Source organism: Alcaligenes sp. MMA (assembly GCF_020907215.1).
Classification (GTDB): Bacteria; Pseudomonadota; Gammaproteobacteria; order Burkholderiales; family Burkholderiaceae_B; genus Alcaligenes; species Alcaligenes aquatilis.
The window spans coordinates 689,859-805,201 of record NZ_JAJJPP010000001.1 but is presented as its reverse complement, the minus strand read 5'-3'; the positions used below and the strand labels follow the sequence as shown (position 1 = coordinate 805,201).

Annotated in this window: 105 protein-coding genes (2 of these 105 cut by a window edge); 32 read left to right on the top strand and 73 right to left on the bottom strand. The window is 55.5% G+C overall.

From position 1 onward, the window contains the following. Positions 1-324, bottom strand: the 5' portion of a protein-coding gene (gene tadA, locus LNA76_RS03620) for a tRNA adenosine(34) deaminase TadA (protein WP_166727010.1). The gene continues 225 nt to the left of window position 1, outside the view; only the first 324 of its 549 coding nucleotides appear in the window; the start codon lies at positions 322-324; its stop codon lies beyond the left edge, outside the window. Positions 325-385: 61 nt separating this feature from the next. On the opposite strand from tadA, the gene LNA76_RS03615 reads away from it, so the two are divergent. Then, a complete protein-coding gene (locus LNA76_RS03615; RefSeq protein ID WP_230017956.1) occupies positions 386-1,330 on the top strand; it encodes an ABC transporter ATP-binding protein in 945 nt (314 codons plus the stop codon). Beyond that, a complete protein-coding gene (locus LNA76_RS03610) occupies positions 1,327-2,088 on the top strand; it encodes an ABC transporter permease (RefSeq protein WP_094196902.1) in 762 nt (253 codons plus the stop codon). Before LNA76_RS03615 ends, LNA76_RS03610 begins: the two co-directional genes overlap by 4 nt. 68 nt (positions 2,089-2,156) lie before the next feature. Here LNA76_RS03610 and LNA76_RS03605 read toward each other — a convergent pair whose 3' ends face one another. The 8 genes from LNA76_RS03605 to xsc all read right to left on the bottom strand — a co-directional run bounded on the left by LNA76_RS03605 (position 2,157) and on the right by xsc (position 10,743). After that, positions 2,157-3,062 carry a cache domain-containing protein gene (locus tag LNA76_RS03605; protein WP_230017954.1) on the bottom strand — a complete coding sequence of 302 codons (906 nt, stop codon included), beginning with the start codon at positions 3,060-3,062 and terminating at the stop codon, positions 2,157-2,159. 1 nt (position 3,063) lies between these two features. Beyond that, positions 3,064-4,404, bottom strand: a complete 1,341-nt coding sequence (locus LNA76_RS03600) for a TRAP transporter large permease (protein WP_108727561.1) — start codon at positions 4,402-4,404, stop codon at positions 3,064-3,066. A 3-nt stretch (positions 4,405-4,407) separates the two neighbouring features. Further along, positions 4,408-4,974, bottom strand: a complete 567-nt coding sequence (locus LNA76_RS03595) for a TRAP transporter small permease (protein WP_094196905.1) — start codon at positions 4,972-4,974, stop codon at positions 4,408-4,410. Positions 4,975-5,090: 116 nt separating this feature from the next. Continuing rightward, positions 5,091-6,083, bottom strand: a complete 993-nt coding sequence (locus LNA76_RS03590; RefSeq protein WP_094196906.1) for a TRAP transporter substrate-binding protein — start codon at positions 6,081-6,083, stop codon at positions 5,091-5,093. A 94-nt stretch (positions 6,084-6,177) separates the two neighbouring features. Then, positions 6,178-7,626 carry an NAD(P)/FAD-dependent oxidoreductase gene (locus tag LNA76_RS03585; protein ID WP_094196907.1) on the bottom strand — a complete coding sequence of 483 codons (1,449 nt, stop codon included), beginning with the start codon at positions 7,624-7,626 and terminating at the stop codon, positions 6,178-6,180. Between the two features lies 1 nt (position 7,627). After that, on the bottom strand, positions 7,628-8,017 hold the full coding sequence (locus LNA76_RS03580) for a nuclear transport factor 2 family protein (RefSeq protein WP_108727562.1): 390 nt from the start codon (positions 8,015-8,017) through the stop codon (positions 7,628-7,630). Positions 8,018-8,045: 28 nt separating this feature from the next. Then, positions 8,046-8,852 carry a thiazole synthase gene (locus LNA76_RS03575; protein ID WP_094196909.1) on the bottom strand — a complete coding sequence of 269 codons (807 nt, stop codon included), beginning with the start codon at positions 8,850-8,852 and terminating at the stop codon, positions 8,046-8,048. Positions 8,853-8,928: 76 nt separating this feature from the next. Continuing rightward, positions 8,929-10,743, bottom strand: coding sequence for a sulfoacetaldehyde acetyltransferase (xsc, locus tag LNA76_RS03570; RefSeq protein ID WP_442778976.1), 1,815 nt, complete (start codon positions 10,741-10,743; stop codon positions 8,929-8,931). A gap of 208 nt (positions 10,744-10,951) precedes the next feature. On the opposite strand from xsc, the gene LNA76_RS03565 reads away from it, so the two are divergent. Continuing rightward, the gene (locus LNA76_RS03565) at positions 10,952-11,917 is read left to right on the top strand and encodes an AAA family ATPase (RefSeq protein WP_094196911.1); all 966 of its coding nucleotides are present in this window, start codon (positions 10,952-10,954) and stop codon (positions 11,915-11,917) included. Positions 11,918-11,931: 14 nt separating this feature from the next. Next, positions 11,932-13,665, top strand: coding sequence for a cobaltochelatase CobT-related protein (locus tag LNA76_RS03560; RefSeq protein ID WP_230017950.1), 1,734 nt, complete (start codon positions 11,932-11,934; stop codon positions 13,663-13,665). Here LNA76_RS03560 and LNA76_RS03555 read toward each other — a convergent pair. Next, positions 13,634-14,443 (bottom strand): IclR family transcriptional regulator, encoded by an 810-nt coding sequence (locus LNA76_RS03555; RefSeq protein ID WP_094196913.1) that lies wholly within the window; start codon positions 14,441-14,443, stop codon positions 13,634-13,636. The genes LNA76_RS03560 and LNA76_RS03555 overlap by 32 nt on opposite strands. Positions 14,444-14,581: 138 nt before the next feature. Between LNA76_RS03555 and pta the strand changes: the two genes are divergently transcribed. Then, complete coding sequence (gene pta / locus LNA76_RS03550) at positions 14,582-15,583, top strand: phosphate acetyltransferase (protein WP_230017948.1); 1,002 nt, start codon at positions 14,582-14,584, stop codon at positions 15,581-15,583. After that, positions 15,580-16,338 carry a sulfite exporter TauE/SafE family protein gene (locus LNA76_RS03545; RefSeq protein WP_230017946.1) on the top strand — a complete coding sequence of 253 codons (759 nt, stop codon included), beginning with the start codon at positions 15,580-15,582 and terminating at the stop codon, positions 16,336-16,338. The genes pta and LNA76_RS03545 overlap by 4 nt, the downstream gene beginning before the upstream one ends. A gap of 165 nt (positions 16,339-16,503) precedes the next feature. Here LNA76_RS03545 and LNA76_RS03540 read toward each other — a convergent pair whose 3' ends face one another. The 3 genes from LNA76_RS03540 to LNA76_RS03530 all read right to left on the bottom strand — a co-directional run bounded on the left by LNA76_RS03540 (position 16,504) and on the right by LNA76_RS03530 (position 19,276). Next, positions 16,504-17,016, bottom strand: coding sequence for a GNAT family N-acetyltransferase (locus LNA76_RS03540; protein ID WP_395013779.1), 513 nt, complete (start codon positions 17,014-17,016; stop codon positions 16,504-16,506). A 47-nt stretch (positions 17,017-17,063) separates the two neighbouring features. Next, on the bottom strand, positions 17,064-17,549 hold the full coding sequence (locus tag LNA76_RS03535) for a YajQ family cyclic di-GMP-binding protein (RefSeq protein WP_108727566.1): 486 nt from the start codon (positions 17,547-17,549) through the stop codon (positions 17,064-17,066). A 74-nt stretch (positions 17,550-17,623) separates the two neighbouring features. Next, complete coding sequence (locus LNA76_RS03530; RefSeq protein ID WP_094198364.1) at positions 17,624-19,276, bottom strand: acyl-CoA synthetase; 1,653 nt, start codon at positions 19,274-19,276, stop codon at positions 17,624-17,626. 200 nt (positions 19,277-19,476) lie between these two features. Here LNA76_RS03530 and crcB point away from each other — a divergent pair, with 200 nt between their 5' ends. Both crcB and LNA76_RS03520 read left to right on the top strand, forming a co-directional pair. After that, a complete protein-coding gene (gene crcB / locus LNA76_RS03525; RefSeq protein WP_094196917.1) occupies positions 19,477-19,863 on the top strand; it encodes a fluoride efflux transporter CrcB in 387 nt (128 codons plus the stop codon). Next, a complete protein-coding gene (locus tag LNA76_RS03520; protein WP_230017944.1) occupies positions 19,860-20,612 on the top strand; it encodes a glutamine amidotransferase in 753 nt (250 codons plus the stop codon). Before crcB ends, LNA76_RS03520 begins: the two co-directional genes overlap by 4 nt. Here LNA76_RS03520 and LNA76_RS03515 read toward each other — a convergent pair. Then, entirely contained in the window at positions 20,561-21,388 is an 828-nt protein-coding gene (locus tag LNA76_RS03515) for an AraC family transcriptional regulator (RefSeq protein ID WP_094196919.1), read from the bottom strand. The two genes, LNA76_RS03520 and LNA76_RS03515, sit on opposite strands and share 52 nt — an antisense overlap. Before the next feature lie 85 nt (positions 21,389-21,473). Between LNA76_RS03515 and LNA76_RS03510 the strand changes: the two genes are divergently transcribed. After that, positions 21,474-22,478: a bile acid:sodium symporter family protein gene (locus LNA76_RS03510; protein ID WP_094196920.1), complete on the top strand. Its 1,005-nt coding sequence runs from the start codon at positions 21,474-21,476 to the stop codon at positions 22,476-22,478. A gap of 151 nt (positions 22,479-22,629) precedes the next feature. Here the strand turns inward: LNA76_RS03510 and LNA76_RS03505 are convergent, their stop codons facing one another. The 11 genes from LNA76_RS03505 to leuC form a co-directional block, all read right to left on the bottom strand. Further along, a complete protein-coding gene (locus tag LNA76_RS03505) occupies positions 22,630-23,112 on the bottom strand; it encodes an urea amidohydrolase (RefSeq protein ID WP_199827822.1) in 483 nt (160 codons plus the stop codon). A gap of 323 nt (positions 23,113-23,435) precedes the next feature. Next, entirely contained in the window at positions 23,436-24,251 is an 816-nt protein-coding gene (locus LNA76_RS03500; protein WP_094196921.1) for a TlpA disulfide reductase family protein, read from the bottom strand. A 97-nt stretch (positions 24,252-24,348) separates the two neighbouring features. Further along, positions 24,349-25,011, bottom strand: coding sequence for a phosphoribosylanthranilate isomerase (locus LNA76_RS03495; protein ID WP_094196922.1), 663 nt, complete (start codon positions 25,009-25,011; stop codon positions 24,349-24,351). Between the two features lie 59 nt (positions 25,012-25,070). Beyond that, positions 25,071-26,744, bottom strand: a complete 1,674-nt coding sequence (locus LNA76_RS03490; protein WP_094196923.1) for a TRAP transporter large permease — start codon at positions 26,742-26,744, stop codon at positions 25,071-25,073. Between the two features lie 2 nt (positions 26,745-26,746). Continuing rightward, a complete protein-coding gene (locus LNA76_RS03485; protein ID WP_094196924.1) occupies positions 26,747-27,364 on the bottom strand; it encodes a TRAP transporter small permease subunit in 618 nt (205 codons plus the stop codon). A 172-nt stretch (positions 27,365-27,536) separates the two neighbouring features. Continuing rightward, a complete protein-coding gene (gene truA, locus LNA76_RS03480) occupies positions 27,537-28,364 on the bottom strand; it encodes a tRNA pseudouridine(38-40) synthase TruA (RefSeq protein ID WP_230017941.1) in 828 nt (275 codons plus the stop codon). Between the two features lie 12 nt (positions 28,365-28,376). Beyond that, complete coding sequence (locus tag LNA76_RS03475) at positions 28,377-29,783, bottom strand: type IV pilus assembly protein FimV (protein WP_230017939.1); 1,407 nt, start codon at positions 29,781-29,783, stop codon at positions 28,377-28,379. Between the two features lie 2 nt (positions 29,784-29,785). Next, positions 29,786-30,910 (bottom strand): aspartate-semialdehyde dehydrogenase, encoded by a 1,125-nt coding sequence (gene asd / locus LNA76_RS03470; protein WP_094196927.1) that lies wholly within the window; start codon positions 30,908-30,910, stop codon positions 29,786-29,788. 45 nt (positions 30,911-30,955) lie between these two features. Then, on the bottom strand, positions 30,956-32,032 hold the full coding sequence (leuB, locus tag LNA76_RS03465; RefSeq protein ID WP_230017938.1) for a 3-isopropylmalate dehydrogenase: 1,077 nt from the start codon (positions 32,030-32,032) through the stop codon (positions 30,956-30,958). A 120-nt stretch (positions 32,033-32,152) separates the two neighbouring features. Further along, positions 32,153-32,797 (bottom strand): 3-isopropylmalate dehydratase small subunit, encoded by a 645-nt coding sequence (gene leuD / locus LNA76_RS03460; RefSeq protein WP_230017937.1) that lies wholly within the window; start codon positions 32,795-32,797, stop codon positions 32,153-32,155. A 13-nt stretch (positions 32,798-32,810) separates the two neighbouring features. Continuing rightward, positions 32,811-34,214 carry a 3-isopropylmalate dehydratase large subunit gene (gene leuC, locus LNA76_RS03455; protein WP_094196930.1) on the bottom strand — a complete coding sequence of 468 codons (1,404 nt, stop codon included), beginning with the start codon at positions 34,212-34,214 and terminating at the stop codon, positions 32,811-32,813. Positions 34,215-34,608: 394 nt separating this feature from the next. Here leuC and LNA76_RS03450 point away from each other — a divergent pair, with 394 nt between their 5' ends. Continuing rightward, the gene (locus LNA76_RS03450) at positions 34,609-35,040 is read left to right on the top strand and encodes a carboxymuconolactone decarboxylase family protein (protein WP_108727574.1); all 432 of its coding nucleotides are present in this window, start codon (positions 34,609-34,611) and stop codon (positions 35,038-35,040) included. Positions 35,041-35,247: 207 nt separating this feature from the next. Here the strand turns inward: LNA76_RS03450 and LNA76_RS03445 are convergent, their stop codons facing one another. The 7 genes from LNA76_RS03445 to LNA76_RS03415 form a co-directional block, all read right to left on the bottom strand. Next, positions 35,248-35,748, bottom strand: coding sequence for a GlcG/HbpS family heme-binding protein (locus tag LNA76_RS03445; protein ID WP_205648981.1), 501 nt, complete (start codon positions 35,746-35,748; stop codon positions 35,248-35,250). A gap of 94 nt (positions 35,749-35,842) precedes the next feature. Continuing rightward, positions 35,843-36,481, bottom strand: coding sequence for a response regulator transcription factor (locus tag LNA76_RS03440; protein WP_230017936.1), 639 nt, complete (start codon positions 36,479-36,481; stop codon positions 35,843-35,845). Next, positions 36,478-37,944: a sensor histidine kinase gene (locus LNA76_RS03435; protein WP_094196933.1), complete on the bottom strand. Its 1,467-nt coding sequence runs from the start codon at positions 37,942-37,944 to the stop codon at positions 36,478-36,480. The genes LNA76_RS03440 and LNA76_RS03435 overlap by 4 nt, the downstream gene beginning before the upstream one ends. Before the next feature lie 380 nt (positions 37,945-38,324). After that, positions 38,325-39,152, bottom strand: a complete 828-nt coding sequence (locus LNA76_RS03430; protein ID WP_094196934.1) for a M48 family metallopeptidase — start codon at positions 39,150-39,152, stop codon at positions 38,325-38,327. Positions 39,153-39,218: 66 nt separating this feature from the next. After that, positions 39,219-40,280: a chorismate synthase gene (gene aroC, locus LNA76_RS03425; RefSeq protein ID WP_230017935.1), complete on the bottom strand. Its 1,062-nt coding sequence runs from the start codon at positions 40,278-40,280 to the stop codon at positions 39,219-39,221. A 98-nt stretch (positions 40,281-40,378) separates the two neighbouring features. Then, a complete protein-coding gene (locus LNA76_RS03420; RefSeq protein WP_108727577.1) occupies positions 40,379-41,845 on the bottom strand; it encodes a protein adenylyltransferase SelO in 1,467 nt (488 codons plus the stop codon). Between the two features lie 10 nt (positions 41,846-41,855). Beyond that, positions 41,856-42,266 (bottom strand): DUF2069 domain-containing protein, encoded by a 411-nt coding sequence (locus tag LNA76_RS03415; RefSeq protein ID WP_094196937.1) that lies wholly within the window; start codon positions 42,264-42,266, stop codon positions 41,856-41,858. A gap of 80 nt (positions 42,267-42,346) precedes the next feature. On the opposite strand from LNA76_RS03415, the gene LNA76_RS03410 reads away from it, so the two are divergent. Together LNA76_RS03410 and LNA76_RS03405 are read left to right on the top strand one after the other, a co-directional pair. Further along, positions 42,347-43,702: a YihY family inner membrane protein gene (locus LNA76_RS03410; protein ID WP_230017934.1), complete on the top strand. Its 1,356-nt coding sequence runs from the start codon at positions 42,347-42,349 to the stop codon at positions 43,700-43,702. Next, complete coding sequence (locus LNA76_RS03405) at positions 43,686-44,147, top strand: CBS domain-containing protein (protein WP_094196939.1); 462 nt, start codon at positions 43,686-43,688, stop codon at positions 44,145-44,147. Before LNA76_RS03410 ends, LNA76_RS03405 begins: the two co-directional genes overlap by 17 nt. A gap of 20 nt (positions 44,148-44,167) precedes the next feature. On the opposite strand, the gene dusA is transcribed toward LNA76_RS03405, so the two are convergent. Continuing rightward, positions 44,168-45,160, bottom strand: a complete 993-nt coding sequence (gene dusA / locus LNA76_RS03400) for a tRNA dihydrouridine(20/20a) synthase DusA (RefSeq protein WP_230017932.1) — start codon at positions 45,158-45,160, stop codon at positions 44,168-44,170. Between the two features lie 202 nt (positions 45,161-45,362). On the opposite strand from dusA, the gene LNA76_RS03395 reads away from it, so the two are divergent. Both LNA76_RS03395 and LNA76_RS03390 read left to right on the top strand, forming a co-directional pair. Then, on the top strand, positions 45,363-46,334 hold the full coding sequence (locus LNA76_RS03395) for a homoserine kinase (RefSeq protein ID WP_230017930.1): 972 nt from the start codon (positions 45,363-45,365) through the stop codon (positions 46,332-46,334). A 14-nt stretch (positions 46,335-46,348) separates the two neighbouring features. Beyond that, the gene (locus LNA76_RS03390) at positions 46,349-47,125 is read left to right on the top strand and encodes a BPSS1780 family membrane protein (RefSeq protein WP_230017928.1); all 777 of its coding nucleotides are present in this window, start codon (positions 46,349-46,351) and stop codon (positions 47,123-47,125) included. Positions 47,126-47,523: 398 nt separating this feature from the next. Here the strand turns inward: LNA76_RS03390 and LNA76_RS03385 are convergent, their stop codons facing one another. The 25 genes from LNA76_RS03385 to metE all read right to left on the bottom strand — a co-directional run bounded on the left by LNA76_RS03385 (position 47,524) and on the right by metE (position 74,011). Continuing rightward, the gene (locus tag LNA76_RS03385; RefSeq protein ID WP_230017925.1) at positions 47,524-48,384 is read right to left on the bottom strand and encodes a type II secretion system F family protein; all 861 of its coding nucleotides are present in this window, start codon (positions 48,382-48,384) and stop codon (positions 47,524-47,526) included. A gap of 2 nt (positions 48,385-48,386) precedes the next feature. Then, the gene (locus LNA76_RS03380; protein ID WP_230017923.1) at positions 48,387-49,232 is read right to left on the bottom strand and encodes a type II secretion system F family protein; all 846 of its coding nucleotides are present in this window, start codon (positions 49,230-49,232) and stop codon (positions 48,387-48,389) included. Further along, complete coding sequence (locus tag LNA76_RS03375) at positions 49,229-50,878, bottom strand: ATPase, T2SS/T4P/T4SS family (protein WP_442778975.1); 1,650 nt, start codon at positions 50,876-50,878, stop codon at positions 49,229-49,231. The genes LNA76_RS03380 and LNA76_RS03375 overlap by 4 nt, the downstream gene beginning before the upstream one ends. Beyond that, positions 50,868-52,238 carry a type II and III secretion system protein family protein gene (locus tag LNA76_RS03370; RefSeq protein ID WP_442778974.1) on the bottom strand — a complete coding sequence of 457 codons (1,371 nt, stop codon included), beginning with the start codon at positions 52,236-52,238 and terminating at the stop codon, positions 50,868-50,870. The genes LNA76_RS03375 and LNA76_RS03370 overlap by 11 nt, the downstream gene beginning before the upstream one ends. Then, positions 52,231-53,118 carry a Flp pilus assembly protein CpaB gene (gene cpaB, locus LNA76_RS03365; protein WP_230017914.1) on the bottom strand — a complete coding sequence of 296 codons (888 nt, stop codon included), beginning with the start codon at positions 53,116-53,118 and terminating at the stop codon, positions 52,231-52,233. The genes LNA76_RS03370 and cpaB overlap by 8 nt, the downstream gene beginning before the upstream one ends. Further along, a complete protein-coding gene (locus LNA76_RS03360) occupies positions 53,115-53,738 on the bottom strand; it encodes a hypothetical protein (RefSeq protein ID WP_108727583.1) in 624 nt (207 codons plus the stop codon). Before LNA76_RS03360 ends, cpaB begins: the two co-directional genes overlap by 4 nt. Further along, a complete protein-coding gene (locus LNA76_RS03355) occupies positions 53,735-54,337 on the bottom strand; it encodes a pilus assembly protein TadE (protein ID WP_230017911.1) in 603 nt (200 codons plus the stop codon). The genes LNA76_RS03360 and LNA76_RS03355 overlap by 4 nt, the downstream gene beginning before the upstream one ends. Beyond that, positions 54,334-55,596: a hypothetical protein gene (locus LNA76_RS03350; RefSeq protein ID WP_230017910.1), complete on the bottom strand. Its 1,263-nt coding sequence runs from the start codon at positions 55,594-55,596 to the stop codon at positions 54,334-54,336. Before LNA76_RS03350 ends, LNA76_RS03355 begins: the two co-directional genes overlap by 4 nt. Further along, complete coding sequence (locus tag LNA76_RS03345; protein WP_009462197.1) at positions 55,593-55,850, bottom strand: hypothetical protein; 258 nt, start codon at positions 55,848-55,850, stop codon at positions 55,593-55,595. The genes LNA76_RS03350 and LNA76_RS03345 overlap by 4 nt, the downstream gene beginning before the upstream one ends. 133 nt (positions 55,851-55,983) lie before the next feature. Continuing rightward, complete coding sequence (locus tag LNA76_RS03340) at positions 55,984-57,114, bottom strand: YncE family protein (protein WP_230017907.1); 1,131 nt, start codon at positions 57,112-57,114, stop codon at positions 55,984-55,986. Between the two features lie 59 nt (positions 57,115-57,173). Then, positions 57,174-59,549: a TonB-dependent siderophore receptor gene (locus tag LNA76_RS03335; RefSeq protein WP_230017906.1), complete on the bottom strand. Its 2,376-nt coding sequence runs from the start codon at positions 59,547-59,549 to the stop codon at positions 57,174-57,176. Between the two features lie 212 nt (positions 59,550-59,761). Further along, positions 59,762-60,751, bottom strand: coding sequence for a FecR family protein (locus LNA76_RS03330; RefSeq protein ID WP_230017905.1), 990 nt, complete (start codon positions 60,749-60,751; stop codon positions 59,762-59,764). 81 nt (positions 60,752-60,832) lie between these two features. After that, positions 60,833-61,336, bottom strand: coding sequence for a sigma-70 family RNA polymerase sigma factor (locus LNA76_RS03325; protein ID WP_094196951.1), 504 nt, complete (start codon positions 61,334-61,336; stop codon positions 60,833-60,835). Positions 61,337-61,662: 326 nt separating this feature from the next. Next, positions 61,663-62,358, bottom strand: coding sequence for a fumarylacetoacetate hydrolase family protein (locus tag LNA76_RS03320; protein WP_094196952.1), 696 nt, complete (start codon positions 62,356-62,358; stop codon positions 61,663-61,665). After that, positions 62,355-62,891: an inorganic diphosphatase gene (gene ppa, locus LNA76_RS03315; RefSeq protein WP_094196953.1), complete on the bottom strand. Its 537-nt coding sequence runs from the start codon at positions 62,889-62,891 to the stop codon at positions 62,355-62,357. Before ppa ends, LNA76_RS03320 begins: the two co-directional genes overlap by 4 nt. Before the next feature lie 28 nt (positions 62,892-62,919). Beyond that, positions 62,920-64,425 carry a heme biosynthesis HemY N-terminal domain-containing protein gene (locus LNA76_RS03310; RefSeq protein WP_094196954.1) on the bottom strand — a complete coding sequence of 502 codons (1,506 nt, stop codon included), beginning with the start codon at positions 64,423-64,425 and terminating at the stop codon, positions 62,920-62,922. Positions 64,426-64,428: 3 nt separating this feature from the next. After that, positions 64,429-65,793 (bottom strand): uroporphyrinogen-III C-methyltransferase, encoded by a 1,365-nt coding sequence (locus tag LNA76_RS03305; protein ID WP_230017904.1) that lies wholly within the window; start codon positions 65,791-65,793, stop codon positions 64,429-64,431. Between the two features lie 24 nt (positions 65,794-65,817). Further along, a complete protein-coding gene (locus tag LNA76_RS03300) occupies positions 65,818-66,618 on the bottom strand; it encodes a uroporphyrinogen-III synthase (RefSeq protein ID WP_094196956.1) in 801 nt (266 codons plus the stop codon). Positions 66,619-66,624: 6 nt separating this feature from the next. Continuing rightward, positions 66,625-67,587, bottom strand: coding sequence for a hydroxymethylbilane synthase (gene hemC / locus LNA76_RS03295; protein ID WP_108727591.1), 963 nt, complete (start codon positions 67,585-67,587; stop codon positions 66,625-66,627). Then, positions 67,584-67,709 carry a hypothetical protein gene (locus tag LNA76_RS17950; protein WP_003799533.1) on the bottom strand — a complete coding sequence of 42 codons (126 nt, stop codon included), beginning with the start codon at positions 67,707-67,709 and terminating at the stop codon, positions 67,584-67,586. The genes hemC and LNA76_RS17950 overlap by 4 nt, the downstream gene beginning before the upstream one ends. 4 nt (positions 67,710-67,713) lie before the next feature. Beyond that, a complete protein-coding gene (locus LNA76_RS03290; protein ID WP_094196958.1) occupies positions 67,714-68,418 on the bottom strand; it encodes a TerC family protein in 705 nt (234 codons plus the stop codon). A gap of 299 nt (positions 68,419-68,717) precedes the next feature. After that, positions 68,718-69,599, bottom strand: coding sequence for a succinate--CoA ligase subunit alpha (gene sucD / locus LNA76_RS03285; RefSeq protein ID WP_094196959.1), 882 nt, complete (start codon positions 69,597-69,599; stop codon positions 68,718-68,720). Between the two features lie 21 nt (positions 69,600-69,620). Continuing rightward, positions 69,621-70,781, bottom strand: coding sequence for an ADP-forming succinate--CoA ligase subunit beta (sucC, locus tag LNA76_RS03280; RefSeq protein ID WP_094196960.1), 1,161 nt, complete (start codon positions 70,779-70,781; stop codon positions 69,621-69,623). A gap of 84 nt (positions 70,782-70,865) precedes the next feature. Next, positions 70,866-71,444, bottom strand: coding sequence for a DUF2889 domain-containing protein (locus LNA76_RS03275; protein WP_230017903.1), 579 nt, complete (start codon positions 71,442-71,444; stop codon positions 70,866-70,868). Positions 71,445-71,716: 272 nt separating this feature from the next. Next, positions 71,717-74,011 (bottom strand): 5-methyltetrahydropteroyltriglutamate--homocysteine S-methyltransferase, encoded by a 2,295-nt coding sequence (gene metE, locus LNA76_RS03270; protein ID WP_230017902.1) that lies wholly within the window; start codon positions 74,009-74,011, stop codon positions 71,717-71,719. A 117-nt stretch (positions 74,012-74,128) separates the two neighbouring features. On the opposite strand from metE, the gene LNA76_RS03265 reads away from it, so the two are divergent. After that, positions 74,129-75,049 (top strand): LysR family transcriptional regulator, encoded by a 921-nt coding sequence (locus LNA76_RS03265; protein ID WP_121739037.1) that lies wholly within the window; start codon positions 74,129-74,131, stop codon positions 75,047-75,049. Between the two features lie 155 nt (positions 75,050-75,204). Here LNA76_RS03265 and recX read toward each other — a convergent pair whose 3' ends face one another. Together recX and recA are read right to left on the bottom strand one after the other, a co-directional pair. Next, a complete protein-coding gene (gene recX, locus LNA76_RS03260; RefSeq protein WP_257790051.1) occupies positions 75,205-75,753 on the bottom strand; it encodes a recombination regulator RecX in 549 nt (182 codons plus the stop codon). 83 nt (positions 75,754-75,836) lie between these two features. After that, positions 75,837-76,919, bottom strand: coding sequence for a recombinase RecA (gene recA, locus LNA76_RS03255; RefSeq protein ID WP_230017900.1), 1,083 nt, complete (start codon positions 76,917-76,919; stop codon positions 75,837-75,839). A gap of 206 nt (positions 76,920-77,125) precedes the next feature. On the opposite strand from recA, the gene LNA76_RS03250 reads away from it, so the two are divergent. The 4 genes from LNA76_RS03250 to LNA76_RS03235 all read left to right on the top strand — a co-directional run bounded on the left by LNA76_RS03250 (position 77,126) and on the right by LNA76_RS03235 (position 82,025). Further along, entirely contained in the window at positions 77,126-77,815 is a 690-nt protein-coding gene (locus tag LNA76_RS03250; RefSeq protein WP_094196964.1) for a response regulator transcription factor, read from the top strand. A 10-nt stretch (positions 77,816-77,825) separates the two neighbouring features. Next, positions 77,826-79,283, top strand: a complete 1,458-nt coding sequence (locus LNA76_RS03245) for a sensor histidine kinase (RefSeq protein WP_230017898.1) — start codon at positions 77,826-77,828, stop codon at positions 79,281-79,283. 4 nt (positions 79,284-79,287) lie between these two features. Beyond that, a complete protein-coding gene (locus LNA76_RS03240; RefSeq protein WP_108727595.1) occupies positions 79,288-80,961 on the top strand; it encodes an MFS transporter in 1,674 nt (557 codons plus the stop codon). Positions 80,962-81,128: 167 nt separating this feature from the next. Next, on the top strand, positions 81,129-82,025 hold the full coding sequence (locus LNA76_RS03235; protein WP_108728719.1) for a recombination-associated protein RdgC: 897 nt from the start codon (positions 81,129-81,131) through the stop codon (positions 82,023-82,025). A gap of 32 nt (positions 82,026-82,057) precedes the next feature. Here LNA76_RS03235 and LNA76_RS03230 read toward each other — a convergent pair whose 3' ends face one another. Beyond that, positions 82,058-83,110, bottom strand: coding sequence for a helix-turn-helix domain-containing protein (locus LNA76_RS03230; protein ID WP_199827824.1), 1,053 nt, complete (start codon positions 83,108-83,110; stop codon positions 82,058-82,060). A 113-nt stretch (positions 83,111-83,223) separates the two neighbouring features. Between LNA76_RS03230 and LNA76_RS03225 the strand changes: the two genes are divergently transcribed. The 5 genes from LNA76_RS03225 (at position 83,224) to LNA76_RS03205 (ending at position 89,204) form a co-directional block, all read left to right on the top strand. Further along, positions 83,224-84,831: a long-chain-fatty-acid--CoA ligase gene (locus LNA76_RS03225; protein ID WP_108727596.1), complete on the top strand. Its 1,608-nt coding sequence runs from the start codon at positions 83,224-83,226 to the stop codon at positions 84,829-84,831. A 44-nt stretch (positions 84,832-84,875) separates the two neighbouring features. Next, positions 84,876-85,670 (top strand): crotonase/enoyl-CoA hydratase family protein, encoded by a 795-nt coding sequence (locus LNA76_RS03220; protein ID WP_094196967.1) that lies wholly within the window; start codon positions 84,876-84,878, stop codon positions 85,668-85,670. Positions 85,671-85,721: 51 nt separating this feature from the next. Continuing rightward, complete coding sequence (locus tag LNA76_RS03215) at positions 85,722-86,039, top strand: DUF485 domain-containing protein (protein ID WP_094196968.1); 318 nt, start codon at positions 85,722-85,724, stop codon at positions 86,037-86,039. Next, positions 86,036-87,604 (top strand): cation/acetate symporter ActP, encoded by a 1,569-nt coding sequence (gene actP, locus LNA76_RS03210; protein ID WP_230017897.1) that lies wholly within the window; start codon positions 86,036-86,038, stop codon positions 87,602-87,604. Before LNA76_RS03215 ends, actP begins: the two co-directional genes overlap by 4 nt. A gap of 79 nt (positions 87,605-87,683) precedes the next feature. Next, positions 87,684-89,204, top strand: a complete 1,521-nt coding sequence (locus LNA76_RS03205; RefSeq protein WP_230017896.1) for a CoA-acylating methylmalonate-semialdehyde dehydrogenase — start codon at positions 87,684-87,686, stop codon at positions 89,202-89,204. A gap of 185 nt (positions 89,205-89,389) precedes the next feature. On the opposite strand, the gene LNA76_RS03200 is transcribed toward LNA76_RS03205, so the two are convergent. From LNA76_RS03200 to LNA76_RS03180, 5 genes are all read right to left on the bottom strand, one after another. Beyond that, the gene (locus LNA76_RS03200; RefSeq protein ID WP_094196971.1) at positions 89,390-90,685 is read right to left on the bottom strand and encodes an aspartate carbamoyltransferase; all 1,296 of its coding nucleotides are present in this window, start codon (positions 90,683-90,685) and stop codon (positions 89,390-89,392) included. 237 nt (positions 90,686-90,922) lie between these two features. Further along, entirely contained in the window at positions 90,923-91,303 is a 381-nt protein-coding gene (locus LNA76_RS03195) for a hypothetical protein (protein WP_094196972.1), read from the bottom strand. A 114-nt stretch (positions 91,304-91,417) separates the two neighbouring features. Next, positions 91,418-92,005, bottom strand: a complete 588-nt coding sequence (locus LNA76_RS03190) for a hypothetical protein (protein WP_094196973.1) — start codon at positions 92,003-92,005, stop codon at positions 91,418-91,420. A gap of 74 nt (positions 92,006-92,079) precedes the next feature. Next, on the bottom strand, positions 92,080-94,242 hold the full coding sequence (pbpC, locus tag LNA76_RS03185; RefSeq protein WP_230017895.1) for a penicillin-binding protein 1C: 2,163 nt from the start codon (positions 94,240-94,242) through the stop codon (positions 92,080-92,082). Continuing rightward, positions 94,226-100,135, bottom strand: coding sequence for an alpha-2-macroglobulin family protein (locus tag LNA76_RS03180; protein WP_230017894.1), 5,910 nt, complete (start codon positions 100,133-100,135; stop codon positions 94,226-94,228). The genes pbpC and LNA76_RS03180 overlap by 17 nt, the downstream gene beginning before the upstream one ends. A gap of 344 nt (positions 100,136-100,479) precedes the next feature. Here LNA76_RS03180 and LNA76_RS03175 point away from each other — a divergent pair, with 344 nt between their 5' ends. Continuing rightward, the gene (locus LNA76_RS03175) at positions 100,480-101,016 is read left to right on the top strand and encodes a hypothetical protein (RefSeq protein ID WP_230017893.1); all 537 of its coding nucleotides are present in this window, start codon (positions 100,480-100,482) and stop codon (positions 101,014-101,016) included. A 133-nt stretch (positions 101,017-101,149) separates the two neighbouring features. On the opposite strand, the gene LNA76_RS03170 is transcribed toward LNA76_RS03175, so the two are convergent. Beyond that, positions 101,150-102,298, bottom strand: a complete 1,149-nt coding sequence (locus LNA76_RS03170) for an NAD(P)H-dependent flavin oxidoreductase (RefSeq protein ID WP_094196977.1) — start codon at positions 102,296-102,298, stop codon at positions 101,150-101,152. Positions 102,299-102,420: 122 nt separating this feature from the next. Further along, positions 102,421-103,842 (bottom strand): oxygen-independent coproporphyrinogen III oxidase, encoded by a 1,422-nt coding sequence (gene hemN, locus LNA76_RS03165; protein WP_230017891.1) that lies wholly within the window; start codon positions 103,840-103,842, stop codon positions 102,421-102,423. A gap of 196 nt (positions 103,843-104,038) precedes the next feature. Here hemN and LNA76_RS03160 point away from each other — a divergent pair, with 196 nt between their 5' ends. From LNA76_RS03160 to LNA76_RS03130, 7 genes are all read left to right on the top strand, one after another. Further along, on the top strand, positions 104,039-106,966 hold the full coding sequence (locus LNA76_RS03160) for a monovalent cation/H+ antiporter subunit A (protein WP_230017889.1): 2,928 nt from the start codon (positions 104,039-104,041) through the stop codon (positions 106,964-106,966). Next, positions 106,966-107,307, top strand: a complete 342-nt coding sequence (locus LNA76_RS03155) for a Na+/H+ antiporter subunit C (RefSeq protein ID WP_094196980.1) — start codon at positions 106,966-106,968, stop codon at positions 107,305-107,307. Before LNA76_RS03160 ends, LNA76_RS03155 begins: the two co-directional genes overlap by 1 nt. Before the next feature lie 44 nt (positions 107,308-107,351). Continuing rightward, on the top strand, positions 107,352-108,938 hold the full coding sequence (locus LNA76_RS03150) for a monovalent cation/H+ antiporter subunit D (RefSeq protein WP_230018783.1): 1,587 nt from the start codon (positions 107,352-107,354) through the stop codon (positions 108,936-108,938). Further along, positions 108,938-109,423 (top strand): Na+/H+ antiporter subunit E, encoded by a 486-nt coding sequence (locus LNA76_RS03145; protein WP_094196982.1) that lies wholly within the window; start codon positions 108,938-108,940, stop codon positions 109,421-109,423. The genes LNA76_RS03150 and LNA76_RS03145 overlap by 1 nt, the downstream gene beginning before the upstream one ends. Continuing rightward, the gene (locus tag LNA76_RS03140) at positions 109,420-109,701 is read left to right on the top strand and encodes a K+/H+ antiporter subunit F (RefSeq protein WP_009461751.1); all 282 of its coding nucleotides are present in this window, start codon (positions 109,420-109,422) and stop codon (positions 109,699-109,701) included. Before LNA76_RS03145 ends, LNA76_RS03140 begins: the two co-directional genes overlap by 4 nt. After that, positions 109,698-110,114, top strand: coding sequence for a monovalent cation/H(+) antiporter subunit G (gene mnhG, locus LNA76_RS03135; RefSeq protein WP_230017886.1), 417 nt, complete (start codon positions 109,698-109,700; stop codon positions 110,112-110,114). Before LNA76_RS03140 ends, mnhG begins: the two co-directional genes overlap by 4 nt. Positions 110,115-110,311: 197 nt before the next feature. Further along, a complete protein-coding gene (locus LNA76_RS03130; protein WP_094196984.1) occupies positions 110,312-110,689 on the top strand; it encodes a hypothetical protein in 378 nt (125 codons plus the stop codon). A gap of 106 nt (positions 110,690-110,795) precedes the next feature. Here LNA76_RS03130 and LNA76_RS03125 read toward each other — a convergent pair whose 3' ends face one another. The 5 genes from LNA76_RS03125 to LNA76_RS03105 all read right to left on the bottom strand — a co-directional run. Beyond that, positions 110,796-112,631 (bottom strand): potassium transporter Kup, encoded by a 1,836-nt coding sequence (locus LNA76_RS03125; RefSeq protein WP_230018781.1) that lies wholly within the window; start codon positions 112,629-112,631, stop codon positions 110,796-110,798. A 54-nt stretch (positions 112,632-112,685) separates the two neighbouring features. After that, positions 112,686-113,825, bottom strand: a complete 1,140-nt coding sequence (locus tag LNA76_RS03120; protein ID WP_094196985.1) for a sensor histidine kinase — start codon at positions 113,823-113,825, stop codon at positions 112,686-112,688. A gap of 39 nt (positions 113,826-113,864) precedes the next feature. Beyond that, on the bottom strand, positions 113,865-114,545 hold the full coding sequence (locus LNA76_RS03115) for a response regulator (protein ID WP_094196986.1): 681 nt from the start codon (positions 114,543-114,545) through the stop codon (positions 113,865-113,867). Positions 114,546-114,632: 87 nt separating this feature from the next. Continuing rightward, entirely contained in the window at positions 114,633-115,130 is a 498-nt protein-coding gene (locus LNA76_RS03110; RefSeq protein ID WP_230017884.1) for an ExbD/TolR family protein, read from the bottom strand. Between the two features lie 2 nt (positions 115,131-115,132). Then, on the bottom strand, positions 115,133-115,343 hold the 3' portion of the coding sequence (locus LNA76_RS03105) for a MotA/TolQ/ExbB proton channel family protein (protein ID WP_094196988.1). 647 nt of this gene lie beyond the right edge of the window; the window shows 211 of its 858 coding nt (coding positions 648-858); its start codon lies beyond the right edge, outside the window; its stop codon occupies positions 115,133-115,135.

The following is a 115,343-nucleotide window of genomic DNA, read 5'->3' as shown; positions in this document are numbered from 1 at the left end:
CAGACGCGCATGCAGCAAGGCTCCCAGACACATCATGCAAGGCTCCAGAGTCACAAACAAACTGGCTCCGGGCAGGCGGTAATTACCGACCTTACGCGTTGCGGCACGCAGGGCCACGATCTCGGCATGCTGAGTGGGATCGTGATCACAGACCGTGCGATTGGAGCCCACAGACAACAGCCTGCCATCCGCATCCAATAGTACGGCACCGACCGGCACTTCGCCGATGCTGGCTGCCAGTTGAGCCTGTTCCAGGGCTAAAGCCATCGCCTGAGCATCACTCAAAACGTCACTGTCTGTTTGCGGTGGTAAGCTAGTTGGCATTGTCACATCCATTGCGTTATTCAAACCCTGTCGGCACAGCAAAAGGGTCATTTTACTGTCTATGCAGAACACTCCTGATTCTCACGCTATTTTGCGTGTTCGAGGCCTGAGCAAACAATACGCAAACGGGCATCAAGCCCTGCACGCTTTAGACCTGGATATCTGGCGAGGCGAAATCTTTGCCTTGCTCGGTGCCAACGGCGCAGGCAAAACCACCTTGATCAGCATTATCTGCGGGCTGGTCAATCGCAGCAGCGGCACCGTCCTGGTAGATGGGGCAGACAATGTCACCGACTACAAGCGCGCCCGCCAGAAAATTGGCTTAGTGCCACAAGAGCTGAGCGCCGACTCCTTCGAGACCGTCTGGAATACCGTCAGTTTCAGTCGTGGCCTGTTTGGCAAAGCCGCCAATCCGGCCCTGATTGAACAGATTCTGAAAGACTTGTCCTTGTGGGATAAAAAAGACAGCCCCTTGATTACGCTCTCGGGCGGCATGAAGCGCCGCGTACTGATTGCCAAAGCGCTTTCTCACGAACCTGAAATCCTGTTTCTCGATGAACCGACCGCCGGTGTGGACGTGGCCTTGCGCCAAGGCATGTGGGCCTTGGTCAAGCGATTGCGCGATCAAGGGGTCACCATTATTTTGACCACCCACTACATCGAAGAAGCCCAGGAAATGGCGGACCGCATTGGCTTTATCAATAAAGGCTCACTGCAACTGGTCGAGACCAAACATAATCTGATGCGCCGCCTGGGCGGCAAAACCCTAAGTTTGACTTTGGCTGAGCCGCTCAGCGCCCTACCCGCCTCGCTGGGTTCATTGGGCATACAGACCTCCGCGGACGGCATGAGTCTGCTCTACCCCTTGAACAACCGCGACCAGGAACACGATTTGAGCAGCTTGCTGGCGGCTATCGGCCAAGCAGGGCTGAACATTACCGACATCCATACCCGTGAACGCAGTCTGGAAGATATTTACGTTGAGTTTGTAGGGGCACAATCATGAATTGGTACGCCATTCTGGCTATTTACCGCTACGAAATGTCGCGCACCCGCCGCACACTGCTGCAAAGCATTGTGGCACCCGTGATTTCTACCGCCTTGTATTTTGTGGTGTTCGGCGCTGCCATCGGCCATCGCTTCAATGAAATTGGCGGTGTGCCCTACGGCGCATTTATTGTGCCTGGGCTGACCATGCTGTCAGTGCTGACGCATAGCGTCTCCAACGCCGCCTTCGGGATTTACTTTCCACGCTTTACCCGCAATATCTACGAGATTCTGTCAGCGCCCATTTCCCACTTTGAAGTGACCCTGGCCTTTGTCGGTGCAGCAGCCACCAAGTCGTTGTTTCTGGCGGCCATCATCCTGATTACGGCGCGCTTGTTTGTCCCTTACGAGATTGCCCACCCCGTCTGGATGCTGTGCTTTCTGGCACTGACCGCCCTGACCTTCAGCCTGCTGGGTTTCATTATTGGCATCTGGGCCGACAATTTTGAAAAACTACAGTTTGTGCCCATGCTGATTCTGACCCCCCTTACCTTTCTGGGCGGCACTTTCTACTCTATCGACATGCTGCCCGAATTCTGGCAAAAGCTGACCTTGCTGAATCCAGTGCTGTACCTGATCAGCGGCTTTCGCTGGAGCTTTTTTGATCTGGCCGATGTGAATGTGTGGCTGAGCCTGGGGATGACACTGCTGTTTTTAAGCGTGTTTCTGGGCGTGGCTGCCTGGATTTTCAAGACGGGATACCGGTTACGGCCTTGACCTCTCTCGCGATCACACATAAAAAAACCGGCCTGAAAAGGCCGGCAAGGTTGGAACAAAGTCCTTTCTCAAGGGGGGGAGTCAGGAAACACAGTAGTGCCCACAGCAATCACCATCTCCCCCATCTGTTGATAAAACGCCCGTCTGTGCTCCACTTGGCGTGTTTCGGAGCTTAGCCACCAGTAATCAATAGATTGGATCGTGTTAGGTGAGGCATGCTCCAACATTTCCCGTAGAAAATGCTGGCCTTGCACATCGGTAATATCATCCACCGAGACATCGTTATTCTCCGCGAATACAGGATTCAGCACCACCTTGCGCTGCGCTTTGTCCAGTACAAACACATATTGATCCTGGCGTCTGAACTCGCCCTGTTTATTACGGAATTTACGTAGCGCGGCTACAGGATCAGCAAAGTATTCGCTCATCGCCCGCTCCAGCATTTGCTTGGCCTGTTCCTCGGTTGGGTAGCCAGGGAAAAACCCGACGGCAATCACAATCCCATCCACGACCTCAAAATACGTAATTTTGACTTCATGCTTGCCTTCATTAGGATTAAACCAGTAGTACTCAATACTCCCGGACTGGTTTTGTTTCGCCAACGCTAACATCTGGCTAAAAAAAGGCTGTCCGGCATCGTCCGTTTCACTCAATACGTTCTGCCCTATCAAGCCCGCCGACCAGCCACCGCTAGACAACATCTGGCCCGCAAGACTCACGCTATATACGTATAAATCACGGTCAATAAAGGCCGGATCGTGTGTGAAATCATTCACCGCTTGGGGGCCGTTCTGGCGTATGTGCGCTATCGCCTTGTCCAATAATTGATGCGCTCGCTGTTGTTGCGCTCCAATCGTGGTAGGCAGCAAGCCTGTTGCCTGCGCCACACCGGGCGCGCCAGCCTGTACGCCACTCGCGTACGTTAGCGACGCCCCGACCACTACCGCAGCCAGAAAGTTATTCACAATACTCATCTCAATACCCCATTAATCCAGGTAACCATAGTGATAGACCAGGGGTGAAAGCGATGATGAAGACAGCCACTACCAACACCAGAATAAATGGCAATGCTTTGACTACGACTTGTTCTACGGTCGCTCCCCCTATGCCCGATGCCACAAACAGGTTTTCTCCTAATGGCGGTGTAATAAAACCCACAGACAAGGTACAAATCACCACAATCCCAACGTGCGTAGGATCTACCCCCAACATATACGTCACAGGCAGTAACACGGGCACCAAAATCATGATGGCAGCCAGTGTTTCCATGAACATGCCCACGAACAGCAAGAAGACAATCAGGATGGTCCAGATCAAATACATATTGTCTGTCCAGCCGATCAAGGACTCAGCAATCAAGGCAGGAATACGCTGTTCGACCAGCAAGCGGCCAAATACGGTTGCTGCAAATAAAATCAACAAAACGCGACCCGTAATCCAGGTCGTGGTTCGCAAAGAATTGAATAATTTTATCCAGCTCATTTCCCGATGAATGCAAACACCTACGAACAAGGTATAGACAATAGCCACGACGGCTGATTCTGTAGGGGTAAAGAAGCCCGCATAAATTCCGCCCAAGATAAAGACCGGCGCGAAAATAGACCATATGCCACGGCGCACGGATTTTTTCAAATCCGAAAAACACCACCCCGAACCAATACCTTTATATCCGGACTTACGTGAAATGGCGTAGTTCATTACAAGTATGCTAGATGCCATGATTATCCCTGGAACCACGCCGGCAATAAATAATTTGGAAATGGAAACCGTAGAAAATTGACCATGCAAAGCGATAGCTTCTGCGGGTGGCCGCAATCCCAAGGCCGAGATACCAAAAATCACCATAGGAATAGAGGGTGGAATAATAATTCCCAAACCGCCTGATGATGCCGTTAATGCTGAGGCATAGCTCAAGTCGTAGTTACGCTGCGTCATTGCCGGAATCATCAACATCCCGACAGCCGCAGTGGTGGCAGGGCCAGAACCCGAAATAGCTCCAAAGAACAGGCAAGCCAGAACGGTTGCCATACCCAAGCCACCTGTAACTGGCCCCGCCATTGTTTCTGCAATATCAACTAAACGTCGCGAGATCCCGCCTGCTTCCATCAACGCACCTGCCAAAATAAAGGCAGGCAATGCCATCAAAGGAAAGCTTCCAACTGAGGTAAAGGCTATTTGAACAAAAGAGATGGGGTTTTTCCCCAGGGCCAAAAATGAAAACATGGCGGCGCCGGCCAGCGACACCGTAATAGGCGCGCCTAGCAGCAACAATACAAAAAACCCGCCAAACAATAACCCGACAATAGACTGCTCCATGGATTAGGCTCCTTCCACCACGCTATCGCGGGCTTCAGCCCCTTGGCGCTTGATTGCTTCTAATTCTTGACTTTCAGGGTCTACCAGCTCTACATGCTTAAACCAGATCAAATAGTTATTCCACAAAATACGTAGAGACATCAGTAAAAAGGCAACTGGCAACACCATGAAGAAATACTTCATGGGAATACCAGTTGTCTGCGACCTCCAAAACAAATTCATGCGATTAAACACAAACTCGTAACTCAGCCAGGTGAAATACAAGTTAAAGGCCACCCAAAGCAAATCAGCAATAGACTCTGTCACTTTTTTTACAATGGGCGGAAAGAACCTGAACTGAAACGTCACCCGATTGTGTGCTGACATTTTGGCGGCTACGACAGCCCCTAGATAGGCAAACCATACAAACATATAGGTTGCCACCTCTTCACCCCACGGAATACTGTACGCAAAAAACTGCCGCAAAATAATCTGTACAAATAACAGAAGCACAAAGGCGCCAAGCAAGAAAGCACAAATGTATTCTTCTATGTGGTCGACTATGTGTAGCGCTACTCTTTTGATCGTCATACCTGTCTCCAACATCCCGCTTTCACCTGATTGGGGCGTATATCGGGCAGCATCAAGACAGATACCAGCCTACGGCAGGTATCTGCAGCAATTCACGATTTGATGAGAAATAGGGTTTAACGATTCAGCGTGGCCAAAACAGCATCCAAGCGCTCTTTACCGCCAATCGAGTCGTAAAATGCAGGCCACACTTTGGTGGTGGCTGCGTCAATCCAGTCCTGCTCGTTGTTGGCAAGCTCTACGATTTCCATACCCGCTGCTTGCAACTCTTGCTTGATGTTGTCTTCCGTGACCTGGATATATTCGTAGCTGTACTCAGTAGCAGCTTGCCCTGCTTCCAGAATCCACGCCTGGACCTCAGGAGTTTGCGCCTGGAATACTTGCTCGCTCATTACCAATGGTTCTAACGAGAACAGGTAACGAATCGGAGTAATGTACTTCTGCACTTCATCAAACTTCATGGCAGAAATAGTGATGTAAGGATTGTCCTGACCGTCGACCACACCTTGCTGCAATGCGGTGAAGGTTTCATTCCACGCCATCGGTGTCGGGTTTACACCCAAGGCATTATAGAAAGCGATCATCAGCTCATTTTTGGGTACACGAATGATCAAGCCTTTCAGGTCATCCAGGCTGCGTACAGGACGTTTGGAATTAGTCAGGACCCTAAAGCCGGAATACGACCAACCGACAATACGCACACCCGCATCACGAATCGTCTTTTCGGTAAGTTCTTTGCCAACATCACCTTGCGTCAAGGTTCTTGCGTCTTCCAGACTTTGGATTACGTAAGGCATTGTGAGCACAGCCACACTGGGAGAGAACGGAGTGATGTTGTTGATCGCTAGAATCGAGAAATCCAGCAGGCCCATCGCGGCGTCATTAATCGTATCTTGTTCATCGCCCAACTGACTGTTTGGGAACAAATCTGCGGTCACACTACCACCACTTTTTTCTTTTAACTGCTCGGCAAATACTTTGCCCAGTTCATATTGAGTTCCGCCTGCTGCATCACCAATCGCCACCTTGAAGGTGGCAGCACTTGCTGTCGTTGCCAACAACAAACTTGCTACCCAGACAGAACCTGTGAGCCATTTTTTGAGTGTCATCCAAGTCTCCTCCCTCTTTTTCCAGAGGTGTATGTGTCACTACAGCAAAACCAGGCACCAGACTCCTTTTTCCAATGCCTGGGGATTTCAGTCCTTACAGCGCCTCATCTTTCAAGTGATACCAGCGATACAAGAAACGCTGGCCAAATCGTCTGAACGGAGCAAAAAACTCTGACTCCACCATTTCCCTGACATTCGGAAATGGCAATCTATCTTGGAAAATGGGCAGATCCAGCTCCTGGCCTTTACCTGCAATCCATTGCGCCATGCGTCGACCTGCCTGGGATGAGTACATCACGCCATTACCGCCATACCCCATCGCGTAATAAATAGTGTGTTGTGGGTCAGGCTGTACAATGCGCGGCATCATATCGTGACTGACATCCACCCAGCCCCACCAGGAATACGCAATTTCAATGCCTTTTAGCTCTGGAAACTTGCGCTCCATTGCTCCTACCAACAGATCTTGGTACTTGCGTTGTGGGGCATCTTTACCCGTAATCGCACTGCGGCTGCCTATCTGCAAACGATTGTCGGGCAGCAGGCGGTAGTAATTACGTAGCACTCGGGTATCAGTCAGTACTTGATGCGTATAGAAATGGCAGGCTTCAATCTCAGCGGGCGTCAGGGGACGGGTCACCAGAGAGTTGGACAAAATCGGCAACAAGCGATTTTTGAGCTCTGCATGCAAACCATTCGAGGTATAGCCACCGGTAGCCACGCCAACGGCTTTGGCTTTCACAACACCACCCGGTGTTTGCAAGTAGTGGTAGCCATTACGCGTTTTCCAACTCTGCACGGGGCTGGAGGGGTGGACGGTAGCGCCCAAAGCACGCGCCTTTTTTAAATACCCAAAAGCCAATTTGCCAGCGTGTATCCCAATACCTTCAGGTTCATGCATCGCCCCATGAGCCTCACGGTCATTCACCCACTCATTACGTACCGTATCTGCACCAAGAATACGGGCGTCGTACTGAAAGGTGTCTCGTAGCAGCGCCGCTTCTTTTTCCAGTACGGGCATGAGCCGTTCGCGGTGAGCAATATACAAATGGCCACCCGGTTGCGGATCACAGTCTATGTCTTTGATCAGCTCTTTAAAGTTTTCCATGCCCTCTACGCACTCACGGTGCATTTTGAGAGCAGTATCCAACCCCCAACGCTGAATCCATTGCGAACGTTTTAGGCGACCTGACGCACACTGCGCCTGCCCCCCGTTACGGGTACTGCAACCCCAGGCGCTGCGGTTAGCTTCCAGCACTGTTGCTTTGATGCCGTGTTCTTGTGCCAGAAAAATGGCTGTGGTCAAACCGGTGAAACCGGAACCGATGATGGCCACATCCACTTCGATATCGTGGGTAATGGGGCCATCATCTTCGGGAGGTTCTCCCGCCGTGCCTATCCAATACGTAGGCGCATATTCCGTACCTTCTCCAGGGTTGCTATGTGTCGCGAGTGGATCATAAGCTGGATCATAAGCACGTCTAGCGGGTGTCGCTTGCCCTAACGTCTCAGCCGCAGTCTGTTTTGACGTTTCCTGGAGCATATTATTCCCCGCTGGTCACTGGGGGGCGATTCTTGCGGAAGGCATTTTTAATGGCAATTTTGTCACCCTCAAAAGTGAACAAATCCACCATCAGTGCTTCATGTTTGCCGCCATTCAAGTCTGTGCCTTTAAAGCGAGACGTAGACACGGCATGGTTAGCATCCAACATGTAGAAGTCACCATCTAACCATGCAGCATCCGGGAAGTTCTTCCAGGCAGACTCAAAGGCCACGCGTACTTTCTCATGGCCCTGATGAGTCGTGCCTACAACCTCATTACCCGCGATCGCGTAGAACACACAATCGTTGGTCATCATGCTCATGATGGCGTCAAGGTCATGATCATTCCAAGCTTGGGTGTACGCTTTCAATAGTTCTAATTTTTGATTCATTTTCTTGTGCTCCTTCCAGTTATCGTCGTTATTGCACTACCGGCCGTGCATTGCTATGTATGAGCCCTGTCGTAGGCGATGAGGCTTCGGCCAGATAATGTTTCTTGGGCATGCGTCCGGCTAAAAACGCATCGCGTCCCGCCTGCACGGCCCTGCGCATGGCTCGTGCCATACGAATGGGATCTTGTGCGTAGGAAATGGCAGAGTTCATCAGCACCGCATCACACCCCAGTTCCATGGCGATGGTGGCATCTGAAGCCGTTCCCACCCCGGCATCCAACAGCACAGGTACATTTATTTGGTCCAGGATCAGACGTATATTCCATGGGTTCAAGATACCCATGCCCGAGCCGATAATGGAGGCCAGTGGCATGATGGCTACACACCCCATGTCTTCCAGCATACGAGCTTGTATCGGGTCGTCAGAGCAATACACCATCACATCAAAACCGTCTTTAACCAGCGTTTGCGCGGCCTTCAAGGTTTCAGGCATATTGGGATACAAGTTTTTCTCACTCCCAAAAATTTCCAGTTTTGCCAAGGAGTGGCCATCGAGCAGCTCACGCGCCAGGCGCAGTGTGCGTACTGCATCGTCGGCACTGAAGCAACCTGCCGTGTTAGGTAAATAGGTGTAGTCCTGCGGAGAAACGTAGTCCAGCAAACTGGGCTCACCCGCCTCCTGACCGATATTGGTACGGCGGATGGCAACCGTGACAATCTCGGCCCCGCTCTGCTCTACAGCTTCACGGGTTTCAACAAAGTCCTTGTATTTGCCAGTGCCTACCAGCAGTCTGGATTGATATGAGCGGCCTGCTATAACGAGTGCATCTTCCATAAAACAGCCTGTTCTTTTGTTGACCTCAACAGGAGGGGCAAAGCAACCCCTCCAGGCACCACTCAATCTGAAAAAATTAGACGTAGTCTTTATATTTTTCCAGCAAACGCACAGGACGCTTCAGTGCATCACGACGGAACGGATCGCCCAGTTCCCGGGTACACATGATTTCCAACACGCAGGTTTTCCCCTCCTTCATCTGCATGTCAATCGCGCGTTTGAATGCAGGACCCACATCCTCCAAACGGTCCACGACTATACCCTCCGCCCCCATGGCTTTGGCAATGTCTGCAAACGAGGCATTGTCCAGTTCACCGGCGACAAAGCGGCGGTTGTAGAACTCCACCTGATTCTTCTTCTCGGCACCCCACTGTCGGTTATGGAAAACCACCGCCGTCACTGGAATTTCATGACGCACTGCTGTCATGATTTCCATCATGCTCATGCCCCATGCGCCATCACCGGCATACGACACGGCGGGACGCTCGGGCGCAGCTGTTTTGGCACCAATAATGGTTGGCAAAGCGTAACCACAATTACCAAAGCTCATCGGTGCAAAAAAGCTGCGTGGTTTTTCAAAGCGCAGGTAACTATGAGCCACAGAGTTGATGTTCCCAATATCGGTAGACACCATCACGTCGTCAGGCATGGCTTTTTCCAGCTCACGCAATACTTGACGCGGGTGCAGGTACTCTCCGCCAGTAAAGGTTTTCTCTTTGGCGTTTTCAGCAATCATGTCCAAGCTGTATGGGTCGGTTTCATGTGTCCACGAATCCAGCTCCGCTTCCCATGTTGCTTTCTCTGCAGCAATGGTCGCTGCACGTTCGTCTTTCGTTGCATCGCTTGCAAGCTCCTGTGCATTCACACGAGCCAGCAATTCTTTGGCTACAGCCTTAGCATCACCGCAAATACCAACGGAGATTTTTTTCACCAAACCCAGCATTTTGTGGTCGGCATCGATCTGGATGATCTTGGCGTTTGTGGGCCAGTAATCAATGCCGTACTGAGGCAAGGTGCCGAATGGTCCCAATCGCGTGCCCAGGGCAATCACCACATCAGCTTGCGAGATCAGCTTCATACCTGCTTTCGAACCTTGATAACCCAAAGGACCGCACCACAGTGGATGGCTGGCAGGGAACGAATCATTGTGCTGATAGCTATTTACAACGGGTGCTCCCAAGCGCTCGGCCAAGGCTTTGCATTCCTCGACAGCATCGCTCATGACCACACCGCCGCCAGAAATAATGACTGGGAATTTAGCCTTGGACAGCAACTCCAGGGCCTCTTCCAGTGCTTTCTCACCGCCGTGACCACGATCCAGTTTGCGGGGTGTAGGGATCTCACATGTCACTTCGCCGTAGAAGTAGTCACGTGGAATATTCAATTGAGTTGGCCCCATTTCTGTCATCGCACGCTCGAAACACAAGCTTGTGTATTCGGCCATACGAGCAGGATTGGTGACATGCCCTTGATACTTGGTGAACTCCTGGAACATGGGCAGCTGATTACATTCCTGGAAGCCACCCAGACCCATCGTATTGGTACCTGCTTCTGGCGTCACAATCACCACAGGGCTATGCGCCCAGTAAGCGGCCGCAATGCCGGTCACGCAATTACTAATACCAGGGCCGTTCTGGCCGATCACCACACCATGTTTACCGGATACGCGGGCATAACCATCAGCCATGTGCGCCGCCCCCTGCTCATGCACAACAGGAATCAAACGGATCCCTGCTGGAGCAAAAATATCCATGGCGTCCATAAAAGCGGACCCCATAATCCCAAACATATCCTTCACGCCGTAGGACACCATGGTCTCTACAAACGCCTCTGACGGGGTCATTTTTGTTAATCCGCTTACCGGTTTACGGTTATCTGCTACCTGGCTCATCACCTAGTCTCCATTGATATACAAAGTCAGTGTCTGGCACACCATATCTATCAAAAATCTTATTATTCGAGATCTTTTGATCACCTTATCGAGAAAAAAATAGGCTGTCAATCAGAAAATAGCTGATAATCTCGATATTCGATATATTTAGTACCATAAATTGTGTATAAATAGATGGAAACCCTAAGTCTGAGCTAAAGGAGTAAAGATGTCGCAAAAAACAGAGATACCCGAACATACCGTTTCAGTAAATACGGAATTTGGTATAAAAAGCGCATTGCATGTACCGGCTTTCAGTGAACGCTCAGAGTACGTCCCTGCTCTTGATAAGGCGTACCGTTTTGATCCTGAGGTCACCTTGTCATTGCTTGCCGGCTTCGCTCACAACCGACGCGTCCTCATACAAGGCAGACACGGCACAGGGAAATCCACACACATAGAACAAGTGGCCGCCAGACTGAATTGGCCGTGTATACGCGTGAACCTGGACGGTCATATCAGCCGCTTAGATTTAGTAGGTAAAGACACCATTACCATTCAAGACGGGCTGCAAGTCACACGCTTTCAGGAGGGGGTTATTCCTTGGGCAATGCAACGCCCGATGGCCTTGATACTGGACGAGTACGATGCAGGCAGACCCGATGTAATGTTCGTGATTCAACAGATACTGGAACAAGATGGCCGCTTTACCCTGCTGGATCAAAACCGTGTTTTGCACCCTCACCCCTACTTCCGTATTTTTGCCACGACCAACACCTTGGGCCTAGGCGATCAGACTGGCTTATATAGAGGTACTCATAGCCTGAACCATGCCCAACTGGATCGTTGGAACATTGTCAGCACCCTGAATTATCTGCCTGCCGCCCAAGAAGAAGCCATTGTTCTGGGACGCGTGCCCAGTAAAAACACCGAGCAGGGCAAGCACGATATACAAGCCATGGTGGCGCTAGCCAACCTGACCCGACAAGCATTCTCTGTGGGCGATTTATCCACGCTAATGTCACCGCGCACCGTAATTACCTGGGCGGAGAACTGCACCCTCTTTCACGACAAGCGCCGTGCTTTTGTCGTCTCTTTCTTCAACAAATGCGATGAAAGTGAACAAAACCTGGTAAAGGAGCTGTATCAACGCTGCTTTAACGAAGAGCTGGTACCCAGCGACGCAACCGCCTGACCCAGGAACACCGCATGAGCACCCCAGCCAAGCCTGATCTGCGTGAGCAACGCCGCATACGTGAACTAAGCGCCATGGTGACACGCACCTTGGCCGACGATGCACACGTACACATACGACAGCAACTTTTTTTCAAAGCCAATCGTCCCTTGGTCGCTTTGGCTCCTCACCTGCATTTACATAAAATAGAAACCCTACAAAGCATGCGGGGCGTGAGCGATAGCCTCGCCTTGCGTTTACTGCATACCCGCAGCAGCCTGCATCAGCAACTGATGCCCTCGACCGCCGTATCCCGATTAATTTTTGATTGGCTGGAGGCGCTGCGCACCGAATCTTTAGCCCCAAGCTCTATGCCCGGCATGCGCCATAATTTGCAGCAACGTTTCTATTTTTGGTCGGCAGGTTACTACCACGCCCGCCACACGGAAAGTGAGTTAGGCATTTGGCTCTATACCGTGGCACAGATGTGTTGGAGCCGTTTGAATGCACTGCCCGTCTATGCAGAAACCGAGGATTTCATTGAAAGCACCCGTGCTGGCTTAACGCCGGAGCTGGGCCCGTTGCTGTATCAATTACGCAAGCACCGTAATGACCAGACCACATACGCCACCTACGCACTACAGGTAGCTGCACTGGTGCAGCAAGAAGTGGAAGCGATGCGCCAAGCACAGCCTGCCTGTGCAAACGATCCGGAAAATGAACCCGAGTGGGATGATTTTTCGTTACTGCTGGATTTTGATGGGGACGGAGTGGCGTCAATTGCACACACTATCAGCAATACCGAGCCGCCGTCTCAGCATACGCAAGAACAGTATCAGGTGTACGACGAGCAATATGACAAAGAAGAGCAGCTGGCCAAACTCATACGTCCCGAGTTACTCAACGCCTATAGGGAGCAGATTAATCAGCGTATTGCCCACCAGCACGTGCACCTGAACCTGCTGGTACAACGCCTCCGGCGTGCCTTGACGGTATATAGCAATCCGCGCTGGGAGAATGATCAAGAAGATGGGTACATTGATGGTGCACGGCTAAGTCAACTGGTGAGCAACCCCAACGAGCGTCGTCTGTTCAGACAAGCGATGCTGGCCGCCCATACACCATGCAGTATCAGCTTCCTGGTAGATTGCTCAGGTTCAATGAAACACCATGCCGAGACGGTAACGCTAATGGTGGACATGCTTAGCCGCGCTTTGGAACAAGCCGGTGCCCAAACAGAGGTGCTGGGTTTCTCGACGCATGCATGGAATGGCGGCAAGCCGTTTAAGCGCTGGATGGCACGGCAACGCCCTGCCAATCCGGGCCGATTAAATGAAGTCAGCCATCGTATTTTCAAGTCGGCACACACACCTTGGAAACGAGCAAACCGAGCCATCACCGCACTGATGAAACTGGACTATTACCGTGAAGGCATTGATGGCGAAGCCGTGCAATGGGCATGCCGACGATTGCTGTCACAACAAAGCGAACGCAGGATTCTCTATGTGCTATCGGATGGCTGTCCGATGGACAGTGCGACCAAGCTCGGCAATCACGAACATTATTTGGAAAATCACCTGCTACAGGTGTTGGCACAGGCAAGCCAACAATGCATAGAGGTGTGGGGTATAGGCATAGGTCTGGATCTAAGTCGGCTCTATACGAATACGCTGATTGCAGATTTTGAGCACGGCCTGGATAACCACTTTCTGGATGACTTTGTGCGTAGCCTACGCCCTACTCGCTGTGGCCCTGGGTCTCAATCTTAGCCAAAGCGGTAGCCGCCCGTTTTAATGCGGGCAAACACAACAGCGCCTTATCGGGTGTCATGCGCATCACAGGTGCTTGCATGGCAACCGCCATATTGGAGCGCCCGCCATCAGCGCGAGGCACCAATACCGCCACACAAAACAAACCAGGCAAAAACTCTTCGTTGTCGAAGGCATAGCCACATTCCTTAACCAGCGCCAACTCTTTTTCCAGCTCATCCAAGGTGGTGATGGTGTTTTTGGTATAGCTTTCCAAGGAAATCTCGGCCAACAAACGACGACGTTGTGCAGGACTCATTTGTGCCAACAGCACTTTACCGCTGGCAGAGCAATGAATAGGCACTCGTGATCCGGGGCGTAAATAAAAGCGCAAAGGCGCCTCGGTTTCAACCCTGTCCAGATAGAGCACCTCACCACCAGACAGTGCCGTCAAGTTACAGCTTTCACCTAGCTCGTTACCCAAATTGCGCAGCACCGCCCGCCTGGCACCGTATTTCGTGTCGTTGAGCAGTAAATCTTCAGCCAGGCGACGTAAACGTCCGCCCACACAGTAATGCCTGCCATCCGTATCGCGGGCCAACATACCGGCCCCTTCCAGTTGCTGCAACATACGATGCACGGTTGGTTTGGGCAGCTCAATCGCATCGACCACATCCTGCAGAGCAAACATACGATCCTGACTGGCAATGAGTTCCAAGATGCTGAACAAACGCATAGTGGGTGTATCGCCAGCGTTCTTTACTTTTGACTCACGTACTTTTGCTTGTTTTTCAGTCATATACAGGACTCATTTTTTAGACTCTTTACAGGCCATTGTATAGCAAAAAATACTTGAATCTTGTTGCAAACCCAAAAAATCTGCTATATATCTCATTAAACAGAACAATTAATCTCAATAATCAAGAAGAGGTGTAGAGTGCGCTTACTGGACAACATCATTGAGGCGGCACGTCGTCAACCTGCCACCATCGTATTGTGCGAGGCCGATGACCCTAGAGTGTTAAGCGCCGCGCAACGCGCCCAAACCGACGGCGTCGCCCAGATTATTGTCGTAGGGTCTCGCGTCGCTATTGAGACTTGCGCTCAACAACATGCGATTTCACTGAAGGGCCTGCGCATCGAAGATCCTCGTGACTCCACCTTGCGGGCCTGCCTGGAGACACAGTTGTTAGCCCTGCGGGCTCCCAAAGGCATGAGCGCCGAAGATGCCGCGACTCAAATACAAGACCCCTTATGTTTTGCCAACATGCTGGTGCATAGCGGTGTTGCCGGTGGGTCTGTTGCTGGGGCGGTATATAGCACTGCCGATGTGGTTCGTTGTGCCTTGCAGTTAATCGGGAAAGCACCTGGGACAGAGCTCGTGTCCAGCTTTTTCTTGATGCTGATGTGCCAAGCCCACCACCCCTTTCAAGGAGGAATGATTTTTAGTGACTGCGGTTTAGTGGTTGACCCTACTGCCGAACAACTGGCTTGTATTGCCCAAGCGGCTGCTCAGTCTTCCCGAGCCTTGCTGCAGACGGAACCGCGTGTCGCCATGCTGTCTTTCTCTACTGCCGGAAGCGCGAACCACCCCGCCGTCGATAAGGTTATCAAGGCCGCACAGTTGGTTAAGCAACGTTGCCCTGATTTAGCCATTGATGAAGACATACAGTTGGATGCCGCTTTAGTACCTGCTATTGCGGCGCGCAAACTACCTGATTCACATGTGAAGGGACTGGCGAACGTATTAATTTTCCCCAACCTTGAGGCAGGCAACATCGCTTACAAGACCGCTGAACGTCTGGGCCAACTGACCGCTATTGGCCCCCTGCTACAAGGTTTACGAAAACCTGCCAACGACCTTTCCCGAGGCTGCAGCAGTGACGATATTTACGCTGTCATCGCTATCACCTGTTTGCAAGCGCTGTCCACATCATGAGCTGGACCTCCACACTGCTTTTACTGCTCATTATTGCTATCGGCACCTATTTTCAAACCGTCACAGGTTTTGGTCTGGCGATGATTGTTATAGGGATCAACAGTGCTGCAGGGCTGACGGACATGCCATTTATTGCCTCAGTAGTCAGCCTGGTAAGCCTGGTCAATAGCGGTGTCGCCTTACCTCGACACCTGCACCATATAGACTGGCGTTTGGCAAATACCACCCTATTGGGTGTCATCCCCGCCAGCATACTGGGTGTCGTGCTATTAAATTTCCTAAATACCCAGGCCACCAGTATTTTGGAGCTCCTGCTGGGCTGCGTGATTAGCTATGGCGGCATCACCTTTGCCTTACGCCCCCGCCAACAGAAGAAGATATCCCGCCTACGATCTTTCTTCTCCGTAGGCTTTATTTCTGGGCTATGTGGGGGCTTATTTGGTATTCCTGGGCCACCCATTATTTTTCACTTGTACAGGCAACCCATCAGCTTGACCGTCACTCGCAATATGCTGCTGCTGATTTTTGCATGTACTGCCTTTTCCCGCAGTCTGTACGAGCTCATTACTATCGGCTTTCCGAAAGCTACACTGACCACCACCTTATTAGCCGTCCCTTGCGTGGCCTTGGTCACCCTCCTCACACAACGCTTTCCGCCCCCTATCAGCGTGAACGCAGTACGCCACATCACCTTTGCTACCTTGATATTGATTGGTGCCAGCTTGATAGTACGCAGTCTCAGCAGATTGCTATAAACATCTTTCTGTGTGATCGGGGGGGCAATCATTCGTGGATTTTCCCATTTTCTGGCTGCCGTCCTGATAAAAAAACGTGCAATCTCATTAAACAGAATCAATACACCACACGCTCGTGTCACAGCGCCCTGAAATAAAAAATGGCCGGAATATTCCGGCCATTTTTTAGACAATCAGACAGTCCATGAAACTGGCCTGATCGCCATACTGACGCAACTTTGCTTCCAGCACGGGAGCAGGAACACCTTCAATGGGCTTATAGCCAAGACGCTGCCAATACCCTACTGCCGGTCCTAAAGACACGAGGCTGCAACGACGCAGACCACGCTGCCAGGCGTAGCGACGACCGGCCTGCAACAAGGCCCCGGCCACACCACGGCCTTGTGCTCGGCGCATCACGGCGCAATCGTGAATAAACCATTGGTCTGCAGGCGCAGGCAAGCTTTTCAAGGCATCCCCCAGGGACGGCGGCAACAGCCCCGCCCAGGGATAGGACACCAGATACCCTTGCAATTGATCGTCGGCATCGCGTGCCACCCAGCAGCTCTCCGGCGCCAGTTCCAGGCGGTTCTGATAAAAGCTGCGGTCTTCCAGAATATCCGCGTCATACACATCAGCCTGAACCTCCAGCACCTGGTCCAGATCGTGCAAACGCATTAATTCAATCTGTAAAGTCATACCTACTACACAGCGGCCCACTACCACCACCGTGCCATTTCACTTTATTAATCGCGGAAGTTATCGTACTGCAAAGGCAATTCCACCTCGGTCTGTTTAAGCAACGCGATGGCAGCCTGCAAGTCGTCCCGTTTTTTGCCAGTCACACGCAGTTTCTCACCTTGAATCTGCGTATCCACTTTCAGCTTGGCGTTCTTGATGGCGGCAATCAGCTTCTTGGACGTAGGCTGATCCAGCCCCTGGCGCACTTTCACTTTCTGACGGGCACCGGCCACGTTTTCCAGCACTTTTTCCGTATCCAGGCAACGCACATCAATACCACGGGCTGCAATACGACCACGCAAAATCTGCATCATTTGCTCCAGTTGAAACACGCTGGGAGCCGACTGCAAAATGGTGTTCTCGTCTTCAAGTTCAAATTTGGCATCCGTACCTTTGAAGTCAAAACGGGTAGCCAACTCGCGGCTGGCTTGTTCGACTGCGTTACGCAATTCGTGGGTATTGACCTCGGATACAACGTCAAAAGATGGCATTCCTAACCGTCCTGTTCCTTAAGTGCAGACAGGCCGCATAAAGCGACCTGTGTGCTTTTTAGAAAACGCTGGTCTTAGTCCGAAGCGGCTTGCTTGGCCTGCTGACGCAGCGCGAATTTCTGTATTTTACCTGTTGCCGTTTTGGGCAACTCTATAAAGCTGAAATGTCGCGGTATTTTAAAGCCAGCCAAGTACTGACGGCAATGCGCGCGCAGTTCTTCCACGGTGACTTCCGCACCGGGACGCAGTTCCACGTAGACATGAGGCGCTTCGCCCCACCGTTCATCAGGCTGAGCGACGACAGCGGCCGCCTGCACGGCCGGATGCCGATACATGACGTCTTCAATCTCGATGGAGGAAATATTCTCGCCCCCGGAAATGATGATGTCCTTGCTGCGATCCTTGATGCGCACATAGCCGTCGGGTTCGCACACTGCCAGATCGCCAGTATGAAACCAGCCTGCTCCCAAGGACTCCTGAGTGGCTTCGGGATTTTTCAGGTAGCCCTTCATGGTGATGTTGCCACGGAACATGATCTCGCCCATGGTCTGACCATCTGCAGGTACAGGCTGCATGGTCTGTGGATCCAGAACCTGCACTGCCCCTTGCAGGTGATAGCGCACGCCTTGGCGGGCATTGCGCTGCGCACGTTCCTGAATGCCCAGTTCATTCCAGGGAGCATGTTGTGCACAGACCGAGGCCGGACCATAGGTTTCAGTCAGGCCATAAACGTGGGTCAGTACAAAACCCATACGCTCCATGCCTTCGATCATGGTGGCTGGAGGTGCAGCGCCTGCCACCATGGCCGACACACCCTTGGGCAGGCGGGACTTCAAGGCTTCGTCGGAATTGACCAGCAAGGAATGCACAATGGGCGCGCCACAGTAGTGGGTAACGCCATAATCGACCATATTGTCCACCATGGCCTGGGCTTCCACCTTGCGCAAACAGACGTTCACACCAGCACGAGCCGCGATCACCCAGGGGAAAGTCCAACCATTGCAATGGAACATGGGCAGGGTCCACAGATAGACCGCATGCTTGGGCATGTCCCATTCCAAGACGTTGGACAAGGCCCCCAGATACGCGCCACGGTGGTGATAGACCACGCCTTTGGGCTTGCCGGTAGTACCGCTGGTGTAGTTCAGGGCAATTGCATCCCACTCGTTGGCGGGCAATTGCCATTCGTAATCCGGGTCACCTCCGTCAACAAACTCTTCATAGGTTTGCGAGCCGATGCGCTCTGCGCCAGTGTCAAAATAAGTGTCCACGACGTCAATAACCAGAATGGGCTCTTTGCTTTCGCGCAGGCTCAGGGCTTCTTTCATGACGGCGGCAAATTCGCTATCCACCAGAACCGCGCGCGCTTCGCCGTGATCGAGCATATAAGCGATGGTGCTGGCATCCAGACGGGTATTCAAGGTGTTTAACACGGCGCCACACATCGGCACGCCAAAGTGAGCCTGAACCATGGGCGGAGTATTGGGCAACATCACAGCCACGGTGTCGCCCTTGCCTATCCCTGCCTTGGACAAGGCACTACCTAGCTGACGGGTGCGAGCATAAAGCTGCGACCAGTTCATCTTGATGCCGTTTTGGGCGGGCCCGTAAACCAGAGCCGGGTAGTCAGGGTAGACAAAAGCACTGCGCTCGATGAAATCCAGCGGGGACAAAACACGATAATTGGCGTCTGTCTGGGGCAAATCCTGATCGTAAATACTCACCACAAAGTCTCCAAAAAAAGGGCGGGCTAACCGAAATCCACGGCGGTCCGTCTGATAATTGCGCTCATACATTAGCTGGCTACAGCGCTTTGGGCAAGGTCGCCTTTTCAGCTATAGAGGCGCATAATGACACGCTATCTAAGGTATATATCGCGACCGGCTGACTGCTCGCTGACAGTTTGCCCCCTACCCGAAGGTGCTTCATGCCCGTAGCCATGCTGTATATTGCCGCCGGAGGTGCACTGGGCGCACTGCTGCGGTGGCTCCTGAGCCAAGGTCTCAATGTCCTGTTCCCTACGCTGCCCCCCGGTACTTTGCTGGCTAACTTGCTTGGCAGCTATTTGATGGGCATTGCGATGGCCTATTTCAGCGGATTGGGGCTGGGCCACGAAGGCTGGCGCATGTTCATCATGACAGGTTTCCTGGGCGGCCTGACGACCTTCTCTACCTTCTCTGCCGAAATCATGACCCTGATGATGCAACAGCGTTATATCTGGGCCTTGGGCGGCATCGCCATCCATGTCGTCGGCTCCTTGGTGATGCTGGGTCTGGGCATGGCCACCTGGGGCCTGCTGCGGGGACAGACATGATAGACGTGCATTTTCTGCAAGCCGGCTCCCCTCCACCGGATGTGGAGCAACGTTTCGGGAATCAGAACGCCTGGTTCAAACGTGCCTTGCAAGCTCTGGAGGTGAATGTCCACACTTGGCGAGTCCATCAGGACAAGGCCCTGCCCGCAGCAGACTGCCCGGACCCTGTCGTGATCAGCGGTTCCTGGAGCATGGTCACTGACGAGCCGGACTGGAGCGAAAATCTGGCCGCCTGGATTCGGGAGCGCTATCAGACCCCCATGCCTTTGCTGGGTATTTGCTACGGTCATCAATTAATGGCTCACGCCTTGGGCGGACGTGTGGATTACCATCCTCTGGGGGCCGAGGTGGGCTATCTACCCATTCACCTGTCCGAGCAGGCGCACGAGCATGAGTTGCTGACCCATCTGCCCATGCAGTTCCCTGCCCTGCTCACGCACCAGCAAAGTGTGCTGAGTTTGCCGGACCATGTGCAAGTGCTGGGCAGTTCCGCCCACGACCCCTATCAAATCCTGCGGTACGGCCCCGCGCAGTGGTCAATCCAGTTTCATCCTGAGTTTTTTGCCGGCCTGTTGCGATACTGCGTGCTGCGAAAGGCTGAGTCCTGGCGAGCCCAGGGCATAGACCCGAAAACCCTGGCAGACCCCATTCAGGACACGCCTGACGCCCGTCGTCTGCTGTGCCGTTTTGTGCAAATTTACTCGTCCAGTGGCCCCAGTGGACGACGGAAAAATTCGCCAGGGGTTTGACCCATCAAATCCCGAAAAGCCGCTACAAAGGCCGACATGCTGTCGTAGCCGCATGCCAGGGCGACATCGGTCACCCTTTCATGTCGCTCCAAAAGAGGCAAGGCACTCATGACACGCAAGCGCTGACGCCAGACCCGAAACGTCAACCCCGTTTGCTGGCGAAACAAACGGCTCAAGGTTTTTTCTGACAAACCCTGTTGCCCTGCCAGATCCTGCAAACTCCAGTCGCCCGATGGGTGGGCCTGCAATTGCTCACACACTTGCAAGAGGCGCGGGTCCGAAGGCCAGGGCAGAATCAGGCCGCTTTCAGGTGCAGCCAGCAAACGATCCAGCAAGACCTGCACCAGACGCCCCTGTGCCCCCTCTCGCTCATACAACACAGGCAAAAGGCTGAACTCGCGAATCAGCTCGCGCAACAAACGGTCTACGATCACCACGCGACACGCCGTTGGTGCTTCAGGCAAGGCACTGACATCAATATAAAGACTACGAATCTGGGCATCGGGTGAGCTACGCACCCCATGCTCAACGCCTGCAGGCACCCATACCGCCTGCTGAGGCGGCGCCATGAAACGACCGCTGGCCGTGCGCACCTCGATCACCCCAGTCAGGGCATAGGAAAACTGCACCCAGGGATGTCGATGAGGACGAGCAATAGCTTGATTGGGCAAGGTACGCTCCTGGCCATACAACGGCCTGGGCAGGTAGCGCAACTGCTGCAAACTCGCTGGAATTGGCTCCGCCGGCATCAGAATGTCCGTTTGTCGATAATCCATATCCGTTTAGCGATAAACCCCCAAAAAAGTCTACGGTACAGTGAGGCCTTTCATAACACAAGTCTTTCAAGCCTCTAACAAATCCATGCTCTCTCAACTACGACTGCTTTTTGACAACTTCACCCTGATTCTGATCAGCGTGGTGGCACTGGCAAGTTTCTTTCCCGCCTACGGCCAAGGTGCGGTGATCTTCGATGTGATCACTGGTCTGGCCATTGCCCTACTGTTCTTCATGCACGGCGCCAAGCTGTCCCGCGAAGCCATCATTGCCGGAGCAACCCACTGGCGTTTGCACTTGCTGGTCTTTGGCTGCACGTTTGTCATATTTCCGCTGCTGGGTCTGCTGTCCAAGCCCATCTTGCTGCCATTGCTGGGCATGCCTTTGTTTGTGGGCATTCTGTACATGTGTGCCCTGCCTGGCACCGTGCAATCGGCCATTGCCTTTACCTCCATTGCTCGTGGCAACGTACCTGCTGCCATTTGTAGCGCATCAGCCTCCAGCCTGATCGGTATTGTGCTCACGCCGGTGTTGCTCAAGCTTTTGCTGGATGCTGATGGTGGCTCGGCCGCCTCGACCCTGGATGCCATCAAAAAGATCAGCCTGCAGTTGTTGCTGCCCTTTGTCGTCGGCCACCTGATGCGCCCCCTGATTGGCAAATGGATGGATCGCAACCGCAAATGGCTGCGCAGCGTCGATCAGTCCTCGATCTTGCTCGTGGTCTACACCGCTTTCAGCGCCTCGGTCATTGGTGGACTGTGGCAGACCGTACCGCCCAAGTCTCTGGCTATTCTGGCTGTGGTCTGCCTGGTCTTGCTGGCCATCATCCTGTTCCTGACCACTTGGCTGGCTCGTAAACTGGGTTTTAATAAAGAAGACGAAATTGCGATTGTCTTCGGTGGCTCCAAGAAAAGTCTGGCAACCGGCGTGCCCATGGCCCAGGTCCTGTTTACCGGTGCTGCGATTGGCCCAGCTCTGCTGCCCATCATGATCTTCCACCAGATTCAATTGATGGCTTGTGCATTCATTGCGAATAAATATGCGCAGCGTCCAGAAACACCAAATGAAAAAGCACAACTGCAACGTGCCTGATCGGAAGGACAAATGAAAATGGCCTGGTTTCTTGGAAACCGGGCCATTTTACTGACTGGAAGCAAAACCCCAACCGGTACGTTGAATAGTTCATCAAGGCAGCTTGATAGGCAGTTTACGAACTCCTTTTCAAGGGCTGGTTTGAGCTTGTTTATAGATCCGAAATGTACACAAAAATAGTGGTGCCATCGTACCTGAATGAGCCATCAGGATTCTTTTGATTCAGCACCTTGCGCAAATCAACAGGATGCAGCCACCCTGCCCCCAGCAGACCGCCATTAATCGCTCTGATCTCCGTTCCGCCCACCGCAATGGCGGCATGGAAGAACTGCATGCCTGCGACTCGACAAAATCCAATAGCCTTGCCTCCGGGCAAAGAGCTTTGCCCATCCCACTTCCTGCCTTTTGAAAAATTAAATAAAGGTAGCCAGTTCTGGGCAGATATGGACGTTAATTGTTCATAACTAATTTTGGCGTTATACAAATAACGCATATACGCTGCGGCGTCATAGCAAACGCCTTTCATATATGCCGTAATATCATCCGGACCATGAATAAGATATCTGTCTGCATAAATGATTCTATCGGGCGCTGAGAGTTTGGCGGTTTTCGTGCCTTTATCTGTCAAATTCATGGCTAAACCCTTATAAACAGATGAGAAACCTCGGCACATAGTAGCAGCAAATACTAATTTACATTCTTAAGGAGGTACTATTTACCGATTGAATTAAACAATCAACATCCAGCACTACGCCTAACTAATAGATTAATTAAAAAAGTTAGATAATTTTATAAAAATAATTAAAAACCAAACTAGCAAACAATTAACAAGTAAATCATTCCTAACAAGCGTCTCCATAAACTTGTATTTTCCATCCAAACAAAAAGAGCGCTGAAGCACGCTACTGCTCCAACGCCCTGCTCAACACGCGCCAAACAACGCTACATCCAAACTGCTCACTTCAGCTTGTTGATCTTGTCGTTCAAGGTTGCTGCCGATAACTCCCCTGCCCGCACATCCACCAAACGGCCCTGCTCGTCCAGGAACAAGGTGGTTGGCAAGCCTCGGCTACGTACGGCCTGGCCCAGTTTCATTTGTGGGTCACGCCACATATTGCCCAGCTCCAGGTTCTCGTCCATCAGGTACTTCTGGATTTCACCCAGTTCCTCGCCCTGATTCGCAAACACAATATTGACATCCGAACGGCTGGACTGCACCTGCTTGAAAGCCGGCATTTCTCGACGACAAGGAGGACACCAACTGGCCCACAGATTGACGACGGTCACCTTCCCCTGATATTGATCCAGGCTCTGCGGCGCGCTGAAATCAGCCTGCATGGGGATCAGGTCTATTTCGGGCAATGGCATGGTCGGCTCTACACCGCCTCGGCCGACTGCCACCATGATCAAAGAAAAAGCGGCCACACCCACGGCCAGGCCGCCGGACACGGCTGGCAGCATCGCCTTATCACGCAGCACACGCCACAGCACATAAAACCAGCCTGCCGTCACAGCGGCAGGGATCATCAGGCCACCGTCACGCAGATCCAGCCAGTGCAATGGCTCGCTTTGGTAGAACTCCCACTGCTGAATCAGAAAGCCCAAACGTCCAACCAGCACGCCCAAAATAATCGCCCGCCACAAGACCGATTCGGCCCGGGTCTGCCTGCGTCTATCCAGCCAGGCGGCCAGAAACAACCCCAGTAATGCCGCGACCATAAAAGCAAACAAAGAGGTGGCAAAGGTAAAGGGGCCGAGCTGTATGCTTTGCATAAACATCAATCCTGACAAGACCAAGTAAAAAGAGACCCGCCATAAGCGGGTCGGGGCAATAAAGACAGACAGCGGCGCGGCTAAAAGATTCCCTAAGTCAGGAGGCCTTGCCCAAGATCTGCATGAATTGACCCATTTTCGTGTGGCACTTGATACCGGGTTCCAACTCTACCCCACTGCTGACATCGATGGCATACGGGCGGTGCAAGGCCACTCGCTCAGCCACATTGTCAATACGCATCCCTCCGGCCAGAACCAAGGGAGGAAGGCCATCCTGGTCTTGCAGACGTGCTTGCAAACCTTGAATCAGTTCGGGATCAAAGGCCGTGCCGGTACCACCGTAGGCATCGTGATAACCATCCATCAACCAGGCGCGTGCATCGCGATAATTCAGGCACTGTTCCAGCAAACCGTCCACTGTATCCAGACCGGGCGCGCCCACCCGAAAAGCCTTGATATAGGGATGTGCGTAGCGCCGGCACTCTTGCGGGCTTTCTTCACCGTGAAATTGCAGCAAATCGGGTTGTACCTGTTCCAGAATTTCCCGCACAACGTTCTCGGAGGCATTCACGAACAGGCTGACCACCTGCACAAACGCCGGCACACGGGCGCGCAAGGAGACAGCGTGCTCCGTGCTTAACATGCGAGCACTTTTCGGGTAGAAAACAAACCCCACTGCATCTGCGCCCAACTGCACGGCAGCATCGATATCCTGCGCTCGGGTAAAGCCACAAATCTTGACTCGGGTACGGCTGAACATCGCACATCCTCGAATAAAAAACGGGGGCCAGATGCCCCCGTGTGAATCATAACGCGTCCTTACTGGAAACTGCTGGCGGCATCATCCATTCCAAATCCATAGCTGTCAGAACCATAGGTCGATTCTGTACCGAACTGAATTTGTGAATCATCCAGCAAAACTTCGCCATGCTTGTAATGTGTGACTAAGCCGGGGAAGGTCAAAACAGCAGCCACCATCAACAATTGAATGATAATAAACGGCACTGAGCCCCAATAAATATCAGTCGTCGACACACGCTTGATACGCTCGCCCGTCACCTTGTCGGTATAGTCATCTTTGGGGGCCACCGAGCGCAGGAAAAACAACGCGAAGCCAAAAGGCGGGTGCATGAAGGAGGTCTGCATATTGACCGCCAACAAAACACCGAACCAGATCAGGTCAATGCCCATCTTGTCAGCAATTGGCCCGAGCAGCGGCACAATAATAAAGGCCAGTTCGAAAAAGTCGAGAAAGAAAGCCAGCAGGAAGGTCAGAATACTGACAATGATCAGGAAGCCCCATTCCCCGCCGGGCATGTCGATCAAGAGGTGCTCGACCCACAGGTCACCATTGATGCCGCGAAAGCTCAGACTAAAGACGGTCGAACCCACCAGAATGAAGACCACAAAGCACGATAGGCGGGTCGTCGATTCCATGGCCTGACGCAGCAGCTTCCAGGATAAGCGGCCACGCGTTACGGCCATGATGATGGCCCCCACCGCCCCCATCGCCCCGCCCTCGGTGGGGGTAGCCACACCAATAAAGATGGTGCCCAACACCAGGAAGATCAGGAACAGCGGTGGCACCATCACGAAAATCACGCGCTCGGCGATTTTGGACAGCATGTTCAGCTTGAGCAACTTGTTGATCAGCGCGATCACCCAGGCCGTTACCCCCCACAACAGCATCAGCACGACGATGTGCTCGTCCATGGGGATATTGGGGTGAGTGGCAAAATAGTGCTGCGAACCAAAGTAGGCCACGGCCGATGCCACAATGCTCAAGACGATCAGCGAGGTCAAACCACGGCTGCCATTAGGCTCCACATACACACGGGCCTCAGGCGGCAAGGCAGGAGCCGACTTGGGCTTGATGTAGGACATCACCACAATGTACAGAACATAGGTCGCCACCAACAGCAGACCGGGCAGCATGGCACCTCGGTACATATCACCGATGGAGCGCCCCAGTTGGTCAGCCAGAATAATCAGTACGATGGAAGGCGGGATGATTTGCGACAGCGTGCCCGAGGCTGCAATCACCCCTGTGGCTAACTTGCGGTCATAGCCGTAGCGCAACATGATGGGCAAAGAGATCAAGCCCATGGAGATCACGGAGGCCGACACCACACCCGTCGTAGCAGCCAACATGGCACCGACCAGCACCACGGCAATGGCCAGACCACCACGCAAAGGACCAAATAGCTGACCAATGGTATCGAGCAGATCCTCCGCCATCCCTGAGCGCTCTAGGATCAGCCCCATTAAGGTAAAGAAGGGAACCGCCAGCAAGGTATCATTCTCGACAATACCAAATACCCGTTGAGGCAAGGCCTGGAATAAGGCCGGCTGCATCATGTCCAGTTCAATGGCGACCAGACCATATAAAATCCCGATTGCCGACAAGGTGAAGGTAACGGGAAAACCCAATAGCAAAAACACGATCAGGTTAAAGAACATGATCGGAGCCAGATTATCAACCAGAAATTCCATTGTTACTGGCCCTTAGAAACAGAGGTTGTTGCTTCGTTTGCCTGGGCAATCTGACGAATTTCCTGGGCAAGTTCTTCTTCTGCGCTCAGCCCACCATTCCTTAATAAGGGGTTGGGACAGACACCGCGCAAAAAGCCTATGCATTTGATCAGGTGGGACACACCGGCCAAAGCCAATAAGGCAAAACCAATGGGGATCAGTAACTTGACAGGCCAACGCACCAGCCCACCCGTATTGGAGGACTGCTCGTTCAGCACATAGGACTGCTCAAAAAACGGAATAGAGAGCCAAAAAATCAGCAAGGTTGCGGGCAGAAGGAAAAAGATCACGCCAATAATATCGATCCAGACCTGAACACGCGGCGGAAAACGTTCCGCTAACGCATCCACCCGTACATGTTCATTCACAAAGAAGGTATAACCGGCCGCCAGCAAGAAAATGGCACCGAACAAATACCACTGCAATTCCAGCCACTGATTGGAGCTGATGCCATACACCTTGCGAACGATGGCGTTAATAGCACTGACCAACACCACGATCAGGGTTAGCCAGGTCACGGACTTACCAACGACCGTATTCAGACGGTCGATCAAACTAGACAATCGTAAGAAAAATTTCATGGCCTTGCTCAGGATATGGTCGCCTTCTGGATTCGCTTGTGGCTCATGCTCGAAGGTGGTCGGCCTTATACAGATAAGAATGTAAGAAACAAAATGGCTTCACATTTTATACGATTCAAGCATGTGAAGCCGGTTCGAATACCGGGGATAAACCCTTTAGACACGGGCTAAATCATGATTTTTCTGAGACCGTTTCAGCAAATCGCACGCCACTTAATTCATAGAGCAAATCGTAGGGATTGCGGGTAGGAATATCAAACTGCTGGGGGTAATCTACCCCGGCCAGATACAGACCACTGGCATCGAACGTCGGAGCCGATAAGCGGCGATCGCGCTGCGCCAATAAATGCAAAACCCAATCTGGCGGCTGTCGGCCTTGGCCGATATAAATCAGCATACCCATCAGGTTGCGAATCATGTGATGCAAAAAAGCATTGGCGCTGAAACGGAACAGGAAAAAATCGCCCTGCTGCTCGATATGAATGTGCGACATGGTACGCACCGGGCTGGCCGCCTGACATTGCGAGGAACGAAATGCACTGAAGTCGTGCTCGCCCACCAAATGGTGAGCCGCCTCTTGCATCAGGGCCAGGTCCAAAGGACGAAAAACCCAGGCCACTCGGCCATGCAATAAGGGGGAACGCACCCGGTGCTGACGCAGCAGATACACGTAGTGACGACCTTGGGCCGAGAAGCGTGCATGGAAATCATCCGGCACTTCGCGCGCCCATTGCACGGCAATGGAATTCGGCAGCAAGGCGTTCAAGCCGCGCACCCACGACTCCAGGCTGCGCTCGGCAGCCGTGTCCAGATGAACTACTTGACTGAGGGCATGAACGCCGGTGTCGGTGCGACCGGCGCAGATCGTAGAGACAGGCTGGGCCGTAAAACGGCGCAGTGCCTGCTCCAGAACATCTTGAACGGTGTTGCCACCGGCCTGACTTTGCCAACCCAGCCAGGGCGTCCCTTCATAGCAGACACCCAATGCAATACGTCTCATGGTGGGTTTGCCTTACTGACGAACGGGAGGCTCGTCCGAAGGCGGCTGATCCAGATCCAGATTGATTTTTTCCAGTTTTTCCCGAACCATCGCTTCGCTAACGGGTGCGGGCGAGTCATCGCCATGGCGATTTTCGGTATTGGCACGGCGCAACACCCAGGTCACCAGGACCACAATTAACGCCAGTACTACGGCCATCACGGCCAACATATGTTCTTGAATCCAGGACACGGTCTTTTTTGCCTTGTTAACTGCACCGGCCATCTTGCCCTGCTCGGGCTCAGATGGTGCGGAAATCGCTCCTGCCACGGCGGCAGAAGAAGCGGCGCCCGAAGCGCCAGAATGCGTGTTGCCCGTAGCAGCATCGCTACCGGCATCCCCCAGACCCAGCTCTTGCGCCGAATCCAGGATTAAATCTTTAGCGGCCTCGCCTTGGGACTGCAAGGCACGGCCCAGGGTGGAGACATTCTCTTCCAGTTGCGAGACACGGTCGCCCGTCTCGCGCAGTTGATGCTGCAATTGCTGCTTGGCATCACGGGCTTGCGTCCCTGCCGACAAGAGCAAACGATCCTGGCCTTGCGCCTGAGCTCCCGGCTCGCCTGAACCCGTTTGCGCCACACCCTGGGAGGCATCAGCCTGATCCTGCCCCTCCTGCGCCGCAGAGCGCAACGCTTGGGCCTGATCGACATAGAGGCGACGAGCTTGAGCATCGTCTATGGACAACATCGCCGCCACATCGGGAATCTGTAAGGTTTGGCCTGCCTTTAGGCGGTGCATATTCTGCTTGATGAACGCATTCGGATTCTGCTTATGAACCGCCATCATCCACTGATAGGCACTGACACCATCCACGGCATGGCGACGCGCCAAGGCATGCAAGGTATCGCCGGATTTCACGCGTACCGCGCTTTGTGCCTTCACATTGGATGGAGTGGTCGAACCGGAAACCTGCACAGACACCGGCGCCTGATGGCCTGCCTGTGTTTGAGTCACCGCTTTGACAGCCACCGGAGCCGGAGCCAACACGCTGACCTGATGCAGGAACTGTCCGCTATCACTTTGAATCTGCAAGAGCACATCGGCCACAGAACCGGAGAACATCTGCTCGGAAGAGAGCCGAATGCGTCGTACTTGCCCTTGCTCGTCACGCTCGATCACGGCCTTCAGGGAATTCAGATCAACTGGAGGGGTCAAGCCAGCCTGTTGCCAGGCCGACAAGGGAGCCGGTGCCACTTTCAAGGACAGGCTTTCTTCCGGACTGATCTGTCGAATACCCACATCCAGTTTGAAAACCTGATTGGGAGCTGACACCAAACGACTATGGCCAATCTCCAAAGCGCAAACCGGTGCGGCCGCCAGCATCCCGGCCACTAGCAGGGCCGAACCCAGCGTACGTACGGGATGAAGGCGGCCAACCATGATTAGAGCTCGCCCAAAGCAATACGCAACATGCGGCGCAGCGGTTCGGCTGCGCCCCACAGCAACTGGTCGCCAACCGTGAAGGCGCTCAGGTACTCGGGACCCATGTTCAGCTTGCGCAGACGCCCCACAGGGATATCCAGCGTGCCAGTCACGGCAACCGGAGTCAGCGAATCTACAGTGGCTTGACGCTCGTTAGGAATGACTTTGGCCCACTTGGAACCTTCAGCCAGGATATCGGTGATCTCGTCCAGCGGTACATCACGAGTCAGCTTGATGGTCAGAGCCTGGCTGTGGCAACGCATGGCACCGATACGCACGCACAGACCGTCGATAGGAATATGCTTGTCCTGCGCACCACGGCCCAGGATCTTGTTGGTTTCCACGCCGCCTTTCCATTCTTCACGCGTCATGCCATTGCCCAGGTCAGAGTCGATCCAGGGGATCAGACTGCCGCCCAGCGGAACGCCGAAGTTTTTCTGCGGCAGATTGGGATCGCGCTGTGTCTGCAAGACACCACGGTCGATATCCAGAATGGCCGATGCAGGATCGTCCAGCAGGCTGGAGACGGACTGATTGATCAGACCGAACTGAGTCAGCAGTTCGCGCATGTGCTGTGCACCACCGCCCGACGCCGCCTGATACGTCATGCTGGTCATCCACTCAACCAGATTCTGGTTAAACAGACCGCCCAGACCCATCAGCATGCAGCTGACCGTACAGTTACCGCCGATGAATTGCTTGCCACCGTTGGCCAGCGCCGCATCAATCACAGGACGATTGATCGGGTCCAGCACAATCACGGAGTTTTCATCCATGCGCAGCGTGCTGGCCGCGTCAATCCACAAACCATTCCAGCCGGCGGCACGCAGCTTGGGGTAGATCTGGCTTGTGTAATCTCCACCCTGGGCGGTCACAATAATGGGCAGCTTTTTCAAAGCGTCAATATCGTGGGCGTCCTGCAAAGGGCCAGCGCCGTCAGCCCACGAGGGAGCTGCGCCGCCAGCATTGCTAGTCGAGAAAAACACCGGCTGAAAAAGGGAAAAATCGCCTTCGTCGCGCATGCGCTGCATGAGCACGGAGCCCACCATCCCACGCCAGCCGACCAAACCTACCGCTTGAGTCATAGTAGTACCACCTGGATATATAAAAAAATAAAACGATAGAAGATACTATCGCAAAGCCTTGAGCACTGCATCCCCCATAGCACTGGTGCTCAGCAATTGACAACCGTCTTCGTAGATGTCGCCGGTACGCAAACCTTGTTCGAGCACGCTGGCAACCGCTGCTTCGATACGTTTGGCCTGGTCTTCTGCATTGAGCGAGTAGCGCAGCAACATGGCAGCGGACAAAATGGTGGCCAAAGGATTGGCTTTGTCCTGACCGGCGATATCGGGTGCCGAGCCATGGCTAGGTTCGTACAAACCTTGCTGGGATGCGTTCAGAGATGCCGAGGGCAACATGCCGATGGAGCCTGTCAACATGGCCGCTTCATCCGATAGGATATCGCCAAACAGGTTGCCTGTGACAATCACGTCGAATTCTTTTGGTGCACGCACCAATTGCATGGCGGCATTGTCCACGTACATGTGGCTCAATTCCACGTCCGGATACTCACGGGCCACATCAATCATGATGTCGCGCCAGAACTGGGATGTTTCCAGCACATTGGACTTGTCCACGCTGCACAAACGCTTTTGACGTTTTTGTGCGGCCTGGAAACCCACGTGGGCAATACGGCGCACTTCGCTTTCGGCATAGTGCATGGTGTCAAAACCCTGACGCTCGCCAGCAAAGTTGCCCTCTTCCACGGTACGCACACCGCGCGGCTGACCGAAGTAGATATCGCCCGTCAGTTCACGCACGATCAGGATATCCAGACCGGATACGACTTCTGCTTTCAGGGTGGAGGCGTTAGCCAGTTGCGGGTACAGAATGGCGGGACGCAGATTGGCGAACAGGCCCATGGCACGACGCAGGCCCAAAATAGCTTGCTCGGGACGCAGGTGGCGCTCCAGCGAATCGTATTTCCAATCACCCACAGCCCCGAACAACACGGCGTCGGAGCGTTGGGCCAGGCTCAGTGTTTCAGGTGGCAGAGGATGGCCGTGCAGGTCGTAAGCGGCGCCGCCCACCGGAGCCACGGTCATTTCCAGATCCATGCCCAGAGCGCCCAGTACGCGCTGAGCCTGTTCGGTAATCTCGGGACCGATGCCGTCACCGGGCAATACTGCGATTTTATGAGTCATGATGAGTAGGACGTAAAAATTAGAGAGTAAGAGTGAAGAGCGCCGGCCCGACGACCGAAGCATCTTGGCCGCCATAGGCAGGCCGCAACAGCGAGGCTTCTACAAGGCCGGCACCCATGTTCAAGGTTGGCCGACCAACCAAGGGTGGCGGGCCAGACGCTCGGCCTCGTACTGACGGATCATGTCCGCTTTCTGTAAGGTCAGACCAATTTCATCCAGGCCATTCAAGAGGCTGTGCTTGCGCGAGGCATCAATGGTGAATGGCAACTCCCGACCTTCAGGTGTGATGACGCGCTGCTCGGCCAGATCAATACGCAGCTTGTAGCCGGGAAAAGCTTTGACCTCATCGAACAGTCGGGCAACATCCAGCTCGTTCAGGACAATAGGCAGCAAGCCGTTCTTGAAGCTGTTGTTAAAGAAAATATCGGCGAAAGACGGCGCAATGATGGCGCGAAAACCATATTGCATCAGCGCCCAGGGTGCGTGCTCGCGGCTGGAGCCACAGCCAAAGTTCTTACGCGCCAACAGCACAGAAGCGCCCTGGTAGCGGTCCTGGTTCAGCACAAAATCCGGGTTCAGCGGACGGCGGGAATTATCCATGCCGGGTTCACCGTGGTCCAGATAGCGCAGTTCGTCAAACAAGTTGGGGCCAAAGCCGGTGCGCTTGATGGATTTGAGGAACTGCTTGGGGATGATCAAGTCCGTATCCACATTCTCCCGATCCAAGGGAGCGACCAGACCTTCATGAGTAGTAAATGCTTGCATGGTGTGGATTTCCTCAGTTGAACGAACGCACGTCGACAAAATGGCCAGCAATAGCGGCGGCAGCCGCCATGGCTGGGCTGACCAGGTGGGTACGACCACCCTGCCCCTGACGTCCTTCAAAGTTACGGTTGGAGGTCGAAGCGCAACGCTCGCCAGGTTCCAGACGGTCGGCGTTCATGGCCAGGCACATGGAGCAGCCGGGCTCACGCCATTCAAAACCGGCATTCAGGAAAATCTTGTCCAGACCTTCTTGCTCGGCCTGACGTTTCACCAGACCGGAGCCAGGAACAATCATGGCTTGCTTGACGTTGGAAGCCACTTTACGACCCTTGGCTACGCTGGCGGCCGCACGCAAGTCTTCAATCCGGGCATTGGTACAGGAGCCAATGAATACGCGATCAATGCGAATATCGGTCAAAGGCATATTGGGCGTCAGGCCCATGTATTCCAGGGCGCGTTCCATGCCGTTGCGGGCAACGTCGTCCTTTTCCTTGTCTGGATCCGGTACGCGGCTGTCGATAGGCAACACCATTTCCGGTGACGTGCCCCAGGTCAACTGAGGGGTGATCTGACTGGCGTCGATACGGATCACGCGGTCAAATTCGGCGCCTTCATCGGTATGCAAGGTGTTCCAGTAGGCCACGGCTTGATCCCACAACACGCCTTTGGGCGAGTAAGGACGGCCACGCAGGTACTGAATGGTCTGTTCGTCCACCGCCACCATGCCCGAACGCGCACCGGCTTCAATCGCCATATTGCACACGGTCATGCGGCCCTCCATGGACAAGGCGCGAATCGCCGAGCCGCCGAACTCAATGGCATAGCCTGTACCACCGGCCGTCCCGATCTGACCGATCACATACAAGATCAGGTCTTTGGCGGTACAGCCAAAAGGCAGCGTGCCGTCCACCTGGATCAGCATGCTTTTGCTTTTCTTCATCAGCAGAGTCTGGGTGGCCAGCGTGTGCTCCACTTCCGATGTGCCGATACCAAAAGCCAAAGCGCCCACGGCTCCGTGCGTGCTGGTGTGGGAGTCACCACAAACCACCGTCATGCCGGGCAAGGTGGCGCCCTGCTCGGGGCCAACAATGTGCACAATGCCCTGACGCACGTCGTTCATGCGGAACTCGGTAATACCGAACTCTTCACAGTTGGCGTCCAGGGTATCAACCTGCAGGCGCGAGATCGGATCTGTAATGCCGTTCTGGCGGGAAGTGGTGGGAACGTTGTGGTCCGCCACAGCCAGGTTGGCACTGATGCGCCACGGCTTGCGGCCAGCCAGTGTCAGACCTTCAAAGGCTTGGGGGCTGGTCACTTCATGCAGCAAGTGGCGATCAATGTAGATCAAACAGGTGCCATCCGCGTCCTGATGCACGACGTGTTCGTCGAACAACTTATCGTATAAAGTTTTTGCCATTGCGCTCTCGCGATTCAGTTAAGACGACAACCCGCACAGAGCAGGCTGCATATAAATTTTTTCTTATTATGACAGGCGCAGTAACTGGGACAAGGACATTCACTATCCTAGTATTAGAACTACCAGGATAGCCAAATAAAGAAAAAGCCTAGCAATCTCAACATGATCGAAGGCCCTACTGGCCCGACAGCGCACGGCCGGCATCCGGTCGCCGGGGCACAACTGGTCTTTACTGATTTCCAGTCATCAATGACTAGGGCATTACTCATGCATAATCGGTCAGTAAAGCACGTGGCCTGGAGGAATAAACAGGCTGCTAAAAACCGGAAGAATCAAGCATCGCTAAAGAACGGTAGCTTGCTCCCCCCTTGTCTTACTTTCGATTGGATACGCCATGAGTACACTTCGCCTTCCCTACGACACCCTGTCTCCCAAAGCCTATCAAGGTCTGCTGCAAACAAAGCTGGCATTGGACAAAAGCAGCCTAGGTAAAGAGCTGATTGAGCTGGTGAACCTGCGAATTTCACAAATCAATGGCTGCTCCTTCTGCCTGGAGATGCACGCCTCATCCCTACGCAGCTCGGGCGTGGCCAATGCCAAGATAGACAGCCTGGCAGGCTGGCGCGTTAGCACGCACTTTAACGAACGCGAACGTGCGGCCCTGGAATGGACGGAATCGGTGGTGGATATCGCCCACACCCATGCCGCGGACGAGCACTTCGAGCCATTAAAAGCCCATTTCAGTGAGGCAGAGATCTCAGACCTGACTTTTGCGATTGCCTTGATGAGCGCCTTCAATCGTCTCGCCATCAGCATGCGCAGGTAAACGCGAGGAATGATTCTGCAACGGCAAGAAGCAAGATACCTACGCCACAACCCGCTTCAGTCCATCGGTGCCCGATAAATATCGCTGCACTACATCGAACTTGAACCGCTCGTCGTACTTCGCCATGTCATAACCCCCGAAAGTTGGAGTAATGTCCAACCTTCGGGGGTCAATTCAGGGGCGGCTCCCCAGTCTGCAGGAATGCGTTTACTTCAAATCGGCCTTCAGGGTTTCCAGGGCCGCTACAGCGCACGCTTCGTCCAGGTGGCCGCCAGGCGCACCGCCCACGCCGACGGCGCCTATCGTGTCATTGCCGACCTTGACCGGCACGCCGCCGCCCAGCAGCAAAAAACCCTGGATATCACCCAGATTGGCGGCGCCAGCATTTTTCTGCGAACCCTCCAGCATGGCACTGGTCAAGCTACGGGCCGAAGCGGACGTATAGGCCTTGTCGATACTGGCATTGACCGTATGCGGACCGGCCTGGTCAGCGCGTTGGAACGCACGCAGCACGCCGGCACGGTCAACCACAGCCGCCGCCACGTTATAGCCTTTGGCCGAACATTGCTTGACGGTTTCGGCAGCCAGACGATTAGCCAGATCCAGGGAGATGTTTTTTTCGGTCAGCACACCCTGGGCCTGGGCGGCACCAGCGGCGAACAACAACGCCATCAGAAGGGAAGAGCGCAACATAGCAGTAATCTCCATTTATCAGTTCCGACAACATTGTCGGCATGGAAAAACTATACTTGCGCCGCCCGCACGGGACTATTCGGACGCTTACCCTCGCCTCTACGTAGTTTTACGGAGAGGCACTCACCAAACTGGCGTAATACCGAATCAGGTGGGCCAGGTTATCGACCTGCAGTTTGGCAAACAGGTTGGCGCGATGCGTTTCAACCGTACGGGGCGACAGCGACAGCGCCCGACCTATCTCCTTATTGGTCAGGCCCTCGACAATCAGCGCCAGCACCTCGCGTTCGCGTTCGGACAAGCTGGTGTAGCGCTCACGCGCCCATTGATCGGCCGCAAGGCGCTCACGGCGGCGCACGTGCTGGCGCACAGCTTGCTGTACCGCGTCCAGCAGAACATCGTCACTGACCGGTTTTTCCAGGAACTCGACGGCGCCCACCTTGAAGGCGCGCCTGCACATGTCTACCGTGCCGTGCCCGGTCAACAGAATGATGGGCTGGTCCACGCCTTGCTCGACCAAAGTATCGAGCAAGGTCAGTCCGCTGATGCCAGGCATGCGCACATCAAGAATCAAGGCCCCGATAGACTGCCGATCGAAAGACTCCAGAAACTGCTGCGGATCCGCCCAGGTCTGCACCCGCAGCCCTACCGTGCCGATCAGCAAGGCCAGACTTTGACGCACGGCGGCGTCATCGTCCAACAGATGGATCAAGGGCGATAAGCTGGGGCCATTTTCGGTCGGGTTCATGATGATTCTTCGTCCACTCGTTGCAGTTCCAGCGCAAACACGGCCCCTCCCATGGGATCGTTGAACGCTGTCAAGCCACCGCCCATGGCCTGAGCCAGGGACTCACTCAGGCTCAAGCCCAGGCCCAGACCGTCGGAGCGCGTCGTAAAGAAGGGCTCGAACACGCGATCCAGATGCTGTGGGTCGATTCCCGGGCCGTTGTCACGCACGGTCAAGACCACGCGCCCTTGTCGCGGCAGCACCTCGATCCAGATGCGCGGATGACTGATCTGGGCGGCGCCCAAGGCGGATACGGCATTATTGAGCAGATTATGAATTATCTGTCCCAGCGCCACGGGCTCGCCGACCACATCGACATCATGTGGAGGAAGACGTTTCTCCAGGGTAATGCCATGCCGTTCCAACTCCGGCATCAGCAAGTGCACAGACTCCTCCAGCACCTGGGTCAAGGACAACGGGTAGCACTGATCAGCCAGCCCGCTTTCACGCAGGCTGTGCCGCAGACGCGTCAGCACGCTGGCCGCCCGCCTGATCTGCTCCACCGAGTGTGCCATGGCCTCACGCGCAGGCTCCAGGTCGGGGGGGTCTTCCTGCAACAGGCGCAGACTGGCTTGGGTATTAGCCAATACGGAGGTCAAAGGCTGGTTCAATTCATGCGCCAGACCCGCAGCCATTTCGCCGAGCGAATTCAAGCGGCCCACCTGCCCGATACGCAGCAGCTCCTGCGCACGCAAGGTCTGCTCACGTTGCTTGCGCACATAGATGATCAGCGCCACCAGCAAGGCGCTGGCCAGCGCGAACAGCGCCACTTGCCCCCAAGGCAGGTCGGCATAGCTCACGACGCGACGCGTGTGCAATTGAAAACGCTGGCTGGGGGAGGCCAAGGTCTTGCCAGACTGAAACACCACAGGCCCGGCATGGTCCAACCCCGGACTGATCACCCATTGTTGATCCTGCCACTCCAGCACCACGCGCACCGGGCTGCCATTACGCCGGAAAGGCCATTCGTCCCAGGCGATGGCGGCATTCAAGTCCAGTAGCACGGCAAAGCTGGCCGGGTGCGCCGCCGCCAGCAGGACATACCGCCCCTGTGCCAGTCGCACATCCGTTAATACGGCGCGCTCGGTCTTCAAGGACTGCAACTGCGCCTGCTGCCACTGAGGATTGGCCCACGCGATATCGCTCTCTTCGCGATAGATCGCCATGACCTGGGGAAACATGGCTTCCAGCGCTCCCAGACGTTCAATGCGCTGCACAGGCGGCTGCAACAGAGCCAGCATCTGCAAAATGGCGTCATGCTGGGCAAGACGCTGACCCAGCAGCCGGTAGGCAATATTGCTTTGCACCGTGAACGCCTCCTGTTGCCGCGACAGTTCAGCGCGCGTCAACACGGTGGCACCGGCCAAGGACAGGCCGAGCCAGATCAAAAAACCATACAGAAAGGTACGATGGCGCGATCTCATGGGTGCATTTTGAGGATGGGAAGCAATCAGGTAAATAGGCCAACTGGTTGATAAAACCAGGGTTTCCTATATTAAACAATGCCCCTGTCCCGCACCGTTGCGAGCGGTAAGCCCTGGGTCCGCAAGGCCGGCGGCAGCTTCTGCGAGCGCACGTGTCAAGGACCGTCGGCCAAGGGCAGGCCTGCACTGCAAAAACCTAAGGTCAGCCCAATTTTTGCAAGATAATCGATACGGAATAAAGTAAGCCTGCTTAAATCTATCCGGAGTCTATAAGGGGACATCTGTTCCCGCTCCATGATGAGAGCGACGCTTGGCAATCCTCAAAAAAGCCTCATCAAGGGCATTCTTCATTTCAAATTCGACTTCAAAAAATCAGCCTTTCACGGCTTAGCCGCCTGCTGATACAAAGGCATGACCCGCTCCGAGATTGCCTGTAAATCTGCAATCCGGGTTGAAGAAGCCGGATGGGTAGACAAAAATTCCGGCTGACTTCTACCCTGCTCCAAGGCTCCCATTTTCTGCCACAAAGTCACTGCCGCACGCGGGTCGTAGCCTGCTCGCGCAGCCAGCTCAACACCAATCAAATCCGCTTCGGACTCATGGGTGCGGCTATTGGGCAACTCAAACATCACTTCGCTAAGCGTACCGCCCAGATCATTCACCGCTTGCACGCCGGTCAGGGCGGACAGGACAGTCAAGCCAAAGGAGGTCGCCATTTTCTGGGAAACCTGCTCACGCGAATGCTCGCGCAAGGCGTGGGCCATTTCATGGCCAATGACGGCTGCCAGTTCCGCGTCCGTGGGTTGAATCCGTTTGATCAAACCACTGAAAACCGCCATCTTGCCACCCGGCATGCACCAGGCATTAACCTCGTCCTCATTGATGACGTGAACTTCCCAGTTCCAGGAGCGGGCGTCCGCCCGGAAAACACCGACTTGGCCAATCAGACGTTGGGCAATGGTTTTGACCCGACGAGTCTGGGACGCGTTCGTATCCAACGCCTTTTTCTGCCGCGCCTGAGACAGCACCTGAGCATAATTCTGGGCGGCCACCTGATTCAGCTCGGCTTCGGACACCAGATTGGAAATGAACTGTTTACGCTCGACCCCCACCGCCCCGCTTTGCGTGGTCTGCACCGAGGCGCAGCCCGTCATGGCCAGTATCAAACCGGCTGCCAAAAAGCGTTTTCCTGTCGCCATACCTTTCATGCTCAGCTCCAAAAAACAAATCCGACAAGAAGATGAAGTGCTAGACCCCTGAGCAAACCCTCAGACTCAGACACCGCACTGCGAGCGATGACGCAGGCAATGATCCATCAGCACAATCGCCAACAGGGCCTCGGCAATCGGTGTAGCACGAATGCCCACACAAGGATCGTGGCGACCCAGTGTCTGCACCTCGACCGCTTCGCCCGCACGGTTCACGGAAGGACGCAGGGTGCGAATGCTGGCGGTCGGCTTGATCGCCAGGGAAACCGTCACGGCTTGCCCGGACGAAATACCGCCCAGCACACCACCGGCCTGATTGGTCTTGAAACCGTCCGGGTACAGCGCGTCACCGTGCTCCGAGCCTTTTTGCGTGATGCAATCAAAGCCAGCGCCAATGGACACACCTTTGACGGCATTCAACCCCATCATGGCGTGGGCGATATCGGCATCCAGACGGTCGTAAATAGGCTCGCCCCAACCGGCAGGTACGCCTTCGGCCACCACTTCAATACGGGCGCCAATGGATTCACCTTCTTTGCGCAGCTCATCCATATAGGCTTCCAGCTGCGGCACCACGTCCAGATCCGGCGCGTAAAAAGGGTTTTGCTCGACCACATCCCAGCTTTTAAAAGGAATCGCGATGGGACCCAGTTGGCTCATATAGCCGCGAATCTTTACGCCAACGTGCTCGGCTAGCCATTTCTTGGCAATCGCACCGGCTGCGACGGTAGGTGCAGTCAGACGGGCCGAGGAACGACCACCGCCGCGTGGGTCACGGTTCTCGAACTTCTTCCAGTAGGTGTAATCGGCGTGTCCGGGGCGAAAGGTGTCCAGCAAATTGCCGTAATCCTTACTGCGTGCATCGGAATTACGAATCAGCAGGCTAATGGGCGTGCCCGTTGTACGGCCTTCGTAAATGCCGGACAGGATTTCCACCTGATCAGGCTCGCGGCGCTGAGTCACGTGGCGCGAGGTGCCAGGACGGCGGCGATCCAGTTCAAACTGAATATCCTGTTCAGACAGCTCCAGGCCCGGAGGGCAGCCATCAATCACTGCGCCAATCGCTGGACCATGAGATTCGCCATAATTCGTGACGCAGAAACTTTTACCTAGAGTATTGCCGGACATAGAGAGAGTGAACGCAAAGAAAGGGGGGAAATAAAAGACAGGCACGATTATGGCATTGTTCCCGAATCCGGACATGTTCTGCATCGCACCGGGTTTTTTTAGGAAGAGCAGCTGACTGCCAGCTCCGCACTGCCCTCAGGTGGCGGCATGGCATAAGCCTCAAAGCCGGCCCGCTCGGTGTAGGGATCGCGCAGCAACATCAGCAAGGTATCGATTTCGCTGGCATCGTCCTTGGCAGCGGCCTGAATGGCCTGCTCGGCCAAGTGGTTACGCAGCACATACAAGGGATTGACGCGATTCATAGCCTCGCGCTGCTCTGGCGTGTCAGAGCCGTCCAGTGTCAGACGTTGGCTATAGGCTTGCCACCAAGCCTGAGCCTGATCTTCAGAACCTTCAAACAGGCTCAGGAAAGCCTCGGGCGCCTTGCTGGCCTGTGCCAGAGCACGGAAGGACAAGGTGAAATCCGCCCCGCTGTTATGCAGTAAGCGCCACCAATCATCGACCAGTTGGGCATCATCAGCCTGCCAGGTACGCAGGCCGAACTTGGCCTGCAAGTTGGCGTGATAGCGATTCAGAAAACTGGCTTCAAAGGTTTGCAGATGCGCTTTGACCGTTTCAACATCTGGCTCCAGCACCATCAAGGCGCTGGCCAGGCGGTACAAGTTCCAATGCACAACCGCAGGCTGCGCGTTCCAGGCATAACGGCCTTGGTTGTCGCTATGATTGCAGACGTGATTCACGCGGAATTGATCCATGAATCCGTACGGGCCGTAGTCAATGGTCAGGCCCAGAATGGACATATTGTCGGTATTCATGACGCCGTGACAAAAACCGACGGTTTGCCAGTCGGCCACCATCTGGGCGCTGCGGTGCGTGACTGCCTGCAAGAAACGGCAGACGCGCTCTTGCTCCGAATCGCCTTCGAGCAGCAGTTCCGGATAAAACTCTCGCAATACGTAATCCAGCAACTCACGCACACGCGTGGCGTCATTAGCCCAATGCTCGAACGAGCCAAACCGTACAAAGCTGGGGGCAACACGGGTCACAATCGCGCCCGTTTCCACGGTCTCCCGGTACACAGGCGTATCCGAGGTCACCAGGGCCAAGGCCCGGCTGGTGGCAATACCCAAACCAGCCATGGCTTCACTGGCCAGATATTCGCGCACACTGGAACGCAGCACGGCACGGCCATCGCCCATACGGGAGTACGGGGTTTTACCGGCGCCCTTCAACTGCAATTCCTGCGGGCCCGTGGGCGTGTCGATTTGCCCCAGCAAATGTGCGCGGCCATCGCCCAATTGCCCAGCCCAGACACCGAACTGATGACCACTGTATACAGCCGACACCGTCAGACCACCGGGCAAGGGAGCCTGGCCACTGACCACATCCAGGAACTCCTGCTCACCCAAACGGGAAACATCCAGGCCCAGTTGCGCCGCCAATTCTTTATTGACATGCAGCAAGCGGGCATTGGCCAAGGGTTGCGGCGGAACCGCCGTATGGAAAGCCGATGGCAGATCGGCAAAATGGTGACTGATGGCCAGGCCATCGAACAAGCTGGACATACAGACCCCCTTAGGCCGATTTGGCGGCTTTGGCAGCCTCGGCTTTTTCGGCCTTGCTACGCTGCTTGGCCGCTTTCTTGGCTGGCCAAAGATAGAAAATGGCGCAGAAATAATAAATCAGCGATAAAACAATTTCTGCCATCGCCCAGGGCAACACATCCGCCACCGGGTCAGACCAGGCACGCATGACCCCTTCTGCGAAATACAGCAGAATCATCATGGACGTCCATTGCAGGGTATACAAATTGCCCTTGAGCACGCTGCGCAGCGGCAGCACCAAAGGAATCACTTTCAGCACCAGCCAGGAGCCGCCGGGTTTCAAGGGCGCAAAATGAAGCTCCCAGGCCAGGCACAAAGCAATCAAGGCGACCAAAGCCAGGGCCGCCACTCGATGAAGTATGGGGTTTAAAGGTTCATGCATGCTGTTATTATCACCTGAACCCTGTCGAAAAGCAGCGTCCGCCGCATCAAACCGCTATGAAAAACGACGAGAACTTTCCTATGTCCTCTGAGCAAGCTGAACAAACAGACTTGAATCCAGAAAACATCGACCCTGCTTTGCGGCAGGAGCCCGCGCCCGCCCCCACTGCCAAGCACCATTTTTTAAGTGTGGCGCGCTTTGCCATCAAACGGGTGGCCGAAAAAGATCTGATGAAGGTGGCCTCCAGCCTGACCTACACCACCATTTTGGCCATTGTGCCCATGTTGACGGTGGTGCTGGCCCTGTTCACCGCTTTCCCCCTGTTTCAGGAATTTGAAAGTGCTCTGGAAGGGTTCTTGACCCGCAATCTGATGCCCGAGGTGGTATCAGAGAACATCATGCTGTATCTGAACCAATTTGCTGCCAAAGCCTCCGGCCTGACCGCAGTGGGTAGCTTGTTCCTGATTGTCACGTCCATCATGCTGATCATGACCATTGACGAGACCTTCAACAATATTTTCCAAGTTCATACGCAGCGTCCCCTGGGCCAGCGCCTGCTGGTGTACTGGGCCATTATCTCGCTAGGTCCGATTCTGACCGGTGCCAGCCTGTGGGCCACCACCATTCTGGCGCGGGAGTCCATGGGCTATATCGGCAACCTGTCTGGCATTGTCTCCTTTGCTCTGGCCTATGTGCCTTTCCTGTTTACGACCCTGGGTCTGACGGCGCTGTTTATGTATGTGCCCAACCGCCGCGTGTGGTGGCGTGATGCCCTGATCGGCGGGGTGGTCACTGCCGCCTTGCTGGAGTTGATGAAAGCCGGCTTTGCCTTTTACCTGACTCGCTTTCCCACCTACACGATTATTTACGGTGCCTTTGCCATCCTGCCGATCTTCCTGCTGTGGATTTATATCTCCTGGCTGATCGTCTTGCTAGGCGCTTCCATGGTGGCAATTTTGCCCGATTGGCGTGGACGTAACTGGGTCAAGACCAATGTGCCCGGCATCGCTTTTACCGATGCCGTCAACCTGCTCTATCAGTTGTGGCTGACCCGCCAGAACCAGCAAGGGCTTAGCGTACGTGAACTTAGCCACAAGCTGGAACGCGACCCGGACGAGCTGTACGTCATATTGTGCAAGCTCAAATCCATGGGGCTGATTGCTGACACCCAGCAAGACAGTGACGAGCAATGGGTGCTCAGTTGTGATTTGCGTCAAGTCAGCCTGAAACAACTGACCAACGCATTTTTGCTGGACCGCGCCCATACTCACGAGGGTCCGCTAGAATATGTATTCAATTATCTTTCTCAGTTTTTCGATCAGCGACTATCCAATCTGGAAGAACTGTTTGAGTCGCCGCAAGGTATTCTGACAGGACAACCAGCCATACTAAACGCCGATCCCGGTCAGGAGACCCAGTATGCTAAAAGTCAGTGAAATCCTGCGTGTCAAGGGAGACACGCTTTATACAGGCACCCCCGAAATGACCGTCGAAAAAGCGGTACAGAGCATGAGCGAGCTGGATATTGGTTCGCTGGTGATCATGGAACATGGTCAGTTGGTGGGTATGTTGACCTTTCGCGAGATCATTCGCCACTGGCACGCCCAGGGTAATAAAGCCCAGGGGTTTACCGTGCGCAGCATCATGGATGACGCCCCCGTCAGTGTGACCCCCAACACCAGCGCCGACGAAGTGCAGCGTCTGATGCTGAACAACCATGCACGCTATATGCCCGTAATGGATGGCCCGGTGCTGATGGGGGTTATTTCCTTCTTTGATATGGCGCGCGCCATTGTTCACGCCCAGCAGTTCGAGAACAATATGCTCAAAGCCTATATACGCGACTGGCCTACCGATTCCGAGCAGGCCAGCGCGCCCTGATCCACCGAGTCCAGCCGCCTTTACTGTCGGCGCTGCAATTGCTCCCAGGCCTGCGCAAGCAGGCCTGGGTCGTTTTTGGCCAGCCAGGTGTGATCCGACAAGGTACGACGCCACTGGCGTGCGCCCTTCTTGCCGTGCGGCCAGCCCAGCATGCTCTTGATCACAATGCGCAACGGAACACCGGCCTGAACATGATGCCGCGCATACGCAATCATCTGTTCGACGACCGAATCTTCATCCAGCAGTACATCCTCGGGCCACAGGCGACGATGAATCTCACTTAATATCGCAGGCGTATGCCAGGCGGCCCGGCCCAGCATCACACCATCGAACTGTTCTTCCAACGCGACCGCTTGATCAGGCTCCTGAATGCCGCCATTCAAGATGAACCGTGCATCAGAAAAGTCCTTTTTCAGTTGCATGGCCATGTCATAACGCAAAGGTGGAATCTCCCGGTTGTCCTTGGGCGACAAGCCTTTCAAAACCGCATTGCGGGCATGCACCGTAAAGACACGACAACCGGCCTCGAACAGCGTCCCCACAAAATCTCGCACAAAATCATAGGACTCGTTGTAATCCAGCCCCAGCCTGTGCTTGACGGTAACAGGTACAGACACCGCGTCCTGCATGGCTTTCACACAGTCAGCCACCAATTGCGGCTCGTTCATCAAACAGGCACCAAAAGCGCCTTTTTGTACTCGCTCCGAGGGACAGCCGCAGTTCAGATTAATTTCGTCATAGCCCCACTTTTCACCGGCCAGGGCACTGGTGACCAAGGCGTCCCGATCGCTGCCACCCAGTTGCAAGGCCACCGGATGCTCGGCCTGATCAAAATCCAGATGGCGCGCCTGATCGCCGTGCGTCAACGCGCCGGTGGTGATCATTTCCGTAAACAGCAAGGCGCGCGGCGCCAGCAGTCGATGAAAAAAGCGGCTGTGGCGGTCAGTCACGTCAATCATGGGCGCCACACTCAAACGCCACATCTGGCTGTCCGGCATCACAAAATTAGTCATAAACAGGGAGCAAAGAGCCTGATAGCAGGCTTGGTAAAAAGAGAAAACACCCATTTTAATGGTTTCAGCCGACCACAGGATGAAGATAAAGCGCGGTAAATCGTCGCAAGGCCCCAAAAAACCGGCGCACTAGTCTAAAATCGGCCGTTTGACCTACTCGCGCGCCTAATAGTGCGCCAACAACCGGACCCTTACTGAAAGCATGGCTGTTTTTACTTCCGTCAGCGAACTTGATGCCCGTGAACTACTGGAACACTACACACTTGGTGAATTTGTGTCCTTACGAGGCATTACCGCCGGCATTGAAAACACCAATTACTTTCTGAGCACGACCCAGGGCGAGTACGTTCTGACTTTATTTGAAGTCCTGACGCTGGAACAGTTGCCTTTCTACATCGAGCTGATGCACCATCTGGCGGCCAAGGGCGTTCCGGTGCCAGAACCGATGACACGCCGCGATGGTAAACGCATCTGTGTCATGCACGGCAAACCTTGCTCGATTGTGACACGCTTGCGTGGCGGCTACGAGCCCGAGCCTACGGTGGAACACTGCCGGCAGATCGCCCGCACCCAGGCCCAGGCCCACTTGGCCGCTCAGGACTTCCCCCTGGAACAGCCCAATCTGCGTGGCTTGAGCTGGTGGAAAAGCACCGTACCCCAAGTCCTTCCCTTCCTGGATGCCAGCCAGTCCGAACTGATACAGACCGTTCTACAAGAACAAAGCAATTTTGCCGATAGCGATACCTATCGCTCCTTGCCGCAAGGCCCGGCCCACTGCGACCTGTTCCGCGACAACGTGCTGTTTGCAGGCACCTCGGACGCGCCCCAGATGGGCGGCATCATCGACTTTTACTTTGCCGGTTGCGACACCTGGCTGTTTGACGTGGCTGTGGCTGTTAACGACTGGTGCATCGACCGTCTGAGCGGTGCCTTGAGCCAGGAAAAAGCCCAGGCCTGGCTGGAGTCCTACGCCCAGGTACGCCCCTTTACTGAAGCAGAGCACAGCGCCTGGCCGATATTGATTCAAGCTGCCGCGCTGCGCTTCTGGATCTCGCGCCTGTACGACTTTTATCTACCTCGCCCCGCTCAAACCCTCAAGCCGCACGACCCACGGCACTTTGAGCGTGTGTTGCGTCAGCGTCGCGACCATGCTGTACCGGCGCTCCCTCGATAAATACGGATACTGATATGCAAGCAGCCAAGCTCCCCTTTCTTTACGGGTGGTACTGGATTCAGGAAGGAATGCGCTTGTTCAAGCTGCAACCAGCCGCTCTGTTTTTCTGGAGCCTGATCACCTCTATCCTGATCAACCTAAGCAATATCTTTCCCATCGTAGGCCAAATGGTGCTGATCGTGCTGGTCCCGACCATGACCTTCATTATTCAGAATGCCTGTCGCCGCATTCATCAGGGGGAGGTCATCCGCCTGGGCATGTGGACCGAGCCCTTGAAACCCGCTCCTGTACGCAACCGCCTGATCAAGCTGGGCCTCATTTATCTGCTGGCCTGCCTGGTCGTGGGCTTTGTGGCGACCTTCCCCTTTGTGAATGAGCTATCGCAATTGATGGACAATAGCGATGCCACTCCACAGGAAGTCATGGCGGCCTTTCGCAAGCCTATTATTTTGTTCTTCGTGCTGTACCTGGGCCTGTCCGCCCTGTTCTGGCACGCTCCGGCTCTGGTAGGCTGGCATGCCATCCCGGTCAAGCAAGCCTTGTTCTTTTCCATGGTGGCTTGCTGGCGCAACAAAGCCGCCTTCCTGCTGTACGGCCTGTGCTGGGCGGCGGCCTTCTTCGCCATCCAAACCCTGGGCGGGCTGTTGCTGGGGGCCGGTTTGAGCCCAGGCACAGCCACCATGGTGCTGACACCTATCAACCTGACCATGGCCGCCATCCTGTACGCCAGCTTCTACCCGGCTTACCGCAGCGTATTTGGTGATCCGATGCGCGATACTGAGCAAGGCTAAGCCCAGTCCAACCATACCCCGCCCCCTGTTTGACGTATTTTCTGCAGGGCGGCGGCCCAAGGTGCAAACTGCTCCGGCCCGGACAGATAACCAAGCGGCGCTTCCAGGACCGATCTGGCCTTTCTATGCCACCGTACTGCTCCTGGCGATACTGCCGGACAAAACCTCAAAGGCTGATCACTTTCATCCAGAAAGCAGATATCCAGAGCCTGACGCATTCCCCATAAATGAACCGCTCTGCACGGCCGCAGCCACACGGCGGTTGCGAAACCCTTGTGCTGTGGCAGTGCCTTCCAGCCACGCCAACGAGCCCAGAAAGTATGGGCATCAAATAAATACAGGCCTCGTCGCTGCGTCTGTTGCAGCGGCTGTTTGATCAATACTGATATGGACATCCCCTAGCCTCCCCCTGCCAGCCACGGGCCGAGCAGGCTCATCGCAATCACCAAGAATGTGCAGGGGAAAATACACACCACCAAAGGGGCCAGCAAATAAACGGGTAGCTTGAGGGCTCTTTGCTCGGCTTCCAGGTGCAAATGACTACGCAGCTTTTCTGCTTGAGAGCGTAGCAACAAGGCCAAGGACAATCCCGTGTCCTGCGCCAGCTCCAAAGACAAGGCCAACTCCTCCAGCTCGGCCTGCCTGAAGCTCAAAGCGACATTGCGCATCGCTTGTGGCAAGCGTCGTCCTGCCCGAACCTCGCCCTGTACCTTGTTCAAGCTGATCAGCAAACTGCCTTGCGGTAGGGCCTGCGTTGCACGCGCCCAGGCCTGCTGCAAGCCCAGCCCAGACTCGACAGCCAGCACCAGCAGATCCAGAAAGAAGGGCAAATCCCGGCGGCAACGGGAATGATGCTGACGCTGCAGTTTTCTTCCCCGTGAGATAGCTTGTAATACGCTCAGGAAGAAACCAATCACAGTCAGCCCTGCAAGCTCCATCAATGAAGCCCCCTGAGTCAACAAGAAAGCACTAACAAGGCTTGTGAGCAGTCCAGTCAAAGCCACACGTTTGCTTAAAAAGCCCCGTACCTCCTGGGCATACGAACCCCACAATCGCTCCGGCCACTCATGTACAAAAGGCAGGGATAGGCAGAGACTCAGAACTCTGGAAAACGGTGCCTCCCACGCCTGCCAAGCCGCCTGCCCCAAACTGCTGCCACCTTGCAGCAAAAGCAGATAACGACCGCGCCACGCCCACAACAATGCGATCAGGAACAAGGCCGCACTCAGGGCAGAGAGTATCCAGATCATTGCGAGCATACTCACCCCTCCCCTCGCAGAATCACTTGCATCCACCACAACCCCATCAGCAGCATGGCTACGAGCGCTCCCGCCACCCAAACGCCCAATGTGTTGAACCAGGCTTGCTCAAATGCTGTGGCATCCAGAAGGTATAAAGCTCCCGCCACAAAACCCGGCAAGCAGAACATGATTCGCGCCTGCAAACGGGCCTGAGCGGTCAAGGCAACAATCTTGTCCTCGATAGTCAAACGTGCCCGAATGGTTTGCGCCAGTATCTTCAAGCGTTCCCCTAACCCCGCCCCCGTACTCTGGCCCATCTGCAAGGCACTGACCAGCATGGCCAGTTCTGACACCGGCACTCGCTCCACGAGCTCCTGATACGAGTCCTTGGCACTCGCACCCAGGCGCTGCTGACGCAAGAGCAAACGCAACTCTTGCCCTAAGGGCGCAGGCAAAGATTGAGCCAACTGCTGCAAGGCCGCTTGCAAAGCCAAGCCTGCTTGCAGACTCAAGGCCAAAGACAGCACAAAGTCCGGCAGTTGTCGTCGTAGCGTCTCCAGGCGACGCCGTCCCATCCAGCGCAGAACCACTAAAGGCGTTACCGCAGCCAACAAGGTCACCAACGCTGCCAGCCAAAACGACGGTATCAGCCACCATGCGGCCAGAAAGATCAGAAGCAAACCAGCCCAGGCCACAAAAGCAAGATACTGGCTGCGTACGAACACAAAATGCGACTGCAAGCTCTGCTCGGACTGTTTAAGAAGTTGCTGTCTATAGCGCTTAGCGAGACGCTGCCCTGAACGCAGCAACACATAAGCCAAAGCGGTGGTAGCCAAGACAATCAACAAAATACTGAGCAATTTCATGCTTGCCCCTCTGATGGGGAGACATATTCAGACCTCAAGCCGCTGGCCGTAAAACCAAACTCCGGGCGGTAACTGTACAGAGTCTGCAATTGAATACGCTGCGCTTCTATACCGGTTACTTCCACAATCTCGTGAACTAAACGCTTGCCATCGGGCAAACGGCTCAGTTGCACAATAATGTGCAGCGCCCGCGCGATATGCTCCCGCACGACCAGCAAAGGCAAATCCAGGCCCGCCATCAAGACCATACCCTCCAGGCGCGACAAAGCATCACGTGGGGTGTTCGCATGCAAGGTCCCCATCGATCCTTCATGGCCTGTATTCATGGCGGACAACATATCAAAGGCCTCCGCCCCCCGACACTCTCCGACCACAATCCGGTCTGGCCGCATGCGTAAGGATTGTCGCAACAGGCTCCGTATATCCACCTGCCCCTGACCTTCTGCATTCGCAGGCCGTGACTCCAAAGCCACCCAATTACTGTGCTGTAACTGCAACTCGGCTGCATCTTCCAAGGTCACGATTCGCTCTCCCGAATCGATGCAGGTGCTGAGCACATTCAGCAAGGTGGTTTTACCTGTACCCGTTCCGCCTGAGACCAGAATATTGCAGCGCCGCTGCACCGCCTGTTGCAGAAAATAGGCCATCTCCGGCGACAAACTACCCGTCTGCAACAGATCCTCCAGCCCCAGGCGTCGTTTGGGAAATTTGCGTATGGTCACGCAGGTACCCTTGACCGCAATGGGCGACAGTACCGCATGGAAACGCGAGCCATCGGCCAATCGTCCATCCACTGCGGGCGAGCTGATATCCAGCCGTCTACCCAAGGGAGCCAGGATGCGGTCAATAATCGCCCGCAAGGCCGACTCACTGCTGAACACCAGAGGATGGGCTTGGAGCCGCCCCGCCTGCTCGACAAAAACTCGGTCGTAATGGTTGACCATGATCTCCGAGACCGAGGTATCTGCCAGCAAGGGCTCCAAAGGTCCCAAACCCACCGCCTCAGCGCAGACACTGGCCTGCAGTCTGGCCTGTTCATGCTTGGGGACAGCACATTGGGCCTGGATCAAGCGACCTAGACAATCAAAGGCTTCCTGCTCCAGCTGCTTGTCGCTTACGCGAGACAAGTCCCGACGCTCCAGCTCCAAAGCACTCAACAAAGCTTGATGCAAGCGTTGCTGCTCTTGCCTGAATAGCTCACTGTCGGATACTGGGAGATCTGCTTGCCCGGAAGTGAAAAAGCCTTGCTCGCCTTGTGCGGTCAGTCGCGGCTCCTCCAATACAAAAGACGGTTGTTCCGGGGCTACCAATGGACTTTTCAAGCTCGAAACAGCCACATCACTTCGTGATGGAACCTCCTGCCCAAAGCCCGTAATCCGCAGCTTGAACCCACCCAACACCAGCACATCGCCCAGGCGCAAGGGCCCGTCGTCATAAACCCGTTTGCCGTTTAGCTGCACCCCTGTCAAAGAGCCATGGTCCTGGATGTACACTGCCCCTGCCCGCTGCAACAAACTGGCATGCTGCCGTGCGATACGCCAGGATGGCAGAACAACATCACAGGCAGGGTCACGCCCTATCAAGGCCGGCAAACTGACCGCACAAAGACGTGTCGCCCCCAACTCTGACTCAAGTTCAAGGTTCAACACGAAACACCTCACTATCGGGTTCTGCCCATTGCGACCAGGCTCCTTGTCCTGCCCCCTTTGGAGTGGCGCGCACAGGCGTGTTCAAGCGTGGAGCGTCAGGAAAAGTCTGGTCCAGCCACTGGGCAGCATTCGCCTGCCGAGCCAACAAATCCGGATGTTCTGCCGCCACCAATGTCGGGGTCACAAAGACCGCCAGTTCCGTCTCCTGCCGGGCAAAGCGTTCGGAACGAAACAAGGCACCCAGCACTGGCAAACTGGCCAGCCCCGGCAAGCGATCCACATGCCGGGACTCTTCACGTGAAATAAATCCTGCCAGCACCAAGGTCTGCCCGGAACGCACGTTGAACTCGGTTGAAGCTCGTCGGGTTTTCAACGCCGGCCCGGCAGGTTGGGACAAGCTGGCATCCACAGAGCTGACTTCGACCTCAATCTGCGAGCGCACCAAGCCACCACGCTCGACCCTCGGCACGATACGCAGAGATACACCATAAGGCTTGAAGCTGGTCTTGCTGTTTCCCTTGTCATCCGTGGTGGTGTAAGGCAGCTCGCCCCCAGCCAGAAACTCGGCTTGCGAACCACTACGCGCCAGAAGCTGCGGCTGCGCCAGAACCACCGCATGCCCTTCCTGCGCCATGGCTTGAACGCGAGCAGACATCAAGGCGCCAATGCCAAAGAACGCCGCCCCCTGCTTGGCAGGGAATGCCAAAGGCAGGACCGCTTCACCCGGCCTATCCAGAAACTGATGGGTGGCCGCATCCCAGGCACCTCCCATACTCAAACCACCCTGTGAGCTGCCATCCCAGCGCACGCCCAGCTCCCGCAGGCTGTTGCGCGGCACCTCGACCACCTGAACGTCCAACAAGACCATTGGCTCCCAACCGTCCTGCTGCGTAAAATCCAGTAATTGAGGGTGCTCCTGGCTTAACGCCTGAATGCGTTGCTTGTCCTGATCGCTTAAGCCCTCTCCTTCCAGCACCAGCTTTCCGCCCAATTCGCTGACACGTAGCTCGGGAATGCGCTCTAGCAAACTTCGTAGCTCCGCTAAGGTTTGCCTCTGGTTTTCGGGTGACACCTCAACGTGGTAGGACTGACTTTGCCCGGAATGGGACCACACTTGCACCACAGTGCTCCCGGTCTTGCGCGCAAACAAAATAAGCTCGCCCGATTCTGTAGTGACGGCGTGAACAATGTCGCCGTCCCCCACCGCTACCCGCTCAACCTGTGTCTCGGACAGCACCATCAACTCACCCACTTGCAGCCCCAAGCCCTGAGCCTGACTTTGCAGGCTTGCGCCAAACAGGGCTCCGAACAACAAGCTCACAACTGCCCACCTGGGCCCATAGCGATTTCTATTCATGGTGCTGCCCCACAGAAAAACTGTCCGGCATATCCAGCCAACCCAGGCGCTCCACCTCAGCCTGCTGCCCAAGTTGCCCTGCCGGTTTGTTGCCGTACAAAACCTGCACAGGCTGTTTGGGCCTTGCACCCGGCCCCAGCCCCAGAATATCGGCCAGCTCACCGCGCACGGCAGCCTGATGGGGCGTGTGATCATCCGGATTGCGCAGCAAGGCACTGATACGTCCATGTTGTCTGGCCGCCAGCAACTTCAAGGCATCGTCCGGACCCACATCCAAGGTCAAGGTGTTGTAGGCATCCTTATCCAATCGGGCCGTGGCCGAACCTTCACCCGACTTTTGTCCTGTTGCCAAAACAAGAACAGACTGCAACAACGGCGCCGTAACCCGCCGTTGCCTGTCATCAAAGCTGACATAGATATCAATCAAGTCTCCCGGTCGAATCAAACCCGACACCGAACTGATCGCATCCACCGGTACAGTCAATGCACGCCTGCCAGATAACAGTTGCTGTGAAAACGGGCTACTGACTTCCTGCACGTGCGCCTTACTGATCAAGTCACCTGCTCGCAAAGGCTGGCTCAGCACTTGCCCTACTAGATTCTCAAACTGCGCCACATCCCAACTATCACTAGGCACCAGTTCTGCAGGAAAGGCACGGGCGGCCAGATGCTCCGCTTGCAGCACGGTCCCCGCCGCCAGGCCGGACGCGGCCACCACCCGATCCAACTGGACACGATGCGCCGCCTGTTGCAACGCTTTTTCCTGCCGGTCCAGATAACGACTACTGGTCCCGGCTGCCATCAAACCAGCCAACAAGGCCAAGAGGCCAAACCCTGCGCTGGGATGACGACATAGCCACAAGAACTTTGCTCGCATCATGAGACCTCCTTTTCACAGGCACGGCAGATCAAGAGCAAGTAATCTTGCTGCTCATGCTCCAGTTCCATCACATCCAGCTCGGCTGGACCTTTGCGCCAGTAACGCTCACCCGCCTGCGCTCCCCAATCTTTGCGACGCAAGTCGGCTTGCCATCCAGGTTCGGCCACCAGCAGCCAGCTTTGCACTTGCCCTGGCTGTTCGTGCTGCCACAAGACAGCACCGCCAATGGGTGGTGCTGCAGACAAAAGAGGTGGCGGGGCAAACGCCTGAGCGTTTTCAGAAACACTTAACAAACCCGACAAGACGGGGGTTTGTATATCCTCCAGCCACAAAACGCAGTTCTTGCCCTGTTTGGCACGCAGGAACACCCATTGCCCCTCCGTTCTGATTGCTCCGTAATGCACACCACAGAATGGCTCTAGATGAGAAGCCAAGGTCTGCGCATCCAGGCTAGTTTTCAGCCCCCAGCTATACACGGGCCCAACAGCAGTCTGTGCCGCCTGCATTTGATTCCACTGAATCCGGGGATCCTGTATAGGCCCCGTCAAAGCCTGCGTTTTGGCCGGCACAGGGCTGAACATCAACAAAAACAGCAAGAGCAAGGCAAGCAGTTGTCTCATGGCTGCTCCTTGGGGCCATGATCCGGCACGTAGTCCTGCCACCGACTCAACCAGTCCACATCAGCTTGCGCTCGTCCCCAAGCCGCGTCCATAGGCCCTGCATGTCGTATCGTTTCTCTGGCAGCGGGTCTGCTCGATCCCACTGCCTCACCCCAAGCAGTCGTACTGTTTTCCAAACGCTGACGAGTCTGCTGTGTACTGGCCGCCTGCCCCGCAGCCGCCCACAAGTGAGATTGGCGCTGCAATTGCGTCTTGGTCCTCAACGCCTCCAGCCAGCGCGGCCACGGAATGGAAACGCGCGACTGTGCCGTCCAAAATCCGCTACGCAGACTCAAAAGCTCCCATTGCAGGGACTGGGCTGTCGCTATCGGGGATGCCAAAAATCGGGCAGGTGCCGTCTCGTGAGCAGGACTGCTTCCAACTGAAACCGGCTTGCCATGAGCGTCATGCATAAACAGGCTCAAATGCGTGCTGTGCTGCATTTGCTGCAAGCGATACTGCTGCTGCATCAGCCAACGCCCCGCCATCACCATCAAGCCCAACACCACACCCAGCAAACAAGCCTCGATCAGCGCCATCCCTTTTTGTCGCTTACTCATGATTGGCGCCCCCCTGGATCCATCAACCGTGCCTGCCAGAAAGGCAGGAACAGACTGGGATTGGGGCTCACCCCAGAATCTGCGCTATCCGGTGGCCGGGAGAAAAACGATTGAGCCGCCGCCCGTGTATGAACGGTCTGACCCAAATGGCCTTGGGCCTGCAAAGTCAGCACCAGATCGGGGCCAGCGCTGTGCTCTGAATCTGACAAAGCATACCCATCTACCCACGGCCTTTGACTCCAGGGCCTGGCATCGCGTCGTGCCCAGGATTGCGCCACCGTATTGCTTTGAGCAGATAGCAAAGAGCCATTGCCCTGCTCCAGCGCCCACTTCCAGAAGCTCTGCCCAGAAAAGTCATCCGGTGCATCAATCCCGGACGCATGCGCAGGTGTTTGCAAGGCCCACGCCATGGCATATTCCCGGAAATAACAGCCTATCCAACGGTTGGAACGCACCATATGCATGGATTGCGTATCGTTGGAATGCCAGCGACCCGAACGATCAAATTCGGTACGACCTGCGCGACGCAAACGATGCCGCCACAAGGGACAACGCCGATCCACACCGGGATAAGAGCGAGCCTCGTAATCCCGAGGGGCCAGAAAGCCATACAAGGACACCAAATGCGTCAAACCCGGCTGCCACTGTGTTTGCCCGGATTGTGGTGACAGGAACTGCGGCCAATCGTCCTTCTCAAGCTGCCAGCGAATTGCTTGGGCGGGCCAGTCTGGCAAGCTGCCATCCAAGGTCGCCTGAATAATGGCCTGTCGGCGCTGCGGCAAACCCGCTACCAACTGCTGTTGGGCCTGCGCCAGAACTTGATGAATCAAACGCTGATGGGCTTGAAAAGCCTGTTCCAAGGCCTGCTGATTGTCCTCGGCAGAACGCGCCTGGGTATACGCCAGGCCATGAGCAGGGCCAAACATCATGGCGACTAAATGCGCAGGTGGATTCGCCCGACGCGCTTGCCCGGACTGGGTCTGCGCCGCCCTGTCCCACGTTGCCAAGGTCAATAAATGCCCCAAAGCCAGTTGATGCCCCAACTGCGCCCGGTTGATATAAGACAGCAGATTCAAGGTACGCGCCTGCTCGGTGGCGGCACCATAGGCCGCCGCATCCAGCACCAAGGACAAGCGCCCTTGCTGCTCGGCAATCTGGTTCACATGAATGTAGCCGCCCCAGGCGATAGACAGGAGCGCCAGCGCGATCAGCCCCCAGGCCAGCGCCGCCCCCTCTTGTGGATAGTCGGGCTGCCTCATTGCGCATTGCCCGTAAAAGATTTCAGGCTCTTGGCGCTGCCTTGAGCGGCCGCAGCAGAAGCGGCTGATTGCGCTTGTTGTGTCTGCTCGGAGCCATCCTCGCCCGCCAATTCCTTGGCCATGGCCGCAGTCTGGTTGCGAATCACCTGACCAAAGGACTGGTACACCGCAATGGCCGCCACAGCGACCAAAGCCACAATAATTAAATACTCGACCATACCCTGGCCGCGCTGCCGCCTGATGAACTGTCTCATTGGAATCTCCCAAAAGTCAGTTCACAGTCTGCCCCTTGTCAGCGAGCCAGAATATCCGCAAAAGCCGAGCCGGATGGGCTTGTCCGGCTACGGTCTATGCGGCTACTTCATATAACACTTGGCACTGTCAGCGTCACAAAGCTTGCAGGTCAATACGAGCCACCTGATCAACAGGCTCCGGCTCCCCTTTTTTTGCAAATGGCCGCTTTACACTGACATAAAGCTGCTGACCGTCAGGCGTCACAGAAATCGTGTTGGGATGCACTGGCAGCGTAATAGTCTGTTTGATGGCATAGCTGCTAGCGTCGATGACACTCAGCGTTCCACTGCCTCGGCTGGCTACATACACTTCATTGCGAATCGGGTTATAGCGTATCCCCACCGGCATGTATCCCGTGGGGATTTTGTGCAGAATGGCACCCGTTTTCAGGTCAAACACCAAGGTGCCTTCACTATTATTCAGTTGATTGGCAAACAAGCGTTCACTCTTGCTATCCAAGGCCGTATTGACCAGAAAACGTCGCCTGATATCGCTAGGCGACAGCTTCTCCGCGATGCGGTTTTCACCAACCAGTTCCCAACTTTGCGTGTCGAACACTGCATAGGCCGCCGTGCCACTGGCCAGCAATTTATGGTTCGCTGCATCCAGGGTCAAACCTGCCGTGGGCGCTTCAAGGTCGCGCAGAATACGGTTTGTCGAGAAGGTCTTGCCGTCAATAACCCAGATAAAACCAAGATCTGTCACACCACTGACGATGACCTGATTGGCAGCTTCATCCACCACGATCTGGCGTGTATGCACCGGCTCGCCCTTGGCATCTTTGACGCCATGATGCAAGGTTCCCTTGAGCGTACCCGTTGACGCATCAACAGCTGAAACAGCGCCATCCCGGGTATGACCGGCATAGAGCGTGTTGGTACGCGCATCCAAGGTCAGAGCAAATGGCTTGAATGGCAGATCAATCTTTTTCCGTACGGCCAGGCTGACTGGATCAAGCTGATAAATCGAGCCGCCTCCCTTGCTGGTGAATTCCTCCGTACTCGCCACAAACACGGCCTTGGAGGCCGGGCTGTACACCAGCTCGTAAATGCCCGGCGCAACTTCCCGTTGCAGGACGGCCTCTGACACCGGAGTAGATACGGCAGCAGTCGCCGCTACTGGCGTGGGTGCCGCATGAGACGCGCCAGTCAGCAAAAACAAGGGCAGCGCGGCTGCAAGAACGGAACGCTTGCTGCGCGTTAAATAAGTAAATTTCTTGGACATACAAACCTTTTTAAAAACACCCCTGGCGGAAACGGCCAGGAAAAATGACAGATGCAAACTCAGAACCGCTGACTGACCGTCAGCAAGACCTGGCGAGGTTTGCCCAGGTAATTGCCGGTGCTGATGCTGGAGCCGATCTTTGAGTAGTACTGCTTGTTGCTCAGGTTATCGATATTCAACTGCACGGATGTATTGCGGTTGAAGTCGTATCTGGCCAAGAGATCCACAATGGCGTAGCCAGGCTGCTCGATACGGAAATTTGCCCCCTTGTAGAACACCTTGCTTTGCCAGCGCACGCCGCCACCCAGGGTCAGGCCATCCAAGGCGCCACCCAGTCGGTATGTACTGAAAATTTTCACCATATTTTCTGGACTGCTTCGTTCGTTATACAACTCACCCTTTCTGGTTCCCGAAGCATATTCAGAGCGTGCGTAGGTATAGCCTGCACTGACGTTCCAGCGATCGGTCACGGCACCGGCCACCTCAAGTTCCACGCCACGCGTACGCACCTTCTCTGCCGCCTCATAGCAATACAGCACAGCGGGATTGCAGTAGGTCACACCGGCTACCTGCGTGGGTAGATTCAACTGCTCCAGCTGAAACAGCGCGATCGATGCATTCAGGCGCTTGTCCAGAAACTCGCCCTTCAGGCCCAGCTCATTATTCGTCCCCTTGACCGGGTCCAGCAAGGAGCCGTTAATGTCGTAATAACTTTGCGGCTTGAAAATACCGGTGTGGCTTGCATAGACCGAATAGGTGTCATTCAAGTCATAAACCAGGCCGACATAGGGCACAAACTCGGCATCAGCCGAATAGTCCGTTTTATAGTATTGCGACTTGGACTTGAACCAGCTCACACGACCACCCAGTATGAGTTTCAATGGGTCCGCGATATCAAAGCGTGCCGAGGCATAAAGTCCCAGTTCTTCCTTGTTCTCATCTACATAGTAGGGATTCAGACCAAAGGTCGGCTTGGCCTGCGAGGTGGGACTCCAGCTCTCCGGATCAAGCGGAATGTTGGCGGCGGAACTGCCATCCACCCGCTCATTTTCCTTGTTGGCATTGATCCCGATAGAAAAATCATGATCACGCCCGAACAGCGTCAAGGGACCATTTGCATTGACGTTGAACGCGTAATGCTTGTCACGCATATCCACGCTTTGAGTAAATTTGCGCAGTGCGCCGCCGGTATACCAGGGGTAGCTCGCAACGTAATCGGACTCGGCCCACGCCGCGCGAGTCAGGGCTTTCACGACCCAAGCGTTGTCAAACCGATGCTCCAGGTCTGCATACAGCGTTGTCTGACGACGGTCCAGATACTCCCAGTCGCTGCCCAGAAAATCATGAGGCGACAAATCGTAAAACGAGCCATCTGCACGGGTCGGAAATCCTCCCCAGCTATAGCCGTCGTTATGTTGCCGCTGCCGTGACAAACCCAGGCTCAGGGTGGTGGCGGGCGTAAGGTCCACGTCCACCACGCCATAGAACAGTTGTTCCTTCTGGCGGTTGTAGTCCCGGTAAAGTTTGCCACCTCCGGCCACAATGACCGCACGGCCACGCACAGTGCCGGACTCATTGAGCGCATTGGACAGATCCACCACGCCACGCGCGTTCTCCCATGATGAGGCCGTCACGCGGGCCGAATACTGAGGTGTCGAAGTCGGTCTTTTGCGGATCAGATTCACGGATGCCGACGGGTTGCCAGACCCTTCCAGCAAGCCCGTGGCCCCCCGCACAATCTCCACCCGGTCATACATGGCCAAATCATCATCGGCCAGAATATCGCGCGAATAGCTTTGAGTGGACGTCGTGATACCGTCGTACTGAATATTGGAAATGCTGTGACCACGCGCCAGATACTCCCAGCGCGAATCGCCATTCCCTTGGACGGCCACAATCCCCGGCGCATCACGCAGGGACTCATCCAGAGCACGGTAATTCTTGTCCTCGATTTTTTGATGCGTAATGACGGTCATCGACTGCGGTGTTTCACGCAGCGAGAGCTCCAGTCCGCTGGCCGATGTCGACGGCCCCATCGCGACATAGGAACCGCTCCCTTCTGTGGCCAGGCCCGTATTGGCCGTGACCGTGATCGGAGCCAATTGGGTGGTGTCATCGCGACTGGGGCGGGTCAAGGAAACCGTCCGCCCCTTCCAACTGGCCTGCACACCTGTCCCCTTCAACAAACTTTGCAAGGCCTGTTGCGGCGTCATGCGCCCGCTAACGGGCGCTACCTGCAAGCCACTGACGGTATCGGGCAAATAATAGATTTGGATATCTGCCTGCTGGCCCAACTCAAGCAAAGCCTGATTCAGAGATTGAGCCGGAATGGAAATAGACAAGGCAGGCACATCCTGCGCGACCACTGGCTCCAGCGGGCTGAGCGACAAGGCCAGTGCCAATACGCTGAGCCCTACACCCTGGACCGGACGCAAGGCAAAAAGAGGCCATCGTTTATTTGTGTTCTGTGGATACACCGTAGTACTCGTTATAAGGAAAGCGACGCACAAAGCGACAAGCCCTTTGGCCAAAGGCAATCAGGGACACAAAACTGTCCCTTCCCTCATAAGAGTCAATCAGAAGCAAACCCCGTAACGATTCTCGTTCTTAAATTGAAAGAAATTGTATCTTTCAGAGAATATGAGGTCTAACGAGCCGCAATACCCCATCGGCCATCCGGCCCTTGCACAATCACCACGGGTGCCAATGAGGGCAGGACTTCCAGAAAAGCCTGGGGGTCATTCACATTGAAGACACCTGTCACTCGCAACCCACGCAAGGATGGGCTATGCAGCACAATGCCTGGCTCCTTGTAGCGATTGAGCTCGGCCACGATATGTTCCAGTGGCTCGGCATCAAAAATCGCCTTCCCCTGCCGCCAAGCCAGCATCTGCTCGATATTTCTTGATTGCACAGTCGCAAAACGGCCACTTCCCAATCGCAGTCCTTGCTGACCCACCAAGTCGTAATAGGCGCTGTTCCACCAGGATCCGCTCTGTACGCGCACCGAACCGGATTCAACCGCCACATCAACCGTGTCCGTGTCTCGTCGCACGTTAAAACGAGTGCCCGTCACCCGTATCACCGCCCGGCCCGCATCGACATTAAAAGGCCGAGCGACCTCGGAGCGTACCTGGAAGAAAGCCTCCCCTTTTTCCAGCACTACACGGCGCTCGGACTGATAGAAGGAAACGTGCACCGCGCTGTCAGTATTCAGACTGATCAGCGATCCATCCGGCAAGGTCTGCTCAAGACGTTCACCCTTGCGGCTGATATAACGCTGGGCATACTGCTCACTTTCCAGCCAACGCTGCGGCCCCAGAACAGCGACTCCCGCGGCCGCCGCACAGGCACTTCCCAAACCTGCGATAAACGCTCTGCGCCCCCATTGCGGTGCCCGAGGGCGAGTGTTCTGTGCCAAGCGTGCCTTGAAAGCGGCATCCGGTGTTGCCTGCGCAATCGACCACATGGCTTCCATGTCCTGATAGGCCTGCGCATGACGCGGGGCCTGTTCCAACCATTGCTCAAGCAGCGTCTGATCCCCCTCCTGCATCAAGCCACCTCGCACGCGCGCAAACCAGAACGCAGCGGCGTCATGGGGATCATCAGGAATAGGAAGTGAATGGGATACGCTCATAGTCGCTACGATAGCTCGCCGGTTAATTCCTGTAGCAATGCGGGTGAAGACAGAATAGTGCTCATGGCGTGCATCGCTATATTAAGAGGAAAACTGCTGCAACTTAAGCTGCAAATGACGCATGCTGCGGGTCAGGTACTTTTCTACCGAACTAACAGACAAACCTAAATGACTGGCGATCTCGGGCACAGTCCAGCCTTCCAGCCTGTGGCAGGAAAACACCTGCTGACAGACAGGTGGCAATTCATCCAGGGCCGCTAACAAGGCTTCCGAAAGCTGCCCGCAATAGGCCGCCTCCTCGGCGCCCGATACCACGGGGTGATCCTGTTCGCTCAGATCTTGCAAGGGAATCGTTAAAGCGGGCTGCTCCCGCTTTTGTCGCTGTATCAGACTATTGGCCGCACTGCGGTGCAAATAAGCCCTGGGATTACTAATCCGGGCTACATCTTGCTCCAGCATTCCAGCAATCGCATCGTGGGCCACATCTTCCCCATCAACGCTGTTGGATGAACGCCGCGTCCACGTCTTGACCAGCTCGTGGTAATGCACGAGCCAAGTTTTACGTGAGGACGAAAAACGCGACATAAAACAGCATGGGGTAAATAGACAAGACGGACATAATAATAACAACGATTCTCATTATTGTTATTATGGTTTGATCTGAACAAGCAAAAATCTGGATATCGTGGGGAGTATCAGCATCATCATTGCTATTGCACAGTTTATGGCGCAGCCAACCCTACACTAAGCTTGGCATCCCTTGATCAGCCAAGGCAGACAGTCAAACAGCCTCCATCCAGCCTGTGGTACCATCCCCGCCCTGCCTCATGAGCAACACAAGCAGCACCAATAAAAAACCCGTCTGGAGACTGCTCTCCAGACGGGTTTATGACTAGCTAGTCAGACTTGGGTCAGACCAGACGCACGTCTATGCTGCCCAGACCGTCGATCGCCCCGTGCATCACATCGCCTCGTTCCACCGAGCCGACACCGGCTGGGGTTCCAGTGAAGATAATGTCACCAGGGACCAGCTCGAACAGACCCGACAGATAAGCGATGGACTCAGCCACATTCCAAATCAGCTGGTTCAAATCGCCGGTCTGACGACGCTCGCCGTTGACGTCCAGGGTGATCGCACCTTGGGATAGCTCACCAATACGGCTGCGTGGCACCAGAGGGCCGGTCGGTGCGGAATGGTCAAAAGCTTTGCCCACTTCCCAAGGGCGACCGGCTTTTTTGGCTTGCGTCTGCAAATCTCGGCGGGTCATGTCCAGACCCACCGCGTATCCCCACACACATTCAGCAGCCTGCTCGACCGTAAGATCACGCCCGCCCTGGGACAAGGCAACGACGAGTTCGATCTCGTGGTGCAGATCCTGGGTGCGAGAGGGGTACGGCATGTCGCAGACTTGGCCGGGCAGCACATTCAAAATGGAGTCCGCCGGTTTGCAAAAGAAGAAAGGATCTTCTCGACCGGTAAAACCCATTTCCTGTGCGTGCTCGACGTAATTGCGGCCGACGCAATAAATGCGGCGCACAGGAAAAACCTGCTCACTGCCCTGTACGTTCAATGCCGCCATTGCCGGCGCGGGGATAACCGTGCTCATTTTGCCTGGCCGTCAGCAAAACGCTTGGCACCGTCTACCAGTTCTTTCTTGGCAGCTTCGATACCTTCCCAGCCCTTGACCTTGACCCATTTGCCTTTTTCGATGTCTTTGTAGTGCTCGAAAAAGTGCTTGATGCGCTCCAGCTCTTCAGGCTGCAGGTCTTCAGGCGATTTCACGTTGCGGTACAGGGGATACAGCTTGTCGGTAGGCACAGCCAGCAGTTTGGCATCGCCACCTGCCTCGTCGTCCATGTGCAGCACGCCAATAGGACGGCAAGGGATCACGGCACCGATCTGGATGGGGAAAGGAGCGATCACCAGCACGTCAACCGGGTCGCCATCGTCCGAAATGGTTTGCGGAACGTAGCCGTAGTTGCAAGGGTAGTGCATGGCAGTCAGCATGAAGCGATCCACAAAAACCACGCCGTTCTCGTCAACTTCATATTTGACGGGGTCCGAGTTCATGGGGATTTCGATGACTACGTTGATCTCGTCAGGCAGTTTTTTGCCAGCAGGTACTTGGGCGAGGCTCATTCGTGCAAACCTTTAAAAATAAAAGAGATTAATCATTGGAGCGTCGAGGACGGTCCGAAGTTTGAGACAGATCGACCCCAGGAATGGGAGCCGTATCAAAGTAATCATCCAGATCCGAAGAGGAACTCACGCTATCTTGCGAAGGCGAAGCTGCAGGAGGCACGGGTTCGGCCACGACAGGCAAGGGACGACCTTGATCAGGCAGGTCCTCGGCCACGACGCTGGCGGCATAGGTGTAACGCGGCAGATCATCGTCATTTTGCGATGGCAAACTATCCGCATCAGTATGACTGGGGTCATGACGCGTATCAGCCGCTGGCAAGGCCGTGCTGACCGCCAGAATCGGCAAAGTACCGGCCATGGAAGCCGCCTTGCGCCAGTAAGAAACGGCTTCATCGTGGCGACCCAAGCTGTCGTACAAGTTCCCCAGCAAGGCGTGATTGCGTAGATCACCCTGGATTTTCAGGCTGCGCAGCAGGTAGTGCTCGCCCTGCCCCCACAGTTGGCTGGTCAGGCAAAGGTGGCCCAAGGTGGATAGCAAGACCGGATTGTTGGGCTGGCTACGCAACCACTCTTCGGCCTTGGCCAAACGACGGCCCACATATTCAGGTGGGCACTGGGCGTAGGCTTCCAGAAGACGGCTGTCGAAACTAGCCGCAATGGCCGGTTCCAAAATACGGCCGGCCTCTTCGTAATTACCTTCACGCTCTTGAATCAGGGCGGCTTCCAGCGCTATGCCGGGCAAGACTTTCTCTTCGGATTTCAGGTCCGACCACAAGGCCTTGAACTGTTCAACACCGCCCGCGCGCAAACGAGCGGCAGCAGCAAATTCAATGCAATTGAGCGCCTCTTGACGCTCGATGCCACTGCGACGCACCAGCAAACGGGTCAATTCATACACGCGTTCGGCATTGCCTTGTTGACGATAGGCGCGCAATAGCAAGCGAGTGGCATGCAGATGGCGCGAACTGGCGTCCTGCAAACCCTGCAATAGCTCGATGGCTTCTTCTGTACGGTTCTGATCCAGGTACAGCTCGGCCGAGGCGACGGCACTGGCTTCTTTCAAACGCACATCATCGCCCGCAGCGGCACGAGCGGCCGCCAAAGCTTCATCACGTTGGGCAATCTGACCTTGATAATGTGCCGCACGTGCCGCTGCCAAACCTGCCACGACTTTGCTGGTCTGCGAGCGGGTTTTGCTCATCAGCTTCATCATGTCTTTCTCGGCCTGTTCGTAACGGCCTTCGAGAATGCTGATCCAGCCTGTTTCCAGCAAGGTTTGATCGCGGCGTTGAGCACGGCGGCCGCGCCACAGGCGAAAACGCTCTGGGCCATCACTGAACCACGCCAACAAGCGCAACAGCACATACAGGACGATGAATAGACCGAGCGTACACAGAACCACGTAGGTCAGCGACGCACGCGCCAGATAATGCGGTGTCACCAAGTAGACGTTACCAGCATGTTCACGCAAGACCAAGGCCAAGGCAACTGCGGCGACAAATAAGATGAGAGTCCAAAACCAAGTACGCATACCTTACCCCTGCGCCTGCGCGGGCTGTTCCGTCTCGGCTTGAGCGGGAGCGCCAGACTCAGCCTGCTCAGCAGCAGAAGCAGCAGGCTCCTCCTGCTTGGCTGGTTCTGTGGATTGAGGAGAGTCGGACGGGACGGGGACGGGGCCGGTGTCGCCCTGCTCCGGCGTGGTGTCGTCGGTGTTGTTCTGACTACGACCAGCCTGGGCTTGACGCAGGCTTTCAATGGCTGCCAAGGTGTTATTCACGGTAGGCAAACGCGCACCGATGCGAGTGTCTTGCAATTGACGGGTCAGGCGCAAGGCTTGTTGAACCTGATTCGACTGGGTATCAAAGCGTTTTTCCAGGGCCGTCGCCACCGCATTGAGCTCGGTCTGCCAGACAGCAGACTGGTTCATCATCATGGCCAACTGTGCGGCCATAATGCGCAGACGCAGATTTTCACGTAGACGGGCGGCCTGATCGGGCGACATCAACAAAGCAGCGGCATCGTCTACACGACGAATGGAGACAAACTGCCCCAGATCGTGGCTGACAGAGCGCCACGCACTACTTCCCCACTGCTGCACCGTATTCCAGCTGCGTTCCCACCAAGGGGCATCCGCAGGCAACTCGGCAGACGCAACCGACTCGGACGACAAGTCCAGGGCTTCGGTGTTCGCACCGCCGGCAACATCATCGGGCACCAGCAAAGGAGCTTCCGATACGTAGCGCGACAAGGTGTCCAGTTGGCGGGACAAAGAGGCCACATCCACTGTGGCTGCCGCTCGAAGGCGTTCCAAATCGCCATTCAGGGTTTGTTGCAAGGAGGCCAGACCGACACGATTGGCACGCGCCAACTGCGCCTGGGCGGCTTCCAGAGAAACGATGGCGTTGGCTACATTGCCACCGAGCATCAGTTGTTGCTGCGCAATCGTGGCCAAGTGATCGATATCATTTAGCAGAACCAATTCCGAGCCGCTGTCTGTCATGGTCTGGAAGGCTTGACTCAGATCATGAAACTGTTCGGTGGAATCGTTAAAGGATTTCTCCAACTGGGCGAGCTTGTCAGATTGACGCTGTGCCAATGCCAGCGCCTGCTGCGCGGTTTGGCGCGCCTGCTCCGTGGTGTTGATATTGGTTGCCAGTTGGGCCTGCAGCTCGGCCTTGTGCTTTTCCAGCAATGAATTCTGGTACCAAAGACCGGCAGCAGCCAGCACCACAACAACAGCCGTCAAGGCATAAGCCGGACCTGCACCACTTTTACGCTGTTCAGGCGTGGTGGTGCTTTCTTTAGGATCGGAGTACGGACGAGAAGCCGGTGTACTGGCTGGGCTGGAAATCGGAGTCTCCGGTTCGCTTGCGGATGCGTTCTCTGTTTTATCGTTCATGGCAAGATTGTAATCCGTGTAAGGCTAATCGCGCGAGAGCACCGCCATCAAGGCAGCGACAATGTCATCATCGTCTGGCGTACACCTTTTTACCATTGGTGGCGCTGTGATTCCAGCCTGCCGCAATAAGGACTGTAAATGTTCCTCAATACGCGGATGAATGACCACATAGGCGCATCGCGCCCAAACGTCCATCAAACCCAGGCTTTGGACATTAGCAAATACCGCATCGGCACTTTGAGAGCTGCTAAGCAACACGGCCAGACGGCCTGCCTGCAAACTGGCACGAATTTGACGGCCCTGCTCCACGCTCCACTGAGCAGGACTACGCTGGTAAATGGCCAGACGCTGAACCTGAATACCGCGCTTCTCCAGTTGTTGCCCCAACCACTCACGGCCATTATGGCCACGCACAATAAGCACCCGCTCAAGTTGCGCGAGCCGAGGCTCCAGCACCGTCCACAGGGCCTCTGAATCCTGCAAGGAGTCAGCACTTTCAGGATGAAGTACGGCTTCTGAACACACGCCCGGCTGGGTGCGTAGGCGGGTGGCGGTGGCCAAACCAACAGCGGCCAGCAATACGTTGTTAGGCCAGCTCCGGCCACGCGCCTGCAAGGCCGCAAAATAGAAATTAACGGCACTGCTGCTCACAAAGAGCACCAGATCAAAATCGTTGGGGTCTTGCCATTGTTCCTCAGACAGGTTTTGAGCCTGCAGGCTCAAGGCAGGCAAGACCAAGGAAGAAAAACCCTGCACAGCCAGGGCGGCCGACAGGGTTTCATTCCGTCCCGCAGGGCGGGTCAGCAAGACACAGGGCAGGTTCATGCCGCTTTACTCACCTTCTACGGGTAGTTCCGTAAGCAAGCGATCCAGAATGGCTTGGGCACCTTGCTGCTTCAGGTCGTCCGCCAGAGACAGACCCAGCTCTTCCGCATCTTTAGCTGCACCACTGATCTGGGCACGGTAAACCGTGGAACCATCAGGCTCGGCCACCAGGCCGCTTAGATTCAGTTCGTCACCATCCAGCGTGGCATAAGCGGCCAAAGGCACCTGACAGGAACCGCCCAAGGCGCGCGATACAGCCCGTTCGGCCAGCGCACACACATGGCTGGTGGAATGAGCCAAAGGCGCCAGCCAGTGGGCCACATCGGTACGGGTTTTCAGGATCTCGATGCCCAAAGCCCCCTGTCCGGCCGCCGGCAAGCTGTCTTCAATCGAAATGTAATCGCGGATACGTTCGGCTAACTCCAGACGGCGCAAACCAGCCGAAGCCAGAATGATGGCGTCGTAATCGCCACGATCCAGCTTGGACAAACGTGTCTGGACATTGCCACGCAACGGACGGATGTCCAGGTGCGGGTAGCGTTCACGAATCTGAGACTCACGACGCAAGCTGGAAGTCCCTACGATGGCACCAGCAGGTAAAGCCGCAAGATTGGCATAAGTATTGGAAACAAAAGCATCGCGTGGGTCGTCCCGTTCCATGATGATGGGCAGATCAAAGGACTCGGGCAATACCACTGGCACATCTTTCAAAGAGTGCACCGCCAGATGGGCACGGCCATCCAGCAAGGCGGTTTCCAGCTCTTTGACAAACAAACCCTTGCCGCCCACCTTGGACAACGTACGGTCCAGAATCTGATCGCCACGGGTCGTCATTTCGAGCAAGGACACCTTGCATTGCGGGTACAGCTGCTGCAAACGGTCGCGTACATGCTTGGCTTGCCACAAGGCCAGTTGACTGGCACGAGTGGCAATCACCAATTCCTGAGGAGTAGAAGCCACAACAATCACGCAGCGAAGTAGCGCACGATAGCGGCAGCAACAATACCGATAATGGCCAAGATACCTAAGCCTTGTAGCAGCGACAGACCGCTTTCCTGACCTTTGGCGTCAGAGGATTTAAAAATTGCCATAGAATTATGCTTCCTTGGTAGAACCTTTACGGTGCGCCAGCCACTTGCCCAGCGCCACCACTAATAAGGCACAAACAATCTCGACTCCGAGTTTAACAGGCTGGGGCTGCACGCCAAATTGATTTTCCACAATCTTGTCTGTGACCAGCATGCCGCCTGCAATCCAGCCTAACAAAGCACCACCCAGGGTCACCACGATAGGGAAACGGTCGATCAATTTCAGGACCAGAGTGCTGCCCCAGACAATAATGGGGACACTGAGCAATAAACCAAAGATCACATAGCCCAACTGGTGGTCCAGATGCGCGTTTTGCGCTGCACCGGCAATGGCAATCACGTTATCCAGGCTCATCACAAAGTCGGCGATGATAATGGTTTTAACGGCGGCCCAGATCGTGCCGCCCCCTTGGATATTGCCGTGCGCATCATCGTCGGGCATCAACAGCTTAATGCCGATCCACATGAGCAAAAGACCGCCCACCACTTTCAACAAGGGCAGGTCCAGCAAGGTCAGCGCAAAGAAGATCAGGATGACACGCAGAATAATCGCGCCTACAGTACCCCACAAAATACCTTGCATGCGCTGCTGCTGAGGCAGGTTGCGGCAGGCAAGCGCAATCACAACCGCATTGTCACCACCGAGCAGAATATCAATCAGTACAATTTGAAACAGTGAACCCCAATGCAGGGTTTGGAGAAATTCAATCATTTCGTTCCCGTGTCGCTAAACGTGAGCCCTCTTCCCAGGCGCTGGACAACTTTTCTTTTTTTGTAGCCAGGCCGTTCCAAGACAACAACGCCCCTTAACGCAGCAAGCTAGTCCTAGCCTATGCAAGATGGGGGCTTTTTTCTTACTTGATTCGTTTGAGCATGATCAGGCTGGCCAGATTCGGGAAGGAATGCGCCCGGTTGTGGTGTTTTTCTTGACGAAACCGGCTGGCCAATCTTGCCCGGCTGCCTAAAGCAGCCAGACAACGAGCCCGCCGAAGCGGGCCCTGGTACGACTATTTACAGCACTGCCTTGAGCAGCTTGCCCATTTCGGATGGGTTACGAGTGGTACGAATACCGCAGGCTTCCATCACTTCCAGCTTGGCATCGGCCGTGTCGGCACCGCCGGAGATCAGGGCACCAGCGTGACCCATACGTTTTCCGGGAGGCGCTGTCACACCAGCGATAAAGCCAACAACGGGCTTGGTCATATTGTCTTTAGCCCACAAAGCCGCGTTGACTTCGTCTGGACCGCCGATCTCGCCAATCATGATAACGGCATCGGTATCAGGATCGTCGTTGAACATCTTCAGTACGTCGATGTGCTTCAGACCGTTGATTGGGTCGCCACCGATACCCACAGCCGAGGATTGACCCAGGCCCAGTTCGGTTACTTGTGCAACGGCTTCGTATGTCAGCGTGCCGGAGCGGCTGACCACACCGATGCGGCCCTTGCGGTGAATGTGGCCGGGCATGATACCGATCTTCAGCTCGTCAGGAGTGATCAGACCGGGGCAGTTCGGGCCCAGCAGCAAGGTTTTACGGTTTTCAGCGCGCATGCGGTTGCGAACTTCCAGCATGTCGCGAACAGGGATGCCTTCGGTAATGCAGATAACCAGGTCCAGATCCGCTTCGACAGCTTCCCAGATGGCAGCAGCAGCGCCTGCGGGTGGAACGTAAATAACCGACACGGTCGCGCCAGTTTCAGCCTTGGCGTCGGACACGGAGGCGTAGATAGGTACACCTTCGAAATCCTCACCAGCACGCTTGGGGTTCACGCCAGCCACAAAGGCTTCCATGCCATTACCGTATTCACGGCACATGCGGGTGTGGAACTGGCCGGTCTTGCCGGTGATCCCTTGCGTGATGACTTTGGTGTCTTTATTGATCAGAATCGACATTTGCTAATCCTCAACCTTTTCTTACTTGGCGGCAGCGACAACAGCAGTCGCCGCTTCGGCCATGGTGTCAGCACTGATGATGGGCAGACCGGAATCGGCCAGCATTTTCTTGCCCAGCTCTTCGTTGGTACCCTTCATGCGTACCACCAGAGGCACGTTCAGGTTGACGGCCTTGCACGCAGCGATCACGCCTTCAGCGATCACGTCGCAGCGCATGATGCCGCCGAAGATGTTAACCAGAATGGCTTTGACGCCCTTGTTGGCCAACATGATCTTGAAGGCTTCGGTCACTTTTTCGGCCGTAGCGCCACCGCCCACGTCCAGGAAGTTGGCAGGCTCGCCGCCAAACAGCTTGATGGTGTCCATGGTTGCCATAGCCAGACCAGCGCCGTTCACCAGGCAGCCGATATTGCCGTCCAACTGGATGTAGGCCAGATCGTATTTGCTGGCTTCAACTTCAGCAGGATCTTCTTCAGCCAGGTCACGGAAAGCCACGATATCGGGGTGACGGAACAAGGCGTTGCCATCAAAGTTGAACTTGGCGTCCAAAGCGATGATGTCGCCCGAGCCGGTCAGGATCAGAGGGTTGATCTCGGCCAGTTCAGCGTCGGTTTCGGTGTAGCACTTGTACAGCTTCTGGAATTCAGCAACGGCTTTCTCGATGGAAGCGTCAGGAACGCCAATACCGCGAGCCAGCTTGGTAGCTTGCTCGTCGGTCAGGCCAACAGCCGGGTCCACGAATTCTTTCAGAATGGCGTCGGGGTCACGCTCGGCCACTTCTTCAATTTCCATGCCGCCTTCGCTGGAAGCCATCACGGCCACGCGCTGGGTAGCACGGTCGGTAACGATACCGACGTAGTATTCCTTCTTGATGTCCGCGCCTTCCTCGATCAGCAGGCGACCCACTTTCTGGCCTTCAGGACCAGTTTGGTGAGTGATCAGCTGCATGCCCAGGATTTCCGAGGCCAGTTGACGCACTTCGTCAATCGAGCGAGCCAGCTTGACGCCACCGCCCTTGCCACGGCCACCGGCGTGAATCTGGGCTTTGACAACCCACACAGAGCCACCCAGCTCCTGCGCAGCTGCAACCGCTTCATCGACGGAGAAGGCAGGAATTCCGCGTGGCACGGCAACGCCAAACTGCTTAAGCAGTGCTTTGCCCTGATATTCGTGAATTTTCATGTGATACCTGTCAGTCTAAAAACACAATAAAAAAAGAAGGCAGGAACTCCAGGCCAGAGCCCGAGACCTGACTAAAACAAAAAACTAGTCCATCCCGTCGGTGACTTTGGGTCGATACCAGATGGGATAAAACTCCTCAACCACGGGACCGCTCAAACGCAAGGCATGACAGCCATCCAGGTGGAAAGGCTGCTTATCGGTGCGATAGATTTCTGATTCTCCACTGCTGCGACGTCGCCCGGCCATGGTCTGTACCGCAGTAGTTGGCAAAACCTGCGCCAACTCGCTCATGTGCGTACAGCCAGCCGAGCGCCCAAAGCGCTCTTTGACACCCTGACGAAACTGCTTGAGCAAATTCAGGCCTACCAATTTCCGGTAGGCGTGCGAAATGGACGAGCAGTTGTCCTGATAAGGGGCCGCATCGTAGACCGCCACCGCATCCACAATCTCGAAGCTGCTATCGATGGTGATACGCAGATGCATTAAATGCACGGGATCGCCTGCCTTGTGGGTTTGGCCATTGCGTATGGGAAAGTCGTAGGACTTCACATCCAGCAGCGAGGCCTCCAGATCCCAGAGGCCATCTTCCCGTGCAAACGACTGTACCGTGATGGTACGGGTATGCATTGGTTCACGGGCAATGGACGGCGGGGGCAAAGGCATTGATATGGACGAGGCGGCAAGATTGAAACCGATCAAGTATAACGCACCTCGTATGTTCCGTATCAGCCACTTACATAATCAGCAAGCACATCCAAAGCGGGCCAAACACAGGGTCTACGCGGCGTCGATACTACGGTATACCAAATTTGCATGAAAAAAACGACCGCCCGGCGGGAGGACGTTTTCGTTCTGTCAGGAAAATCCGGCAACAAGGTGGGACGTGCTCTGCCCTGACATTCCATTTAGGCGGTTTATTTCATGCCTGCACTAAATCAGGCAACAGCTCGCAATGCTTTGGCCGCATCCACCATGGCCTGCAAGGAAGCTGCCGTTTCAGCCCAGCCCCGCGTCTTCAAACCGCAATCCGGATTCACCCACAAACGGTCGGCAGGCAAGCGCTTGGCAGCCTCCCCCAACAATCGGACCATCCAGTCCTTGTCAGGCACATTAGGCGAGTGAATGTCGTAAACACCCGGGCCGATGTGGTTGGGATACTCAAAGCTCTCGAAGGCATCCAACAAGAGCATGTTGGAGCGTGAGGTTTCGATCGTAATCACATCTGCGTCCATATCGGCAATGGACGGCATAATGTCGTTGAACTCCGAATAGCACATATGGGTATGGATCTGGGTTTCGTCGGACACGGCGCTGGTGGACAGGCGAAAGCAATCCACTGCCCAGTCCAGATACGCCTGCCAATCCCCATGACGTAGCGGCAAACCTTCACGAAAGGCCGGCTCATCAAGCTGGATGACACGAATACCCGCCTGCTCCAGATCCAAGACCTCATCGCGCAGGGCTAACGCCAATTGACGGCAGGTATCAGCGCGCGGCTGATCGTCACGAACAAAGGACCACTGCAACATCGTCACCGGGCCGGTCAGCATGCCTTTGACGGGACGCTCGGTCAAAGACTGGGCATAAGAGGACCAAGCCACGCTCATCGGTGCCAGCCGCAACACATCACCAAAGATAATTGGCGGCTTGACGCAACGCGAACCGTAGCTTTGCACCCAACCATTTTGCGTAAAAGCAAAACCACCCAACAACTCCCCAAAATACTCCACCATATCGTTGCGCTCGGCCTCGCCATGCACCAAAACATCCAGCCCAACGCGTTCCTGAAAACGGATGACTTGCTCGATTTCAGCCTGCATGGCTTTTTCATAAGCCGCATCACTGAGCGCACCGCCACGCCAATCGCGTCGAGCCGTACGAATTTCAGTGGTCTGAGGGAAGGAACCAATAGTGGTGGTGGGATAGGCGGGCAAATTCAGCTTGTTGCGCTGAGCTTCAATACGTTGAGCAAATGGAGTTCGTTGACGCTTGAACTGGTTAATTTTGGCCATCTGGGCTTGTACCGCAGGATTGTGCGTACGCTTGGACTCACGGCGCGATTTCAAAGCAGCTTGTTGAGCTTGAACCGCCTGCTGCCCCGCTTCATCCAAGGAGCCATCCAGCAACCCTTGCAACAGCTTGAGTTCATCAAGTTTCTGCACCGCAAAGGATAGCCAGCTCTTTAGTTCAGCATCCAGGCCTGTTTCACTCTGTACGTCCACGGGCACATGCAAAAGCGAGCAGGAGGGTGCTATCCACAGTCGCTCACCCAAGGCCGCTTTCAAGGGTTCCAGAGTTTGAAGTGTTTTTTCCAGATCAGTACGCCAAATATCGCGCCCCGAGATGACGCCGGCAGACAGCACCTGGTCTTGCCCCAATACCGCTTGCACCGCCTGTAAAGCAGCCGGTGCGCACACAGCGTCCACATGCACACCCGCAATGGGCAAGTCTTTCAAGACCGTGACATTTTCGTGCAGATCATCAAAATAGGTCGCCAGCAGCAGCTTCAAACCGGATTGGTTCAGGCTTTGATAGACACAACGGAAGGCGTCCTGCCACTCTTGAGGCAAATCCAGAACCAGAACAGGTTCATCAATCTGTACCCATTCCACACCCTGGGCTTTGAAACGAGCCAGCACTTGCTCATAAACTGGTAACAAGGCGTCCAGCAAAGCGAGCTTGCCCACATCGGTCAAGCCCTCATACGCATCTCCCTTACCCAGCCACAACCACGTCAAGGGACCAGGAATCACGGGCTTGACCTTGTACCCCAGAGCCTTGGCCTCCTCAATCTGCTCAAACAAGAACTCACGGGCTATCCGAAAACCTTGACCTGGTGCGAGCTCGGGGACGATGTAGTGGTAATTCGTATTGAACCATTTGGTCATTTCACAAGCGGCGACAGCCCTACCGCTGGGCGCACGGCCACGCGCCATGCGAAACAAAGTATCCAGAGACACGGGGGCATTTTCAGCCTGGCCGAACCGGACGGGAACCGCTCCCAGCAAGGTGCTCCACTCCAAAATCTGGTCATACCAGGCAAAATCACCCACAGGCACGGTGTCCAGGCCTGCCTTGCTTTGCAAATCCCAATGCCGAGCACGCAAGGCCTTGCCTGTATCCAAGAGCTCTTGCTGGCTTACCTGGCTGGCCCAATAGGCTTCCAAAGCGCGCTTTAATTCGCGTTGTATCCCCATACGGGGAAAACCCAGATTATGAATAACAGTCATAGTAAACCCATAAATTAGAAATAAGCGGCCCGCATCAGGCGCTCGAAAACTATTGTGCCTGTATAATTACTTGAAAAAAAATCAAATAAACCATGCTAATTATGAGTTTCTCTCAACATGCTTGAAATTCGTCATCTCGAGACCCTAACCGCCATTCGTGACAGCGGCAGCTTGCAGGAAGCCGCCGAGCGTCTACATGTCACACAGTCCGCCCTCTCGCACCAACTGCGAGATCTGGAGGTGCGACTTCAAGTGCAATTACTGAACCGGCGTACCCGCCCTGCCCGCCTGACCACGGCTGCCTTACGCATCCTGGTTCTGGCCGATGACATCTTGCCGCGTGTACGTGCTACCGAACGTGATCTGCAACGGCTTGCCGCCGGACGTACGGGGCGCCTGCATGTGGCGATTGATTGTCATTCCTGCTTTCAATGGTTGATGCCCGCGCTGGACGCATTCAGGCAGCAATGGCCTGATGTCACGCTGGACTTGAGTGCGGCGTTTTCTTTTGCGCCCTTGCCCGCCTTGATGCGAGGGGATTTGGATGTGGTGATTACGTCGGACCCACAGGACAATCCCGCCGTCCACTACGAGCCCCTGTTTCGCTACGAATTGGTGCTGGCCGTATCCAACCAACATCCTTTGTCACAGTACCGCTATGTAGAGCCTTTCCAACTGACGGATCAAGTCCTGATTACCTACCCGGTAGAACGCAATCGTCTGGATATTTTCACGCAGTTCCTGACACCAGCCGATGTGGAGCCTGCCGCTGTTCGACAGGCCGAACTGACGCCCATGATCGTGCAACTGGTTGCCAGCCAACGCGGCGTGACGGCTTTGCCGAACTGGGCTTTGACGGAGTTTCTGAACCCGGCTTCGATTCGTACCTGCCGTTTGGGCGAGCACGGTATCTGGCGTACGCTTTACGCCGCAGTGCGCAGCGAGGACTTACAGGCGGATTATGTACAGGCCTTTTTGGCGCAAGCACGCGAGACCTGCTTCAAAAGCCTACAAGGCATTGTGGCCGCGCAACCTTGAACTATTTAACGGTGGCATAGCAAAACACCTGAACCGCTATATAGATAAAGGGGACGTATTAACGAGCGTACTCCACACTTGGGCAACGTACGTTTTTTATGGCCGCAGCATACAGCCTAGAGGTGCCGCAAAGCATTGCCGATGAAGGGGCGCACTCAAGCCGGATCGTCTTCCCAATCACCCAATATTTGCTGCAAGATACGACCCGAGAAGCCGCGGCTGGCCATGAAGCGATATTGTTTGGCGTAACTGCGAGGATCATCTGGTGGCGCACTGAATTTCTTGCCCCACACTTGCTTAGCCCGTTCCAGCTCGGTCGCCATCAATTCTTCTTTGATGATCTCGGTCTGCTCTACATCCACGCCATGCTGGCGCAGTTCTTGCAGAATGACCCGGGTGCCCACACGCGAGGCACGGCGGTTCACGACACTATGCGCAAAGCGCTCGTTGGACAGCCATTTCTGCTCGACCAAGGCGTCGAGCAAGGCTTCCACTTCTTCAGCACTTTCTGCATGAGGGGCCAGTCGGCGGCCCAATTCCAGGCGCGAGTATTCGCGTCGGGATAAAAAATTCAAGGCTCTGGCTTTAAGAGACAGCCCCGGCCGTTTGGACGAGGCTTTATTTTCCGTAGCCGGCGCAGTATCACCCGAACGATTTTCTACATTTCTGCCCGCCCGTGTGGGTCGGGCAGAAAGCGCAGCAATGCGCTCCCTTTGAGCTTGTTTACGTTCCCGGATTTCTTCCGGGTCTGTCTCAAAGGGTTCATCATCGAACTCTGGGGGGAAAATCAGACTTCTCCCTGGGCCGGATCAACCACAGGGGCCGTAACTGGGCGGCTGGTTGCGGCGCCCATCAAGACAACGCCCAATTTTTCACGCACTTTATTTTCGATTTCACGGGCCAGTTCGGGGCGCTCTTTCAGGAATTCACGCACATTGTCCTTACCTTGGCCAATCCGGTTGCCATCGTAGCTGTACCAAGCGCCCGCCTTATCGACCACGCCCGTTTGCACACCCAGATCGATAATCTCGCCTTCACGAGAAATACCGCTGCCGTACATGATGTCAAATTCGGTTTGCTTGAAAGGCGGTGCAACTTTGTTCTTGACCACTTTGACTCGGGTTTCGTTACCCACCATTTCGTCGCCACGTTTAATGGAACCGATACGGCGAATGTCCAGACGCACGGAAGAATAAAACTTCAGTGCGTTACCACCCGTGGTGGTTTCAGGGTTGCCGAACATGACACCAATCTTCATACGAATCTGGTTAATGAAGATCACCATACAATTGGCGCGCTTGATGGTTGCCGTCAATTTACGCAAGGCCTGGCTCATCAGGCGGGCTTGCAGACCGGGCAGGGAGTCGCCCATATCGCCTTCGATTTCAGCCTTGGGAGTCAGGGCCGCCACTGAGTCGATAACGATCAGGTCAACCGAACCCGAACGCACCAGGGCTTCAGTAATCTCCAGGGCCTGTTCGCCGGTATCGGGCTGAGAGATCAGCAGATCGCCCAGGTTCACGCCCAGCTTTTGCGCGTACTGCACATCCAGCGCGTGCTCGGCATCAATAAAGGCACACGTGCCTTTAAGTTTTTGCATTTCTGCAATGACTTGCAGAGTCAACGTGGTTTTACCCGAGGATTCCGGGCCGTAAATCTCAATAACTCGACCGCGTGGCAGGCCACCGACGCCCAAAGCAATGTCCAGACCCAGCGAACCCGTAGAGACCACCTGGATGTCATGCTCGACGTTGTCGTCGCCATAACGCATGATCGAGCCCTTGCCGAACTGCTTTTCGATTTGCGACAGAGCGGCGGCCAGCGCTTTGGAACGTTCCGAGGCCACTGCTTTACTGTTTTTATCGTCCATGAAAAATCCTTGACTGTGGAATGGCGCCCCAACGGACGGGCACGGCAATTAAAAATCAAACCTAATTATTGCATCAAATTATACTGTATATATACACAGATATTCAAATATATTCACCAAGCGCCATCGTTATCCCCTACTGACCGGCCTGTCGAGCTTATGCAACAATGCCGAACAGCCATTCAATCATTTGTTTGTGTAGGGTCATGCGCATACTCATAGCCGAAGACGACAGTATTCTCGCGGATGGACTTTCTCGTTCCTTACGCTACGAAGGCTATGCGGTCGATGTCGTGCACGATGGCGATAGCGCAGACTCCGCCTTGCAGTTGCAAAGCTTCGACCTTCTGATCCTGGATCTGGATCTGCCCAAAAAAAACGGCCTGTCGGTGCTGCAGTCAATCCGCCAGCGCCAGGACACCTTGCCCGTTCTGATTCTGACCGCCAGCGACACCGTAGAACAGCGCGTACGCGGCCTGGACCTGGGCGCGGACGACTATATGTCCAAACCCTTTGCCCTGACCGAGCTCGAAGCCCGTGTACGTGCCTTGACGCGTCGCAGCACGGGCACCAGCAGCGCTTTGCTGCATCACAAACGGCTGAGCTTCGATCTGAAAGGGCGCATGGCTTATATAGATAATCAGCCTTTGGAGCTGTCGGCACGCGAAACCAGTTTGCTGGAGATTTTCCTGTCGCGCAGCGGTCGCATGATCAGCAAGAACCAGTTTGTGGACCTGCTCTGCGAGTGGGGCGAGGAAGTCACCCCGAATGCCATCGAGGTCTACATCCACCGCCTGCGCAAGAAGTTGGAGCCTAGCGGTGTACGCATCCTGACTGTGCGGGGTTTGGGATACTGTCTGGAACCAGAAAAACTGCGAGAAGACGCTCCAGCCTAAGGGATCGTCCATGCAGCACGCCAGCCCGCCCCCAAAAAATACCGACGCACGCGCAAAAGACAAGCGCGTGGCTCCGCGCCCGCTCATCCACAAGATCATGATCTGGATTTTCGGGCCTTTGTTCTTGCTGTGGACAGTGGGCATTGTCATTACTTATTTCATCGCCCAGCACATTGCCAACTCACCCTATGACCGCACCTTGCGCGATCACCTGGACTTGCTGCGAGTAGAAATCAGCCGTCAGGACCTGAGCCAAGCCATTCATTTGTCACATGGCGCGCAGACGATTTTGCGGCAGGAAAGCCCGACACCCACGTTATGGCAAATCCGCGATGCCAATGGCCAGCCGCTCGCTGGGAATGCCAGTTTGCCGGTTCCCGATAGCTGGAGCTACGACACCGACTTGCTGCGCTACCGAGACGTCACTCTGAACGATCAAAGTCTGCGACTGGCCTATGTCTGGGGCGGCAAGGACAAGAACAACACGCCCTTTCTGGCGGTTGCCGCCGAAACCAATGAACATAGAGCGGTTCTACACAGAGAAATTCTGATCGGGATGCTGACACCGCAATTTATTCTGGTGCCGCTGGCAGCCATGCTGGCGGGCCTGGGACTCACTCATGGCCTGGAGCCGCTGAACCTGCTGCAAGCGCGCTTGCGCGCCCGTGCGCCGGGCGATTTGTCACCCGTGGATCAGGAACAAGCGCCTGCCGAAATCGTGCCACTGATTGATGCCATGAATGGGCTACTGGCCCAGCAAGCACAGTTTTCAGCAACTCAACGCCAGTTTGTCGCCAATGCTGCTCATCAACTGAAAACTCCGCTTGCCGGGATACGCACCCAGGCCGAACTGGCCTTGCGCGAACGTGACCCAAAGCAGACCGAAGCCAGCCTGCAACAACTGGTACGCGGCACCGACCGCGCCACGCGTCTGGTTACCCAAATGCTGGCCTTGGCGCGCGCCGAGAGCAGTGACACCCTGTACGCCTCCACCCAGCAAACCCTGGACCTGAATACGCTAACCGAATTGCACGTAGGCCAACGTGTACCCGATGCCCTAGAGCTTGGACTGGACCTGGGCCTGGAAAACCATACCAAAGCCATCCTTTTGCAAGCCGATCCGGTCCTGCTCGATGAACTGATCAACAATCTGCTGGACAACGCCCTGATCTACACCCCGAAGGGCGGGTGGGTCACCATGCGTACCGGCCAGGCCCCAGGCAAAGCGTGGCTGGAAATTGAGGACAACGGACCCGGCATTCCCACTGAACATCAAGCACGGATTTTTGATCGTTTTTATCGCATCATGGGCAACCAGGCGGACGGTAGTGGTCTGGGGCTGGCCATTGTGCGGGAAATCGCCGAGATTCACGGCGCCTCTATCGACTTTATGCCACTGACTGGGGGCCAGGAAAGTGGCCTGCGCTTGCGAGTCAGTTTCCCACTGTCTTTGCCTTGGAGAGCCTGAACCCATGCCCCAGACAATCATCAGTGCTGCCCTTCCGAAAACCAAGAACAAACTGGATAGCCAAGGCCGCAAAGTTATTTTTGCCTCCGCCCTGGGCACCATGTTCGAGTGGTACGACTTTTACCTCTACGGCTCCATGGCCGCCATTCTGGCGCAACACTTCTTTTCCGCCGTGAACCCGACGGCCGGCTTCATCTTCGCCTTACTGGCCTTTGCCGCCGGTTTTGCAGTGCGCCCTTTTGGCGCCCTGCTCTTTGGTCGAATCGGCGACCGTGTGGGCCGTAAGTACACCTTTCTGATCACCATCTTGCTCATGGGTCTGTCCACCTTTCTGGTGGGTGTGCTGCCCAGCTATGAGGCCATCGGAATTGCCGCCCCCATCATGCTGATCGTTCTGCGCCTGTTGCAGGGACTGGCCATGGGCGGCGAATATGGCGGTGCCGCCACCTATGTGGCTGAATACGCACCCCAGCACCGACGCGGCTTTTACACTAGCTGGATTCAGACCACCGCGTCAGTCGGTTTGCTGCTGTCCCTGCTGGTCATCATGGGCATACGCAGCCTGGTCGGCGAAGACGCCTTTGTCGTGTGGGGCTGGCGCATTCCATTTCTGATTTCCGTTCTGTTGCTGGCCATCTCCGTGTGGATACGAATGAATCTAAAAGAGTCCCCGGCCTTTCAGCACATCAAGGAAGAAGGCACGCTCTCGACCTCGCCTATTACCGAGTCTTTTGGCCGTTGGGCGAATCTGCGTATTGCCTTGCTGGCCTTGTTTGGGCTGACCGCAGGCCAAGGCGTGGTGTGGTACACGGGGCAGTTTTACGCCTTGTTTTTCATCACCCACATGCTGGGTTTGCACCCCACCCTGGCGCAAACCTTGATGGTGATTTCTCTGTTACTGGCCACTCCGCTGTTTATCTTTTTTGGCTGGCTCTCAGATCAAATTGGGCGCAAACCCATCATCCTGACGGGCTGCTTGCTCGCTGCCCTGACCTATTACCCGGCCTTCCAGGGCCTGGCCTATTTTGCCAATCCCGCTTTGGTCCAGGCGCAACGCAACGCCCCCGTGACTGTCATCACCGACCCGGCCAGTTGTTCTTTCCAATTCAATCCGGTGGGCAGCCATACCTTCACCAGCTCTTGCGATATCGTGAAGTCCTATATGGCCAGCCACGCTGTCAGCTACAACAACGTCACAGGCTCACCCGGCCAGGTGGCCCAGGTGCGTATTGGCGACCATGTTATTGACGGCTTTGAAGGCGGGGATCTGAGCCGAGCCGATTTTGCTCGCCACTCGCAAGAACTAAAAAATGAACTGACCCAGACCATGCGCCAGTATGGCTACCCGAACGGTGCTGATCCGGCCCAGACCAATAAAGTCATGCTGGTGCTCCTGCTGACGTACCTGGTGGGTTTGGTCACGGCGGTCTATGGCCCTATCGCGGCCATGCTGGTGGAAATGTTCCCGATTCGCATCCGCTACACGTCCATGAGCCTGCCCTATCACATCGGCAACGGCTGGTTCGGGGGATTTTTACCCACCCTGTCCTTTGCCATCATTGCCGTCACCGGCAATATATATGATGGTTTGTGGTATCCGATCTTGATCTGTCTGGTCACCGTTGCAATTGGCGCTCCCTTTGTGCGGGAAACCCGCCACAACGACATCAATCGTTAGCAACGCCTTGCATCCGAACGCTTTTCGCCTGCCATTGCGCGCCCCCTCTCAGGCAAATGCAAGGGTCCGTAAATGGCCGGGCGACACAAGAAGATCTGCGCGTACAATCGAACATTGCCTCGGGCATGGTGCCCGCTTCCTTTATCTGTTTAATTATCTTCGTATCCATGTGGTTTAAGAATCTACGCATCTATCGTCTCTCCCCCGACTGGGTATGTTCCGCCCAAGAGCTGGAAGAAGCTCTGTCCAAACACAGCTTCACCCCTGGCTCCAGCCAGGAGCCGTTGAGCCTGGGCTGGGTCAGCCCCCGCGAGAACAATGCCCTGGTACATGAAGTCAACGGCCAGTACCTGATCGCTTTGCGTGCCGAAAAGAAGCTGCTGCCCACCACCGTGATCAATCAAGTCGCTCGTGAAAAGGCTCGTGATATCGAAGAGCAACAAGGCTACAAACCCGGCCGAAAGCAAATGAAGGAAATCAAGGAACAAGTCATTGTGGACTTGATGCCTCGCGCCTTCGCCGTCTCACGCGACACCCGTGTGTGGATCGACACCCGCAACCACTGGCTGGCTATCGATGCCGCTGCCACCGCCAAGAGCGACGAAGTGCTGGGCCTGCTGGCCAAGAGCATAGAGCCCTTCCCCGTGCAGCCCCTGTACACCGAGCAATCGCCCGCTGCAGCCATGACCTCCTGGCTGGTGGATGAAGAACAACTGGCCAACTTCACCGTGGACCAGGACACCGAGTTGCGCTCTACTGGCGACAGCGGTGCTGCCGTGCGCTACGTCAAGCAAAGCGCGGATATAGCCGAAGTCCGCAAGCACGTGGAGGCTGGCAAGCAGTGCACCCGTTTGGCCATGACCTGGGCGGATCGCATCAGCTTTGTGCTGACCGACGCGCTGGACGTCAAACGCGTGGCCCCGCTGGATATCCTGACTGAAAAACAAGACGTGACGGCCGTCAACGATGACGAAATTTTTGATGCCGACATGACCTTGATGACCTCCGAGCTGGCCAAGATGATCAGCGATCTGGTCGAAGTGCTGGGCGGCGAACGCAAGTAAAGCCCGTCCACATAGCCTAGCTGAACCGCCCTTCAGGTCAGTTCCTGTTGGGCGGCGCGATACACACCAGGCGTCATTCCCGTCCAATGGCGAAAGGCCCGGTGAAAAGTCGCTGGCGAACTGAATTTCAATGCATAAGCAATTTCAGCCAGCGACATATCTTTGCGCAGCAATTTGAAAATTGCCAAGTCTCGGCGCAATTCATCCTTGATCCCCTGAAACGACAGGCCTTCTTCTTGCAGCCTGCGGATCAAGGTGCGTGCGGACATATGCAGTTTTCCCGACACATCCTCTAGGGTATGACCCAAGTCGGCATGCAGAATTTCCCGTACCTTCAGGCGTAAGGCGTGTTCGCGATAGGAGGTAAAAATCCAGTCACGCGGGGCGCGTTCCAAAAAGGCCCGTGCCTCGACCTGCGTCCGTTGCGGGCGCACCTGCCCCAACTCCACCTGAAACAAAATATGCGAACAGGGCACATCAAAACAGACTGAAGCAGGAAACAATACAGAATAGTCCGCCGCAAAGGCCGGTCGAGCAAATGCAAACGCAACCTGTTGCACCGGCACTTCACGTCCCACCAGCCAGGAGACAATGCCGTGCGTGAATTTCAACATGAGCGCATGACCGAAGCGATGTACAACGGCCGTGGAATAACGCGGCACCAATTCGATGCCTAACTCCTTGTCAGTGCGGATCAGGTTCAAGCTGAAATCGTCCAGCAGCAGATTCCAAAACTGGGTAAAACGATACAAGGCCACATTGATGGAAGGCGCATCTCGCACGGTGCGCACAATGTACTTCAAGGCCCCTGAACGAATCGGACGTGTCCAAAAACCCATCATTTCATCACCTGTTTTCTTGGCGCTTTCCTGATACAAGCGCACTAACTGATCCCGCGTCAGCCGGGCACCGGGCCGATCAATAAAGCCCTTCACAATGCCCGCCTGCTTCAAGCACTGATCCAGAACCTCCTCCGAATAACTGGTGCGCAGGCTGTGAAACCAGTCTTGCACCAGATCCAGCGCCACCGTGGCGGTACGTGCGGCATCGACAGGCACGGGAAGCGCGCCGGGTGCACCATTCATTTTGTCATCCCCTCTAAGATTGTCACTTTTTGCATACTCGGCGTCAGTATTCGCTATTGGGTAAGGTGCTAAACCATCCTATGCTGACACACATAATACAAGGAGACATCACCATGTTAGGCACTGGAAATATGATGCACATGCCCTTGCTCATCAGTTCAATTCTCACCCACGCCCTAGAGAATAACCCTGAGCAGGAAATTGTTACCGCTTTGGATAATGGCGAGCTACATCGCTACCGCTATCTTGAATTTGCCCACCGAGTTCAGGATCTAGCCCTGGGACTGCACCGTGCAGGTCTGCAGCCCGGCGAGCGCGTGGCGACTTTGGCATGGAATACCTACCGCCACCTGGAAATTTACTACGCCACCTCGGGCATCGGTCTGATCTGTCACACCGTCAATCCCCGTCTGACGTACGAGCAAATTGCCTTCATCATCAATGATGCCCAAGACACGGTGATGTTCTACGACGAACATTTCGAAGAAATGGTCAACTATCTGCGCGGCCAATGCCCCACCGTCACGCAGTGGGTGCGCATGGGCAGCCAGGCCCACGGCCCGTTGGCTGACGAATACGAAAGCTGGCTGGGCAATGACACCACCGGCTTTACATGGCCCGTGTTTGACGAGAACACAGCCAGCGGCCTGTGCTACACCTCCGGGACCACGGGCGAGCCCAAAGGCGTGCTGTATACCCACCGCTCCACGCTCTTGCATGCCTACGCCTCATCCCACCCCAATGCCCTGAGCATTGCCAGCAGCGATACCATCATGCCTTTGGTGCCCATGTTTCATGTCAACGCCTGGGGCCTGCCGTATTCAGGCTTGCTGTCCGGCGCCAAGCTGGTGCTTCCCGGTGCGAACCTGCAAGGCGAACGTATTTATTCCTTATGTGAACAGGCGGGTGTCACTCTGTCTGCGGGTGTACCCACCATCTGGAAAACCGTGCTGGACTACGCCAAAGCGACTGACAAACCGTTCAGCACCTTGAGCCGCATTCTGATTGGCGGCTCGGCTTGTCCCCCCAATATGATTGCCACCTGGGCCAGCTACGGCATTACCGTTCGCCACGCCTGGGGGATGACGGAAACCTCGCCGCTGGGCACGGTATGCCAATTGCTCCCCAAGCACAGCAATCTGCCCGAAGCGCAGAAACAACACGTGCTGGCCTCGCAAGGCCGAGCCCTGTTCGGCGTGCGCCTGAAAACCGTCGACGACCAAGGCAATACCTTGCCACGCGATGGCAAGAGCAGCGGCCACCTGCTGATCCAGGGCAACTGGATCATGGACCGCTATTACGGCAAACCTGATCTGGCCAGTGAAAACGGCTGGTTTCGCACCGGTGACGTAGGCGCCATCGACGCCGATGGCTACGTCTACATTACCGACCGCAGTAAAGATGTGATCAAGTCCGGTGGCGAATGGATTTCCTCGATCGAGATCGAGAACATCGCCATGGAGGAACCTTTGGTCGAGCTGGCAGCCTGCATCGCCCAAGCGGACGACAAGTGGGGGGAACGCCCTGTGCTGTTCGTGGTGCCACGCGAAGGGGCTGATCTGGACGAGACCCAGATGCTGCGACGCTATCAGGATCGTGTCACCCGCTGGTCGGTACCCGACAAAGTAATTTTCATCGACCAGATGCCCATGACGGCAACTGGCAAGATCCAAAAAATGGCACTGCGAAAAATGCTGGCCGATCAAACCAATCCCAGCTGACTTGCACTGCCGCCCTCGCGATTACGTAACACAAGGAGTTTTTTATGGCCGCCCCTTTCCTGCTGACCACCGAGTTGGACAACATCGGAATTGTCACGCTGAACAAGGCGCACAAGCGCAACGCCCTGGATGAAGATGCCATTGCTGAAATTGATGCGTACTTCTCCAATATTCCCGAGCACATCCGGGTCATTCTGATGAAGGCAGAAGGCGACCATTTCTGCGCGGGCCTGGACCTGAAAGAACACCACGACAAAGAACGCGGCGCGGTGGATTTTTTGCGCGTTTGCCAAAGCTGGCACCGTGCGTTCGACAAGATCGAACATGGTGGCATCCCCGTCATCGCCTGCTTGCAGGGCGCCGTCGTGGGCGGTGGTCTGGAACTGGCCAGTGCGGCGCACATTCGTGTCGCAGACAGCAGCACCTTTTTTGCCCTGCCTGAGGGCACACGCGGCATCTTTACCGGTGGTGGCGCTACCGTGCGTACCGCCAAAATCATCTCCCCCAACCGCATGATCGAACTGATGCTGACAGGCCGCGTACTTGATGCCGTGGAGGGAGAACGATTGGGCTTGGCGCATTACGTATGCAATAACGAAGCCAACCCTAAAACTGCTTATGAGCTGAGCCTGGAACTGGCCCAGCGCATTGCAGGCAATGCCATCTTGTCGAACTACGCCATTGTCAGCTCGATCAGCCGCATTGCCGATATGTCTGCCACCGATGGCCTCTTTGCCGAGGGCTTGATGGCAGCCGTAGTACAAACCGGGCGAGATGTGCAGGACCGCTTGGGGGAGTTTGTTAATAAGAAAGCTCATAAAGTGAAGCCGACCAAATAACATCGGCCAGGCGAACATGGGCAGTAATCACAACAATACGGAGACAAAACCATGCTGTCGCATCAAGAGTTAAGCCGGAAACTAGCCGGACTACAGGAATATGAGCAACTCAAGTCGCAGCGGCGGCGTCTGGCATTTGCCTGCGCCGGCCTCTGCCTGGGGCTGACGGGCCTGCTCATCGTAACGGCCATTTTTTGGCCCGGCGTTCTAACCCATGAGCTGGGCAGTGGAGGAGCTGTCAACAGTGGCATGGTGTACGGAATAGGACTGATTTTTGTGTCCTGGTTATTAACCGGCGTGTATATCCATATCGCCAACACCCGCTTTGACCCGCTGTGCGAGCGAGTACTGGCAAAGGTACGCCCATGAATACACAAGCCATTCTGATCTTTGCGGCTTTTGTCCTGGTTACCCTGGGCATTACCTACTGGGCCTCGTCGCGCACACGTTCCAGCTCGGACTTTTACACGGCAGGAGGCGGCATTACCGGCACGCAAAATGGCCTGGCCATTGTGGGCGACTACATGTCCGCTGCAACCTTGCTGGGCATTTCGTCCCTGGCCTTTACCAACGGCTTTGACTCGCTGCTGTATGCGGTTTGCGCCTTCATGGGCTGGCCGATCATCATGTTTCTGATTGCCGAGCGCCTGCGCAACCTGGGCCGCTACACCTTGAGCGACATCGTCTCATACCGGCTGGATGAACGCAGCACGCGCATCTTTACTGCGATCAGCTCGCTGACGGTAGTGCTGTTTTACCTGATCGTGCAAATGGTCGGCGCAGGGCAACTGGTGCAACTGCTGTTTGGCATCGACTACACCTATGCCGTGGTGGCCGTGGGCTTGCTCATGATGGTGTACGTCGTGGTGGGCGGCATGGTGGCAACCACCTGGGTACAGATCATCAAGGCGATTTTGATGATGGGTAATGGCTTTTTGATGGCTGCCCTGGCCATGTGGTATTTCAACTTTGACTTTTCTGCCATGGTCAGCGCTGCTGCCGATCATCATCAGGCAGGCCAAGCCATGAAGGGCCCCTGGAAGCTGATGGCCGATCCGTTCTCGGGTCTGTCCCTGGCCGTTTCCCTGGTGTTTGGCATTGCAGGTCTGCCCCACATCATGATGCGTTTTTTCACCGTACCTGATGCACGCGCAGCCCGTAAATCGGTATTCGTGGCAACCGGGCTGATGGGCGTGTTCTTTGTGGTGATCTGCTTTCTGGGTCTGGCTGCCATGGCCATCTTGCCCAACCACCCCGAGTTCTATGTGGATGGCAAGGTTGGGGGCATGGTGTTGGGCGGCTCGAACATGCCTATCATGCATCTGGCAACGGCCTTGGGCGGCAATCTGCTGTTTGGTTTGCTGGCCGCCGTGTCCTTTGCCACGATTCTGGCCGTGGTCAGTGGCCTGACCTTGGCAGGAGCATCAGCGGTCGCTCACGATCTGTACGCCAAAGTCATCCGCCGTGACGACGTCACGCCATCGCAAGCCATGCGCGTCAACCGCCTGGCATCAATCGGTATTGGGTTCGTGGCCATTTTTCTGGGCCTGTTGTTCCGTGGCCAAAACGTGGCTTTCCTGGTTGCCCTGGCCTTCAGTATTGCCGCCTCGGCTAACTTCCCGGTCTTGCTGATGTCCATGTACTGGCGCGGTGTCACTACCCGAGGCGTTATCTATGGCGGTTTGAGCGGCCTGCTCGTGGCGCTGGGCCTGGTGATTCTGTCTCCAGCCGTGTGGGTACGCATTCTGGGCTTTTCCGAGGCAGTATTCCCGTATGACTTCCCCACCCTGATTTCCATGCCTTTGGCATTTTTCATGATCTACTTTATATCAAAACTGGACAACAGCCGTCGCGCCAGCCAAGACCGTGATGGGTTTGACGCCCAGCAAGTCCGCGCTGAAACCGCAGTTGGTATTGCCGCTGTGTCTCACTAGGTACCTGGTACGCTGGCGGTAGCCCGGCCCGATCAGGTTACCGCCCCTTGTTTTAATTCATCCCAGCAGGAGCATCACCATGACAGAGTTAAACACCCCCGAAATTGCTCACTACATCGGAGGTGGCCAGCAGGCTGGCGCCGGTACCCGTACTCAACCGGTATACAACCCGGCCACCGGCCAGGTTAGCGCCAAAGTCAGACTGGGTAGCCAGCAAGATATTGACGCTGCGGTGGCCAGTGCCCAGGCCGCTTTCCCCGCCTGGGCCGACACCCCACCACTTCGCCGCGCCCGTGTCCTGTTCAATTTTTTGGCCTTGCTCAACGAGAACAAGGAAAAGCTGGCCGCCATGATTACGGCCGAGCATGGCAAGGTTCTGTCCGATGCAATGGGCGAAGTCACTCGCGGCATTGAAATTGTGGAGTTTGCTTGCGGCATTCCTCAACTGCTCAAAGGCGATTTCACCGAACAGGTCAGCACCAATATCGACAACTGGACCATGCGCCAGCCCCTGGGTGTGGTCGCGGGTATCACCCCTTTCAACTTTCCGGTCATGGTGCCCATGTGGATGTTCCCTGTAGCGATTGCTGCGGGCAACACCTTTGTGCTCAAACCCAGCCCTATCGACCCCAGCCCCAGCCTGTTTATTGCCGAGCTGCTGAAGCAGGCTGGCCTGCCCGATGGTGTGTTCAACGTGGTGCAAGGCGATAAAGACGCGGTTGAGGCCTTGGTCAATCATCAGGACGTGCAAGCCGTGTCCTTTGTGGGCTCCACCCCGATTGCCAACCGTATTTATGAAATGGGCGCCATTGGCGGCAAGCGCGTCCAGGCACTGGGTGGCGCCAAGAACCACCTGGTCGTCATGCCTGACGCCGACATCGACCTGACCGTGGACGCCCTTATCGGTGCCGCCTACGGTTCGGCAGGCGAGCGTTGCATGGCCATCTCAGTCGCTGTACTGGTGGGTGACTCTGCCGAGCGCATCCTGCCCAAGCTGGAAGAACGCACTCGCAGCCTGAAGATTCTGAACGGCACCAATGCAGCGGCAGAAATGGGCCCCATCGTGACGCAGCAAGCACGCGAGCGTATCAGCAGCTGCATCGACAAAGGTGTACAAGAAGGCGCCAAACTGCTGGTAGACGGTCGTAACTTTGACGGTGCCAAAGCCGGTGAAGGTTGCAAGGACGGCTTCTGGATGGGCGGTACCCTGTTCGATCACGTCACCCCCGACATGAGCGTCTATCAGGATGAAATCTTTGGCCCTGTTCTGTGCTGCGTACGTGTACCGGATCTAGCCAGTGCCATTGAACTGATCAACAAGCACCAGTTCGGCAACGGTGTCGCTTGCTTTACCAGTGACGGGAACGTGGCCCGTGAATTTGGCCGCCGCATCCACGTAGGTATGGTCGGTATCAACGTCCCAATTCCTGTCCCTATGGCCTGGCACGGTTTTGGTGGCTGGAAAAAGAGCCTGTTTGGCGACATGCACGCCTACGGTGAAGAAGGCGTGCGCTTTTACACACGCCAGAAATCCATCATGCAACGCTGGCCTGAGAGCATCTCCAAGGGTGCGGAATTTGCCATGCCTACATCCAAATAAACATGGATTTTCTGGGCTGAATTTTCGCCTGCAAGCGCCGATTCAGCGTGGCATGTCACCGCTATCAATCTGCTAACCCAGCCGATTTTAAAAGCGCTGTGATAAAAGACAAAAAACCGGGGCTCTGAATCAGAGCCCCGGTTTTTTTAATGCTGGCGCGTGATTAGCGCTAGCACCTGCCCAATTTAATACATGCCATGGAAAACCGCATCATCAGGACCGACATGCGATGGCGGGTCCCAGGTCACATCACGCATGGAATGCTGCACCAGCGTCTCTACACCCAGCAGCACAGCAAAGATCGCCATACGTACGGGAATACCGTTGTCAGCCTGACGGAAGATAGCCAGGCGCGGGTCGTGGTTCAGGTCCACACTTAGATCATGGGCACCTTCGCGGCTATCGCGTGGCAGTGGGTGCATCACAATCACATCAGGGCCGCAGCAGCGGTCGATAATGGCTTTGTTAACCTGGAAGTCAGCCGTAAAGCTGCCATCCTGCCCTTCTTCAAAACGCTCTTTTTGCACTCGCGTGGCGTAAATCACATCCACGCCGGGCAGACCTTTTTCCAAGGAACTGGTCTGTTCAATGACATGCTTACCTTGCTTGGCAACCTGCTCCACAATGTGTTCAGGCATTTCCAGGCCGGGGGGCGAAATCAGGGTGAATTTCAGGCCACGGTACATGCCCAGCAGCTTGATCAGGGAGTGCACGGTACGGCCATATTTCAAGTCACCCACCAGGGCAATATGTGCGCCATCCAGCAACTTGCCCAGACGAGAGAACTCCGTGCTGATGGTGTACAGATCCAGCAGCGCCTGGCTGGGGTGTTCGCCCGCACCATCACCACCGTTCACCACAGGAATATTGGTGGCACGCGCAAATTCCGCGACCGAGCCTTGCTCAGGGTGACGGATCACCATGGCATCCACATAGCCGCTCATGACGCGGCTGGTGTCGTAAATGGACTCGCCTTTGGCCATGGAGGAAAAGGTAAAGCCGGTGGTGTCACATACCGAACCACCCAGGCGGCAAAAGGCCGAGCCGAAGCTGACGCGGGTACGGGTGGAGGCTTCAAAAAACAGGTTACCCAGCACAGCACCTTCCAGCACGCGCGATACTTTTTGACGGCGGGCGATAGGCTGCATGATGTCGGCCAGGCTGCACAGCTCTTCCACGGTTTCACGGGTGAACTGGTCTACGGACAAGAGCTGATGTTTGCCGCCGGTGGCAATGCGATCACGCAAGGGACCGGACTGTGCGCTTTGCGCATATTTACTCAGCAATGCTTCATTTTCCACGATTTCCGTGACAAAACGCTGCACCACTTCAGGCATGGCCCGCGACTCCAAAGAGCCTTCAGGCAGCAGCCAGGTATCCAATGCACGGCGCTTGACCCCAATACGTGCCGCAAAAACGTCACGAGTCAGGTTCAGGCGACGCATTGCATCACGCAAAAAAACTTGTTGGGAGACGGCCATATCAGCTCTCGCTTCTAAAACATACGCAATGCGTATATTTTAAGACCGCAATTGATCAAAAAGCGAGAAAGAATTGAACCCACTGCAGAAAATACAACGACAATCTACGCAGCCGCTCAGAGCCGCTACTCGCTACGCGCACGGAGCAAAACAAGACAACAATTAGGGACGCTGCCGATACGGCGTGGTAGAAGGTGTGGCCTGATCATCATTGGGCGCCATGAGGCCCTTGTAATCTTACTGACCGGAGGTAAGCCACTCGCTATGCTGGTAGGCAAAATCAGCCAGGCCCAAGGTGCCCCAGACGCCGATCACAAAAAGCGCCAGGCTCAAGGCCAGAAAGAAGGCCGAACAGAAACCGGGAATCCAGGCCCAGCGACGCCCTGCTTTGGAGCTGTGCCACGCCAGGGTCCAATGGCTCCAGCACAAGGCCAGAAACGCCGAGACCAGCCCCATCAGAAAGACGAACAGGGGCAGACGTAAAAAAGCGGGGACAAAAACGGATCCGATCGCTCCAGTGCCCATCAACATGATGAATAAGAGCGCGGCCCCATGAAGGCTGATCAGAACCCGAAAAGAAAGGATATAAAAAGTAAAACTGCTGGGCGGGGTCACCATACCGACTTTCCTGTTTTTAACAAGAGGGGTGGGTGTGGACACCCACCGCATTTTTCAACAAGCCAGGCATGGATGAACCCAAGACCAGGGTGGCATTAAGGTCGTAAGCAGGGCTTACTTCTTGCCGTTGGTTTGTGTCGCTTCTTGACCGGCAATGGCACGCGCAGCAGCCAAGGCGTTAGCTTCAGTGCCCACCATGAAAATCAGGCGGCCATCTTTAACGGGCGAACCGTAAGCGGGAGCAGCCAACATCGTGTCACCCACGACCAACGCCAAGCGCTTTTTGGGGAACTGAGTGGTCACTTGCAGCAAACGTTGCGCCGCCTCTGGCGTTAAATCCAACGCCAACAAGCCTTCCTTGCTGTCGTTAGTACCGGCCTGTACGCCAACCAGATCCTGACGTACCACCACGGCACGCGGATTCACAAATAGAACACCATTGGGCTGGACATCGACGCGAGCCCAACCCGCTTGCTCCTGCGTGTCAGCCAGGAAAATCTGTACCGGTGCGGCTTGCTGCTGGGCACCTGCCTGTGCTTGAGGCTGCTGAGCGCCAGTTGCTGGCGTGGAGGGAGTTGTTTGCGTTGCGGTGCTGGAAGCACCAGCGGTATCGCTCGGTTTTTCTTGAACGGTCTGACAAGCGGCCAGTGCGACCAAGCCAACAGGAGCCAAAATTCGAGCGAGCGCGCGTAAAGTCATCATAATGAAGTTTCCCTCTCTCTTTACGAAGAATCAATAAGGATAGCAGTGTATCAGCCATGTAAAAGTGCAAGCGGTTAATCTTTGTTAAAGCTTGTCATTTGTGCACCTCTAATTTGTACGCTGACTTCATCCATTAAGCGACCGTGTTCCGTTTTCAATTCAATTCGCAGCGTTCCCGGCACCAGCGGAATTCGCAACTGTGCCCCCTTCCCCGCTTCTACTCCCTGCACCCACCACACCAAGGGCTCGGTAATCTGTCCTTGGGCCAGCAATCGCAGTTGCTGGTTTTGTGGTGGAATATCCGGATCCAGCGCGAAAATAGTGCCATTGACTGGTTCGCGAATACGGGCCGGGCCAGCATAGGCCTGTTCCACATCACTTAACACCACGCGATCAGTCTGCGTGCCTTCGACAAAAAATTCCTCACGGCTAGGTTCCATGGCAGGCAAAAACTCAATCTGCCGCCTCTGCACCTGAGCAGGCATAGCCGTTTGACGGCCGGGGCGACGCTGCTGCAGGATCGAAATCACCTCGTGCCAGATCGGTGCCGCACCGCTAACGCCTGATACATCTTGCATACTTTGACCGGCACTATTTCCCACCCAAACACCGACGGTAAAGTGCTCTGTCCACCCCAGGGCCCAGTTATCACGCATATCTTTACTGGTTCCGGTTTTAACCGCACTCCAAAACGGTGTACTCAAGGCACTGTCCAAACCAAAGGTCAGTACCCGCGCCTGACGGTCAGACAATATGTCGCCCACAATCCAGCTAGCGCCTGCATCCATCACAGGATGAAAGACAGCGCTTTGCTGGTCCATACGTGTTTGCACGGCTTGAGTCTGGCCTAAATTGGCCAGAGCACGATAGGCATTGGTCAACTCCAACAAGCTGACATCCGCACTGCCCAAAGCCAAGCTATACCCATAGAAATCGCCATCCTGGCGCAGATTCATGCCTAACGCACGCAAGCGATCCACCAGATTGGCAGGCCCCAGCATGGTCAACACCCGCACAGCGGGGATATTCAACGAAGAGGCCAGGGCATTACGCGCACTGACCCAACCCACAAACTGCTTGTCATAGTTTTGCGGGATATACAGGCCATTACCGGTGGACAAATTCAGCGGGGAATCCTCCAGCAAAGACGCCGCTGTCAACAGTCGCTTTTCAATCGCCATCTCATACAGAAAAGGCTTGAGCGTAGAGCCGGCCTGCCGCAAAGCGCGAGCATGATCCACCTCGGCCGCCTCGGACAGGTCACCACTGGAACCGACGTAGGCCAGAACCTGCCCGCTGTGATTGTCCAGCACCACAACGGCAGCATCCTGCACACGCGCGGTACTGAGATCGAGCAAGTGTCGCCGCATACTGGCCTGCACCTGCATTTGCAATCGCGTGTCCAAGCTTGTGTGGACACTGTCACCCGCTTTGATTTGCGGATTCTGATCCAAGACCCAACGGGCAAAATGCGGCGCCCGTTGAGCCTGCCCCAAGGGGGCTTGTCCGGCCCGGCGCAAAGCCACCGGCACCAGATTACTCAACGCTCGACATTGCTCGGCGCGCCCCATTTCCTGCAAGGTCAAACACGCCCGGCGTTCAACCGTCAAGGCCGAGGCATTCGGGCCGCGCAACAACACAGCGGCAATGGCCGACTCACGCACGTCCAATGCTGCGGCCTGCTTTTGAAACAGGGTGCGCGCCATCGCATCCACCCCGATCAGCTCACCCCGGAAAGCCACCTGATTCAGATAGGTTTCCAAAATTTCGGGTTTGCTCCAGGTATCTTCCAACGATTGGGCCGCCACCACCTGATCCAGCTTTTGCCAGACCGAGCGCCCACCACGACCACCAAGCAGATCCTGGTCCATCAGACCGGCTAGCTGCATGGTAATGGTCGAGGCACCGCGACTCCGTCCGGCAAACAGACCATCCCAGGCCGCAGAGCCGACGGATAACCAATCCACCCCACCATGAGACTCAAAACGGCGGTCCTCAGACATCAGGACCGCCATTTGCAAAGCCGGAGAAATTTGCTCCAGCGCGACCCAGTCGCCGCGTCGTTGATGAAAGTCCAGACGGACTCGTTGGATAAGCTGGCCCTGGCGATCCAGAACCTGTACATCGGAAGAGCGGTACGCTTGCCGAACGTCCTCGTAGCTGGGGGTAGCCTGCCCAGGACTGGCCCACAGGGCCAGTCCCAGCACCAGCAGTCCTACTTTACTTGACGGGTGCATCCACAACTTCCAGAACTTGCTCGTTAGGCCAGACGGCAAATACATCAGGCTCGTACAGGGCCTCAGCACGACTGGCTGGCAACACAAACTGGCCCACAGTGTTCAAACGCACCGTATAGCTGACCTCGGTCGTGCCTTCCTCAAAGCGCTCGTAGTAAGCACGGTAACCATCAAAGCGACGCTCGACGAAGCTGGGCCACTGGCCGGATTGTTCTTCACCGGCTGTTGCCATGGCAGAGTCGCGACCCAGGCCACTGCCCAAGATCGTGGCTCCGGCAGGAACTGGATCAGACACAACGACCCAGCTTGCCTGACCTTGGGCCTTGACCTTGATCTTCACGCGCATGATGTCGCCACGACTCCACACGCCAGGCTTGGCCTGCTCCACAGCCTCAATATGACGCTCCAGGCTCAAGCCAGCAGAGATAGGTTTGGTCACAGGCACCGCCGCCAGGGAACGGACGTCGATCCAGGCCTTGCCTTCGCCCATTTGCTCAACGCTCAGGTTATCGACCTGATCACCCCGCCAAGGCACGTCAATCTTGGCGGAACGCACACCCTGGCCGTCAGGCTCGAGCATGTCCCAGTCCACCACTTGGGCCGTTTCCGAGCCCAGAATCACCATGGACTGGCCGCTAGGTTGCTGTTCATGATGACGGCTGAACTGCTCAATGGCCAAGCTACCCAGAAGGTTTTCAGTGGTCATGCGCCATGCACCCCGTTGCTGTTCTGCCAACAGACCTTGGGCCAGGCGAGGCATATCCTCGGTCCAGTCCGGCATCTGATTGGCCAGCAACATCAGGCGAGCCTGGTTGGTCACACGGCTGGTCATGGCCCATGGGCTGCCGTTAAGCGCATCCTCACCAAAGACCAGACGGGTACCACGACTGATCAGCCGTGCCTGAATCAGACCCATGGCTTCTTTACGCGTCTGCTCGGCTTTTTTGATGCCTGGCAAACGCTGAGTCAGATCAACCCAGGCCAGCAGAATTTCGGTTGGCCAGCTTTGCAGGTTCAGCTCCACCGAATCCAGCATATTGACGCGAGCGCGGTCGTACTTGGCCAACACAGCCGCAGCACGAATTACCTCGATATCACGCTCTTGACGAGACACCGTTTGCATAGTCGGGATTCGACCATTGACCACGTTCTCCAGGCCCTGCAGCATCTCGTTGCGCAAGCCATCCGGAATGGAGAAGTTCAGGCCAATGGATTCAGCAATATAGCTGATATCCAGGATGTAGCTGGTCAGCACACGACTGCCCCAACCGTAGTTGCTTGGGAAGTAACGCAGCAAACCATTCTGGTCCATATACGAAGGCATGCGCTGCATCAGACCAGCCCAAGCCTGTTCGGAACGCAGGCCCATGAAGCGCGAGGCTTGCTGCTCAAAGCAACTGTAAGGATAGCGTTCAAACCAGGCACGCACCCCTTCCATACCGCCGCCCAAAGAAGAGCGGAACAGCATCTGCAGCCCTCCTTGAACCACCCCTTGCTCGTTCTTCAAGGCACCAGCCGGTGCCTGCACCGACATGTTCAGGGGGGCATCAATACCCACAGCAACCAGTGTTCCCTGCTGAACGGTGATGGGGGTGGCAGTAAAGACCTCCTGCTTAATCGTCAGGCTGTCTTTGGCTGCTTTGCCCGTGACACCGGACTGCTGAACTTCCTGTGCATCAACCGTCCACTCCATTTGGTGCGAATCGGCCGATCCACTGGACAGTGGAACCGACATAGGCCAAACAAGCACTTTGGCCGAACCGGAAGCCAGCTCAACGGTTTGCTCAGGCAACTCTGCCGATGGCAAGCCTTTACCACGGTACTTCGCCTGCACTTTCACAGTCATGGCACGTGGGCTGCTATTACGCAGCGTCACCTGGGCCTGATAGTTATCGCCTTCACGAGCAATGGCTGGCAAACCGGAAATGATTTGCAGGTCTTGCGTGGTGACGATCTGGGCCGAACCGCTACCAAAGCGATCACCCGCCAGATCAGCCACAGCCACGATGCGGTACTGGGTCAGGGAGTCTTTCAGCGGGACAGTCACCGTTGCGCGACCCTGTGCGTCCAGCTCCACATTACCGTTCCACAGCAGCAAGGTATCCAGCAGCTCGCGAGTGGGGCTTTTGCCACCGCCACCACCGGCCGCTACGGCCTTGCGACCATAGTGACGACGCCCCACGATTTCAGACTGCGCCGTGGCGGTCTGCACGTTGTAGCCACGCAAGGCGCGCATGGCGTTAAGCAAGTTCCAGCTATTGTTCGGGCTCAGCTCCAGCAGGGCCTGATCCACCGCGGCCAAGGCCACAGACGCACCGGCTGCCGGTGTGCCATCGGACTTCAGAACCTGAATATCAACTTTGGCCTGTTCGCGAATGGCGTACTGGCTGCGGTCTGTCGTCACTTTCACATCCAGCGCATCTTGCTGGCTGCTGACTTCAATGCTGGCCAAACCAAAACGATAGCTGGGCTTGGACAAGTCCACGGTGGTCGTCGGGGCCACAAATTCGCCACCGCCTTCCGAGTAGGCCTTGTACCAGTTCAAAGGCTGACTCCAGCCCCAGCTAAAGAAGGAGTACCAAGGCACTTCACGCAGTCGGCCACGCAGCACCAGCACAGACACATAGACGTTCGGCCCCCACTCAGGCTTGATCTCTACACTGACGTTCGGGCTATCGCCCTCCAACTGAACCACTTGAGCCTGCAAGACTCCTTCACGCTCCACTGACACCAGGGCCGTGGCTTCGCGAAAAGGCATGCGCACCTGAAACTCGGCTGTCTCGCCAGGAGCCCAGGTCTTTTTCGCAGGAATCACGTCGATACGGTCATCGTTCTGACCACCAAACCACATATCGCCCGAACCGCTGACCCAAACACTACTGGCGGAGACCGACTCACGGCCTTCGCCATCACGCGCAATCGCACGCAGCTCGACCTGACCGCCCTTGTCCAGTTTCACATCACACTGCACCAGGCCTTGATCGTCACTGCGGCCCTCGCAGATCGTGCCCAGGTCTTCGCGCTGCTCCTGATTGTCGTAGCTGTAGAAGCCACCCACCATACGCTTGCGAATCGAGAAGCGCTGCACATTGGCAGCTTCAATCCGCACGGGCACGTTTTTCAGCGGCTTGCCGTCCGGGCTCACCGCAATGGCCGAGAGCTTGGTGGACGAACCGGCGGCCAACCAGCTACCCGCACGCAGACCAGCCACTACATCGGCAGGCCATACAGACACCGTTTGGGTCAGGGTCTGAATTTCACCGTTAGGATCGGCAAAGGTCGCTTCCACCAGAAATTCGGAAGGTCGATCCACCACAGGCAGATCATCCAGCTTGGCACGCAAACCTCCTTGAGCATCCAACTGGAAGCGCTGCTTGTTCAGAAAAACGCGCGCGTTCGAGGCGTCAGATTGCTCAACCGTCTGGGGAGGAGCAAAGCTATAGTCGTCATACGCGCTAAATGAAGGCGACTGGGTACGCACCACCGCCGACAACTGCACTGGTAAGAAGTCAGCAGGACCACCTGACAGATAGTGCAGTTGCAAATCAGCCTGCATCTGTTTGGGGCTAACCAGATAAGGACGATCCTGGCCATCACCCAACTTGATGCTGCCGCCCAAAACAGGCAACTTGAACTGTTCAACGCGGAACTCGCCAAAACTGAAGTACTGGTTTTCACCTTCGGTACGCAAACGGTAAACACCCAGCTCGGCATCCTTGGGGATCTTCCAGTCATTCAAAGCAAACACACTGCCAGCGGCGGTCTTTTGCCACTTCAAAGGCAACTCAATTCGCTTGCCGCTGCCATCGTGCTCGACAATCATCGCCTCGGGATAACGATCGGGAGCCTTGAAACCGTCACGTACGCGTTCGCGCACGTAGTGCTTCATGTGCACCACTTCACCAGCACGAAACAGGCTGCGATCCATGACGGTGTGGGCCACAGGGTCGTCGCGACCGCCCCAGTTGTAGGGGACATTAAAGCGCCAGGGCTCGATACCCGAATTCCACTCGCTCAAGGCGAAGCTGAAATCAGCTTTACCGCGTGCCATGGGGTTGTTTTTGTCGATGCGCGCTGTCACAAACAAGCCGGAAAGACCTGTTTCCTGGCAGTAGTCGGCGCTGTCCACTGACTGCGGATGGTGGAACATCCCGTCTTTGTCCGTCTCGCCCTGCACCAGTTCCTCGCCACGGCAGTTCATGACACGGATCTTGGCGCCCGGCACCACCTTGGCATCATCCAAGGTGGTCACCCAAACCAGCAAGTCGTCCCCCCCTTTCTTGATGTGTACACCCAGATTAGTCACCAGCACGGAGCTGCGCACGTACATGGTGCCTGCCGATTCCAGCAAAGACGCGCCCAAACGTGGGGAAGCAACTTCCAGCACATGAAAACCTGGCTCTTTGAGCGGCACACCAATTAGCTCAAAAGGACGTTCATCTTTTTGATCCATGCCAGGCAGGTCCAGCTTCTTGACCTCTTTGCCGACCAGCAAAGGCTGAGCACGTAGGTCCAGTTGACCGTACTGATCAATCGGAGCGGTAATATGGAAATCGCCACCCATAATGTCACGCAGTCGTTCCGCACTGACCCTCCAGGAATAATCCAGCTGACGCAGACGGGAATACCAGGCCAGGACCTCTCTATCATCCTTTACGGCCAAGGCCCCCACCTGACCGGCCGACACCAGCATTTGCTCAGTCGTGAGATCCGGCTCGACATTACGCAGGCTCAAGCCAATGGCCGGGGGATCAGAATCATCCGAACCCTCGCGATCGGCATGGCCGAAACGCTCCACAATCCCAAAAGGCTCCACGGCAAACTTCACCAGCGGCGGATACGTTGTGGTGCTCATCCCCTTACTCAGAACCTGCGGGTTCTTAAGACTGCGGCCAGCGTCGTCAGTCAGGCCGTCCGGAATTTTGACCGTCAGCTTAGCGTTTTCAGGGAAAGGTCCCTGGAAACGCAGGTATTGGCTGGGGCCACGATCCTGCCATGCCTCATCACTATCAGAGACAGGCTCCCAAACTTGTTGGCCCGCTTCCAAACGGATCTGGCTCAAGTACTCGTACGCGACGGGCGCGGAGAACTGAACACCGAAGCTGCCAACTGGCGTGCAAGGTGCTTCGGCGCGCTCTCGCATGCAAGAGAGCGAGGCCGTAAATTCAGGACGCACATTGAAATCGTAGGTGTAACGATCCGTATTAGGGACACCCTTGCGATTTTCGATCTGGGTCATGATGCCCGGCTCCAGCACCACCGACACGGCGGCATCGGCTGGCAAGGGCCGCGCACACTGCACGGCTTGGTAACGCTCGTCTACCTCATCCACATAGAACTCAGAGCACACCATCGCATCTCGCTGGGCACCTTCAACCGCTTTCAGGCCAATGCGCTCGCCAATACCCTCTACCCGGCAATAGCCGTTCTTGATTAAAGAGCCGGTATTAACAGGCGCATTGAAACTGAATAGAAAAACCTGGTCCTCATCAATAATGTTGTAATACGGGCGGTTGCTTTCCAAAATGGCACCGCCAGAATTAAAACGATACTGAGCCGGCCCGCTGATCGCTTCATTGTTGATGCTGCGAAAGCTTTTGGACACGACCGCCGTACAACTCAACCCTGGCCCTGGGCGCTCGTCAAACTCATAAATCCAACGACGGGAATCGAGCCAGCGGCCCTGGCCAACCACAGCGGGATCATCACACTGCACCAGCACGGGCGCAGGTAATTGCGAATCCCCAAAATGGACAGCGGGTTTGGCAAAAGTAACTTTGACGTCCCGTAAATCTGATGTCGCCCCCTGAGGCGAAAAACTGCTTATCGTAATGGCTTGAGCGCTACTGACGCTCAGCAAGAACACCAAACCCAGCAAAGACTGGCGATGCATCGTTCTTCCCCTATGGAATATGCTATTTTCGGCGCCAGTTTAATGGAAATCAGCGCCTCTGAGCATGAATGAGAGACCTCAAAAGGACATAAAGAACACCACCAAGTGCAACAAAAAAAGACACGCTGATTTAAAAGCCTGCAATCTCACTTAAGGCAAACTCTGATGGCATTTGAAAGTAAAAATTTCATATGCGACCAATACCCCGCTTTTTTCCTAAAACAGGCGATATCAACTACGATTAGAAGCACAATTTCGCCACCCCTTACTGGAAACCCGGCCTACCCGCCCCATATGTGTTAAGGCTTGCACAGATCCCTCCGCCTTGATTTCAGGACAGACACATGAGCTCGATGACACTGCAGGAACTGGATAAAACCCGCGAAGAATGTCGCCAATTAATCAGTCGACGCGCCCTGCTATCGGCGGCCGCTGCCGTGGTCCCCATCCCCGGTGTGGATGTGGGCGCAGATGTGGCTATTTTGATGAAGGTCATTCCCATCATCAATGCCCGCTTTGGGCTGACCGCCAACGATGTGGACGCCCTAAGCCCGGAGCTTAAAAAACTGGTAGTCGTCGGTGGAACCAGCATGGGGCTGGGCATGGTGGGACGGGTTCTGACAACGGACCGTGTCATCAATATTCTGGTGCGCCTGGGAGCCAAAAAACTGGCCGGTAAATACGGCGCCAAATATGTCCCCTTGATTGGTAGTGCCATCTCGGCATCCATCAGCTTTGTCGTGCTGCGTAAAGTGGGCAACCAGCATATTGAAGAATGCTATGAAATTGCGCGACGCCTGGCGCTGGAAACGCAACGACATGAAGCGGTACATACGATCGATGGCGGTGAGCAAGGCCTGATACGTGAAATCAAGGACTAAAACCCTGTCGATGCTTTAGCTCTTATCAAGATCGCTCTTTGAATAGCTCAGATAAGCTGGACACAGTGAGCAAGCTGACAAAGTGTGACAAAGCGACGGGTCATTAACCCGCCCCCTCGTCATACTGCTCATTTTAGCCAGCAGGAACCACCCCAGGCGTTTTACTACGGCCATTCAACATATAGTCCATCAGCTCGCGCACCGACTTCATCGCCTTGCCAAAAGGCAGGGCTTCGGAACTGCGAAAGAACAGACCACGCTCCACATCCCCTTTCAAGGCGTAGGCTAGCTGACGGTCAATACAAAACTGACCATGACGCTGCACACCATCGCGCAAACCACAATGGGCCAGGCAATCAAAGCCTTCCGTGCAAGCACGCTCACGCGCCACCGATTGCAGTTTTTGCTCTTTGTGCAAATAGGCATCCAGCCAAGGCGTACGAACAGCGCGAGCGGGCAAGCCGGCCACACTCATGAATGTCACGATGTCCTTGGGCTCCGCATCCAACAAAACGCGCTTGAAGTTCTCATGCGCATCACCTTCTTCAGTGACCGCAAACGCTGTCCCCATTTGCACACCGTCTGCACCCCAATCCATTAATTGACGTAGTTGTTCAGGGCGGTGAATCCCGCCTGCGGCGATCAAGGGAATACGCTCGGCCTCCAGGCCCAGCTCGCGGAACAAGGCTCGGCAGCCCTCCAGCACACGCTGGAACGCATATTCAGGTTTGTTCAAGGACTGATCGTCGGCGGCGCCCAGGTGACCTGCGGCATAACGGGGGTTTTCCAGAACGACGGCGTCCGGCAGACGCTTGCGACGCAGCCATTTCTTGACCAGCAGGGTGACGCCACGTACATCCGACAAGATAGGAATCAGGGCAACTTTGGGGTGATCCTGAACCAGTTCAGGCAAATCCAGGGGCAGGCCAGCGCCTACCACCACCGCGTCTGCGCCGCTCTCGCAGGACTGACGCACATATTCGGGATACTGCGAAACAGCCTTCATGATATTAACTGCAATCCCGCCCTTTCCCCCTGATCGCTCTCGAGCCCGATGAATTTCACGGTCCAGCGCCTGCAAATTAGCCGCATCGACTACGCCTTTTTCGACACCTCCCCCGGTGCTGTCCATGAGATCTTCGTGATGGCGTCGTAAATCCACGCTGGAGATCGTCCCCAGCCCTCCCAATGCGGCCACTGTACCCGCCAGCCGGGACGCCGAAATACCGACTCCCATGCCGCCTTGAACAATAGGCAAAAGCAGTTTTCCCTTCAGGGACATGAGACGTAAATCCGTCTTTAGCACGATGTTAATACCTTAGGTTGATGCAAGAACCTGCCGGCCACGTCGGGACCCGAAACAGGGCAATAGAATCGTGGCCGTCTGCAAAGACGGCCACTGTGTTAAATCAGGCGGGAATAGCGTGCACCGCTTTCCTGGCTCAAATATTTGTCGAACACCATGCTGTAGGCGCGCACAAACAGGCGACCTTTGGGCAACACCTGGATAGACTGGGAATCGACCGTCAGCAAACCGGCTTGGGCATAGCTGTGGAGCTCTTGCAGCTCAGAAGAAAAATAACTAGCAAAATCAATACCATAACGCGCTTCCAGACGCGCAATAGGCACAGGCATGCTGCACATCAAATGCATGATCACTTCCGCCCGCAAGCGATCGTCTTGCTGCATCACAATGCCGCGCTCGATCGGTAGACGCCCCTGATCTATATCGGCGTAGTAATTGCGCAGGCTGCGGGCATTTTGCACATGCATGGTCCCCACTTGACCGATAGACGACACACCGAAAGAGACCAGATCACAAGCTGCACGGGTGGTGTAACCCTGAAAGTTGCGGTGCAAGCTCCCGTCCAGACGGGCCAGATTCAGTTCATCGGTAGGCAGGGCAAAGTGATCCAGACCAATGTAAACATAGCCGGCGTCCAACAGACGCCGGGAAGACATCAGGAACAGTTGCAGACGCTGGTCGGCGTCAGGCAATTCTTCTTCGTTAATCAGGCGCTGAGCCTTAAAGCGCGTGGGCAAGTGCGCGTAGTTATAAAGAGCGATGCGATCTGGACGCAATTGCACCAGCGAGTCAATCGTGATGGCAAAGCTTTCTAGAGTCTGCAAAGGCAAACCGTAGATCAGATCCGTATTGATGGATTGAAAACCGGCCGCCCGGCTTTCTTCGATGGCGCGTTTGACCATCTCGAAGGGCTGAATACGATTAATCGCCTTTTGCACGTTGGGGTCAAAGTCTTGCACCCCAAAACTGGTACGGTTAAAGCCCAGAGCCGCCAGGTTCTGGAGAGTGCCTTGCGCCAAGGTACGTGGGTCGATTTCGATGCCCAACTCCGCATCGTCCGTAAACGCAAACTGCTCGTTAAGCTTGGCCATCAGACGAGCCAGTTGCTCGTTATCCAGGAACGTGGGCGAGCCGCCGCCCAAATGCAATTGTTCGGTGCGCCTGTCCGCATCCATGTATTGGGTAACCATGTCAATTTCGCGCAGCAGGTAATCCAGGTACTGCTCGCTCTTGCTACGGTCCTGCGTAATAATTTTATTGCAGGCACAAAAGTAGCAAAGCGACTGGCAAAACGGAATATGCAGGTACACCGACAAAGGGGGATTGCTGCTGCTCAAGGCCCGTCGCGATAGCTCGTGAATATAGGGCTGGGCGGGGAAGTCCTGAAAAAAACGGTCTGCGGTGGGATAGGAGGTATAACGTGGTCCAGAACGATCAAAGCGCCGGATCAGGGCTTCTGAGATTTCAATATCTTGCGCGGTCGGAGCACTGGTATCCGATGCTTCCAAAGTTTGCGGCATACAGGGGCCTCCTGAAAAAGACCGGTTTCTTCTAGTCAAGCATTTATTGTGAGAGAAAACCTCACGTATGCGCTTGACCTGCATCAAGCCCGCAAGAACTAAAAAAACGCTTTTTTTCTCGCAGTTGGACTGAAATTAGCCGCATATATCGTATTATTAAGCGCTAGCCGCCTAAATCACCGCCTGTTGGAGTCAGATGTATTTGCTCGTGATCCTAGCACTGCCGTTCATCGGTAGTTTGCTATCTTCCCTGATGCCCGCGAACTCTCGCAAACTCCAAGCATCTCTTGCAGGCGCTGTTGCCATTACCTGCACCCTACTGACTCTCTACACCTATCCAGACATTGCTCGCGGAGAGGTGTTGGAGTCATCCCGTTCCTGGATTCCCGCTCATGGCTTGACCTTCAAGCTGCGCATGGACGGTTATGCCTGGCTGTTCAGTGTCATCATTACTGCCATGGGGGCCTTGATTGCCCTTTACGCGCATTATTACCTGTCAGCCCAAGATCCAGTCCGACGCTTCTTCTCCTTTCTACAAGCCTTTATGGGTTCGATGCTGGGCGTGGTGCTGTCGGGCAACCTGATCCAGTTGGTGGTGTTCTGGGAGCTGACGAGCATCTCCTCCTTCATGCTGATCGCCTACTGGTATCACCGCATGGATGCGCGCCGGGGTGCGCGTATGTCGCTGATCATCACCGGCACCGGGGGGTTCTGTTTACTGGCAGGTGTGCTCATGCTGGGCCAGGCCGCTGGCAGCTATGAGCTGAGCGTGGTATTGGAGTCGGGCGAGCAGATTCGCAACCACCCTTGGTATACCGGGATGCTGATCCTGATTGCCTTGGGCGCGCTCACTAAAAGTGCCCAGTTCCCCTTTCATATCTGGCTACCCCATGCCATGGCCGCCCCCACTCCCGTGTCGGCGTATTTACACTCGGCCACCATGGTCAAGGCCGGCGTATTCCTGTTGGCACGCCTGTGGCCTGCACTGTCGGGCACGACAGAATGGGCTGTCATTATTGGTGGCGCCGGTCTGTGCTCTCTGACACTGGGAGCCTACGTAGCCATGTTCCAGCGCGATATGAAAGGCGTGCTGGCCTACTCCACCATTAGTCATCTGGGTCTGATTACCTTGCTGCTGGGGCTGAACAGCCCGCTTGCTCTGGTCGCGGCGCTGTTTCACATGATGAACCATGCCACCTTCAAGGCTTCCTTGTTCATGGCAGCCGGTATCGTGGACCACGAAACGGGAACCCGTAACCTGAATCGGCTATCCGGTCTGCGCCACGCCATGCCCTTGACAGCCACTCTGGCAACTGTCGCGGCAGCCGCCATGGCCGGCGTGCCCCTATTGAACGGCTTTATCTCCAAAGAAATGTTCTTTGCCGAGACCATTCTGGCCGGTAACGGCAATATCTGGGAGTACGCCCTGCCCGTTGTGGCGGTCATCGCCGGGGCCTTTAGCGTGGCCTATTCCCTACGCTTTATCGCCCAGGTCTTCTTTGGTCCTGTCGCCACCGACTTGCCACGACAGCCGCATGAGCCGCCTCGCCGCATGTTGATCCCCAGTGCCATTTTGGTGCTGACCTGTTTGTTGGTCGGTATTATTCCTAGCCTGACGTTTGGCCCCTTCCTGCATACTGCGGCCAACGCCATTCTGGGCGCTGAAATGCCCCAATACAACCTGGCCGTCTGGCATGGTTTCAACCTGCCCTTGATCATGAGCCTGCTTGCCACCGGCATGGGCGTGATCTTCGTTCTGATCATCAACCGTTTCTACAAAAACCGCCAAGGCCGCACGCCTTTGCTGACCCGTGCCGATGGCAGGCGCTTCTTTGAGCTGGCCATGGAATATCTGGAAGTGGCCGCAAACTGGGCGGTAGGCAAACTGTACTCGCCACGCCTGCAACGTCAGATGCTGCTGATCATTGTGGCAACACTCTGCGTTGCCGCCCTGCCTCTGGCCCGTGGAAACTGGTTCAAATCCACCATTTCTACACCCATTGACCCCTTCTTTGTCCTGATGTGGGCAGTGGGAATTGCCTGCGCGATTGGTGCTGCCCGTCAAGCCAAGTTCCACCGTCCGGCCTCCTTGTTGCTATCCGGAGGTGCCGGTCTGGTTACCAGCCTGACCTTTGCCTGGCTGTCGGCCCCTGACCTGGCACTGACTCAATTGGCCGTAGAAGTAGTCACCGTGGTGCTGATTTTGCTGGGCCTGCGCTGGTTGCCACAACGGGTCAGTGATATACCCGGCAATCAGGACAAGAGTGCTCGCGCCCTGCTACGCCGTAGCCGCGATTTGATCATTGCCATTCTGGCCGGTTGCGGTATTGCTGTGCTGGCCTACGCCATGATGACGCGCCCTCACCCCAGCGGTATCTCCCCCTTCTTTGTCGAGAAAGCGCTGCCTCTGGGCGGCGGGGCCAACGTCGTGAACGTGATTCTGGTCGACTTCCGTGGCTTTGATACCTTTGGTGAAATCGTGGTGCTGGCTATTGTTGCCTTGACGGTCTTCGCCTTGCTGCGTCGTTTCCGCCCCCCCATTGAAGCCATTGCCCAGCCGCTGGCCCGTCGCCAGAACGTCAAGGACAGCCGCGAAGCTGTCTTTGTGGAGCCCGACCCCAAGACTGCCCTGCCCGAAGGCATCATGCAGATCCCTGCCGTCTTGCTGCGCTTGCTACTGCCTATCTCTACGCTGATCGCCTTGTACTTCCTGCTGCGCGGGCACAACCTGCCTGGTGGCGGTTTCGTGGGAGGCCTGATCATGGCAACCGGCATTATCTTGCAGTACATGGTCAGCGGCGTGGTGTGGATGGAATCCCGCCCACTGATTCAACCTCAAACCTGGATTGGCTTGGGTCTGTTGACCGCCGGTGCGGCCGCCATGCTGGTCTGGGCCTTTAACAAGCCCTTTCTATCGGCCCAAAGCTGGGATCTGCACCTGCCCCTGGTTGGCAATGTGCATACTTCCAGCGCACTGATTTTTGACATCGGCGTGTTCATGCTGGTGATTGGCTCCACCATCCTGATTTTGATCGCGTTGGCTCACCAGTCCCTACGTTTTTATCGCAAACTACCGTCGCTGCAATCCGCCTCGATCGCTTCATCCGGGATGGAGAACAAATAATGGAAATCGTGCTTTCAATTGCGATTGGTGTACTGGCCGGCTCAGGCGTTTGGCTCCTGCTGCGCCCACGTACTTTTCAGGTCATCATGGGACTGGCTTTAGTGTCCTACGCCGTGAACCTGTTCATCTTCAGTATGGGTAGGCTCAAAATCAGCGCCGCTCCCGTTATCAACGCCAGCAAACAGGGGGTGGACTATGCGGACCCCCTGCCCCAAGCTTTGGTGTTGACCGCGATTGTGATTGGCTTTGCCACCACCGCCCTGTTTCTGGTCGTCATTCTGGCCAATCGCGGCCTGAGCGGCACTGACCACGTTGATGGCCGCGAGGAAGACGATCTGTGAGTCTACTCAACCAACACTTGCCCGTATTGCCGGTCGCCATCCCTATGGTGGCTGCGGCCCTGATGGTGATGCTGCGCGACAAGCGCCGTCACTACAAGCTGCTGATCGCCTTTGGCTCCTTATTGGCCCAATTGTTTTGTGCCGTTTATCTATTGTTACTGGCCGATGGCACGCTGGCCCCGATCTGGCCACAATCCGTCGGAGTGTACCTGCTGGGGGATTGGCCGGCCCCCTTCGGAATCGTTCTGGTCGTGGACCGTTTGGCCGCCTTTTTGCTGGTTCTGACCAATGTGCTCGCTTTTTGCTGCTGGTTCTATTCACTGGCCCGTTGGGACCGCGTAGGGGTACATTTCCATTCCCTGTTCCAGTTGCTATTGATGGGTCTGAACGGCGCTTTCCTGACGGGTGACCTGTTCAACCTATTTGTATTTTTCGAGGTTTTGCTGGCAGCATCCTATGGTCTGATGCTGCACGGTTCGGGCGCCGCCCGCGTCAGTGCCGGACTGCACTACATCGCCGTCAACCTGATCTCCTCTTTCCTGCTGCTGATCGCCATCGCCCTGATTTACGGTGTCACTGGCACCTTGAACATGGCCGATTTAGCCCTGCGTGCCGGCTCCCTGCCCGACGCGGACCGCCTGGTGTTCGAGTCAGCCTTGGCCATCCTGGGTATCGCCTTTCTGATCAAAGCCGCCGCCTGGCCTTTGAACTTGTGGCTACCCAATGCCTACGGCAATGCCAGCGCTCCAGTCGCTGCCATGTTCGCCATCATGACCAAGGTTGGTATTTACGCACTGCTGCGCATCGGCTCCTTGCTGCTTCCCACCGGAGCCCCGGCCGCCTTTGGCGTGGCCTGGATGTTCCCGGCGGGCATTGCCACTCTCACCTTTGGCGCTATCGGCGTGATGGCCGCACAACAACCCGAACGGCTGGCCAGTTATTGCATCATCGTGTCCTCAGGCACCCTGCTGGCCGCCCTGGGTATGCCAGGAGTCATTCTGACAGGCCCTGCCCTGTATTACATGCTGAGCAGCGTACTGGCTCTGGGCGCGTTTTTTCTGCTGCTGGAGCTGGTCAGCCGCACCAAGCCCTTTGGAGCCGACCTGTTGGCAGTCAGTCAGGAGGTCTTTGATCTGGACGACCCGGAATCCGAAGACCATAGCGATGATGTGGTCGGCGTGGCCATCCCCGGTGTAATGGTATTTCTGGGCATGTCCTTTATTGCCTGCGCCTTGCTGATTGTGGGCCTGCCGCCGCTATCGGGCTTTGTGGCCAAGCTGTCCTTGCTGACGGCCGCCCTGAAAGCCTCGGGTCAATCGCCAGAGCCGCTTAACGCCTGGATTCTGACAGCCGCCGTGCTGATCTCGGGTGTGGCCGGTTTGATCGCCATGGTGCGTGTGGGGATCCGTCTGTTCTGGAGCAATAGCTCCTTGACGATTCCCCGCCTGAAACTGATCGAAGCCGCCCCCATCGCCAGCATTATTATGGCTTGCGCGATCTTGAGTTGGTATGCCGGCCCCATCACGACTTACCTGGAACAGACGGCGCAACAACTGGATGAACCCCGTATTTACATCGGCTCGGTCTTGCGGCAAAACCCCGTGCGCTCTGTCCAGGCGGAGGGATTCTAATGCGACGCTATACCAAACATCTTTTCCTGCCTTTGCTGCTACTGAGTCTATGGCTGCTGCTGAACGACTCACTCTCGGCCGGTTACGTGGTGCTGGGCCTGTTCCTGGCCATCGCCCTGAGTTTGGCTGCCATTCCCTTTCGTCCAGTTAAAGCCAGTATCCGTCATCCCTTTCTGGCCCTGAAACTCATCTGCCAAGTCACGTGGGACATTGCACTGTCCAATATTGCCGTGGGCCATCTGGTGTTGAAAGGCGGCGATGCGCCCCGACCCGGTTTTTTAGCCATTCCCCTGCGCATGACCGACCCGCACGGTCTGGCAGCGCTGGCCTGCATCATTACCTATACACCAGGTACCGTCTGGTCCGGCTTTGACTATGAAACCCGCGTCCTGACCTTGCATATTCTGGATCTACAAGACGAGCAGGTCTGGTTAGACACTATTCAGAAGCGCTATCAAGAACCGCTACTGGAGATTTTCCAATGATAGACATTGTTTACTGGGCCTGTCAGTTTGCCCTGGGCTGCTTTGTCCTGGGCATGGGCTGCGCCGTCATCCGTCTACTTAAGGGTCCGTCGGCCGCCGACCGCGTACTGGCGCTGGACACCATGTACATCAACGGCATGCTGGCCTTGTTGGCCCTTGGCATCCGCTTTGACTCCACCCTGTATTTTGATATCGCCTTGCTCATTGCCCTGTTTGGTTTTGTAGGTTCGGCAGCGATGGCGAAATTCCTGCTACGCGCCGAGGTAATCGAACCATGACTACACCTTTGTTGCCCTGGTGGCTGGCCGTCCCGGTCGCCCTTTTACTAGTACTGAGCGGCATCGTGGCTCTGGTGGGGTCAGCTGGCCTGCTGCGTTTTAAGCATTTTTACTCTCGCATCCACGCCCCCACCATGGGCAATACATTAGGTACATTCTTTATGGTGCTGGCCGTAGCCATCAGCGCCAGCCACTTGATGAGCCGTCCTATCCTGCACCCGCTCATCCTGAGTGTGCTCTTGATCATTACCTCGCCGGTGACAGCCATTTTTTTGATGCGCGCCGCCATCAAGCGAGAGCATCGCCAGCGTCTAGCCAAATATGGCCCGGATGAACCGGGCTACCTGGACATGCCACATAAAGCGCCTCTACCCAAAGAATTGGCTGAACCGCCAACCAGCGACAGGACTTGAATCAAACCATGGGGGTTTAGAAAAGTTTTATTACCCTCACTTGCACCTGCTCCACCTATACTAGTAAGTGTTTACTGCGTATCGGGAATTGCCCCATACGCAGTCGTTTTTGGGGCTTTGCGGCCTGCTACTCATACCTGCTCGTAACAGCGCTCGCCAAGCCGGTGATTCCCTTAGCAAGTCAAGGAGTGAGATCGATGAGTCTACTTACACGCCCATCCCGAATTCTGAAAGCAAGCTTGCTCAGCTTAGGTTTGCTCTCACCCGCTGCCTGGGCTCAAACCCCGTCCCAAGACTACCAACGCGATATCCAACGCTGTGAACAATTCACCGGGGAGCAGCGCACCACTTGCCGTCGCGAAGCTGGTGCCGCTTTGCAAGCCGCGCGTCACCACAAGCTGGACAAACGCGACCACAATATGGATGCCAATCGCCAGGCGCGTTGCCATCGTCTGCCTGCGGATCGCCAGCAAGACTGCCTGAAAGCCATGACCGGCCAGGACACAACGGTGCGCGGTAGCGTGGAAGGCGGCGGTATTTTGCGCGAGACCACGACGGTGATGCCTGCCCCGTAAGTGCACGATGCACACGGCTATCCTGGCAGGTAGTCAAACAAAAAGAATGGGCCTTGCAAGGCCCATTCTTCATTTCTGCGGGCTGTTTCTTTAGCCCATCTCCAATTTACAACTCCACCTGTATCCCCATCTCCACCACACGATTAGGCGGAATCTTGAAAAAGCGGGTACTGCGGCTGGCATTGCGAGCCATGAACGCAAACAAGCGCCGACGCCAGCCCAAATACCAAGGCTGACGCGATTGAATCATCACTGTCTGGCGCGACAGGAAATAGGACGTTTGCATGGGCTCCAGATTCAGCTCTGGGTGCTCCAGGGTGATCTGCTCCAGTAATTGCGGCACATTAGGTTCCTGCTTGAAACCCCAGGAAGCGACCGCCTGCCAACTGCCACGACTGAGACGTTGCAGGGTATAACGCTCTCCAAATGGAACATAAGGGACACCGGCACTCGTCACAGTCAAGAACAAGACCTGCTCGTGCAGAACCTTATTGTGTTTCAGGTTATGCAATAGCGCCGGAGGAACAGAGTCGGGAATCGTACTCATGAATACGGCCGTACCCGGTACGCGGGTAGGCGCGTACTCCTCCAGACTCAGCAAAAACTCTTTCAGCGGCTGTTTGTTTTCCAGCAGGCGCTCGTGCAAAGCAGCCCGCCCCTGACGCCAGGTCAACATCAGGCCCAACAACACAGAGCCCACTAACAAGGGTAGCCAGCCACCCTCCAAAATCTTGAGCGCATTGGCCGAAAACAGGAGCACGTCCAGAATCAGGAAAATACCCAACAACCCCAACCAGGCCCAACGCTTGATTCCGCTGGCGCGGCGCGGCAGCAAAAGCAAGGCCAGCAAGCTGGTCATCAACATCGTCCCTGTTACCGCAAAACCGTACGCATGGGCCAGACGATCCGAGGAGCCAAAGCTCAGAACCAGAATCATCACTGCCACACACAGCAGTAAGTTCACACGCGGCAAATAAATCTGCCCCTCTTCTTTAGCCGACGTGTGTTGAATCACCATGCGTGGCCAGAATCCAAGCTGAACTGCCTGACGGGTAACAGAGAACGCGCCGGAAATCACGGATTGGGACGCAATCACCGTTGCGACCGTGGCCAGCATGACCATCGGTACCAAAGCCCAGTTGGGAGCCAGAAAAAAGAAGGGATTACGAATGGCAGCCGGGTCCGAAATCAGCAAAGCACCTTGACCGAAATAGCACAGGACCAGGCAAGGCATCACGATCATGAACCACGCTTTGCGTATCAGTGGACGACCAAAATGCCCCATATCGGCATACAAGGCCTCGGCGCCGGTCAAGGCCAGTACCAGCGCTCCCAGCAGCAAAAAGGTTTGCCAGGGTGCCTCAGCAACAAAGGCCACGGCCCAACGCGGATCCAAAGCCAGCAACACTTGCGGGTGCTCAATAACACGCCACAGCCCCAGCCCACCCAACACCAGAAACCAGGTCAACATAATGGGGCCGAACAGCTTGCCCATGGTTCCCGTACCGCGCGACTGAATCAAGAACAAGGCCAGCAAGACCCCCAGCGCCAGAGGCACTATCCAGGGGTCCAGCACATGGGACACCATACCTATGCCCTCCAGCGCAGACATGACAGAAATGGCTGGCGTAATAATACTGTCCCCGTAAAACAAAGCCGCGCCAATCAGCCCCAGCACCACAATGATCTGACGACGCGGCCCTTGAATGCCACGTGCAGCCAACTCCATCAGTGCCAGCGTACCGCCCTCCCCTTTATTATCCAGGCGCAACACTACCGTGACGTACTTGATGGAGACCACCACCGTCAACAGCCAGAACAACAAAGACAACACTCCATAGACCTGTTCGGCGCCGGGCTGTCCATAAGGACTCAGGGCCACTTTCATGGTGTAGAGCGGGCTGGTTCCAATATCGCCATACACTACGCCTAACGCGCCCATTAACAAGGCGGCTTGCGCCGCTTTCTTGGGGTTTTCTGTTGCTGTGTTCAAGGCTTAATTTCCAATCAAAGTATCGTGCCGGGTCAGACGCGCACCAATACGCGGACCGGGAAAAACAATGGTGATGCGAGTACCCGGAAAATCAGGACGACTCATCAAGCTCCACCAGGCGCCATGTGCACGGGCAATTTCCTGCACAATAGCCAAGCCCAAACCAGAGCCCCCCGCCTGCGTGCCAGGGGAACGGTAAAAAGCCTCAAATACGCGCTGCTGCTCGCTGGCCTCGATACCCGGCCCGTGATCCTCCACCGACAAAGAAGGCGGATTACTGGCCACCCGCAAAACAATGCGGTCTGTACCTAGCCCATAGCGCAAGGCGTTATCCATCAAATTCGACAACAGCTCACGCAATAATATGGGGGCAGCATCAATCCAGACCGGCTTTTCAGGCGCCAGCAAATGGATTTCCACACCATGCTGGCGAGCCTGCAAGAACCAGTCACCGCCTTCTTCACGCACCCATTCGCACAAATCCAGACGCACAAAACTGTCCTTGATATTGCTATCAGCATCGGTGCGCGCCAGCACCAACAACTGCTGACCTAGGCGAATCATGCGATCCGACACGCTTTTGATGCGCTCGGCTCGTTGGCGAATGTCCTCTGGCAACGGTCGTGCCAGCATCAGCTCAGACTCCAGCTGCAAACCGGTCAGAGGGGTACGCAACTGATGCGCTGCATGACCAATAAAGCGTTTTTGCGCCTGCAGGGTATCACGCTGGCGTTCCAGCAACTCGTTAAAGTGCTCCACCAACGGCACCACTTCGGCGGGCAAAGCACTGGCATCCAGGCGCTCGAAGTCATCATCGGACCGATTGCGGATCTGTTGTGATAAATCATCAATAGAAGCCAGTTGCGAGCGAATCCCCGACAACAACACCCAGGCAATCAGACTGACCAGCAATACCTGGCTAAGCGCCATGGTCCAGAAAATATCGCGCAGCAGCCAATCTTCCAGGCTCATGCGTCGCGTCAGTATCCAGGTAACACTCAAGTCGAGCACCACCAGAATGGAGATCGGGGGAAACAGACGGCCCATCAATTTACGGGCCAAAGAACCGGGGGCAAGAAAGCGCTCCAGCCAGCCTCGCAACAAGGAGGTTTTTACCGCTGGAGAAAGATGCTGATCGGGCATGGTTGACCTAGATTTTCAGACAGCAGGCACGGGCTGCCGTTATGCTCCGGCCACGCTCTCCACATCGAGCAAATAACCAAAGCCGCGCACAGTCTGTATAACCGCCCCGGTGCCCTCCAGGCGCTTGCGCAAGCGATACACGTAGACCTCGACCGCATTGTCGCTGAAATCGGCGTCCCAGGCAGACAGTGAGTTGATAATTTGCTGCTTGGTGACCACACGGCCCGCGCGCATCATCAACATTTCCAGTACGGACAACTCCCGCACCGACAAAGTGACGCGTTGACCCGCACAGCGCAACTCGCGGCCAATGGTATCAAAGCTCAAGGGACCGACATCGATAATAGGCTGTACCTGGCCACTACGCCGACGGCCAAATACACGTACTCGGGCGGCCAGCTCAGACAGGTCAAAGGGCTTGATCAGGTAGTCGTCCGCACCAGCGTCCAGACCACCGACGCGATCATCCACGCCATCACGCGCAGTCAGAATCAGAACGGGAATGGCATTGCCTTGCCGACGCAATTGGCGCAGCACCTCCAGGCCACTGATACCGGGCAAGTTCAAGTCCAGAAGCAGAAGGTCATAGACCTGGGCAGTCAGCTCCTTCAAGGCACTTTCGCCTTCCTGGAGCCAGTCAACAGCGTAGCCCTGGTCGTTGAGAAATTCCTGCAGTGCGGCGCCCAGTATGGCGTCGTCTTCGATAACTAGTACACGCATTCGGGAGATTTTATTACGAAACTGGCCCCTCGCGTTGCAGATGCAAAGCGAGGGGCCAGAAAAAACAACACGAACCAGAACCCAGAATTACGGAGCAGACGCAGGCTCGGCTTCCTGCTGGGTAGCGGCGCCATCCTTGGCTTGACCGTCTTGACCGGCAGCCTTGGTCGTGGGGCCTGGACGAGTGATGAAACCCAGACGGGTCAGACCGGACGCCTTGGAGCGGCTCATCACCTGAGCCAGTGTTTCATAGCGCGTATCGGTATCAGCACGAATACGCAGTTCAGGCTGAGGCTCATCCTTGGAGTAGGGAGCCAGCGTGGCGGTCAAGTCCTCCATCGCCACGGGCTGCTCATTCACGAAGATCTGCCCTTCAGCGTCAATGGCCAGATCAATCGTCTTGGGATCTTGCTGAACCGGCTCGGATGTGGCCTGAGGCAGCTGAATCTTGATCGAGTGCGACAGCAGCGGAGCGGTAATCAGAAAAATCACCAGCAGAACCAGCATGACGTCGATCAGGGGCACCATATTGATTTCGGACAGCGCAGAGCCCGAATTGCGATTGTCAAAGCTGCCAAAAGCCATGATTAGTGCTCCCGCTTGGCAGCCGCTGCCGCGCTTGATGTCGCACCGCTACCCGAGCTAGGGACGCGGCGCAAAACAGGTTGGTTGTCCTGCACGGGTTGGCCTGTGGTCAGGAATGTAAACAAATCGTGGGCAAAGGCGTCCAGTTGGGACAAGTAAACGCGGTTGGTACGCACAAAGGCGTTGTAGGCCAACACGGCGGGAATCGCCACG

Excerpts from the sequence above, each read along its gene's own strand:
- LNA76_RS03395 (WP_230017930.1), top strand. The coding sequence starts at position 45,363 with ATGGCTGTTTTTACTTCCGTCAGCGAACTTGATGCCCGTGAACTACTG.
- sucD (WP_094196959.1), bottom strand. The coding sequence starts at position 69,599 with ATGTCGATTCTGATCAATAAAGACACCAAAGTCATCACGCAAGGGATC.
- LNA76_RS03205 (WP_230017896.1), top strand. The coding sequence starts at position 87,684 with ATGACAGAGTTAAACACCCCCGAAATTGCTCACTACATCGGAGGTGGC.
- LNA76_RS03175 (WP_230017893.1), top strand. The coding sequence starts at position 100,480 with ATGAGCTCGATGACACTGCAGGAACTGGATAAAACCCGCGAAGAATGT.
- LNA76_RS03515 (WP_094196919.1), bottom strand. The coding sequence starts at position 21,388 with ATGGATTATCGACAAACGGACATTCTGATGCCGGCGGAGCCAATTCCA.
- LNA76_RS03500 (WP_094196921.1), bottom strand. The coding sequence starts at position 24,251 with ATGCAAAGCATACAGCTCGGCCCCTTTACCTTTGCCACCTCTTTGTTT.
- LNA76_RS03340 (WP_230017907.1), bottom strand. The coding sequence starts at position 57,114 with ATGTCCAAGAAATTTACTTATTTAACGCGCAGCAAGCGTTCCGTTCTT.
- LNA76_RS03125 (WP_230018781.1), bottom strand. The coding sequence starts at position 112,631 with ATGGGCGCGTTAGGCGTAGTGTATGGCGATATTGGAACCAGCCCGCTC.
- LNA76_RS03485 (WP_094196924.1), bottom strand. The coding sequence starts at position 27,364 with ATGAAATTTTTCTTACGATTGTCTAGTTTGATCGACCGTCTGAATACG.
- LNA76_RS03225 (WP_108727596.1), top strand. The coding sequence starts at position 83,224 with ATGTTAGGCACTGGAAATATGATGCACATGCCCTTGCTCATCAGTTCA.
- LNA76_RS03115 (WP_094196986.1), bottom strand. The coding sequence starts at position 114,545 with ATGCGTGTACTAGTTATCGAAGACGACGCCATACTGGGCGCCGCACTG.
- LNA76_RS03535 (WP_108727566.1), bottom strand. The coding sequence starts at position 17,549 with ATGCCATCTTTTGACGTTGTATCCGAGGTCAATACCCACGAATTGCGT.
- LNA76_RS03245 (WP_230017898.1), top strand. The coding sequence starts at position 77,826 with ATGCAGCACGCCAGCCCGCCCCCAAAAAATACCGACGCACGCGCAAAA.
- LNA76_RS03560 (WP_230017950.1), top strand. The coding sequence starts at position 11,932 with ATGAGCACCCCAGCCAAGCCTGATCTGCGTGAGCAACGCCGCATACGT.
- LNA76_RS03415 (WP_094196937.1), bottom strand. The coding sequence starts at position 42,266 with ATGCATGAACCTTTAAACCCCATACTTCATCGAGTGGCGGCCCTGGCT.
- LNA76_RS03330 (WP_230017905.1), bottom strand. The coding sequence starts at position 60,751 with ATGAGCGTATCCCATTCACTTCCTATTCCTGATGATCCCCATGACGCC.
- LNA76_RS03170 (WP_094196977.1), bottom strand. The coding sequence starts at position 102,298 with ATGTCCCTGAAGGGAAAACTGCTTTTGCCTATTGTTCAAGGCGGCATG.
- ppa (WP_094196953.1), bottom strand. The coding sequence starts at position 62,891 with ATGAGCCTCGCCCAAGTACCTGCTGGCAAAAAACTGCCTGACGAGATC.
- LNA76_RS03350 (WP_230017910.1), bottom strand. The coding sequence starts at position 55,596 with ATGAGGCAGCCCGACTATCCACAAGAGGGGGCGGCGCTGGCCTGGGGG.
- LNA76_RS03490 (WP_094196923.1), bottom strand. The coding sequence starts at position 26,744 with ATGGAATTTCTGGTTGATAATCTGGCTCCGATCATGTTCTTTAACCTG.
- LNA76_RS03385 (WP_230017925.1), bottom strand. The coding sequence starts at position 48,384 with ATGCTCGCAATGATCTGGATACTCTCTGCCCTGAGTGCGGCCTTGTTC.
- LNA76_RS03590 (WP_094196906.1), bottom strand. The coding sequence starts at position 6,083 with ATGACACTCAAAAAATGGCTCACAGGTTCTGTCTGGGTAGCAAGTTTG.
- LNA76_RS03180 (WP_230017894.1), bottom strand. The coding sequence starts at position 100,135 with ATGCATCGCCAGTCTTTGCTGGGTTTGGTGTTCTTGCTGAGCGTCAGT.
- LNA76_RS03155 (WP_094196980.1), top strand. The coding sequence starts at position 106,966 with ATGGAAATCGTGCTTTCAATTGCGATTGGTGTACTGGCCGGCTCAGGC.
- LNA76_RS03110 (WP_230017884.1), bottom strand. The coding sequence starts at position 115,130 with ATGGCTTTTGGCAGCTTTGACAATCGCAATTCGGGCTCTGCGCTGTCC.
- pbpC (WP_230017895.1), bottom strand. The coding sequence starts at position 94,242 with ATGCACCCGTCAAGTAAAGTAGGACTGCTGGTGCTGGGACTGGCCCTG.
- truA (WP_230017941.1), bottom strand. The coding sequence starts at position 28,364 with ATGAGACGTATTGCATTGGGTGTCTGCTATGAAGGGACGCCCTGGCTG.
- LNA76_RS03120 (WP_094196985.1), bottom strand. The coding sequence starts at position 113,825 with ATGCCCGATCAGCATCTTTCTCCAGCGGTAAAAACCTCCTTGTTGCGA.
- LNA76_RS03320 (WP_094196952.1), bottom strand. The coding sequence starts at position 62,358 with ATGAGCACGGTTATCCCCGCGCCGGCAATGGCGGCATTGAACGTACAG.
- crcB (WP_094196917.1), top strand. The coding sequence starts at position 19,477 with ATGCCCGTAGCCATGCTGTATATTGCCGCCGGAGGTGCACTGGGCGCA.
- dusA (WP_230017932.1), bottom strand. The coding sequence starts at position 45,160 with ATGACTAATTTTGTGATGCCGGACAGCCAGATGTGGCGTTTGAGTGTG.
- aroC (WP_230017935.1), bottom strand. The coding sequence starts at position 40,280 with ATGTCCGGCAATACTCTAGGTAAAAGTTTCTGCGTCACGAATTATGGC.
- LNA76_RS03230 (WP_199827824.1), bottom strand. The coding sequence starts at position 83,110 with ATGAATGGTGCACCCGGCGCGCTTCCCGTGCCTGTCGATGCCGCACGT.
- LNA76_RS03160 (WP_230017889.1), top strand. The coding sequence starts at position 104,039 with ATGTATTTGCTCGTGATCCTAGCACTGCCGTTCATCGGTAGTTTGCTA.
- recA (WP_230017900.1), bottom strand. The coding sequence starts at position 76,919 with ATGGACGATAAAAACAGTAAAGCAGTGGCCTCGGAACGTTCCAAAGCG.
- LNA76_RS03475 (WP_230017939.1), bottom strand. The coding sequence starts at position 29,783 with ATGGTTGGCCGCCTTCATCCCGTACGTACGCTGGGTTCGGCCCTGCTA.
- LNA76_RS03275 (WP_230017903.1), bottom strand. The coding sequence starts at position 71,444 with ATGCCTTTGCCCCCGCCGTCCATTGCCCGTGAACCAATGCATACCCGT.
- LNA76_RS03240 (WP_108727595.1), top strand. The coding sequence starts at position 79,288 with ATGCCCCAGACAATCATCAGTGCTGCCCTTCCGAAAACCAAGAACAAA.
- actP (WP_230017897.1), top strand. The coding sequence starts at position 86,036 with ATGAATACACAAGCCATTCTGATCTTTGCGGCTTTTGTCCTGGTTACC.
- LNA76_RS03610 (WP_094196902.1), top strand. The coding sequence starts at position 1,327 with ATGAATTGGTACGCCATTCTGGCTATTTACCGCTACGAAATGTCGCGC.
- LNA76_RS03355 (WP_230017911.1), bottom strand. The coding sequence starts at position 54,337 with ATGAGTAAGCGACAAAAAGGGATGGCGCTGATCGAGGCTTGTTTGCTG.
- cpaB (WP_230017914.1), bottom strand. The coding sequence starts at position 53,118 with ATGATGCGAGCAAAGTTCTTGTGGCTATGTCGTCATCCCAGCGCAGGG.
- leuC (WP_094196930.1), bottom strand. The coding sequence starts at position 34,214 with ATGGCAAAAACTTTATACGATAAGTTGTTCGACGAACACGTCGTGCAT.
- LNA76_RS03305 (WP_230017904.1), bottom strand. The coding sequence starts at position 65,793 with ATGAACGATAAAACAGAGAACGCATCCGCAAGCGAACCGGAGACTCCG.
- LNA76_RS03215 (WP_094196968.1), top strand. The coding sequence starts at position 85,722 with ATGCTGTCGCATCAAGAGTTAAGCCGGAAACTAGCCGGACTACAGGAA.
- LNA76_RS03545 (WP_230017946.1), top strand. The coding sequence starts at position 15,580 with ATGAGCTGGACCTCCACACTGCTTTTACTGCTCATTATTGCTATCGGC.
- LNA76_RS03430 (WP_094196934.1), bottom strand. The coding sequence starts at position 39,152 with ATGAAAGGTATGGCGACAGGAAAACGCTTTTTGGCAGCCGGTTTGATA.
- LNA76_RS03235 (WP_108728719.1), top strand. The coding sequence starts at position 81,129 with ATGTGGTTTAAGAATCTACGCATCTATCGTCTCTCCCCCGACTGGGTA.
- LNA76_RS03300 (WP_094196956.1), bottom strand. The coding sequence starts at position 66,618 with ATGAACCTGCCCTGTGTCTTGCTGACCCGCCCTGCGGGACGGAATGAA.
- LNA76_RS03565 (WP_094196911.1), top strand. The coding sequence starts at position 10,952 with ATGTCGCAAAAAACAGAGATACCCGAACATACCGTTTCAGTAAATACG.
- LNA76_RS03360 (WP_108727583.1), bottom strand. The coding sequence starts at position 53,738 with ATGAGACAACTGCTTGCCTTGCTCTTGCTGTTTTTGTTGATGTTCAGC.
- LNA76_RS03410 (WP_230017934.1), top strand. The coding sequence starts at position 42,347 with ATGTCCTCTGAGCAAGCTGAACAAACAGACTTGAATCCAGAAAACATC.
- LNA76_RS03600 (WP_108727561.1), bottom strand. The coding sequence starts at position 4,404 with ATGGAGCAGTCTATTGTCGGGTTATTGTTTGGCGGGTTTTTTGTATTG.
- leuB (WP_230017938.1), bottom strand. The coding sequence starts at position 32,032 with ATGACTCATAAAATCGCAGTATTGCCCGGTGACGGCATCGGTCCCGAG.
- mnhG (WP_230017886.1), top strand. The coding sequence starts at position 109,698 with ATGACTACACCTTTGTTGCCCTGGTGGCTGGCCGTCCCGGTCGCCCTT.
- LNA76_RS03220 (WP_094196967.1), top strand. The coding sequence starts at position 84,876 with ATGGCCGCCCCTTTCCTGCTGACCACCGAGTTGGACAACATCGGAATT.
- LNA76_RS03445 (WP_205648981.1), bottom strand. The coding sequence starts at position 35,748 with ATGGAGATTACTGCTATGTTGCGCTCTTCCCTTCTGATGGCGTTGTTG.
- xsc (WP_442778976.1), bottom strand. The coding sequence starts at position 10,743 with ATGAGCCAGGTAGCAGATAACCGTAAACCGGTAAGCGGATTAACAAAA.
- LNA76_RS03575 (WP_094196909.1), bottom strand. The coding sequence starts at position 8,852 with ATGGAAGATGCACTCGTTATAGCAGGCCGCTCATATCAATCCAGACTG.
- hemN (WP_230017891.1), bottom strand. The coding sequence starts at position 103,842 with ATGCCGCAAACTTTGGAAGCATCGGATACCAGTGCTCCGACCGCGCAA.
- LNA76_RS03505 (WP_199827822.1), bottom strand. The coding sequence starts at position 23,112 with ATGAATTTGACAGATAAAGGCACGAAAACCGCCAAACTCTCAGCGCCC.
- LNA76_RS03150 (WP_230018783.1), top strand. The coding sequence starts at position 107,352 with ATGGTGGCTGCGGCCCTGATGGTGATGCTGCGCGACAAGCGCCGTCAC.
- LNA76_RS03605 (WP_230017954.1), bottom strand. The coding sequence starts at position 3,062 with ATGAGTATTGTGAATAACTTTCTGGCTGCGGTAGTGGTCGGGGCGTCG.
- LNA76_RS03390 (WP_230017928.1), top strand. The coding sequence starts at position 46,349 with ATGCAAGCAGCCAAGCTCCCCTTTCTTTACGGGTGGTACTGGATTCAG.
- LNA76_RS03595 (WP_094196905.1), bottom strand. The coding sequence starts at position 4,974 with ATGACGATCAAAAGAGTAGCGCTACACATAGTCGACCACATAGAAGAA.
- LNA76_RS03250 (WP_094196964.1), top strand. The coding sequence starts at position 77,126 with ATGCGCATACTCATAGCCGAAGACGACAGTATTCTCGCGGATGGACTT.
- LNA76_RS03310 (WP_094196954.1), bottom strand. The coding sequence starts at position 64,425 with ATGCGTACTTGGTTTTGGACTCTCATCTTATTTGTCGCCGCAGTTGCC.
- LNA76_RS03130 (WP_094196984.1), top strand. The coding sequence starts at position 110,312 with ATGAGTCTACTTACACGCCCATCCCGAATTCTGAAAGCAAGCTTGCTC.
- LNA76_RS03345 (WP_009462197.1), bottom strand. The coding sequence starts at position 55,850 with ATGAGACAGTTCATCAGGCGGCAGCGCGGCCAGGGTATGGTCGAGTAT.
- LNA76_RS03580 (WP_108727562.1), bottom strand. The coding sequence starts at position 8,017 with ATGAATCAAAAATTAGAACTATTGAAAGCGTACACCCAAGCTTGGAAT.
- LNA76_RS03615 (WP_230017956.1), top strand. The coding sequence starts at position 386 with ATGCAGAACACTCCTGATTCTCACGCTATTTTGCGTGTTCGAGGCCTG.
- LNA76_RS03510 (WP_094196920.1), top strand. The coding sequence starts at position 21,474 with ATGCTCTCTCAACTACGACTGCTTTTTGACAACTTCACCCTGATTCTG.
- LNA76_RS03380 (WP_230017923.1), bottom strand. The coding sequence starts at position 49,232 with ATGAAATTGCTCAGTATTTTGTTGATTGTCTTGGCTACCACCGCTTTG.
- LNA76_RS03555 (WP_094196913.1), bottom strand. The coding sequence starts at position 14,443 with ATGACTGAAAAACAAGCAAAAGTACGTGAGTCAAAAGTAAAGAACGCT.
- LNA76_RS03265 (WP_121739037.1), top strand. The coding sequence starts at position 74,129 with ATGCTTGAAATTCGTCATCTCGAGACCCTAACCGCCATTCGTGACAGC.
- LNA76_RS03290 (WP_094196958.1), bottom strand. The coding sequence starts at position 68,418 with ATGATTGAATTTCTCCAAACCCTGCATTGGGGTTCACTGTTTCAAATT.
- metE (WP_230017902.1), bottom strand. The coding sequence starts at position 74,011 with ATGACTGTTATTCATAATCTGGGTTTTCCCCGTATGGGGATACAACGC.
- LNA76_RS03520 (WP_230017944.1), top strand. The coding sequence starts at position 19,860 with ATGATAGACGTGCATTTTCTGCAAGCCGGCTCCCCTCCACCGGATGTG.
- LNA76_RS03440 (WP_230017936.1), bottom strand. The coding sequence starts at position 36,481 with ATGAACCCGACCGAAAATGGCCCCAGCTTATCGCCCTTGATCCATCTG.
- LNA76_RS03585 (WP_094196907.1), bottom strand. The coding sequence starts at position 7,626 with ATGCTCCAGGAAACGTCAAAACAGACTGCGGCTGAGACGTTAGGGCAA.
- LNA76_RS03200 (WP_094196971.1), bottom strand. The coding sequence starts at position 90,685 with ATGGCCGTCTCCCAACAAGTTTTTTTGCGTGATGCAATGCGTCGCCTG.
- leuD (WP_230017937.1), bottom strand. The coding sequence starts at position 32,797 with ATGCAAGCATTTACTACTCATGAAGGTCTGGTCGCTCCCTTGGATCGG.
- LNA76_RS03540 (WP_395013779.1), bottom strand. The coding sequence starts at position 17,016 with ATGACTTTACAGATTGAATTAATGCGTTTGCACGATCTGGACCAGGTG.
- LNA76_RS03450 (WP_108727574.1), top strand. The coding sequence starts at position 34,609 with ATGAGTACACTTCGCCTTCCCTACGACACCCTGTCTCCCAAAGCCTAT.
- LNA76_RS03370 (WP_442778974.1), bottom strand. The coding sequence starts at position 52,238 with ATGAATAGAAATCGCTATGGGCCCAGGTGGGCAGTTGTGAGCTTGTTG.
- LNA76_RS03145 (WP_094196982.1), top strand. The coding sequence starts at position 108,938 with ATGCGACGCTATACCAAACATCTTTTCCTGCCTTTGCTGCTACTGAGT.
- LNA76_RS03190 (WP_094196973.1), bottom strand. The coding sequence starts at position 92,005 with ATGATGACTTTACGCGCGCTCGCTCGAATTTTGGCTCCTGTTGGCTTG.
- sucC (WP_094196960.1), bottom strand. The coding sequence starts at position 70,781 with ATGAAAATTCACGAATATCAGGGCAAAGCACTGCTTAAGCAGTTTGGC.
- LNA76_RS03325 (WP_094196951.1), bottom strand. The coding sequence starts at position 61,336 with ATGTCGCGTTTTTCGTCCTCACGTAAAACTTGGCTCGTGCATTACCAC.
- LNA76_RS03420 (WP_108727577.1), bottom strand. The coding sequence starts at position 41,845 with ATGTCCAGCTTGTTCGATGGCCTGGCCATCAGTCACCATTTTGCCGAT.
- LNA76_RS17950 (WP_003799533.1), bottom strand. The coding sequence starts at position 67,709 with ATGGCAATTTTTAAATCCTCTGACGCCAAAGGTCAGGAAAGCGGTCTG.
- LNA76_RS03405 (WP_094196939.1), top strand. The coding sequence starts at position 43,686 with ATGCTAAAAGTCAGTGAAATCCTGCGTGTCAAGGGAGACACGCTTTAT.
- asd (WP_094196927.1), bottom strand. The coding sequence starts at position 30,910 with ATGACTCAAGCGGTAGGTTTGGTCGGCTGGCGTGGGATGGTGGGCTCC.
- LNA76_RS03195 (WP_094196972.1), bottom strand. The coding sequence starts at position 91,303 with ATGGTGACCCCGCCCAGCAGTTTTACTTTTTATATCCTTTCTTTTCGG.
- LNA76_RS03435 (WP_094196933.1), bottom strand. The coding sequence starts at position 37,944 with ATGAGATCGCGCCATCGTACCTTTCTGTATGGTTTTTTGATCTGGCTC.
- LNA76_RS03495 (WP_094196922.1), bottom strand. The coding sequence starts at position 25,011 with ATGTTCAGCCGTACCCGAGTCAAGATTTGTGGCTTTACCCGAGCGCAG.
- LNA76_RS03140 (WP_009461751.1), top strand. The coding sequence starts at position 109,420 with ATGATAGACATTGTTTACTGGGCCTGTCAGTTTGCCCTGGGCTGCTTT.